Annotated in this window: 109 protein-coding genes and 3 tRNA genes (2 of these 112 cut by a window edge); 49 read left to right on the forward strand and 63 right to left on the reverse strand. The window is 56.4% G+C overall.

The genetic code is table 11. The features are described from left to right. The 4 genes in view from SJY13_RS10050 to SJY13_RS10065 are tightly spaced (each overlapping or abutting the next) and all read left to right on the forward strand, a layout consistent with a single transcriptional unit that may run on beyond the window. Positions 1-293, forward strand: partial view of a hydantoinase/oxoprolinase family protein gene (locus tag SJY13_RS10050; RefSeq protein ID WP_377190585.1) — the 3' portion only. It extends 1,807 nt beyond the left edge of the window; 293 of the gene's 2,100 nt are visible here — the last part of the coding sequence; the start codon falls outside the window, past its left edge; it ends in the stop codon at positions 291-293. Next, the gene (locus tag SJY13_RS10055; protein ID WP_377190588.1) at positions 290-1,939 is read left to right on the forward strand and encodes a hydantoinase B/oxoprolinase family protein; all 1,650 of its coding nucleotides are present in this window, start codon (positions 290-292) and stop codon (positions 1,937-1,939) included. Before SJY13_RS10050 ends, SJY13_RS10055 begins: the two co-directional genes overlap by 4 nt. Further along, positions 1,936-3,018: a pyridoxal phosphate-dependent aminotransferase gene (locus SJY13_RS10060; protein WP_377190590.1), complete on the forward strand. Its 1,083-nt coding sequence runs from the start codon at positions 1,936-1,938 to the stop codon at positions 3,016-3,018. Before SJY13_RS10055 ends, SJY13_RS10060 begins: the two co-directional genes overlap by 4 nt. Further along, entirely contained in the window at positions 3,015-3,755 is a 741-nt protein-coding gene (locus SJY13_RS10065) for a maleate cis-trans isomerase family protein (RefSeq protein WP_377190592.1), read from the forward strand. The genes SJY13_RS10060 and SJY13_RS10065 overlap by 4 nt, the downstream gene beginning before the upstream one ends. 15 nt (positions 3,756-3,770) lie before the next feature. Here SJY13_RS10065 and SJY13_RS10070 read toward each other — a convergent pair whose 3' ends face one another. The 11 genes from SJY13_RS10070 to SJY13_RS10120 all read right to left on the reverse strand — a co-directional run bounded on the left by SJY13_RS10070 (position 3,771) and on the right by SJY13_RS10120 (position 12,781). Beyond that, positions 3,771-4,871, reverse strand: coding sequence for an alpha-hydroxy acid oxidase (locus SJY13_RS10070; RefSeq protein ID WP_377190594.1), 1,101 nt, complete (start codon positions 4,869-4,871; stop codon positions 3,771-3,773). Next, complete coding sequence (comE, locus tag SJY13_RS10075; RefSeq protein ID WP_377190596.1) at positions 4,871-5,425, reverse strand: sulfopyruvate decarboxylase subunit beta; 555 nt, start codon at positions 5,423-5,425, stop codon at positions 4,871-4,873. Before comE ends, SJY13_RS10070 begins: the two co-directional genes overlap by 1 nt. Continuing rightward, positions 5,422-5,928, reverse strand: a complete 507-nt coding sequence (locus SJY13_RS10080) for a decarboxylase (RefSeq protein ID WP_085821491.1) — start codon at positions 5,926-5,928, stop codon at positions 5,422-5,424. The genes comE and SJY13_RS10080 overlap by 4 nt, the downstream gene beginning before the upstream one ends. Positions 5,929-5,976: 48 nt before the next feature. After that, positions 5,977-6,387 (reverse strand): universal stress protein, encoded by a 411-nt coding sequence (locus SJY13_RS10085; RefSeq protein WP_085821492.1) that lies wholly within the window; start codon positions 6,385-6,387, stop codon positions 5,977-5,979. A 23-nt stretch (positions 6,388-6,410) separates the two neighbouring features. Beyond that, complete coding sequence (locus SJY13_RS10090; protein ID WP_377190598.1) at positions 6,411-7,391, reverse strand: zinc-dependent alcohol dehydrogenase; 981 nt, start codon at positions 7,389-7,391, stop codon at positions 6,411-6,413. Then, positions 7,388-8,149, reverse strand: a complete 762-nt coding sequence (locus tag SJY13_RS10095; protein ID WP_377190600.1) for an SDR family NAD(P)-dependent oxidoreductase — start codon at positions 8,147-8,149, stop codon at positions 7,388-7,390. The genes SJY13_RS10090 and SJY13_RS10095 overlap by 4 nt, the downstream gene beginning before the upstream one ends. Further along, positions 8,142-9,449, reverse strand: a complete 1,308-nt coding sequence (hisD, locus tag SJY13_RS10100; protein ID WP_377190602.1) for a histidinol dehydrogenase — start codon at positions 9,447-9,449, stop codon at positions 8,142-8,144. Before hisD (SJY13_RS10100) ends, SJY13_RS10095 begins: the two co-directional genes overlap by 8 nt. Positions 9,450-9,461: 12 nt before the next feature. Further along, positions 9,462-10,790 (reverse strand): TRAP transporter large permease, encoded by a 1,329-nt coding sequence (locus SJY13_RS10105; protein WP_085821496.1) that lies wholly within the window; start codon positions 10,788-10,790, stop codon positions 9,462-9,464. Positions 10,791-10,801: 11 nt separating this feature from the next. Further along, positions 10,802-11,314 carry a TRAP transporter small permease gene (locus tag SJY13_RS10110; RefSeq protein WP_377190604.1) on the reverse strand — a complete coding sequence of 171 codons (513 nt, stop codon included), beginning with the start codon at positions 11,312-11,314 and terminating at the stop codon, positions 10,802-10,804. Between the two features lie 111 nt (positions 11,315-11,425). Beyond that, the gene (locus SJY13_RS10115) at positions 11,426-12,571 is read right to left on the reverse strand and encodes a TRAP transporter substrate-binding protein (RefSeq protein ID WP_377190606.1); all 1,146 of its coding nucleotides are present in this window, start codon (positions 12,569-12,571) and stop codon (positions 11,426-11,428) included. 24 nt (positions 12,572-12,595) lie between these two features. Next, positions 12,596-12,781 carry a hypothetical protein gene (locus SJY13_RS10120; RefSeq protein WP_085821499.1) on the reverse strand — a complete coding sequence of 62 codons (186 nt, stop codon included), beginning with the start codon at positions 12,779-12,781 and terminating at the stop codon, positions 12,596-12,598. Between the two features lie 138 nt (positions 12,782-12,919). Here SJY13_RS10120 and SJY13_RS10125 point away from each other — a divergent pair, with 138 nt between their 5' ends. Next, on the forward strand, positions 12,920-13,945 hold the full coding sequence (locus tag SJY13_RS10125; protein ID WP_085821500.1) for a LacI family DNA-binding transcriptional regulator: 1,026 nt from the start codon (positions 12,920-12,922) through the stop codon (positions 13,943-13,945). Here the strand turns inward: SJY13_RS10125 and SJY13_RS10130 are convergent. Beyond that, complete coding sequence (locus tag SJY13_RS10130; protein ID WP_085821501.1) at positions 13,942-14,913, reverse strand: LysR family transcriptional regulator; 972 nt, start codon at positions 14,911-14,913, stop codon at positions 13,942-13,944. The two genes, SJY13_RS10125 and SJY13_RS10130, sit on opposite strands and share 4 nt — an antisense overlap. A 90-nt stretch (positions 14,914-15,003) precedes the next feature. Beyond that, positions 15,004-17,439, reverse strand: coding sequence for a GcvT family protein (locus tag SJY13_RS10135; RefSeq protein WP_377190609.1), 2,436 nt, complete (start codon positions 17,437-17,439; stop codon positions 15,004-15,006). A 185-nt stretch (positions 17,440-17,624) separates the two neighbouring features. Between SJY13_RS10135 and SJY13_RS10140 the strand changes: the two genes are divergently transcribed. Continuing rightward, positions 17,625-19,145: a trimethylamine methyltransferase family protein gene (locus tag SJY13_RS10140; RefSeq protein WP_377190611.1), complete on the forward strand. Its 1,521-nt coding sequence runs from the start codon at positions 17,625-17,627 to the stop codon at positions 19,143-19,145. Positions 19,146-19,218: 73 nt separating this feature from the next. Continuing rightward, positions 19,219-20,187, forward strand: a complete 969-nt coding sequence (locus SJY13_RS10145) for an agmatinase (protein ID WP_377190613.1) — start codon at positions 19,219-19,221, stop codon at positions 20,185-20,187. Here SJY13_RS10145 and SJY13_RS10150 read toward each other — a convergent pair. The 5 genes from SJY13_RS10150 to SJY13_RS10170 all read right to left on the reverse strand — a co-directional run bounded on the left by SJY13_RS10150 (position 20,184) and on the right by SJY13_RS10170 (position 25,471). After that, the gene (locus tag SJY13_RS10150) at positions 20,184-21,158 is read right to left on the reverse strand and encodes an arginase family protein (protein ID WP_377190615.1); all 975 of its coding nucleotides are present in this window, start codon (positions 21,156-21,158) and stop codon (positions 20,184-20,186) included. The genes SJY13_RS10145 and SJY13_RS10150 overlap by 4 nt on opposite strands. 54 nt (positions 21,159-21,212) lie before the next feature. Further along, on the reverse strand, positions 21,213-22,802 hold the full coding sequence (locus SJY13_RS10155) for an ABC transporter permease (RefSeq protein ID WP_377190617.1): 1,590 nt from the start codon (positions 22,800-22,802) through the stop codon (positions 21,213-21,215). Then, positions 22,795-23,832, reverse strand: coding sequence for a quaternary amine ABC transporter ATP-binding protein (locus SJY13_RS10160; RefSeq protein WP_085821507.1), 1,038 nt, complete (start codon positions 23,830-23,832; stop codon positions 22,795-22,797). Before SJY13_RS10160 ends, SJY13_RS10155 begins: the two co-directional genes overlap by 8 nt. Before the next feature lie 77 nt (positions 23,833-23,909). After that, entirely contained in the window at positions 23,910-24,860 is a 951-nt protein-coding gene (locus SJY13_RS10165) for an ABC transporter substrate-binding protein (protein WP_085821508.1), read from the reverse strand. A gap of 236 nt (positions 24,861-25,096) precedes the next feature. Then, positions 25,097-25,471, reverse strand: a complete 375-nt coding sequence (locus tag SJY13_RS10170; RefSeq protein WP_377190619.1) for a winged helix-turn-helix transcriptional regulator — start codon at positions 25,469-25,471, stop codon at positions 25,097-25,099. Between the two features lie 125 nt (positions 25,472-25,596). Between SJY13_RS10170 and SJY13_RS10175 the strand changes: the two genes are divergently transcribed. Beyond that, positions 25,597-26,205, forward strand: a complete 609-nt coding sequence (locus tag SJY13_RS10175; protein WP_377190621.1) for an NAD(P)H-dependent oxidoreductase — start codon at positions 25,597-25,599, stop codon at positions 26,203-26,205. Between the two features lie 128 nt (positions 26,206-26,333). Here the strand turns inward: SJY13_RS10175 and SJY13_RS10180 are convergent, their stop codons facing one another. Then, positions 26,334-27,206 carry a LysR family transcriptional regulator gene (locus SJY13_RS10180; RefSeq protein WP_377190623.1) on the reverse strand — a complete coding sequence of 291 codons (873 nt, stop codon included), beginning with the start codon at positions 27,204-27,206 and terminating at the stop codon, positions 26,334-26,336. A gap of 103 nt (positions 27,207-27,309) precedes the next feature. Between SJY13_RS10180 and SJY13_RS10185 the strand changes: the two genes are divergently transcribed. From SJY13_RS10185 to SJY13_RS10220, 8 genes are all read left to right on the forward strand, one after another. Next, on the forward strand, positions 27,310-28,755 hold the full coding sequence (locus SJY13_RS10185; protein ID WP_377190625.1) for an aldehyde dehydrogenase family protein: 1,446 nt from the start codon (positions 27,310-27,312) through the stop codon (positions 28,753-28,755). Beyond that, positions 28,755-29,732, forward strand: a complete 978-nt coding sequence (locus SJY13_RS10190) for a membrane dipeptidase (RefSeq protein ID WP_085821512.1) — start codon at positions 28,755-28,757, stop codon at positions 29,730-29,732. The genes SJY13_RS10185 and SJY13_RS10190 overlap by 1 nt, the downstream gene beginning before the upstream one ends. Then, the gene (locus tag SJY13_RS10195; RefSeq protein ID WP_377190627.1) at positions 29,729-31,414 is read left to right on the forward strand and encodes a hypothetical protein; all 1,686 of its coding nucleotides are present in this window, start codon (positions 29,729-29,731) and stop codon (positions 31,412-31,414) included. Before SJY13_RS10190 ends, SJY13_RS10195 begins: the two co-directional genes overlap by 4 nt. Beyond that, positions 31,411-32,040, forward strand: coding sequence for a DUF3726 domain-containing protein (locus SJY13_RS10200; protein ID WP_377190629.1), 630 nt, complete (start codon positions 31,411-31,413; stop codon positions 32,038-32,040). The genes SJY13_RS10195 and SJY13_RS10200 overlap by 4 nt, the downstream gene beginning before the upstream one ends. A 10-nt stretch (positions 32,041-32,050) precedes the next feature. Beyond that, the gene (locus SJY13_RS10205; protein WP_085821515.1) at positions 32,051-33,061 is read left to right on the forward strand and encodes an Ldh family oxidoreductase; all 1,011 of its coding nucleotides are present in this window, start codon (positions 32,051-32,053) and stop codon (positions 33,059-33,061) included. 234 nt (positions 33,062-33,295) lie between these two features. Continuing rightward, on the forward strand, positions 33,296-35,218 hold the full coding sequence (locus SJY13_RS10210) for a DUF3604 domain-containing protein (RefSeq protein WP_377190631.1): 1,923 nt from the start codon (positions 33,296-33,298) through the stop codon (positions 35,216-35,218). A gap of 164 nt (positions 35,219-35,382) precedes the next feature. Then, positions 35,383-36,213, forward strand: a complete 831-nt coding sequence (locus tag SJY13_RS10215; protein WP_377190633.1) for a peptidylprolyl isomerase — start codon at positions 35,383-35,385, stop codon at positions 36,211-36,213. Beyond that, the gene (locus tag SJY13_RS10220) at positions 36,210-37,211 is read left to right on the forward strand and encodes a HupE/UreJ family protein (protein ID WP_377190635.1); all 1,002 of its coding nucleotides are present in this window, start codon (positions 36,210-36,212) and stop codon (positions 37,209-37,211) included. The genes SJY13_RS10215 and SJY13_RS10220 overlap by 4 nt, the downstream gene beginning before the upstream one ends. Before the next feature lie 577 nt (positions 37,212-37,788). On the opposite strand, the gene SJY13_RS10225 is transcribed toward SJY13_RS10220, so the two are convergent. Together SJY13_RS10225 and SJY13_RS10230 are read right to left on the reverse strand one after the other, a co-directional pair. Next, on the reverse strand, positions 37,789-39,624 hold the full coding sequence (locus tag SJY13_RS10225) for a type II toxin-antitoxin system HipA family toxin (protein WP_377190637.1): 1,836 nt from the start codon (positions 39,622-39,624) through the stop codon (positions 37,789-37,791). A 429-nt stretch (positions 39,625-40,053) separates the two neighbouring features. Continuing rightward, on the reverse strand, positions 40,054-40,308 hold the full coding sequence (locus SJY13_RS10230; RefSeq protein WP_377190639.1) for a DUF6538 domain-containing protein: 255 nt from the start codon (positions 40,306-40,308) through the stop codon (positions 40,054-40,056). A 261-nt stretch (positions 40,309-40,569) separates the two neighbouring features. Between SJY13_RS10230 and SJY13_RS10235 the strand changes: the two genes are divergently transcribed. The 7 genes from SJY13_RS10235 (at position 40,570) to SJY13_RS10265 (ending at position 45,516) form a co-directional block, all read left to right on the forward strand. Further along, a complete protein-coding gene (locus tag SJY13_RS10235; protein WP_377193603.1) occupies positions 40,570-41,718 on the forward strand; it encodes a tyrosine-type recombinase/integrase in 1,149 nt (382 codons plus the stop codon). Next, on the forward strand, positions 41,715-42,449 hold the full coding sequence (locus SJY13_RS10240; protein WP_377190641.1) for a hypothetical protein: 735 nt from the start codon (positions 41,715-41,717) through the stop codon (positions 42,447-42,449). The genes SJY13_RS10235 and SJY13_RS10240 overlap by 4 nt, the downstream gene beginning before the upstream one ends. Positions 42,450-42,528: 79 nt before the next feature. Beyond that, entirely contained in the window at positions 42,529-42,714 is a 186-nt protein-coding gene (locus SJY13_RS10245; RefSeq protein ID WP_377190643.1) for a helix-turn-helix transcriptional regulator, read from the forward strand. A gap of 94 nt (positions 42,715-42,808) precedes the next feature. Then, complete coding sequence (locus tag SJY13_RS10250) at positions 42,809-43,183, forward strand: hypothetical protein (protein ID WP_377190645.1); 375 nt, start codon at positions 42,809-42,811, stop codon at positions 43,181-43,183. Between the two features lie 125 nt (positions 43,184-43,308). Continuing rightward, positions 43,309-44,676 carry a hypothetical protein gene (locus tag SJY13_RS10255; protein WP_377190647.1) on the forward strand — a complete coding sequence of 456 codons (1,368 nt, stop codon included), beginning with the start codon at positions 43,309-43,311 and terminating at the stop codon, positions 44,674-44,676. 67 nt (positions 44,677-44,743) lie between these two features. Beyond that, the gene (locus tag SJY13_RS10260) at positions 44,744-44,956 is read left to right on the forward strand and encodes a hypothetical protein (RefSeq protein WP_377190649.1); all 213 of its coding nucleotides are present in this window, start codon (positions 44,744-44,746) and stop codon (positions 44,954-44,956) included. 287 nt (positions 44,957-45,243) lie between these two features. Next, positions 45,244-45,516, forward strand: coding sequence for a hypothetical protein (locus tag SJY13_RS10265; RefSeq protein ID WP_377190651.1), 273 nt, complete (start codon positions 45,244-45,246; stop codon positions 45,514-45,516). A 603-nt stretch (positions 45,517-46,119) separates the two neighbouring features. On the opposite strand, the gene SJY13_RS10270 is transcribed toward SJY13_RS10265, so the two are convergent. The 5 genes from SJY13_RS10270 to SJY13_RS10290 all read right to left on the reverse strand — a co-directional run bounded on the left by SJY13_RS10270 (position 46,120) and on the right by SJY13_RS10290 (position 52,401). Continuing rightward, positions 46,120-46,974 (reverse strand): class I SAM-dependent methyltransferase, encoded by an 855-nt coding sequence (locus SJY13_RS10270; protein WP_377190653.1) that lies wholly within the window; start codon positions 46,972-46,974, stop codon positions 46,120-46,122. Between the two features lie 12 nt (positions 46,975-46,986). Next, the gene (locus SJY13_RS10275; protein WP_377190655.1) at positions 46,987-49,086 is read right to left on the reverse strand and encodes an alpha/beta fold hydrolase; all 2,100 of its coding nucleotides are present in this window, start codon (positions 49,084-49,086) and stop codon (positions 46,987-46,989) included. After that, a complete protein-coding gene (locus SJY13_RS10280) occupies positions 49,076-49,708 on the reverse strand; it encodes a TetR/AcrR family transcriptional regulator (RefSeq protein WP_085806443.1) in 633 nt (210 codons plus the stop codon). The genes SJY13_RS10275 and SJY13_RS10280 overlap by 11 nt, the downstream gene beginning before the upstream one ends. Positions 49,709-50,030: 322 nt before the next feature. Further along, entirely contained in the window at positions 50,031-50,975 is a 945-nt protein-coding gene (locus tag SJY13_RS10285; protein WP_377190657.1) for a homocysteine S-methyltransferase family protein, read from the reverse strand. Between the two features lie 31 nt (positions 50,976-51,006). Then, complete coding sequence (locus tag SJY13_RS10290; RefSeq protein ID WP_377190659.1) at positions 51,007-52,401, reverse strand: FAD-binding oxidoreductase; 1,395 nt, start codon at positions 52,399-52,401, stop codon at positions 51,007-51,009. 144 nt (positions 52,402-52,545) lie between these two features. Here SJY13_RS10290 and SJY13_RS10295 point away from each other — a divergent pair, with 144 nt between their 5' ends. Together SJY13_RS10295 and SJY13_RS10300 are read left to right on the forward strand one after the other, a co-directional pair. Further along, positions 52,546-53,586 carry a GlxA family transcriptional regulator gene (locus SJY13_RS10295; RefSeq protein ID WP_377190661.1) on the forward strand — a complete coding sequence of 347 codons (1,041 nt, stop codon included), beginning with the start codon at positions 52,546-52,548 and terminating at the stop codon, positions 53,584-53,586. A 148-nt stretch (positions 53,587-53,734) separates the two neighbouring features. Then, complete coding sequence (locus SJY13_RS10300; RefSeq protein WP_377190663.1) at positions 53,735-55,279, forward strand: hypothetical protein; 1,545 nt, start codon at positions 53,735-53,737, stop codon at positions 55,277-55,279. Positions 55,280-55,686: 407 nt separating this feature from the next. Here the strand turns inward: SJY13_RS10300 and SJY13_RS10305 are convergent, their stop codons facing one another. Continuing rightward, positions 55,687-56,718 carry a LacI family DNA-binding transcriptional regulator gene (locus tag SJY13_RS10305; RefSeq protein WP_377190665.1) on the reverse strand — a complete coding sequence of 344 codons (1,032 nt, stop codon included), beginning with the start codon at positions 56,716-56,718 and terminating at the stop codon, positions 55,687-55,689. 113 nt (positions 56,719-56,831) lie between these two features. Here SJY13_RS10305 and SJY13_RS10310 point away from each other — a divergent pair, with 113 nt between their 5' ends. From SJY13_RS10310 to SJY13_RS10330, 5 genes are read left to right on the forward strand one after another with little or no spacing between them, the layout of a single operon-like run. Beyond that, positions 56,832-58,343: a tripartite tricarboxylate transporter permease gene (locus SJY13_RS10310; RefSeq protein ID WP_377190667.1), complete on the forward strand. Its 1,512-nt coding sequence runs from the start codon at positions 56,832-56,834 to the stop codon at positions 58,341-58,343. Next, a complete protein-coding gene (locus tag SJY13_RS10315; protein ID WP_377190669.1) occupies positions 58,340-58,795 on the forward strand; it encodes a tripartite tricarboxylate transporter TctB family protein in 456 nt (151 codons plus the stop codon). Before SJY13_RS10310 ends, SJY13_RS10315 begins: the two co-directional genes overlap by 4 nt. Positions 58,796-58,839: 44 nt before the next feature. Beyond that, positions 58,840-59,799: a Bug family tripartite tricarboxylate transporter substrate binding protein gene (locus SJY13_RS10320; protein WP_377190671.1), complete on the forward strand. Its 960-nt coding sequence runs from the start codon at positions 58,840-58,842 to the stop codon at positions 59,797-59,799. Positions 59,800-59,858: 59 nt separating this feature from the next. Then, positions 59,859-61,280, forward strand: coding sequence for an acylating sulfoacetaldehyde dehydrogenase (gene sauS, locus SJY13_RS10325; protein WP_377190673.1), 1,422 nt, complete (start codon positions 59,859-59,861; stop codon positions 61,278-61,280). Then, positions 61,277-62,788, forward strand: a complete 1,512-nt coding sequence (locus SJY13_RS10330) for an AMP-binding protein (protein WP_377190675.1) — start codon at positions 61,277-61,279, stop codon at positions 62,786-62,788. Before sauS ends, SJY13_RS10330 begins: the two co-directional genes overlap by 4 nt. A 40-nt stretch (positions 62,789-62,828) precedes the next feature. On the opposite strand, the gene SJY13_RS10335 is transcribed toward SJY13_RS10330, so the two are convergent. Both SJY13_RS10335 and SJY13_RS10340 read right to left on the reverse strand, forming a co-directional pair. Then, positions 62,829-62,987 (reverse strand): hypothetical protein, encoded by a 159-nt coding sequence (locus SJY13_RS10335; RefSeq protein ID WP_377190677.1) that lies wholly within the window; start codon positions 62,985-62,987, stop codon positions 62,829-62,831. Between the two features lie 212 nt (positions 62,988-63,199). Next, positions 63,200-64,132, reverse strand: a complete 933-nt coding sequence (locus SJY13_RS10340; RefSeq protein ID WP_377190679.1) for a LysR family transcriptional regulator — start codon at positions 64,130-64,132, stop codon at positions 63,200-63,202. A 342-nt stretch (positions 64,133-64,474) separates the two neighbouring features. Between SJY13_RS10340 and SJY13_RS10345 the strand changes: the two genes are divergently transcribed. After that, positions 64,475-66,154 carry a BCCT family transporter gene (locus tag SJY13_RS10345; protein ID WP_377190681.1) on the forward strand — a complete coding sequence of 560 codons (1,680 nt, stop codon included), beginning with the start codon at positions 64,475-64,477 and terminating at the stop codon, positions 66,152-66,154. Positions 66,155-66,214: 60 nt separating this feature from the next. Here SJY13_RS10345 and SJY13_RS10350 read toward each other — a convergent pair whose 3' ends face one another. The 17 genes from SJY13_RS10350 to SJY13_RS10430 all read right to left on the reverse strand — a co-directional run bounded on the left by SJY13_RS10350 (position 66,215) and on the right by SJY13_RS10430 (position 76,175). Further along, positions 66,215-66,454: a hypothetical protein gene (locus tag SJY13_RS10350; protein WP_377190683.1), complete on the reverse strand. Its 240-nt coding sequence runs from the start codon at positions 66,452-66,454 to the stop codon at positions 66,215-66,217. A gap of 272 nt (positions 66,455-66,726) precedes the next feature. After that, positions 66,727-66,801 (reverse strand) — tRNA-Phe (locus SJY13_RS10355). A 79-nt stretch (positions 66,802-66,880) separates the two neighbouring features. After that, positions 66,881-67,063 carry a DNA gyrase inhibitor YacG gene (locus tag SJY13_RS10360; RefSeq protein WP_085821531.1) on the reverse strand — a complete coding sequence of 61 codons (183 nt, stop codon included), beginning with the start codon at positions 67,061-67,063 and terminating at the stop codon, positions 66,881-66,883. After that, positions 67,060-68,082, reverse strand: a complete 1,023-nt coding sequence (locus SJY13_RS10365; protein WP_377190685.1) for a ribonuclease E/G — start codon at positions 68,080-68,082, stop codon at positions 67,060-67,062. The genes SJY13_RS10360 and SJY13_RS10365 overlap by 4 nt, the downstream gene beginning before the upstream one ends. Further along, positions 68,079-68,657, reverse strand: a complete 579-nt coding sequence (locus SJY13_RS10370) for a Maf family protein (RefSeq protein WP_377190687.1) — start codon at positions 68,655-68,657, stop codon at positions 68,079-68,081. The genes SJY13_RS10365 and SJY13_RS10370 overlap by 4 nt, the downstream gene beginning before the upstream one ends. An 11-nt stretch (positions 68,658-68,668) precedes the next feature. Continuing rightward, the gene (infA, locus tag SJY13_RS10375; protein WP_005978431.1) at positions 68,669-68,887 is read right to left on the reverse strand and encodes a translation initiation factor IF-1; all 219 of its coding nucleotides are present in this window, start codon (positions 68,885-68,887) and stop codon (positions 68,669-68,671) included. Between the two features lie 87 nt (positions 68,888-68,974). Continuing rightward, the gene (locus SJY13_RS10380; RefSeq protein ID WP_377190689.1) at positions 68,975-69,853 is read right to left on the reverse strand and encodes a carbon-nitrogen hydrolase family protein; all 879 of its coding nucleotides are present in this window, start codon (positions 69,851-69,853) and stop codon (positions 68,975-68,977) included. Between the two features lie 104 nt (positions 69,854-69,957). Then, entirely contained in the window at positions 69,958-70,221 is a 264-nt protein-coding gene (locus SJY13_RS10385) for a hypothetical protein (protein ID WP_085821535.1), read from the reverse strand. Between the two features lie 169 nt (positions 70,222-70,390). Beyond that, a complete protein-coding gene (locus SJY13_RS10390; RefSeq protein ID WP_377190691.1) occupies positions 70,391-70,984 on the reverse strand; it encodes a GNAT family N-acetyltransferase in 594 nt (197 codons plus the stop codon). Continuing rightward, positions 70,977-71,375 carry a ketosteroid isomerase-related protein gene (locus tag SJY13_RS10395; protein ID WP_377190693.1) on the reverse strand — a complete coding sequence of 133 codons (399 nt, stop codon included), beginning with the start codon at positions 71,373-71,375 and terminating at the stop codon, positions 70,977-70,979. Before SJY13_RS10395 ends, SJY13_RS10390 begins: the two co-directional genes overlap by 8 nt. Positions 71,376-71,377: 2 nt before the next feature. Continuing rightward, entirely contained in the window at positions 71,378-71,830 is a 453-nt protein-coding gene (locus SJY13_RS10400) for an arsenate-mycothiol transferase ArsC (protein ID WP_085821538.1), read from the reverse strand. Positions 71,831-71,833: 3 nt separating this feature from the next. Continuing rightward, positions 71,834-72,313: a UPF0262 family protein gene (locus SJY13_RS10405; RefSeq protein WP_085821539.1), complete on the reverse strand. Its 480-nt coding sequence runs from the start codon at positions 72,311-72,313 to the stop codon at positions 71,834-71,836. A gap of 85 nt (positions 72,314-72,398) precedes the next feature. Next, entirely contained in the window at positions 72,399-73,700 is a 1,302-nt protein-coding gene (hisD, locus tag SJY13_RS10410) for a histidinol dehydrogenase (protein ID WP_377193605.1), read from the reverse strand. 60 nt (positions 73,701-73,760) lie between these two features. Beyond that, positions 73,761-74,210, reverse strand: a complete 450-nt coding sequence (locus tag SJY13_RS10415; RefSeq protein WP_377190695.1) for a GNAT family N-acetyltransferase — start codon at positions 74,208-74,210, stop codon at positions 73,761-73,763. Between the two features lie 61 nt (positions 74,211-74,271). Continuing rightward, positions 74,272-74,748, reverse strand: a complete 477-nt coding sequence (locus SJY13_RS10420) for a DUF2948 family protein (protein ID WP_377190697.1) — start codon at positions 74,746-74,748, stop codon at positions 74,272-74,274. Next, positions 74,745-76,013 carry a UDP-N-acetylglucosamine 1-carboxyvinyltransferase gene (gene murA / locus SJY13_RS10425; RefSeq protein ID WP_377190699.1) on the reverse strand — a complete coding sequence of 423 codons (1,269 nt, stop codon included), beginning with the start codon at positions 76,011-76,013 and terminating at the stop codon, positions 74,745-74,747. The genes SJY13_RS10420 and murA overlap by 4 nt, the downstream gene beginning before the upstream one ends. A gap of 6 nt (positions 76,014-76,019) precedes the next feature. After that, positions 76,020-76,175, reverse strand: coding sequence for a hypothetical protein (locus tag SJY13_RS10430; RefSeq protein WP_377190701.1), 156 nt, complete (start codon positions 76,173-76,175; stop codon positions 76,020-76,022). A gap of 83 nt (positions 76,176-76,258) precedes the next feature. On the opposite strand from SJY13_RS10430, the gene SJY13_RS10435 reads away from it, so the two are divergent. Both SJY13_RS10435 and aspT read left to right on the forward strand, forming a co-directional pair. Beyond that, positions 76,259-76,333, forward strand: a tRNA-Thr gene (locus SJY13_RS10435). A gap of 216 nt (positions 76,334-76,549) precedes the next feature. Next, positions 76,550-78,253 (forward strand): aspartate-alanine antiporter, encoded by a 1,704-nt coding sequence (gene aspT, locus SJY13_RS10440; protein ID WP_377190703.1) that lies wholly within the window; start codon positions 76,550-76,552, stop codon positions 78,251-78,253. A 1-nt stretch (position 78,254) separates the two neighbouring features. Here aspT and SJY13_RS10445 read toward each other — a convergent pair whose 3' ends face one another. The 4 genes from SJY13_RS10445 to SJY13_RS10460 all read right to left on the reverse strand — a co-directional run bounded on the left by SJY13_RS10445 (position 78,255) and on the right by SJY13_RS10460 (position 83,568). After that, positions 78,255-79,928 (reverse strand): aspartate:alanine exchanger family transporter, encoded by a 1,674-nt coding sequence (locus SJY13_RS10445; RefSeq protein ID WP_377190705.1) that lies wholly within the window; start codon positions 79,926-79,928, stop codon positions 78,255-78,257. A gap of 33 nt (positions 79,929-79,961) precedes the next feature. Further along, positions 79,962-81,593 carry a bifunctional aspartate transaminase/aspartate 4-decarboxylase gene (locus SJY13_RS10450; RefSeq protein WP_377190707.1) on the reverse strand — a complete coding sequence of 544 codons (1,632 nt, stop codon included), beginning with the start codon at positions 81,591-81,593 and terminating at the stop codon, positions 79,962-79,964. 107 nt (positions 81,594-81,700) lie between these two features. Further along, complete coding sequence (locus tag SJY13_RS10455; protein WP_085821546.1) at positions 81,701-82,207, reverse strand: hypothetical protein; 507 nt, start codon at positions 82,205-82,207, stop codon at positions 81,701-81,703. 410 nt (positions 82,208-82,617) lie between these two features. Further along, on the reverse strand, positions 82,618-83,568 hold the full coding sequence (locus tag SJY13_RS10460; protein WP_085821547.1) for a GlxA family transcriptional regulator: 951 nt from the start codon (positions 83,566-83,568) through the stop codon (positions 82,618-82,620). A 154-nt stretch (positions 83,569-83,722) separates the two neighbouring features. Here SJY13_RS10460 and SJY13_RS10465 point away from each other — a divergent pair, with 154 nt between their 5' ends. The 4 genes from SJY13_RS10465 to SJY13_RS10480 are packed head-to-tail and all read left to right on the forward strand — an operon-like array spanning position 83,723 to position 88,209. Next, entirely contained in the window at positions 83,723-84,433 is a 711-nt protein-coding gene (locus SJY13_RS10465; RefSeq protein ID WP_377190710.1) for a GntR family transcriptional regulator, read from the forward strand. Between the two features lie 7 nt (positions 84,434-84,440). Then, positions 84,441-85,358, forward strand: coding sequence for a dihydrodipicolinate synthase family protein (locus SJY13_RS10470; protein ID WP_377190712.1), 918 nt, complete (start codon positions 84,441-84,443; stop codon positions 85,356-85,358). 17 nt (positions 85,359-85,375) lie between these two features. After that, the gene (locus SJY13_RS10475) at positions 85,376-86,872 is read left to right on the forward strand and encodes an aldehyde dehydrogenase (RefSeq protein WP_377190714.1); all 1,497 of its coding nucleotides are present in this window, start codon (positions 85,376-85,378) and stop codon (positions 86,870-86,872) included. Then, positions 86,869-88,209 (forward strand): NAD(P)/FAD-dependent oxidoreductase, encoded by a 1,341-nt coding sequence (locus tag SJY13_RS10480; RefSeq protein ID WP_377190716.1) that lies wholly within the window; start codon positions 86,869-86,871, stop codon positions 88,207-88,209. The genes SJY13_RS10475 and SJY13_RS10480 overlap by 4 nt, the downstream gene beginning before the upstream one ends. Here SJY13_RS10480 and SJY13_RS10485 read toward each other — a convergent pair whose 3' ends face one another. The 4 genes from SJY13_RS10485 to SJY13_RS10500 form a co-directional block, all read right to left on the reverse strand. Further along, entirely contained in the window at positions 88,210-88,944 is a 735-nt protein-coding gene (locus SJY13_RS10485) for an SDR family NAD(P)-dependent oxidoreductase (RefSeq protein WP_377190718.1), read from the reverse strand. It lies immediately after the preceding gene. Continuing rightward, complete coding sequence (locus tag SJY13_RS10490; protein ID WP_377190720.1) at positions 88,941-89,672, reverse strand: SDR family NAD(P)-dependent oxidoreductase; 732 nt, start codon at positions 89,670-89,672, stop codon at positions 88,941-88,943. Before SJY13_RS10490 ends, SJY13_RS10485 begins: the two co-directional genes overlap by 4 nt. A gap of 70 nt (positions 89,673-89,742) precedes the next feature. Further along, entirely contained in the window at positions 89,743-91,290 is a 1,548-nt protein-coding gene (locus SJY13_RS10495; protein ID WP_377190722.1) for a trimethylamine methyltransferase family protein, read from the reverse strand. Positions 91,291-91,447: 157 nt separating this feature from the next. Then, a complete protein-coding gene (locus tag SJY13_RS10500; protein ID WP_085821556.1) occupies positions 91,448-93,271 on the reverse strand; it encodes a BCCT family transporter in 1,824 nt (607 codons plus the stop codon). 716 nt (positions 93,272-93,987) lie between these two features. Here SJY13_RS10500 and SJY13_RS10505 point away from each other — a divergent pair. The 7 genes from SJY13_RS10505 to SJY13_RS10535 all read left to right on the forward strand — a co-directional run bounded on the left by SJY13_RS10505 (position 93,988) and on the right by SJY13_RS10535 (position 101,677). After that, on the forward strand, positions 93,988-94,893 hold the full coding sequence (locus SJY13_RS10505) for a LysR substrate-binding domain-containing protein (RefSeq protein WP_377190724.1): 906 nt from the start codon (positions 93,988-93,990) through the stop codon (positions 94,891-94,893). Positions 94,894-94,992: 99 nt separating this feature from the next. Continuing rightward, entirely contained in the window at positions 94,993-96,147 is a 1,155-nt protein-coding gene (locus SJY13_RS10510) for an aromatic ring-hydroxylating oxygenase subunit alpha (protein WP_377190726.1), read from the forward strand. A 46-nt stretch (positions 96,148-96,193) separates the two neighbouring features. Then, positions 96,194-96,439: a hypothetical protein gene (locus SJY13_RS10515; RefSeq protein WP_085821561.1), complete on the forward strand. Its 246-nt coding sequence runs from the start codon at positions 96,194-96,196 to the stop codon at positions 96,437-96,439. Between the two features lie 104 nt (positions 96,440-96,543). After that, the gene (locus SJY13_RS10520; RefSeq protein WP_377190728.1) at positions 96,544-98,964 is read left to right on the forward strand and encodes a GcvT family protein; all 2,421 of its coding nucleotides are present in this window, start codon (positions 96,544-96,546) and stop codon (positions 98,962-98,964) included. A 103-nt stretch (positions 98,965-99,067) separates the two neighbouring features. Then, a complete protein-coding gene (locus tag SJY13_RS10525) occupies positions 99,068-100,540 on the forward strand; it encodes a flavin-containing monooxygenase (RefSeq protein WP_377190730.1) in 1,473 nt (490 codons plus the stop codon). A gap of 1 nt (position 100,541) precedes the next feature. After that, a complete protein-coding gene (locus SJY13_RS10530; RefSeq protein WP_377190732.1) occupies positions 100,542-101,495 on the forward strand; it encodes an alpha/beta fold hydrolase in 954 nt (317 codons plus the stop codon). A 105-nt stretch (positions 101,496-101,600) separates the two neighbouring features. Next, positions 101,601-101,677, forward strand: a tRNA-Met gene (locus tag SJY13_RS10535). Positions 101,678-102,193: 516 nt separating this feature from the next. Here SJY13_RS10535 and SJY13_RS10540 read toward each other — a convergent pair. The 4 genes from SJY13_RS10540 to SJY13_RS10555 all read right to left on the reverse strand — a co-directional run bounded on the left by SJY13_RS10540 (position 102,194) and on the right by SJY13_RS10555 (position 104,582). Next, complete coding sequence (locus tag SJY13_RS10540; protein ID WP_377190734.1) at positions 102,194-102,427, reverse strand: hypothetical protein; 234 nt, start codon at positions 102,425-102,427, stop codon at positions 102,194-102,196. 378 nt (positions 102,428-102,805) lie between these two features. Beyond that, positions 102,806-103,423, reverse strand: coding sequence for a hypothetical protein (locus tag SJY13_RS10545; RefSeq protein ID WP_377190736.1), 618 nt, complete (start codon positions 103,421-103,423; stop codon positions 102,806-102,808). Positions 103,424-103,472: 49 nt separating this feature from the next. Further along, on the reverse strand, positions 103,473-103,823 hold the full coding sequence (locus SJY13_RS10550; RefSeq protein WP_377190738.1) for a hypothetical protein: 351 nt from the start codon (positions 103,821-103,823) through the stop codon (positions 103,473-103,475). 12 nt (positions 103,824-103,835) lie between these two features. After that, positions 103,836-104,582: a hypothetical protein gene (locus SJY13_RS10555; RefSeq protein ID WP_377190740.1), complete on the reverse strand. Its 747-nt coding sequence runs from the start codon at positions 104,580-104,582 to the stop codon at positions 103,836-103,838. Between the two features lie 735 nt (positions 104,583-105,317). Here SJY13_RS10555 and SJY13_RS10560 point away from each other — a divergent pair. Further along, on the forward strand, positions 105,318-106,514 hold the full coding sequence (locus SJY13_RS10560; RefSeq protein WP_377190742.1) for a patatin-like phospholipase family protein: 1,197 nt from the start codon (positions 105,318-105,320) through the stop codon (positions 106,512-106,514). Here the strand turns inward: SJY13_RS10560 and SJY13_RS10565 are convergent, their stop codons facing one another. From SJY13_RS10565 to SJY13_RS10585, 5 genes are all read right to left on the reverse strand, one after another. Beyond that, on the reverse strand, positions 106,515-107,348 hold the full coding sequence (locus SJY13_RS10565) for a ComEC/Rec2 family competence protein (RefSeq protein WP_377190744.1): 834 nt from the start codon (positions 107,346-107,348) through the stop codon (positions 106,515-106,517). A 287-nt stretch (positions 107,349-107,635) separates the two neighbouring features. After that, a complete protein-coding gene (locus SJY13_RS10570) occupies positions 107,636-108,604 on the reverse strand; it encodes a pPIWI-associating nuclease domain-containing protein (RefSeq protein WP_377190746.1) in 969 nt (322 codons plus the stop codon). 676 nt (positions 108,605-109,280) lie between these two features. Further along, positions 109,281-109,961: a recombinase family protein gene (locus SJY13_RS10575; RefSeq protein WP_377190748.1), complete on the reverse strand. Its 681-nt coding sequence runs from the start codon at positions 109,959-109,961 to the stop codon at positions 109,281-109,283. A 1,242-nt stretch (positions 109,962-111,203) separates the two neighbouring features. Next, positions 111,204-111,545, reverse strand: coding sequence for a hypothetical protein (locus SJY13_RS10580; RefSeq protein WP_377190750.1), 342 nt, complete (start codon positions 111,543-111,545; stop codon positions 111,204-111,206). Between the two features lies 1 nt (position 111,546). Then, positions 111,547-111,864: a hypothetical protein gene (locus tag SJY13_RS10585; protein WP_377190752.1), complete on the reverse strand. Its 318-nt coding sequence runs from the start codon at positions 111,862-111,864 to the stop codon at positions 111,547-111,549. A 510-nt stretch (positions 111,865-112,374) separates the two neighbouring features. On the opposite strand from SJY13_RS10585, the gene pobA reads away from it, so the two are divergent. The 4 genes in view from pobA to pcaG are tightly spaced (at most 23 nt apart) and all read left to right on the forward strand, a layout consistent with a single transcriptional unit that may run on beyond the window. Further along, a complete protein-coding gene (gene pobA, locus SJY13_RS10590; protein ID WP_377193607.1) occupies positions 112,375-113,544 on the forward strand; it encodes a 4-hydroxybenzoate 3-monooxygenase in 1,170 nt (389 codons plus the stop codon). Positions 113,545-113,567: 23 nt separating this feature from the next. Then, complete coding sequence (gene pcaC / locus SJY13_RS10595) at positions 113,568-113,951, forward strand: 4-carboxymuconolactone decarboxylase (protein ID WP_377190754.1); 384 nt, start codon at positions 113,568-113,570, stop codon at positions 113,949-113,951. Continuing rightward, positions 113,948-114,673: a protocatechuate 3,4-dioxygenase subunit beta gene (gene pcaH / locus SJY13_RS10600; RefSeq protein WP_377190756.1), complete on the forward strand. Its 726-nt coding sequence runs from the start codon at positions 113,948-113,950 to the stop codon at positions 114,671-114,673. The genes pcaC and pcaH overlap by 4 nt, the downstream gene beginning before the upstream one ends. 2 nt (positions 114,674-114,675) lie before the next feature. Further along, positions 114,676-114,692, forward strand: the 5' portion of a protein-coding gene (gene pcaG / locus SJY13_RS10605; protein ID WP_377190758.1) for a protocatechuate 3,4-dioxygenase subunit alpha. The gene runs 583 nt beyond the window's last position; the window shows 17 of its 600 coding nt (coding positions 1-17); the start codon lies at positions 114,676-114,678; its stop codon lies beyond the right edge, outside the window.

Raw genomic sequence — 114,692 nt, forward strand, 5'->3', positions numbered from 1 at the left:
ACTGGGGCCTGTCGGTCTCATCGCCTGCGCCAGCGCAAGGCGCGTTTTCGGAAACGCCGCCCCGGCACGCCGTGATGTCCGACGAAACCCGGCAAGTCCTGTGTGATGTCAGCGGGGAATGGCGGCCAGCGCAGGTGTTTGACCGGGCGGACCTGACGGCAGGAGCAACACTCACCGGCCCGGCCCTGATCGTTGAGGCGCAGACAACCACATTCGTCAGCGCAGATTTCAGCGCTGACGTGGACGGCCAGGGCAACATCTGGCTGACACGGCACAAGGAGGCATCGCGATGATCCAACCAGACACACGCCTGCAAGTGATGTGGAACCGCCTTCTGGCCGTGGTCGAGGAACAAGGGCAGGCGCTTATTCGTGCCGCCTTCAGCCCGATCGTGCGGGAATGCGGTGATATCTCGGCCGGTATATTCGATGCACAAGGGCGGATGCTGGCGCAAGCGGTCACCGGCACCCCCGGTCACATCAACACAATGGCCGAAGCCGTCAAAACCCTGCGGTCGCGCTTTGCCCAAAGCGACATGAAGCCTGGCGATATTTACTTGACGAATGACCCGTGGATCGCCTCGGGTCATCTAAACGACTTTCTGCTAATGATGCCGGTTTTCTATCGTGGCACTGTCATCGGATATACGGCCTGTACCTCGCATCTGGTTGATCTGGGTGGGCTTGGCATGGGGCCTGAAGGCTCGGACATCTATGACGAAGGTCTGCTGATCCCGCCCTGCAAACTGGTCAGCGCGGGCACTGTTAACGCGCTGTTGCTGGAGATCGTCAAAGCCAATTCGCGCGAGCCGATCGCCAATGAGGGCGACATCTACGCTCTGGTTGCCTGTTGTGAGGCGGGGTCCAGCAGGCTGATCCAAATGATGCAGGAATTTGGCCTCGCCGACCTGAACGCCCTTTCCGATTACATCATCGAGACGTCGCGGCGCGGTACGCTTGACGCCATCGCTGCTCTGCCCAAGGGCACATGGCGGCATGTGCTGACTGTAGATGGCTATGATCAGGACATCGGCTTGCACGCCGCCCTGACCATAGCCGAGGATCACCTGCTGCTGGATTTCGATGGTACCGCAGCCTGCGTCGGCAAGGGAATCAACGTGCCGTTGAATTATGCTACGGCCTATTCGGTCTTTGCCCTGCGCTGCATCATCGGGGCGGATATCCCCAACAATGCGGGATCGCTTGATCCGTTTCGGGTCACGGGCCCTAAAGGCTGCATCCTTAACGCACAGCCCCCCGCGCCCGTCGCAATGCGGCATACACTGGGACAGATGACGCCCGATCTGGTTTATGGCTGCCTGTCGCAGGCACTGCCTGACAAGGTCCCGGCCGAGGGTGCGTCCTGTATGTACGACCTGCCCCTTCGCCACGCCCCCGAGGCCATGGACCGGGGCGATGACCTTTTCGCGCTGGAACTTGTGTTCAACGGTGGAACGGGCGCGCGGCCGCGGTTGGACGGCCTATCCGCCACCGCCTTTCCAAGCGGGGTCTGGGGCAGTCAGGTTGAGACGACCGAGGCCGTCGCACCGATCCTGTTTCACCGACGCGAATTACGCACCGATTCTGGCGGCGCGGGGCGGTTTCGGGGCGGCCTCGGTCAACACATCGAAGTCAGCGCGTCACAGGATCAGGATCTGATGCTGTTCCTGTCAGTTGAACGCATCCGCAACCCCGCCAGTGGCCGCAACGGCGGACAGGATGGCGCGCCCGGCTGTATCACGGTTGAGCCCGGCAACCGCACTCTGCCGGGCAAAGGCGAGGTTCGGATAAAGGCAGGTGAGAGGTTGATCTTTGAAACTCCTGGTGGCGGCGGGTATGGCCCCCCCTCTGACCGCGCCGATGATGAAGTGGACACCGACATTCGGTCCGGTCTCATTACTCGCAACGCGGCAGAGACCCAGTATGTGAGGAAGACATGACCCTACCTCGGACCCATATCGCCCAAATGTCCCCCTATGCGCTGGCTGACCTGAGCGCACCAAGGGGGAAACCTCTGATCTCATTGTCCCAAAACGAAAGCCTGCGTCCACCCAGCCCCATAGCGATCGAGGCCGCGGCAAGGGCGATGAGCACATCGATGCTCTACCCTGATCCGGACTGGACTGGGCTGCGCAATGCCCTGGCAGACCGGCACGATATCGACCCCGAAGGCATCTTGTGCGGCAGCGGGTCGCTCGACCTGATCGGCTGTCTGGCCCGCGTGTTTGCAGGGCCGGAGCGGGCTGTATTGGCGCCCGCTCATGCATACCCTTTCTTTCGAACTGCGGCACAGGTCGCAAACGCACGGTTCGACACCGCCCGAGAAGAGGATACTGTCGTCAGCGTTGACGCCCTGCTGGGTGCGGTTCGACCAGACACGGGGCTGGTCTTTGTCGCCAATCCCGGCAACCCAACCGGAACGCGCATCCCGAAATCCGAGCTTTCCCGCCTGCGAAAGGGCCTGCGACCGGACATTCTGCTGGTAATTGACGAGGCCTATGGAGAGTTCGCGGATCATCTGGGGGAGCGGTGCTTTGATCTGGTTCAACGTGGTAACACGGTTGTGTCGCGCACGTTTTCAAAAGCCTACGGAATGGCCGGTTTCCGCGTTGGCTGGGGCCTGTTCCCGCCTGCAATTGCCACCGAGATGCGCAAGGTCATGAACCCAAACAACATCCCGGCGGTAGCCCAAGTGGTGGCCACCGCAGCTGTGCAGGACGCAGCCTATATGCGCGACACCTGTGAGATGACGGCCAGTTTGCGGGACAAATCCGCAGCCGAGTTGCGGAAAGCTGGATTTGACCTCTCACCCAGCTTCACCAATTTTCTGCTGCTGAACCTGGGCAGCGCTGACAAGGCGCGGCAAGTCGACGAGGCGCTGCGGGCCGAAGGCGTGTTCCTGCGCCCGCAAAGCGGCGCAGGCTTGCCCAACGCTCTGCGCATGACCATAGGTTCGTCAGAGACGACGGACTCAGCCCTTACCATCCTGAAGCAGTGGAAACAGGAGGAACAGACATGACCCCTTCCAGAGGCCGCGCCCGGTTCGGCGTTTTGGTTCCGTTCACCAACACCAATCTGGAACCCGATCTGGCGCTTATGAGCCCGGCCGGCATTTCCCTGCATGTGGCGCGGATGGGTGGATATGACGAGGATGAAGTTCCCGACGAAGCCCAGATGCATGGTCTGGGGGCCGCCGATCTTGATGGGCCCCTGCACCTGTTGATGGGGGCAAAGCCGGATGTCGTCATTTACGGCTGCACCTCGGCCACACTGACACATGGCCCCGCATTTGACCGCGACCTGGCCGCGCGGATCAGTGCAGGAAGCGGGGCGCACACGGTCACAGCCGCCGGAGCGCTGGTACATGCGCTGACAGCGCTCGACGCCAAGCGCATCGGATTTGCTTCGCCCTATGTGCCGGCCATCAACGACATGGCGATTGAGTTTTTGGCCGAGCTGGGCGTCGAAACGATCCAACGGTCCGAAGTGTCGCAACGATTGGGCAACGTAGGACAAGGGGCACTGGACCCTGATGCGGTGTACCAAATGGGTATTGCTGCGGACCACCCCAAGGCCGATGCACTAGTCCTGTCGTGCACCGACATGCGCAGCGTCGAAGCTCTGGCCCGGATCGAGGACACAGTTGAAAAGCCGGTGATCAGCTCAAATCAGGCGATGCTGTTTCTAGCGCTGCAGGTGTTGAAAATACCCGATCCGATTCCCGGGTTTGGTCGACTTCTGGAACAGTCGCGGTGAATGTCCCGGACGGTTTTAGGCCTTCAACTCGCTGATCGTGGTCACCCCGATCTGAGCCATCGCAATACTGAACTCATCACCCAGTACCTCCCACAGCTGCTGCAGCCCGACCTCTCCTGCTGCGGCCATGGCAAACTGCATGACCCGACCGAAGAACACGAAATCCGCGCCTTGTTTCAGCGCTTTGGCGACATCCTCACCCGATCGCAGCCCACTGTCATAGAAAACCGGATATTCGGGCCCAACAGCGGCCCGGATCGCCGACAGCGCCTCAAACGCAGACGGGGCACTGTCCAGCTGTCGCGCGCCGTGGCTTGAAACCTGCACCGCGTCGACGCCCGCCGCCTTGACGGCCCGCGCGTCTTCGGGGTCCAGCACGCCTTTGACAACAAGTTTTCCGCCCCATGTATCGCGCAGACGGGACAGCGTATCCCATGTCGCCCGCGCCCGGCTTTCGGTGCGGTCAAAGTCATACCCATCCATTTGAAAGTTGGCCATTTGTGGCTTTCCGCGAAACAACGTCGCCAATGACCAGCGGGGATGCAGGGCGAAATCCACAAACTGGCGCGGACCAATCCGGAAGGGCATCTTGAAGCCATGGCGCAGCTCTCTGGGGCGTCGCCCGACCTCAGGAACGTCTACGGTCAGCACCAGCGTTTCATACCCTGCAGCCTGCGCGCGTTCGACCAGTTTGAAGGTTCCTGCCCCGTCTCCGCTGAAATACAGTTGAAACCAGGCGTTGCCCTCGGCAGCTTCGATCAACTGTTCCATCGGCGTCGACGCCACGGTCGACACGCCCAGCGGCACCAAATTGCGTGCGGCCAGCCTAGCCAGCATCAGATCCGCCCCGGGGGTGGACAGGTTGCACATGCCCATAGGTGCAATGCCAAAAGGCCGTCGTGCCTGTTTGCCAAAGAGATCCGTGGACAAAGACCGCTCGCTTACATCCCGCAGCACCCGCGGGCGCAACGTCATTGCGTCCAGCGCGGCGCGGTTGCGGGCGGCACCAACCTCTGCCCCCGCCGCCCCGTCAATGTAATCAAACACCATCCAGGGCAAACGACGCCGCGCCAATCGGCGGGCGTCTTCTGCGCTGTGAATGGCGGGTGGCCCCATCAGGCCTGAACGGCCTTCATAAAGCGGTCGCGGATCACCACCGGATCCATCGTGATCGGGGGCATTTTGGCATTGCCACTTTCACACTTGCTGACGATGATCGTCATCTGTTTGGCGTCCAGCGCCTCCTGCAGAACGCGCCCGGTGTCTTCGGCCTGACATTCGATCACGCGCTCACATCCTGCGGCCTGCGCCATTTTCGTCAGCGAGGTTTTCTGCCCCGCATAGGTTGGTTGATCCCCGGTGGACCCGTAAGAGCCGTTGTCGACGATCAGTAGGATGTAATTGTCAGCCACGTTATTGGCGATGGTTGGCAACGTACCCAGATTGGTCAGAACTGACCCATCCCCATCAATCGCGATCACCGGTTTCGGCTGCGACAGCGCCAGCCCAAGACCGATGGACGAGGCCAGACCCATCGTCCCCAGCATGTAGAAATTGGACGACTGGTCGTCGATAGCGTGCAACTCCTGGCTGGGGATGCCGATGTTGCAGACGACAAGTTGATCACGCAGGATCGGGGCGATTTCCTTCAGGATTTCAGAACGGATCATTGGTCGCCGTAGCCTCCCCAGAAATTGGCGTCGGTCAGGATGGCGACCGGTTTGTTGCACATGAACGTATATTTCAGGATCGCGTCGAACTCTTCGACATCGGCCTGATGATGAAAATGGTAGGTCGGGATGTTCAGCTGCGCCAACAGGGCCTTGGTATGCACTGCCATTTCCACCTGACAGGCAATCGGCTCGCGCAGCTCACCCCGGTACGAGATCAGCATAGGCAGCGGCATCCGGTAATACTGGATCAGCGTCGCCAGCGTATTAATAGTCACACCGATGGCCGTGTTCTGCATGATAATGGCCGGGCGTTTGCCGCCCATCCAGGCACCGGCACACAGGCCCATGCCTTCGTCTTCCTTGTTCGAGGGGATGTGAAAGATGCCGTCGCGCTGGTCGATTTCCTCTATCACTCCTGCCAATTGCTTACACGGCACGGTGGTCACAAACGAGACATCGTTTGCGGCCAGATCGTCAGTGATCTTCTTGTCGATATTCATATCTGGTCTGTCTGTCCTGTTTGGGGCGCCCGCGGCGCGATTAATTGATTAAACCCTGCGATGCACATGCACGGCACAGCCGGCATGGCGCACAACCCGTGACGCAGTTGATCCCAGGAAGTAATCGCTGAGGCCCGGCTTGTGCGAGCCGATAACGATGCAATCCACATCGTTGTCGTTGGCGTAGTCGATAATGGTCCGCGCGGTGTGCCCACGAGTAATTTCAGGCTTGATTCCATCCAGCCCCGAGACCTTTTCCCGCAGCAGGTTGCCCGCCGCGCGAAAGCCTTCGGCCACCGTGTCCTTGTCAAGATACGCACTGACCGAGCCCTGCGGCATCTCATAGACGTGCAGTGCAACGATCTCGGCACCATCCGCTGACAAAGCCCGGGCCACTTGCAACGTGTGCTGCGAAATGCCGTGATCCAATGCCATGGGAACCAGAATTTTCTTATACATGAATACCTCCGTTATTGCCGGGCCTAGACCCATGGTGCGAGGATGATTTTCGGGGCCGCGACAGCCCCCTTGCGCAAGTCCCGGAACGCCTCAGCCCCATCGGACAACGCCCGTTCTTCGATCCAGTCCAGACGGCCCAGGCGACCATCGAATATGGCCCGTGCTGTCTGGCGGAAATCCTCGGCCGTGTAAGTATAGGTGCCGATAAATGTGATTTCTTGCAAGGTCATACGGCGGATATCCAACCCTCTGGTGTCCTCGCCCAGCCCAACATGTGCGATCACGCCGCCCGGTTGAACCCGTGCAGAGGCCAATGCCCGGGTTGCCGCAAATCCAACTGCGTCGACCACCAGGGGAAACGTATCCTCTGTTTCTGCGGCCACATTGAAACCGCCAACGCCCTGTAGGTAGTTGCGCCGCAATTCGCTGGGTTCAACGATCACAACATCGCCCGACCCCATGGCCATCAATGCCAAGGCAGCAGCCACTCCGATGGCGCCGCCGCCAATCACCAAAGCCGTTTTGTCCATTCCCGGATGCAGCGCCTCAAGGCCCAGACGCGCCGCGTGCCAGCTGACAGCCAAGGGCTCGGCCAACGCAGCCCGGGCAAAGCTCACATGATCCGGCACCGTAACCAGATTGGTCTCAGGCATGGCAACGTATTGGGCAAAGGCCCCTTCGCGCGGCGGCATCGAGATGATCTGGCGGTCAGGGCAAAGGTTCTCGCGCCCCTCGGAACAGGCCGTACAGGCGCCGCAACTGACCAAAGGGTTGATCGTCACCCGGGCCCCATCCCGCGAACCACCTGTTATCACACCTGCAGCCTCGTGCCCCAGGATCAAGGGCGCGGGACGGCGCGCATCATGACCCAGATACGCGTGCATGTCCGATCCGCAGATACCAACGGCCTCAATGCGGATCAGATGCTCACCCTCGCGCGGGGATGCGTCCGGAACGTCCCGAAATGCCACCTGTTCAACACCCTCATAGACCAGCGCTTTCATTTTGCGGTGAACCCCCCGTCGACCATCAGGACCTGACCCGTTACGTAATCCGACGCCTTGGAGCACAGAAACAGGATCGGCCCGTCGATATCCTCCATCCGGCCATTGCGCCGGATACAGGTCTGGTCGGCGTTGCGTGCGGCACGCTCGGGGTCATCAAAAACAGCCTGTGTCAGTTCCGTGGGGAAAAACCCTGGCCCGATGGCGTTGGCGGTAATGCCATGCGGCGACCACGCTTCGGCCATTGCGCGGGTCAATTGCCCGATCCCGGCTTTGGTGGCGCCATAGGCAATCCCCCCGGGAAACGCCCGGATCGTCTGCAGTGAGGCAAAGTTAACGATCCTCCCCCATCCGCGCTTTTTCATTGCAGGCACCATGGCCTGACTTAGAAAAAACGGCGCGCTGAGGTTCAGAGACAGGGTCGTGTCCCACCCTTGTGGTGTCACATCGTCCGCCGCTTCGCGTGTGTTGACCCCGGCCGCATGGATCACGATGTCAGGCGCGCCAAATTTAGCGCTGATCTGTTCTACCAGAGCACCGATCTGCCCGCGTTCGGCGATGTCGGCCACGACGGTATCGGCTTTGTCACCGATTTCAGCCTTCAGATCATCCAACGCCTCGGCCCTGCGGGCGACGCCGACCACCTGCGCACCAGCGGCAGCCAGCGCTTTGGCAACCCTGCGACCAAGGCCAGAGCTTGCCCCGGTTATACAAGCCACCCGCCCAGTCAGGTCAAATAGCGTACGGGGGTCATCCATCTGCAGTCAGGTCGAACTGTTCATCCGGGAAGTACTTGGCCAGACGCACATCTGCCGCGCGGGCGTGACCTTCCATCCCTTCCAGGCGCGATATGCGGGCAGTGGCCACAGCAATAGACTTGGACCCTTCCCGCGTAGCCCGCTGCCATGTCACGATCTTCATATACTTGTGGACACTCAACCCACCTGTGTAACTGGCCGCACCTGAGGTCGGCAGCACGTGGTTGGTACCCGTCGCTTTGTCGCCGTAGGATACCGTCGTTTCTTCTCCAAGAAACAATGAGCCGTAGCAGGTTAGCCGGTTCAACCACCAATCCAGTTCCTCGGCCTGAACGGTCAGATGTTCGGGGGCGTATTCGTCCGAACAGGCCGCCATCTCTTCGCGGTCCGAACAGACGATCACCTCGGCATAGTCGCGCCACGCGGCCGAGGCGTTTTCGCGATTCAGCTCGGGCAGATCCTCGATCAGTGTTGGCACCAAATCCATCACCTTTTGCGCCAGCGCGCGATCATCCGTGATCAGCCAAACGGGCGAGTTATAGCCATGCTCGGCCTGGCTGACCAAATCGGTCGCCACCACAAGCGCGTCCGAAGTGGCATCGGCAAGCACCAGGCTATCCGTCGGGCCCGCGATCATATCGATGCCAACTGTGCCGTAAAGAATACGTTTTGCTTCGGCCACAAACTGGTTGCCCGGGCCCACCAGGATATTGGCACTCGGCAGGCCGAACAGGCCGTAGGTCATCGCGGCAACACCCTGCACGCCGCCCATAGCCAAAATGCTGTCAGCGCCACAGATATGCGCAGCATAGACAATCGCAGGTGCAACCCCTTCTCCCGGGCGCGGCGGAGAACAGGCGGTGATGTGGCGGCACCCGGCAACCTTGGCCGTTGTCACTGTCATGATCGCGCTGGCGATATGGCTATACCGCCCGCCAGGAACGTAGCAGCCCGCCGCGTCGACCGGGATCGCTTTTTGACCAGCGACAAAGCCGGGCACGATCTCCATCTCGACATCCGACACCGTTGCTTTTTGGGTTTCCGCAAAGCGGCGCACATTATCATGAGCAAACCGAATATCAGCCTTCAGCTTTTCTGGAACCAGAGCAATTGCGGCGTCTATTTCGGCCTGTGTCATCAAGACGTTGCCTTCGAACTTGTCGAACTTGACCGCGTATTCCAGCGCCTTGGCGTCACCGCCTACTTCGATATCAGCAAGGATGGTTTTGACCGTATCATGCACCTCGGTGGCATGGGATTGAGCGGTCAGGGTCGCCTTTTTCAAATAGTCACGAGGCATAGTCAGCAAGTCCTATTGGTAAATTGCAGGAAGTAGGGTTGTTGAAACCGCTGGAACATAAGCGATCAGAAGAACGACGATCAGCATCGTCAATACAAAGGGCACCGCACGAGCCGCAATCTTCAGAATGGACTCACCGGTAATGCCAGATACGACAAACAGGTTCAGCCCCAGCGGCGGCGTGATGAACCCTACACCCAGCGCGGTGATCATCATGATGCAGAACTGGATTTCGTTCATGCCGATATTATCCGCGAGCGGTTTGAGGATTGGTGCAAGGATCACGATGTTGGGCGTAGTTTCCATCACACAGCCAGCCGCAATCAGAATGCCGATCATCAACAGGATCAAAACGTAAGGATCGTCCGTCAGCGCCGTGATCGATGCTACAAATCCCTGTGGTACGCCCATGATCGCCAGCGCCTCGGCCAGCGGCGCCGAGAAGGCGATGATCGGCAGGATCACACCGTTCACTTTGGCCGAGCTGACCAGCATCGACGGGAAATCCGCCAGCGTCAGAGTGCGCATGATAAAGCCCATGACGATGGTGACGACAACGGCGGTCGCACCGGCCTCGGTCGGTGTCAGACGACCCGAGAAGATACCGTAGAAGATGATCCCGGGAACGATAAACGCGTACCATCCGGACTTCAGCGCTTTGCCCAGATTGGCCAGCCATTCACCAAACGTCATCACCCCGCCGCCCTCGTACAGATAAATGCGGTTCACGATAAGGTTGGTGATCAGGATCGACAGCAAAATGGCCAGGCCGGGAATAAGAGCTGCCAGAAACAAGGTCGAGGCGGAAATCCCCAGAACAAGGCCGATGATAATATAGGCAATAGAGGGCGGGATCAGAATGCCGGTACAGGCACCTGCAGCCACCAACGCGCATGCATAGGGGCGTGGATAGCCGCTTTCGACCAGCCGGTTGATGGTCATACGCCCCACAGCGGCAGCCCCCGCAGCGTCTGAGCCCGAGATCGCGGCAAACATACCACAAACAAGAACGGTCGCCGACCCAAAGCCGCCTTTGGTGAAACAGGTCAATGCCTCGGCCACGTCCAGGAATTTTCGGGACAGCCCCGTTCGGACCAGAACGTCTCCGGTCAGGATAAACAGCGGGACAGCGGTTAAGGCAAAGGCGTCGATGCCGGTAAACAGGCTTTCTCCGACAAGGCTAAGCGGCAGGTCGCCGGACATGACCAGCATGACGATCGCAGCCGTTCCAATCGCGGCCCAAACAGGAACCGCCATCGCAATCAGGGCAACGAACAGGATGACAGGCAGGTAAAAATCCCAGCCCAGTTCAACGGATTGATTGAGGGTACCCCAGAGCATTCTGTTTCTCCTCAGTCAAACAGCTTGTCACCTTCGAAGACGGGAGTGCCGTCACGAAGGGATTTCAAATCACGCATGAAGGACTGGATTAAACGCCAGATCATCAGGGCAAATCCGGTGGGAACGGCCATCAGGAACCAGACTTTGGAGATCCGCAAACCATCCGTTACAGACCCAAACTTGGCCGAGACATGCACCGCCTCATACGACCAGTAGAGCGCAATGACTGCCACGCCAAACATCACTAGATCACCGAAGATATACAGCAACGCCTTGGGGCGCGGCCCAAGGTAATGCATGATCACGTCGATGCGAATATGTGCCCGTTCCTTGACCGCCGCAGCGGCCCCGATCCAGGCCAGGTAGATGAAAGAATAGCGGACGATTTCTTCGCCCCATATTGAGGAAAAGGCAAAGATTTCCCGCCTCAGAACCTCAATAGCCATGGTGATGACCAGCATCGTGTAGAACACCAGCAGCAACCAACGCTCTGCGTTTCGGTCTATTTTCTGAAAAATGGTCATCACGTCCCTCGACGATAGAACAGCCAGGCCAAAGCCTTCTGGTTCGGGCCCTTTCAGGCCTGGCTGTGAGTGGTAAAACCGGGCGCCCGATCAGCGCCCGTCACGGCAGCTTTAGGCGTCGTGGACGTAGTATTTGCCCTGCGTTCCGGCCGCTTCGACCAGTTTGTCGAACTTATCCATCGATCCGGCCAGTTCAGTCTTGAACGGATCCCATTCAGACCGCTGATAGCCACCAACATCTTGCCATTCCGCCAGTTGATCATCTGTCAGCGACTGGAATTGCACACCGGCCTTGTTCAGCTCGGCCATGGCATAGGCCCGGGCTGATGGCACTTTGGACAGGTTCTGGTGGCTGGTCATTTCCGCGCCCCACATGATGCCTTCCTGCACATCGGCAGGCATCGAATTGAACCATTCAAGGTTGCAGGAATAAACCTGACTGTCCGGCACCGCCTGCGTGAAGGTGACATTGCTGAGGATGTCCTTGAAGCCAAAGACATAAAGCGCACCTACTGAGGGATCCAGCGCATCTGCGACACCCTGTTTGATTGCCGAAGGTGTCTCGCCCCAGGCCACAGGTGTCGGATTCGCGCCGACCATGCGGTAATACTGTTGCAGCATTTTTGATCCCGGCACGCGGAATTTCACACCGCTCATGTCGCCCGGCGTGACAATTGGGTTACCCCCCTGACGCACGGCCACAACACGCGGGTCGATCACCACGTAAAACAGTGCTTTGAACCCTGCGGCCTCGACCTTGGGGTGTACTTCGCTTTTCCATGTGTCGGAATGGACAAGGTTTGTGAACCGCTGGTTCGAACCACACAGATAGGGCATGTTGATCAGATCAACGGTCGACGCAAACGGCGCGAAATTCGACAGCGAGTGCTGTGCGGCCTGAATGGTGCCACCCTGAACCTTCTGCACCAACGCGCCACCCGCGCCCAGCTGCCCGCCCGGGGCCAGCTTGACATAGACCTTGCCGTTGGTGGCGTTCTGGATGTTTTCCTTCAGATCCAGCTGCATGATCGGATAGCTGCGCGACGCCCCCAGAACATAAGCGGTCGCAATCGTCATGACGTGATCGGCGGCCTTCTCACGCTCGCTTTCTTCCTTGGCTGTCTGCGCCGCGGCCTCGGATGACCACAACACGCCGCCAGCCCCGGCAACCAGTGCAGCAGTGAACGCACCCCCGGCGCTCAGCTTCAGGAAGTTGCGGCGTTCTTCCGACGCAAGCTTGTTTCTGTCGTTGTTCATTTAGTGCCCTCCCAAGCAGAAAAGTCAGCCGTCGCTTTCTGCGTCGCGGTCAGCTTCTTTTTTCAAAATTGCGACAACGAACAGGATCGAGGCCGCGAACAGAACCAACATCTCTCCTACGTCCCCAAGGAATGCACTGGCTGCAAAAGCGCCCAAAGCCACGTTCGCAAAGTAGATGGCAAACACGATGGCGGATGCAGTCAAAAACATTTCAGGGATTCCCTTTGGATTCGGCTCAATCCTATTTGTAAGCGCTTACATAAAAAATGCAAGCGCTTACATGAACCACTTCCATTGGCGCTTGGTAAAGTCTAAACTTATAGGCAAAAGCGAATTGCGAGTTTGAAAATGTCGAAACTTCGGTCCGCGCCGACGCTGGAGGATGTGGCCAGGATGGCTGGGGTTTCGACAGCAACTGTGTCGCGCTGCCTCAACAGTCCTGACAGAGTGGTCAAAGCGACGCGCCAACGGGTTTTGTCTGCGGTTGACACGCTGGGCTATACTCCGAACTTTGCTGCGCAAGTGATGGCGGCGAAACGCACTTTCACCATAGGCGCGATCATCCCCACAATGGAGAACGCGATTTTCGCCCGCGGGCTACAGGCGTTTCAGGAAGAGTTGCACCAGCGCGGCTATACGCTGCTGGTCTCAAGTTCTGCCTACAAGCCCGACCTAGAAGAAGAACAGATTCGCACCCTGGTCGCACGCGGCGCGGACGGGCTGTTGCTGATCGGGCATGATCGCGATCCAAAAATCTATGAATATCTGGATCGGCGGAAAATCCCGGTGCTTGTGGCCTGGTCATACTTGCCTGACGCTCAGGTTCCGTCGATCGGCTTTGACAACCGCGCAGCTATGTTCGAGCTGACAAACCGCGTGATCGGGTTGGGTCACAAACGGATCGGTATGATTTCCGGCATCAGTGCGGGCAATGATCGTGCCCGCCTGAGGGTCGAAGGTGTGCGTGATGCGGTGGCGCAGAACGAACTGGCCGTATCGGACCTGCGGATCATCGAAACCCCTTATGAGATCGAAAACGGAGCAGCGGCGTTTTCCAACCTTATGTCCAAGGGCACCCGACCGACAGCCGTTTTGTGCGGGAACGATGTACTGGCGGTAGGTGCAATTCGCCGAGCGCAAGAGATGGGCCTCAGGGTGCCCCAGGATGTCTCGATCACCGGGTTTGATGATATCGAATTGGCCCGGATCGCCACCCCCGCCCTGACGACCGTGCATGTGCCGCATCGGGACATGGGCCGGAAGGCCGCGTTGGAGCTGGTTGGGATGGTGGAAAAAACGGCGGACGGCACGGCGCTGCGGCTGCCGACAACAATTGTTGAACGTCAATCCCTTGGACGCCCCGCCAAACCTTAGGCCGCATCCGTGTCCATCGTTCGAAAATCGTTCCTCAACCAGGCATGGGTTGCGCACATCGGGTCGGTAAAATGCTGCCGGATCAGCTTTGTCATAACCTTCTGGATCAGGGCCGAGGTCGTCTCTGGGTATACTTCCGTTGTAAAAAGCGAGACGGTCCGCACAAAGTTTCTGCCCGGGAACGGAATGGCCTGAACGCTGTCATGGAATTTTTGGGCGCGGTGAAAACAAGCGGCTGTTGTAATCGCCCAACCACTGCCTTCGGCAACCAGACCCATTATGGATTGGTTGCATTCCAGCTCGAACCGATTGGGTAGGTTGTGTTTGCTGCGGGCCAGCTGAATTTCGATTTGCTTCCCGATCATATAGTCCCGCGAATACCGCAGCAGTGGCAGGCTGGCATCGGGGGTAAACAAGTCTTCGGGTGCATCTTCGTAGGATTTTGGCAAAATCACGATGAACGGGTCGCGCATCAGCGGGTATTCGATCAGCCCTACGGTCCGCTCGGACGGGCGTGTGGCGACCCCGGCATCCAGTTTGTGTTCCTGCAGCTTGGCAATGATCTCGTGGCTGGGCCGCGTGAAGTGGCGAAAGTTGCAACGCGGCAGAGCCTGCGCCAGAAAGCGGAACAGATCAGGAGCAATCTGGTTGTCGAAATCGTCGATCAGAGCCAGACGTAAATCCGTTGCGTGCCGCCAGTTCCCGGACCGAATCTCAGCCTCACCACGTTTGAGTACTGTCAGCCCGTCGCGCACATAGCGCGCAAAGACTTCACCGGCAGGGGTAAGGCCCATTGGGCGGCGCCCATGGTCAACAAGATCAAGACCCAGGGCACCCTCGAGGCTGCGCAGGTGGTTCGACACGGTGCTGATCGACAGCCCGGTTTCAGACGCGACCTGTTGGATCGAGCCTGACTTGGCAACCAGCTGAAAGACTTCCAGCCAACGAAGGCTCAGAGATTTCGACACCGTACACAACCGCTGTTTCGATTACTTCGAAACTACCGAAGCAAAGATTTGCCCGTGCGGCAATGAAGAAATGTAGAAGCCGCGCCGAGTTTACCCCCTCATCCGCCTGAATTCCGGGTCATAGGGCGAGGGTGCGATGACCGTCGCAGGCACAGTCTGCCCGCAGGAGTCCAACTTCATCCCCGTCCCGATCTCTGCCAATTCAGGGTCGACAAACGCATACGCCAGGTTCATTCCGGTGCGGTGTCCCCAGTCGCCTGACGTGATCGTACCGACGACATGTTCACCGTGTATCAAAGAAGCGCCCGGATGTGCGGGTCTGGTGGCTGAATCGATTTGCAACGCGACCAGTTTCTTATGTGGCCTGCCTGCCTGTCGTTTCTGCAGGGCCTCACGCCCGATGAATGCGCCTTTGTTCAGTTTCACAAACCGGTCCAACCCGGTCTCGAAAGGATCAAACTCGGTTATCAGATCAGCTTTCCAGTGCAAAAAGCTCTTCTCCATTCGCATCGAATCCACCGCGCGTGCGCCGAACAGCTTTAGCCCATGGGTGTCACCAGCCTGCCGCAGCACCAGATATGCCGCATAAAGCGAGGCGTTCGGTATATGGATTTCATAGGCCAGCTCACCTGAGAAACTCACACCCATTACCGTGGCCGGGGCAATCCCGATGAAACATTCGCGCACGCTGAGCCAGGGGAATGCCGCCGCTGACCAGTCGCCCCGCGCACAGGCAGACAGAACGTCCCGTGCCTTAGGCCCTGCAAGAACCAGAATGGTCTGATCGTTGGTCAGGCTGCGCAGATGGACATCCTCGCCCGGCCGCACATGCTGGCTCAACCAGTCCATGTCATGAAGCTCACTCGCCGCGGCAGAGCCGTACCATACTCGGGAAGGTCCTCGGTCGCTGGCCGCCAGATTGGCGACAGTTGCCTCTCCTTTGACCATCCCGTGATGGTTCAGAAGGTAGCCCAGCCCGACCCGTCCATCCCGCCGCGTGACAGTGCCACAGAACATCTGGTCCAAAAAGCTGTGGCGGTCGGCACCCGTGATCTCAATCCGGTTGAACCCGTTGACCTCGGCCAGCCCGACGCCGGTTTGCACGTTGGCCACTTCGGCTGCGATAATATCGAAGGTTTCGTCAAAATCGAAACTGAGCGTGGGGGAGAAATCGGGCGAGGGCTTGATGTAGTTCACACGCTCCCACCCGTTGACCACGGTAAACTCGGCCCCCTCTGCCGCAAGCACCGGTGTCAGAGGTGTCGTTTTTGCCGGGCGCCCGGCCGGGCGGTGTTCGTGCGGAAAGTGGAACCGGAATTCATTTTGATAGTCCTCAATCGCCTTCAGCGCTGTCAGCTCTACATTGGCGTGGCCCGCGAACCGCCGCGGGTCGATGCACCAAGTGTCATAGCAGGCCTCACCATGCACGATCTGTTGGGCCAGCAACCACCCGTGACCACCGCCTTCGCCCAGGCCTGCGCGCAGGCCTATAATGCAAAACGCGTTGCGCTTACCCGGGATCGGCCCCACCAACGGTGCACCGTCGATCGTATAGGTGATCGGGCCGTTGACGATGGTATGAACCCCAACCTCCATCAATGCGGGCATGCGGGCAAAGGCCCCCTCAAGCACATCCGTCACCCGGTCCAGATCGTCGGGGCACAGCGCATTGACAAAATTCGGGTCGATCCCGTCCATGCCCCAGGTTTTGCAATCCTGTTCATAGAATCCCAGCAACAGCCCGTTCTTTTCCTGACGGCAGTAATAGTCGCTGATCGGACAGCGCAGCAGCGGCATTCTTTGACCCGCATCCCGAATGGCCGGGATCTCTTCGGTCAGGAAATACTGATGCTCCATCGACGCGACCGGGTGATGCACGCCCATCATCGCGCTGACCTCGTTTACCCTGTAACCGCAGGCATTCACGACGATGTCACAGTCGATATCACCGTGTTCAGTATGCACGGTCCAGGTGTCATCGCTGTGTTGGGTCAGGGCGGTCACCGGCGTGTTGCGATAGACCTCGGCCCCTGCTTTTCTTGCCCGACGCGCCAATGCCTGGCACAGCTGCGCCGGATCGATATCCCCATCCATCGGGTCCCACAGCCCGCCGATCAGGTTCTCGGTCGAGATCAGCGGATGGCGGCGGGCGCATTCTGCGGCATCAATTACCTCAAACTGTACATCCATTCCCCGGGCAATCGAGGCGAAGTGGCGATAGCCCTGCATCTGCGCCTCGGTATTGGCCAGTCGGATACCACCATCCCCGTGGTGGTAATTGATCGGATAGTCCGGATCCTCGGCCAGTTCCCTGTACAATTGGATCGAGTGGGTCTTCAGGCCCACCATCGTCTGGTTCATCCCGAAATTGGTCACCTGCGCTGCCGAGTGCCAGGTGGTGCCCGAGGTCAGCTCGTTCCGTTCGACCAAAACCACATCGGTCCACCCTTCCTGCGTCAGGTGGTACAGTGTCGAACATCCGGCGATCCCGCCACCGATCACAACAACTTGGGTGCGCGACTTCATTGACCCTGCTCCTTTTGGTTCGGCACAAGTCTTGCGGAAAAATGGGACAGGCGGACAAGAAAGCTGTGGCCTGTGTTAGAAAAACGAAACTGCGATTGAGGATTCTGATATTCAAACTTCGCCTTTGCGATAGGTGCGAATTGCATCTTACGGTGCAACACACGAAACCATGGGAAAGAGACTGGATGCCATCTGAGGGTGTAAGACGCAGCGGCCGCCAGGCCCGTCACGCGCAACGTGCGGCCAAGCCTGTGGTGGACCCTTGCCCACCGGGCCAGAGCGGTGGTGCGTTCAAGCCCTTGACCCCGTCCGAGATCGATCAGATTTATGACACCGCCCTACGCCTGTTGGAAACCCTCGGTATGGGCAATGTCCCTGATCGGCTTGCCGCGGACCTGCGGGCGGCAGGCGCGTTACCGGGCACACAAGATCGGCTGCTTTTCCCGCGTGCTATGGTCGAACGCGCTATTGCGACCGCTGCCAAGACCTTTACCTTTCACGGGCGGGATGCGGGTCGGTCTATCGATGTGGGCGGCGACCGCGTGTATTTTGGCACCGGCGGGGCAGCCGTTCAGACGTTGGATATCGACAGCGGGCTCTATCGCCCGTCTACCTTGACCGATTTGCATGACTTCACCCGGTTGCAGGATACACTGGCAAATGTCAGCTGGTTCACACGCTGTTGCGTGGCAACCGACGTGCCGGATGTGAGCGACCTGGATATCAACACGGTCTACGCACTGGTGCGCAACACAACCAAGCCGGTTGCGACCTCGTTCACGTTGGCCGAACATGTCGCGCCCATTGTAGAGATGCTGGATATCGTGGCCGGAGGTCCGGGTGAGTTTGCCAAACGACCCTTTCTGAAAGCACATATCAGCCCGGTGATTTCCCCGCTGCGCTATGGTGAGGATGCGGTGGACGTGGTTTACGAATGCGTTGCCCACAACATCCCTATGTCCTGCATCACCGCCGCGCAGGCAGGCGCGACAGCACCAGCGACGATGGCCGGATTTCTGGCTCAGTCCCTAGCCGAGACACTGGCCAGCCTGGTTATGGTCAACACGATCAAGCCGGGCTTTCCGATGGTGTTTTCAAACTGGCCCTTCATCGTGGACTTGCGCACCGGGTCCTTTGCCGGAGGTAGTGGGGAAACCGCCATCCTGAACGCGGCTTCTGCTCTGATCACCAACTGGTTGGGCCTGCCTTCGGGCGTGGCGGCGTCGATGACCGACGCCAAGGCGATCGACGCACAATATGGGGCCGAAAAAGGCATCACCTCACTGGCTGCTGCACTGGCCGGCGCGAACCTGATCTATGAAAGTTCGGGCATGACGGCCTCGCTGTTGGGGGCAAGTTTCGAGGCCTTTGTTCTGGACAACGAAATGCACTCTCACACCTATCGCGCCCTGCGCGGGATTGAAGTCAGCGAAGAGAACCTTGGCTTTGACGCGATCTGCCAGTCGGTTCTGGGTGACGGGCATTTTCTAGGCAGCGCCCATACTTATGCGGCGATGGAGCGTGACTATTTCTACCCCGAACTCGCCGACCGGCAGGAACCCAGAACGTGGCAGATAGAGGGTGCAAAAGATGCCTGGTCCTCGGCCCGTCAGGCCGCGAAAGAAGTTCTGGAGGCCCATCACCCCCAGTACCTGACCGCAGAACAGGACGCGGAAATCCGCAAACGGTTCCGCATCCTAAGCTGAATGCATCAGGCATTCCCTCGCCGTGGATCAGCCGCTAGGGTCCTCTGAGAAACCTGAAAATGATGGGGCACTTATGACCAATTCGTTTTTTCAGCCGGTATCAGCGATGGAGCTTGCCCGGTTTGCCGGTGTCCCGACATTTATGCGCTTGCCAAACATGCCGTTGGATCATGACCGCATTAGCGAGGTTGAGCTGGGTCTGATCGGCATTCCATGGGACGGCGGCACGACCAATCGCCCCGGTGCACGGCATGGTCCGCGCCAGTTGCGCGACTTTTCCACCATGATCCGGGCGATGAACCCAGTCACCGGTGTTGCGCCCTTCTCGCTGGTCAATTGCGCGGATCTTGGGGATGTCGCGCCGAACCCGGTGGATATCCACGATACGCTTGACCGGGTCACAACGTTCTACTCGGACTTACTGGCCCGAAACATCACACCGCTGACGGCCGGGGGTGATCACCTGACGACCCTGCCCGTTCTGCGGGCGCTGGCCACATCGGGGCCATTGGGGCTGATCCAGTTTGACAGCCATACTGATCTGTTCGACGATTACTTTGGCGGCCACAAATTCACCCATGGCACCCCCTTCCGCCGCGCAGTCGAAGAAGGTCTGATCGACCCCAAACGCTTTGTTCAGGTCGGCATCCGTGGCACCGCGTACAACACCGAGGATATCGAGTGGGGTGAGGCCCAAGGCATTCGCATCATCCGCATTGAAGAGCTGTTTGACCGTGGCATCGATGATGTCATGGCCGAGGTCCGGCAGATTGTCGGCACAGCTCCGACCTATTGCACCTATGACATCGACTTTGTCGATCCGACCTATGCCCCAGGCACCGGAACGCCAGAGATTGGCGGCCCCAACAGTTTCCAGGCCCAGCAGGTCATTCGCAAGATGGGCGGCCTGAACCTTGTCGGGGCCGATCTGGTCGAGGTCTCGCCGCCCTTTGACGTCAGTGGTGGCACCGCCTGGCTGGGCATCTCGCTGATGTTCGAACTACTTTGTGTTCTGGCACAGGCGGTGGAGGCGCGGCGCTAGCGAACGTTTTCAGCAATCATTGAGATCATCTCGAACATCACCGCAGCCGCTGTCAGGGCGGTGATGTTGTTGGGGCTGTCCTTGGTGGGCATCATGCAGACGACGTCTCCACCCACGATGTTCAGCCCGCGCGCGGCGCGCAGGATGCCCACGGCCTCATCAATGTCGAACCCCTTTTCGCCGGGTTCCAGATTTGAAACCGCAGGTGCGATGCTCGGATCGAGGCAATCCAGATCAAACGTGATATAGACCGGGCGATCGCCCAGAACCTCTTTGGTCTGCGCCACCACATCCGCAAGCCCGCGCTGACGGAACTCACGCATGGTGACGATGTTGTAACCATAATCATAAGAGGGTTGCAGCCAGTCCAGACTGCGCGGATGCCCCCGCAGCCCGATCTGCATTGACCGGGTCGGATCGACCTGTCCCTGATCCGCCAGATAGGCCCCCCAATGGGCCGCTGATTTCTTCGCACCCAGAAAGTGGTCAACCTTGGTGAACACATCCGTGTGCGCGTCGAGATGCAGAAAGCTGATCGGCTCACCGCCGGCCAATTTTCCACCGCCCAGCGCCTGTACAATCCCTCCGGTGATGGAGTGATCCCCGCCAACCGAGACGGGGCGTGCGCCTGCTGCGTCGATGTCTTTGAAAAAGGTGGTGATGCGTTCGATGCAGTCTTCGTTATCATTGGCCTTGGGGAACGGCACATCGCCCACATCGGCAATCTTTGCGCTATTCCAAGGGTCGATTTCGAACAGCGAATGCACCCGGCGCTGTACGGCCGAGACATGGCGCAGGGCGCGCGGACCCAGATGCTGATCCCGTTCAGTAGTACCATTGCCGGTTGAATGTGGCACCCCGACCAGCGCGATATCCTGATCCTGCGGCCCGACATTGGGACAGCGAAACAAGGTGGGCACGCCCCACCAGTATAGGTTTTCCATCATGGACTGTTCGTAGCGGTCGGTCATTTCTTGCCCCGTTCAAAGAAAAACGCCCCCGATCAGAACCGGGGGCGTCGGATTTTAGAGTTTCTCGTCTTCTCGACGGAAGGCGCCCTGAACAATCCGGTCCATGACCATAGCCAGGAACAGGATCGCAAAGCCGCCTAGCAGGCCGGGGCCCTTGGCCGCGTATTGCAGCGCTTCAAGGATTTCCTTGCCCAGACCACCGCCGCCAATCAGCGAGATGATCACAACCATCGACAGGCACATCAGGATGGTCTGGTTCACCCCGGTCATGATCGACGGCAAGGCCAGAGGTATTTCCACGTCCTTCAGCAACTGCCATTTCGAAGCTCCAAAGGCCACAGCAGCCTCTTTGATACTGTCGGGCACCCCGCGCATCCCAAGCGCCGTCAGTCGGATGACCGGCGGCATGCCAAAGATGATCGTGGCCAGAATGCCCGGCGGGTTACCGGTGCCAAAAAAGGCGATGATCGGGATCAGGTACACGAAGGCCGGAAGCGTCTGCATCAGATCCAGTACCGGTTCCGCCCCGCGATAGGCGCGCGCGGATTTCCCAAACCAGATGCCCAGCGGGATACCGAATACAACGCAAAGCAACACCGCGGCACCCACAAGCGCCACGGTCTCCATTGCGACATCCCAGTATCCCAGCAGTGCGATATAGGCCAAGGAAGACGCGGTGAAAATCGCGACACGCGGCCCCGCCGCACGCCACGCGGTAACACAGATCACCAGCATGACAACCGGCCAGGGCGATCCGATCAGCGCAATGGTCAGCCCGTCCAGAACCGTCCGGACCCCACCGACAATGCCGTCAAAGACATCACCACCGGCTGCGGCTGCGGCGTCAATCTGCGCCTCCATCCAGCTTGCAAGAGCGGAGAACAGCGTGCCGCCATCCTCACCCAGAAACAGCGCCGACACTTCCTTTTCAGGGAAGGCGTCCAGCATGGCCAAAGAGGCGTTGACCGTGAACTTGTAGACAATCAAAGGCCCAATCGCAGCGATCAAAACGGCGCCCAGCACGGTGTTGCGCGTGGATCGTCCGCTTTCGGTAGTGGTCGGATCCGTTCGCCAGTTCGAGTACTGCTTTTCATAGACCCGGTCCGCATAAAACCCCTGCACCAGTTTGAACACCAGCAGCATCAGCAAGCCGGTGATCATGATGCCCACAGCCTCGGACTGCGCCGCGGCCGCTTTTTCGAAACTGGAATCTGCCGCCTTTTGGATGTTCTCAGCCAGTTTGGTGAACCGGTCGACATCCGCCTTTTCGGTGGCATCAGCTGCCCGACCCAGCAATTCGTTTGCGCGGTCCTGCTGACGGGTGGCGCGTTCCGCCAGATCGGCGCCGGGGTTGCCCCACGCGCCGCGGCCGATCTGCACCCAGGCAATGATTTCGAGGATCAGGAAGGCCCAGAACATCCCCCAGATTGCGCGGGAAGCGGACCAGAACGGGCCCAGAATTGCCGCCCAGTGGTTGAATGTGTTGGGCAAGCCGCTGGTGGCATCGTGGATTTTGTGAAACGATTTGACATAGTACTCGCCGTTTGGACCTGCAAACTCGTGGATCGAACGGTCCAGCGCCTCGTGGTCAACTTCGATATCCGAGGCGGCGGTTACTTTCACTTCTGTGGTTGCATCAGTCATTTTTGCCCCCCTGAATACCACGCAGCAGGCGCGGCTTTGTGACGACGCCAATGTCGTTACCTGAATCGGTGATAATGACCGGCAAATCCGTATTGACGGCAAGGTCAATCAACTGGTCCAGATCAGCGCCCTCATCTGCGCGCAGTGCGCCCTCGGTTGGGCCGGAATAGCTTTCCAGAGGCTCCATGATCGAATGCGCCTTGACCAGCTTCAGCTTGGAAATCCCCTGCACAAATTCGCGCACATAGTCGTCGGCGGGGTTCATGACGATGTCTTCCGGGGTTCCGATCTGCACGATCACACCGTCTTTCATGATCGCAATCCGGTGACCGATGCGAATGGCTTCGTCCAGGTCATGGGTAATGAACAGTGTTGTTTTCTGCAACTGGGCCACCAGTGCCTTGAACTGATCCTGCAATTGCAGCCGGATCAAAGGATCAAGGGCCGAGAACGGTTCGTCCATCAATAGGATTTCCGGATCAGAGGCCAGCGCACGGGCGATCCCCACCCGCTGTTGCATCCCGCCTGACAGTTCCTTGGGCAAGCGATCCTCATACCCGGTCAGGTCTACCAAACCCAGCGCGTGGTCGGACACCGCCCAACGTTTGGATTTCGAGACTTTGCGAATCTCCAGCGGATAAGCCACGTTATCGCGGACCGAGCGGTGCGGCATCAGCGCCATGTGCTGAAACACCATCCCGATCTGTTGCGCCCGAATGCGCCGCAGTTCAGCCTCGGATATCTTGGACACGTCATGGCCCAGGATCTCGATCTTTCCGGCGGTGGGTTCGATCAGGCGATTCACATGGCGCACCAGCGTCGACTTGCCGGATCCCGACAGGCCCATGATGCAGAAAATCTCGCCCCGAGGCACGTCGAAGGTCGCGCCCTGCACGCCGACTACGCAACCAAATCTCTCAAGGACTTCGGGTTTTCCTATCCCCTCGTCCCGTACTGCGGTCATGGCTTCTTCGGCACGTGCGCCAAAGATCTTCCAGACATCCGTCAGTTTAACGACTGTTTCGGTCATACTTGTCCCTTTGATGCAAAACAGGCCGCCGGGTGATCCCGACGGCCTGCCCGAGTTTCAGTTCCAGTCGATGTCAATCACTCGGACATCCAGCCCAGAACGGCATCTTCGTTCGCACCAACCCATTCTTGCGCATAGGCCTCTGGTTCTTTGCCTTCGATCACCAGCGCATAGGTCATGGCCGACACTGTATCAGTGTCCAGTTTCATGTTGGACAACAGGGTGGCCACTTCGGGATGCTCGTCTTCCAACGACTTGGCGAAATGCAGGTGAAGGTAGGCAAGATCCCATGCAACCCCAGCATCGGATTTCTCGAGCCAGTCCGGATCGTCCGTGGGCTGAAGAACATTCCATTTGGCCGCGTCATAAGCCGGTTCTTCCAGGATCTGCATATCATGCAAGGCAAACACGTAATGCGGCGTATAGCAGAACCCGACCCATGGCTCACCGGCCTTGATCGCATTGTCGAGATTTGCGTAGGCAACAGTCTCGTCAATCTCGGTCAGCTCAAAAACCTGATCATAGCCATAGGATTTCGCGCGGATTTTCTCGACATTGGTCGAGGCCCAACCCGGCGCACCAATCCACAGCTCACCCTGTCCGTCGCCATTGCTGTCAAACAGCGCGGCGTTGTCGGGGTTGGTCAAATCTTCGATCGACTTGATGTCATTGGCCTCTGCCGTCGCCTTGTCGACGCACATACCCTGAAACGCTTCGACGCCATTGGCGTTAAACGTCACAGTGCCTTTGTCAGTGACATAAGTGTCATGCAGATTCTGCTGGTTCGGCATCCAAACCTCGGGGTGGACGTGCATGGCACCAGAATCCATGGCCTCGAACACGATCGGGTTGGTCCCGTTTTGCAGTTCGACCTCAAGCCCAAGGTTCTGTTCAATTGCTACTTTGAGAATATGCGCCGTCGCATTGACCGACGGCCAATTCGGCACACCAATCACGATGTCCGCAGCCATTGCCGGCCCGGCGATCACCATTGACGCGCCTCCCAGTAATGTAGCTAGTTTTTTCATTTTGTATCTCCATGTTGGGCATTTGTGGCGCATGTTTTTCTTACCCCTGGGGCAGTGTGCACCTTACAAATAGTGTCGGGAAGACGATGCTTCCCAAGCTTTCGGCCAGCGGCCCGTTGCGCTGGTTTGGCCAGAAAATTGAAGCATGTGATCATATCGGCCATCAAGGCTTACCTTAGACAAAACCAAGTATGCGATATCATCATAGTTTAGTTTCGGTTTTTTGCAAAACACCGTCAGTCGACGACTGAAAACCGGTCAGGCAGAGTTTCGCTCCATTGACGCAGTTTCTCAAGAAAGCCCAGCGCAGTGCATCCAAAGTCGGTTAGGGAGTACTCCACGGACACTGGTGAGGTTTGCATGACTTTTCGATCCACCAGGCCCTGAGCCTCGAGCTGGCGAAGCCGTTCAGTGATCATCTTCTTACTGGCCCCGCCAATCATTCGTGACAGGTCATTGAACCGGACCGGCCCGTCTTTCAGGTGCCACAGAATGGATCCGGTCCATTTGCCGCCCAGAATGCGCATTCCAATTTCAATTGAGCATGGCTGGAAACACCCGCGGTCAGCCTGTTTTTTCTGTGCTTCATCCGACTTGAGCCTTGCAGACATCACATAGCCCTCATGAGTTTGAAGGTTACCAAAAGTATACTGGTTGATTTTCGAAACCTAAGTACACAATTTCACCTCGAACCCGCGACACGTCAAGGGATTCACGCAACATATAAGACACGGACATGAGCAACATCCTGATTTTGAACGGCACGCAACCCTATGAAGGTGCTCCCGGAAAACTGAATGCCAGCCTAACCGAACAGGCACGCAGCATCTTGACTGACCTGGGTCACGAGGTCCGCATCACCACCGTAGCCGACGGGTATGACCCAAAGACTGAGGTCGACGCGCATTTGTGGGCAGACACAATTCTGATGCAGTTCCCTGTGAATTGGATGGGCGTGCCGTGGCCTTTCAAAAAGTACATGGACGAGGTCTATACCTCGGCAATGGACGGACGGTTTGCCGACGGGGACGGCCGGACATCTGATGCCCCCAAGCAGAATTACGGCATGGGCGGCAAGCTGAACACCAAGAAGTACATGCTATCGGTCACATTCAACGCGCCAAAAGAGGCGTTTGACAACAAGGCCGAGCCGTTCTTTGCAGGCAGCAGCGTAGATGACCTGATGGGCCCGCTGCACCTGACGGCCAAGTTCATTGGCCTGCAGCCCCTGCCCACCTTCACAGTATTTGACGTTATGAAAAACCCAACCATCGAGGCCGATTTCAACCGGTTTGGAGCCCATCTGAAAAACGCGTTTACAGAAGTGGAAACCGTCGCTGCCTGAAGTTCATGCCTTTGACCGCGAGGGCAGCGAAAGAGCGGACCGAGTTTTCTTTCCGCAGATCGCTGCCCCAGTGGCCATGAGGTATAGGATGACGTGAAAAAGGGCTGACGGGTATTCACCCCACAAGGTTAGCCCAGGCTTTGCGACAGAATGAACTCTGCGGCTTCGTCAGCGAGGGACTGGAACCGGGTTCTCTCGCTGACATACAGGTAGACCTGTCGCTGATGGCTCAGATCAGAAATCGGGCGAAAGGCGGTGGCTTCAGGGATAAACTCGGCCACCGTTTGCGGCAAAACGGTCACCCAGTCCCCCGTGCGTACCATCGTGATCAGCGAATGCGTGTTGTGTACCGTGACATCAGCCCGGGCGATGGCATCCAGAAATCGCTGTGACTGAATAAGATCGCACAGCGCGTTCCGGATGAACGGTACCGATGTCACATCCGCCAAGCTCGGCGGATCAGGTCGCGCGATCAAGGGGTGGTCCGCGGCGCAGACAAGGCCGAACCGGTCCTGCAACAGCGGCACCGCCCGCACATTGTTCAGGGCTTGGTGCCCTGATGCGATCCCGATATCCGCCTTGCCTTCGACCAGCGCATCCAGCACCTGCTGGGTATCGGTATCGCGCAGTTCGATCTTCAACCCGGGATGGGACCGAGTCATATGAGCGAGCACGCTAGGAAACACCAGCGCCGCGACCGAGGGGACGGACACGATACGCAACAACCCCTGCTCGGCACTGGCCGCTGCTTCGATATCCAGAACAGATTGATCAAACTGGCGCACTTGCTTCAGGGCCGTTTCAAAAACCTGCTGACCCAAAGCCGAAAGGCGGTTTTTACGCTCTCCCTCGAACAGCTTTTTACCCAGATGATCCTCTAACTGCTTGAGAGTCATGGACACGGCGGACTGCGTGCGCCCCAGCCGGTCTGCCGCTTCGACCAGATTGCCGGTTTGTGCGACCACACAAAAGCAGCGCAGGGTTTCGATCTTCAAGGCCATACTTCAATCCTTTTGAAGTCAAATCAATTTAATTGAGTTTGACTGATATTGCCCAAAAAGGCCATCCTGTGCCAAATCCTTTTGTGAACCTTTGGGGGGCACCGTGACCAAACTGAACCTGATCGCTGGCGAATGGCTGGCAGGCGAAGCCGAGATTGAAAACCGCAACCCATCGGACCTGAGCGACTTGGTTGGCATGTTTGCGCAGGCCGGCGCTGATCAGCTGGACGCGACACTGGATCAGGCGCAAGTGGCTCAGGCGGAATGGGCCGCCTACGGGATGGAGCGCAAACAAGCCGTTCTGATGAATATCGGCAACGAGTTGATGTCCCGCGCCGAAGAGCTGGGCACTCTGCTGTCCCGCGAGGAAGGCAAACCGTTGGCCGAAGGCAAGGGCGAGGTGTATCGCGCCGGTCAGTTCTTTACTTATTACGCCGCTGAATGCCTGCGCCAACTGGGTGAGAATGCCGACAGCGTCCGCCCCGGCGTTGAGGTCGACGTTCGGCGCGAGGCTGTGGGCGTAGTGGCCATCATCAGCCCGTGGAACTTCCCCACAGCCACCGCATCCTGGAAAATCGCGCCAGCGCTGTGTTACGGCAACGCGGTGGTCTGGAAACCGGCAAACATCACCCCTGCATCCGCCGTGGCGCTGGCCGAGATCATTGAACGTCAGGACATCCCCAAAGGCCTGTTCAGCCTGGTGATGGGCTCGGGCCGGTCAATTGGTCAGCGTTTGGTTGAAAGCCCCAAGGTCAACGCAATTTCTTTTACCGGCTCGGTTCCTGTGGGCAAAGGCATCGCCGCAGCCGCGATCCAGAACCTGACCAAGGTTCAGATGGAGATGGGCTCGAAAAACGCGCTGGCTGTGATGGACGACGCCGATCTGGACTTGGCCGTGACACTGGCGCTTGGCGGTGCCTTTGGCGGCTCGGGTCAGAAATGTACTGCGTCGTCGCGGCTTGTGGTCCACGCAGGCGTACATGATGCCTTTGTCGAGAAACTCGTCGCGGGCGCACAGGCCATGAAAGTGGGCCACGCACTGGAAGAAGGCGTTCAGTTGGGCCCGATCGTCAGCCAACAGCAGCTGAGCGAAAATCTCGCCTACGTTGATCTGGGCAAATCCGAAGGGGCAGAACTGGCCTGTGGCGGGCTGCGTCTGGATATGCCGCATGACGGCTATTACATGTCGCCCGGTGTGTTCCTGAACTCTACCAACGATATGCGCATCAACCGCGAAGAGATGTTTGCGCCGCTCACTTCGGTCATCAAGGTGGACAGCTATGAACAGGCGCTGAGTGTCGTCAATGACACCAACTTTGGCCTGACTTCGGGTATCGTTACACAAAGCCTCGCCCGGGCCACGCATTTCCGGCGCAACGCCCGCACCGGTGTTGTCACCGTCAACCTGCCCACCGCGGGCACCGACTATCACGTGCCCTTTGGTGGACGTGGCGACAGCTCGTACGGTCCGCGCGAACAGGGTAAAGCGGCGGCTGAATTCTACACCACCGTCAAAACCGCATATATCAGCGCGGGGAACCCGGTCTGATGCGCATCGACGGGCTGCAATATGCCAACTGGTCGGAAAAGATTTTCCGGCAACTGCGCGAAGGCGGCGTGGACGCGATCCACGTCACCATCGCCTATCACGAGAACTTTCGGGAAACGGTTCTGAACTTTGAGAAATGGAACCGCTGGTTTGAACAATATCCCGACCTGATCATGAAAGGCCGCTGGGCCAGCGATATTGACATCGCACGTGAAACGGGCCGGACAGCAGTGTTTTTTGGCTTTCAAAACCCCTCGCCCATCGAAGACGATATCGGTCTGGTCGAGATCCTGCACGATCTGGGCGCACGGTTCATGCAGCTGACCTATAACAACCAATCACTGCTGGCGACCGGGTGTTACGAAGCCGAAGACACCGGCATCACCCGCATGGGCAAACAGGTCATCAGGGAAATGAACCGTGTGGGCCTTGTGGTCGACATGAGCCATTCGGCTGACCGGTCGACCATCGAAGCCGCCGATCTGTCCGAGCGTCCGATAGCCATCACGCACGCCAACCCGCACGAATGGTCGCCCGCACTGCGCAACAAAAAGGAAGAGGTGATCCGGGCAGTGACGGAAAAGGGTGGGATGCTGGGCTTTTCGGTCTATCCTCATCACCTCAAGGACAAATCCGACTGCACTGTTGAAAGCTTCTGCGAAATGATCGCGCGCACTGCGGACAAATATGGCGCCCAGCACCTGGGGATCGGCACAGACCTGTGCCAGGATCAACCCGACAGCATCGTCGAATGGATGCGTGTTGGGCGCTGGACAAAAGAGATCGACTATGGCGAAGGCTCAGCCTCGGCCCCTGGTTTCCCGCCAATGCCCGGCTGGTTCCAGGACAACCGTGACTTTGGCAATATCGAAACAGGGCTGCGCGCCGCGGGCATGAACCAGGACGAGGTTTCAGGTATCATGGGCGGAAACTGGTATCGTTTCTTTGCTGAAAACTTCGGGCCACAAACCGCATGAACTCAGCTGGCGCTCATATCCCGCGTCGCGACCCCGCGCAGGTTATGCGCCTGTCACGGTTGGGGTCGTTGCACCAGTGTCGGCTCAGCTTCATGCGCCAACTGACCCGCCGCATGGCGCAGGAAAACTGGACCTTCAGCCGCCCTGTCTTTGACATCGACGCCAACGGCGTGGGCCATGCGGTATACACCGCGCAAGGCCTCACACATGCGTATTCCCTTGTTGCCTTTGCCCATGACCTGCCGCCCGAGCAACGCTCGGACCGGGTCATTGCCGAGGCCTGGGACGCCACCTTTACCCTGTTCGACGGCATCCCGACGGCCGACGATATCGACCGCCTGTCCAAAAACGTCCCTCTGCAAGAGGCCGGGCGCGTCAGTGAAAATGAGTTGTCGTTGTCGCGTGCAAACCGCTCAGTCCGGCTTTGGGCACATGTGGTCGACCAGCTCGCCGCCGGACAGCAACCGGACGTTCAGCAGATCTATCAGGTCGGCTATCTGATGCGTACCACCGCCGTTTACGGGTCGGGTAAATTCGGAGCCGCCGACCGTGAGAAAACCGCAGCGCGGCCCGAGCTGAATGCCCCTTTCCAAACCGAGATGTTGTCGGTCTATCTGACCCGCACTTTTGTCCGAGATCTGGTGCAGCACATGGCGCGAGCCAAGGGCGGGGACCAAACTGCGCAGCTGGATCCCGCAATCGCCCGCTGGCTGGGGATCGGCAACTCGACCGGGCTGGGGATGGCCCCGTTCATCGTCAACCATCCGGTGCTGTTCAACAACTGGATCATGGTCCGCGAAGAAGCCATTGCGCGCGTGCGGTCCTTGCCGACCGCGTCCGAAGCGGAAGAAAAGCAATTTCGCGACACCTTTGCGCGCTCTAGGTTGTCAATGTCCTGGTGGCAGTCCGAGCATCCGATCCAAATCGAGAAACTGGCCGATCTGACCAGTGATCTTCTGGCCATCACCGAATATCTGGACCAGAACAACCTGACACAGGATCACCCCTGGGACAGGTTGATCCGCTGGTCCGAGACCGCGCTGAGCGAAGAGGGTCAAGAGCTGCTCGCCTCTCTGATCCTTGAGCCCTACGGCGATTTGGTGGACGGGTTGACCAGCTGTATGGCCGACAGCAACACGCAGGCGCAGGTCATCGACGGTGCCATGTCAGTGGCCGAGGTTCGCGCTCTGATCCAGGCCAGCTTTGGCTGGGCACTTGATCTGGACTGGGCTGCCGAGGCCAACCGCGCCCGCGCTTGGTACGTATCCGAGGAAAAGCTGGAACCCCGGCTGGGAGAACGGTTCGAAGAACCAATTGCCGACTATGAGCAACCTCTGGCTCCGGCCCGGGATGCAGCCAGCGCCTTTGCTGCATTGAGCGACTGGCACGACGACGTGCCAATTGCAGAGTTCCTGACGCGTCATCCCGAACATCGCCACACGATCCGACGGGCGCAGATCGGGCGCGTCGCCCCATACGGTGAAATCCGTGACAATACGATCAGCGCCAGTGTCATGCCCATCGACATGCTGCGCGCCAAGCTTTCCTTTTTTGGAGCCACACATTTCGACCCGCGCTCGGACCGCTGGGTGCGTATCTGCATGTATGCCGGTGCCCCCTACCCCGAAGACCTGACATCAGAGACGGCGGATTTGTGGGTCTATCCGGAGCCCGCGGCATGAGCTTTTCCCTTAACGAAGTCGAATCCACGTCAAAGCGGGCTGCCCGGGGCGCTGGTTATAGCTGGGGTCATGCGGAAGAAGCCGCAAAAGCCACCCGCTGGCTGTGCGCGCAGGGTTTAGACGGTGTTGGCGCTTTGGCACGGTTGCTACAGCTTGATCTGGTGAAACCACCAGGAGCCCCTGCGCCTGATATGAACGAAGACGACCGGATCAGTCAAAGCATGCTCTGCCCGTTGACAGCGGGCCCAGCGGTGTCCGATCGCGCACAACAAATCACCGGCTCTGCTGTTTCACTGAGCAACCTTGCAATGCCCATCTTGTTGCTACCCTTTGCGGCAAACGCAGCGCGATTGCTGAAATCCTGCATTACCGTCACCTTTGATGGGGCAGACATCGTGACCGATGGCTTTGCCATATCCAATCCGAGCACTACGCCAGATCACGCGAAAACCGTTTCCGTCAGAGTTGGCGGGACCCTGACCGGCACCGTCCAACAGCAGGCGCGGGCAACGCCCGATCCCACCGACTGGACCACGTTGAACCGTTTTGCCCACCGAACCTATGCCCCCGCAACCGAGGAATCCCGCCTGCGCGGGGCCGGTGCGGGCCTGTCTGACAATGACTGAGAGATTGAACATGGTTGAAACCCGGACCCTGACCCTTGCTGAAATCGAAGATCTGGCCTTCCGCGCGCTGGTCGCTGCTGGCACAACCGAGGCAAATGCCCGCCCGCTGGCCGTTGCCACAGCAGCCACCGAGGCGGATGGTGTTGCCAGCCACGGTCTGGCTTACATCCCGATCTATTGCGAACATGTTCAGTGCGGCAAGGTCGACGGCTCTGCTCAACCGGTTCTGTCTCAGCCCCGTCCGGGCGTAGTGAATGTGGACGCTGCAACCGGGTTCGCACATACCGCGATTGACATGGGGTTCGAGGCCCTGATGCCAGCAGCACGTGAACAGGGCATTGCCGCATTGGCAGTGCGCAACAGCTATAACTGCGGCGTTCTGGGATATCACACCTTCCGGCTGGCACAGGCCGGGCTGGTTGGCTTGGGCTTTACCAACGCGCCCGCATCTATTGCACCGTCTGGTGGCGCAAAACCGGTTGTCGGCACCAATCCTTTCTCGGTCGCGGCCCCGGGAACAGATGGCCAGCCCGCCCTGCTGATCGACCAAAGCGCCAGCACTATTGCCAAAAGCGAGGTCATGAAACACGCCCGCGAAGGCAAACCGATCCCCGTTGGTTGGGCACTGGATTCAGATGGCAATCCAACCACCGATCCCAATGTCGGGCTCAAGGGCTCAATGGCGCCGTCTGGCGGATACAAAGGCGTCGGCGTTGCCTTGCTGACCGAGGTGATGGCCGCTGCGCTGACTGGCGCGACCCTGGGTCTGAACGCCTCGCCGTTCTCCGGCACCGCCGGTGGGCCGCCGCGTACAGGTCAGTTCTTTATCGCCATTGACCCAACCGCAACAGCTGGCGACGCTTTTGTGTCTGGCCTGGAAGAGCTGGTCGGCGCGATCCACTCACAAAACGGCGCGCACTTGCCAGGGGACGGGCGACGCACCAAACGAATTCTGGCAGAAACAGACGGTGTCGCAGTGAATTCGGCTGTTCTGGACAAAATTCAGGCCATCTTGAGTTAACGAAACACCGCAATGTTGTCCCAACAACAGCGCCCCGTCAGGCGTAAATTTGACAAACCCCAGACGCCCGGCTTCTCACTCAAAAGAGAAGTCGGGCATTTTTTCTGACTGTTTCAAAACACGAATAAGAAAAAATCTACCGCGGTTTCCCAACCCCATGATATCATCAAATCAGAATATAACACTACAAAGCCGTTCAGCGGATTCGTGATGCCATGGAATTGGGAGGTTCTTATGCTTCGATTTTACGCCTGTTTGTTGGTTCTGATCTATAACCCAGCAAGTGTTCTGGCAGACGCCGTACCAAGCAAAGAAGCTGTGCAAGGCACCTTTGCCGAGCGACCCTTCTCACCCTATGCCAACCGCTCGTTCCCGGAACGTCCGTTTTGGGGGGACACACATCTGCATACTGGGCTTTCATTGGATGCCGGAGCCTTTGGCAACACTTTGTTGCCCGATGAGGCATGGCGATTTGCTAAGGGTGAACAAGTCATTTCGTCGACTGGCCAACCGGTCAGGTTGGCGCGACCCCTGGATTGGATGGTGCTTACCGATCACACGGATCTGATGGGATTTGCTCCGGATTTGCAGGCGGGAAAACCCGGGGTTCTTGCCGATCCGAAGGGTTTGCAATGGTATGCGGGCTATATGGCCGGCGGTGAAGACGCAGCCAAGGCAGCCTTTGATATCATCACCAACTTCTCTCAAATGACATTGCCCGAGGTATTGCTGGAATCCTACAGCCCCGGTGCTGACGCCTTTGCGTTTACCTGGGAACAGATCGTGCTGGCCGCAGAACGCCACAACGACCCCGGAACCTTTACCGCGTTTATTGGCTTTGAGTGGACCTCGGTCCCCAAAGGGTTCAACCTGCATCGGAACGTTATGTTGCGCGATGGCCCGATCCGGGCGTTGCAGATGGTGCCGCCGGTCACGCAGCCGCCCTATGGCGACACAGACCCAAAAGCGCTGTACGCATGGCTAGAGGAATACCAGGCCAACACGGGCGGTCGGGCCGTTGCCTTCGCCCATAACGGAAACCTGTCCAATGGGTGGATGTTCCCGACAGAAGACACCTATCACGGCGGCAAGGTGGACGAAGAATACGTACAAAACCGCGCCAAGTGGGAGCCCCATTACGAGGTCACACAGATCAAGGGGGATGGCGAAGCTCATCCTTACCTAAGCCCGGATGATCCGTTTGCCGACTATGAGAACTGGGATGTCGGCAACCTCGATATCACCGAACTGAAAACCGAAGACATGCTGGCCGGGGAATACGCCCGAGAAGCTCTCAAGCGCGGTCTGGCGCTGGAAGAGAAATTTGGTGTGAACCCCTATAAGTTCGGTATGGGTGGTGCAACAGACAGCCATACGTCGCTGGCAACCGCCGAAGAGGAAAACTATTTCGGCAAATCCGTCAGTGCTGAACCGTCCGCCACGAGAGTCCTGCATCCGTTCGTTGAAAGCGAGCTGGGGGCGTTTGAGGGCCATACACTCGTCGCGTCGGGATACACCGCCGTTTGGGCGTCCGAAAACACCCGCACTGCCATTTTCGACGCGTTCAAACGCCGGGAAACCTACGCCACGACCGGCCCTAGAATCGGTTTGCGGTTCTTCGGGGGATGGGACTTTGCCGACGAAGACCTGCTGACCCGGCTGGTGGCCGATGTCGGCTATACCAAAGGCGTGCCAATGGGCAGCGACCTGCGCCCGCGTGAAGGAGATGGCGCGCCCAAGTTTCTGATCGGTGCCCTGCGCGACCCGATCGGAGCAAACCTGGATCGGGTTCAGGTCGTCAAAGGCTGGCTGGATGCCAACGGAGAATTACAGGAGCAAGTCTATAACGTCGCCTGGTCGGATAATCGCGCGCTGGACGCTGATGGAAATCTGCCCGATGTAGGCAATACTGTTGATCTTGAGGCCGCAAGCTGGAGCAACACAATCGGCGCCTCAGAGCTGCTGACGATCTGGACAGACCCTGATTTCGATCCGGATGCGCGGGCCTTCTATTACGTGCGGGTTCTTGAAATTCCGACACCGCGTTGGGTGCTGTATGATAAACTTCGGTTCGGAATTGACCTGCCGGAAGAGGCACAGCTGACCCATCAGGAAAGGGCTTACTCGTCCCCAATCTGGTACACACCGGGCGCGTGATTGATCCAGCGGGGAAAACCGCTATTCCGGCGGCGAAAGCCTTCCTTCTGGGAAGGTCTTCTGCCCCTTGATAGTTCCAATAAATACACGGGGTTTCCGCATGGCAGATCCAACGGATCAAGCCAACGATTTGATGTCTAACACTTCCTGAGCCAGGGTTGCCTATGCGCATTCTCAAAGAACCACTTTTTCATTTCATTCTGATCGGATTCGCCATCTTTGGCTGGTTCCATCTGGTTTCTTCCGAAAACGATGTGCCTGCAGACATCCAAAAGATCACCATTGACGCAGATGACATCGCCCTGCTGACCAGCCGGTTCGAAACAAGCTGGAAGCGCACGCCTAACGAAGCAGAGTTTCAGGCGTTGATAGATGCTTTGATCCGCGAAGAGGTCCTTGTTCGCGAGGCCCGAAACCTCGGCCTGGATCGCGGCGATCAGGTTGTCCGCGCACGACTGGCCCAAAAGATGGACTTCCTGACCAGCGCCATCGCCTCGTCCGTGACCCCGGAAGATGCTGATTTGCAAACGTTCCTCGACGAGAACGCGGCGCGGTTTACAACCCCCTCTCTGATTGCCTTTGATCAAGTTTATCTGGGCGACGCGCCCGAGCCGGACGACATCTCACAAGCGCTATTGGCACTGGAAGCCGGGGAAGACTGGTCCAACCTAGGAGTGCCGTCTCTTTTGCTGCGGTCCATGCCCTTGTCGGTGACAAGTGTTGTGGATTCGACCTTTGGCCGCGGGTTTTCAGCCAACCTTGAAAACCTGGAGCCCTCACTCTGGTCCGGCCCGGTCCAATCCGGGTACGGGCAGCACCTTGTCCGGGTCACGCAGATGCAACCCGGGCAGTTGCCTCCGCTTGACGACATCCGCGATGCGGTTGTGTCAGAGTGGCGTCGTGAGGCCGGTGACGATCTGGCACAGGCCCAATACGAAAGTTTTGCCGCCCGTTACAAAATCGAGACGCCGACGCCTCAAGAGGACGAACAGTGAGAGCCGCGGTCTTTGTATTTCTGGCACTCAGTCTGATCTGTGCGCCAAAGGCCGGAAAGGCCCACGCGCTGGACCCGGGGTACCTGGATCTGCGCCAGTTGGCACACGGCACCTGGCAAGTTCTGTGGCGTGTTCCTGATGTAAAAGGCCAGCCCATGAATATTGGGGCGGTACTGCCCGAGCATTGCAAGCCCGGCCGCAGCCCGGAACCAATCTCAGAAGGTGCGGCCTGGGTGTCCACTTGGGTCGCCGAATGCGACGCAGAGATTGCGGGCCAAACAGTGACCATCGATGGCCTGGGAAGACAGAAAAACGAAGTTCTGCTGCGCCTGCAGCCCCTGAATTCTGAAACAGTAACCCTGCGGTTCACCCCCAAATCACCGGCTCTGACAATCCCCGTCAATCCGTCAACCTGGACCGTGTTTGTCAGCTATTTCCAATTGGGCTTCGAACATATTCTGGCCGGGTGGGATCACCTATTGTTTGTCGTCGCTCTGTTTGTCCTGGTGCGTGACCCTTGGCGCCTTGTTGGGGCAGTTACGGCCTTCACAGTTGCACACTCGATTACTTTGGCCATGGCCACATTGGGGATTCTGAAAGTTCCAGCCGCACCGGTCGAGGCCATAATCGCACTGTCGATCGTGTTTCTGGCGCTGGAAATACTCAAACACAAAAAGGGAAAGCTCAGGTTATCAGAGCAATACCCCTGGATCGTTTGCTTTTGCTTCGGCCTGCTGCACGGGCTTGGTTTTGCGGGTGCCTTGTCTGAAATCGGGTTGCCGCCGCAAGATATCCCCGCGGCGCTTCTTGCCTTCAACGTTGGTGTCGAGGGTGGCCAGCTTGCATTTATCGGAACCTTGTCCCTGCTAATCCTTACGTGGCGCACCGTAGCGCCGCCTATCGCTGCACAGTTTCACTCAATCGCCGCACCCGTTGCTGGTTACGCCATTGGCTGTGTGTCTGTTTACTGGCTTGTTGAGCGTATCAGCGGCTTTTGACGTTCCCGGCGAGGGTCGCCTGTTTCTGACCAGCCTAATACGATGTCTAAATGGTGTCGGGGGCGGCATCACACTGAACAGATAAATCAATAATTTAGCCATCGGTGGGACACTCAAGATGTTCCGTAGGTTCTTAGGAAATTCCGGCTGACTGTCCCACTAGTGCAAGGCGCTCAATTGCGCTTCGCCGGAGCCATCATCGCCCTCACCCATGGCGGCGTTTGAGTTCATCACTTTCTTTGCGGTACCGCACGGCAGGATCGAGATGGGTGAGCTTCTGGATTGGCCCGAGCACAGAGCGCAGGCCCGGCATCTTGCCGATCAGATCAGTAATACGCCACGATACTGCAGGTCATAGCAACGAGACTCCCGCCGCTCCTACCGGCTCTGGTTTAAAGGGAATGAACAAATGACCGACGAGGAAAGCACGAGGGATCGACGCCGGATGGCCAAGACCGCACCAAATGACGGGCTTGGTTTATGAGAGCCCGGTCCGGTCAAACCGGACGCGCTCAAACTGTTTTGCCCGATGCCAAACGCGCAACGCAATCTCCGTTGGCCAAAATTTGAACCAGTCCTAGTGCCAAGCCTCAAGACGCTCGCGGCATAGTTCCAGCATCTGCTCGGCTTTGGCAGTCAGTTCAGCATCGAGATTGGGGACTTCCGGCATAACAATTTGATCCAAGCCGGTCGCAAGAGCTGCCACCAGATCATCCATAGCGGCATCAGCCGCATTTGCGGGAATTCCGGCAGTCGCTGCCATGCGTAGAAAGTCAGCGCGGCGCAGCCGATCATCTTTGCCATCGAGCTTTAGGGCCATGCGATCATGTTCCAGTCCTGGAAAGACGCGCGTGGTGACCGCATCATAGAGCGGTGCCATACGCACGCTCTTAAAACCATCAGCGCCCGGCTCTGCGATCTTGAGCAAAGCAAGGTTCTTAAGATGCATGTCTCCGTCGGCAATGAGCCAGGCAAACAGCGCGCGCTTCAGTAGCACCAATAAATCTTCCTGGGGCGCGGTGGAAAGCGGGCGCACAGCGCGCGCAATCCTTTCGATTGTGCTGTCATATTTGGCTTCAGGGGGCAGATCGAGAACAGAGCAGATATCTTCGAGCGCAATTTGGCGCTCATCACTATCGCCGCTACGGATATCAAAACGCTCCACAATGAGAGCTGGCGGCATACTATCCGGCATGCCGGTCAATGCGATGGCTGGTACGTCAAGCCCGGCGGCCTGCCCCAAACTCATTGATAAGAATTCTATGATCGGTAACGCCTGAAACCCGCTAGTGCCAGCAGGCTTTAGAATGTGCGTAAAGGGCTCGCTTGTACTGGGAATGAGACGCCCCTGCGGATCAAGAAACATCGGCGCTTTAATCTGAACGCCAGACAGGCGCGGCGTTTGGGCACTTGCAAACAGGCGCGCCAGATTATCTTCGAAGCTCTGCTCGATATCACCGCGCGCCGGTCCTTCATAGAGACCAGTGAACACACCTTCGCTGCAAAATTTATTTAGGCGGGTGGAAAGCCGGTCTGCCGGTAACGCTGCGATCTCACCGGGATCAGAGCTGATCGTGATATTCGACATGTAACGCTTGCCTGACCGTAACAGCGCGCGCTCATCACTTACCTTCAGAACGCGCTTTAACCAGCCTTCGGGCAATAGCGAGAGAATGAACGGCGGCAACTTCCCCGGCGTGCGCTGCTGTACCAAGGGTAGATCAAGTCCCTTTTCAGGCTGCCAGCGCCACTCAAATCCATCATGACGAAGCGCGCCGATGGACTGCCCATGCCAGGCCACGACAAAACTAAGGGCCGCTTCATTGCGCACTTCAATCAGTGACGGAGATTTTGAGAGGTAGCGCTCGGCTTGCTCGCCCTCGCGATACCATTCATTTTCACGCGCAAGCGCCCAGAGCGCATCAGCGGCTCCCTTGGTGTCGCCATATTCTTCGATCAAACGACCCGCCAGCGAGGCGCGCATATCTTCATCGATAGAGGCAGCGTGCTCGCTGCGCAGACGAAATGCTTCGAGGAAACGGTGCCGGAGCGAAGACACATCGATCCGGAATTCCCCGAGCCCATCCGCGATCAGAGCCTGCGCGGTTGAAGGATGGGCTGGCGCGGCATTCTGAATGATCTCCAGCGTTCTAATCCGGGTGCGCTGTGAGCGCGGACCACTAATAAACAAGCGTCCATCGCGGGTGGGTGCCAGCAGGACAGCGCTAGCGGCAGACAAATAGGCGCGCGGATAGAGATAGTTAGCGATACGCACAGCGTGACGCAGCACGGTGCCATCGACATCCTCTTCGGCATCGGCATAGATACCACGCATAAGCTGCACGATCCGGCCTGTTTCGGCCTGATAATGGGCGCGCGCCTTGTCCAAGTTTTCACCAACGAGATAGAGCATTTTCTAACTTCCACGTACTTCACCTACGCAAAAGTTAAACTACTTCACCCAAAATGTCAAATTATTCTAACTTTCCCGTATTTCAATTACGCGTAAGTTGGAATCCATCATCCAGAACAAATATCACCCAGAGCAAGAAAAACACGCACATGACCACCATGGTGTTCATCATCATGGTGGTCAAAAAAAGGGCTGCCTAAGCGGCAGCCCGATCATGATCCTGAAGACCATGAAGATAATCATTAGCGCGCTTAAGCCCTTTAAATGTGGCCATACCCGCAGGATATGAACCGACTTTAACCGAGCCGTTTATGGAATGGATCGAAGAAAACGAGGCGGACATGGACTGGCTGTTTACAGGAAGCCCAAGCGGCATGCTTCGCGAATGTTGGAAGAGACGCATCAACGAGCGTGATATGATCGATACCACTAGCAAATTAGAGCCGGAGATACAGGCCGGGTTTCTGGCTTTGCTGACGGCAGTCGTGGTGCACAAGCTGCCTCTCGAAGAGCCTGAGCAGCTCTTTGCGCTCGGGACTTTGCGACCGCCGCTGATCTTGTCCGTAGCGAGAACGATATTTTTCCGGTGGTATAGTGGTGATCGAGGTCTTTCGGGACCCGTCGTGTGAAGTAGAAGACCCCTGCTTTTACAAATGAGAAGGGAACGGTTTTGTTCTCCAGCATGTACTACGCCCTTGGTCAGCTCCAGTTAAAGCTGAAGAGAAACAGTAGCTTACCTGTTGGGAATGGTGCCCGGGGGCGGCCTATAACCGGGTATCCATGAATTATCGTGCACATCTAAGAAACAGAAAGCTAACGAAAAAATGCCGCCTTCATGGTGTCACCTTTGCCCACCGTGTGCCATGTTATGTCATGTAATATGGTGGATAGAATGGTGGATTGATGGGAGCGATAAATCGACTAACAGCAGCCCAACTTTAAGGGCTGCCGCCCGGCAAGCACTGTGATGGTGGCGGCCTGTATTTTATCCAACGCAAAGACGGTGGTGCACAGTGGGTGTACCGCTATTCAATTTATCAACGCAGGAAAGAAATGGGCCTCGGCTCACTGCAAGATGTAAGCCTAAAACAGGCAAGAGAAGCTGCCCAGCGCTGGCGCTCCGTTAAAACCAGCGGCAAAGACCCCATCAAAGAGCGTGAACGCGAGAAGCGCATGGCTTCAAAAGCAGATCATTCTTTGGAGACAATTGCGCTCGCAGCATTTGAAGCGAAAAAGGCGGAACTCAAGGGCGACGGTGAAGCCGGACGGTGGTTCTCACCACTCCGACTGCACATTCTGCCTAAGCTTGGGAAAACGCCCGTTGAGGAGATCGACCAACAAGACGTGAAGAACGTCCTGTCCAAAATCTGGCACAAGAAAGCACCAACTGCGACGAAAGCAATCAACCGTCTCGGAATTGTTATGAAGCACGCCTTGGCGATGGGTTTGGATGTGGACCCGGCGGTGACGGACAAAGCAAAAATCCTACTTGGTAAACAGAGGCACACAGAGCAACATATCAAGTCGGTTGCTTGGCAGGATGTGCCGGACTTCTATCGCAGCTTGGATGATGGGTCAGTGACTCACCTAGCCCTTCGGTTTTTGATTTTAACCGCAGTGCGTTCCGGGCCGATCAGAATTGCCCGCTGGGAACAAATTTCGAATGCTACTTGGACTATTCCGGCGGATGTTATGAAAGGTCGGCTGGGGCAAACCGAAGAACTAAATGTGCCCTTATCCTCGGAAGCTCAGGCTATTCTTGAGCAGGTTCGCCCATTTGAACGCGAAGGATGTGTTTTCCCGGGCGAGCGCAAGGGCACCATCTCTGACGGAACCATGTCAAAGCTAATGAGAACCAGAGGCATGTCTGAGCGCCCTCACGGATTCCGGTCAAGTTTCGACACATGGTGCGCGGAAACTCAAGACATTTCGTTTGAGGTGACGAAGGCTGCCCTTGGTCATAAGTTCGATGGTAAAGTAGGTCGCGCATATCGCCGAACGGATTTCTTGGAAAAGCGGCGAGTTCTCATGGAAACATGGGCTGATCATGTGACTGGAGGGCGTGGAAGCATTTTACGCTTAGCGAACAAATGAACGACAGCGAAGAGCTTCATGCCGCAATAGTTAGTGTTATCGAACGTCACTGCGAGAGTCTTCCTAAGGGGGCAAGTGGGCCAATCGACAGTTTTGCCTCTCACGTGGCTCTCGCCCATCGACATAGACACCAGTTGGTCAATAAAAGCGATGATGTTGAGAACCTGCGAGAACTAGAGCGGGCGCTGAAGAAGACTGCTGCAATAATGGAGCAGCTAAACGATGACACGCTTTTCGATTTGAAAAATGCAGCGCCTGAACTTGATGCTCCAAGGGCGCATGTTGAGACGCCCGCTAGACCGGGGCTTGATGTAGAGCGGCGCTGGCTAAAACTGCTGAGTAAATCTGGTGCGACCGCTAACAATGACATCATTAGGCAGCACAAAGCGTCTTTACACTCCCTACTAAAAGGCGTGAAGACCTTGAGAAGGCGTCCGCACTACAAAGCGACGACTTCAGTAAAGCAAGACTATGAGGCGTTAGCAGTCGCTTGGGCATGTTCCAAAATATGGCGAGAACACTTAAACCCGGGTACGGTAAGACGCTGGGATGAAGTCCGGAAACAGGTACCCAAGACCTTGCAGCGAAACCGAGTAAATCAACCAATATTTCGGTTCATCCAAGAAATGTTTGAAGTGTTTTCTATTGAGACACTCCCTAGTTCTGCCCTTGCCGCGCTTGAGAGAGCCGGAGGAGAGGAAAAACTGAACTTGTCACTAGAAGTTCGCTAATTTCCCGCTTTGCTAGTGACAACAGCATCGCGCAGATGTGCTCAATTGGCTCCACAACAAATCAACTGGAGTCATCCTAATGCACGATAAATATTATACATATCAGGAAGTTATGGATATCCTGCGAGCTTCCCGCAGTACGATTAAACGTCGTGTTGCCGATGGCACGCTGCCCGCCCCTATTCTCTTCGGAAAAACTCCTCGCTTCAAGGAAAGCGAAGTGACCGAGGCGTTGGCCCGTCTTGATGAAGTCCGTGCCGAGTAAATGCCCGTCCCAGCGAACCGGGAACGGGCTGTCTCAATCTAACCAGTTGAACAATAGCACTTTCCGGCTCTTGTGGCAAACCGAGAGACCCGAAATGTCCAGCAAAAATATCCAGAAATCCAACCTTGCCCAGCTTCACACTGCCCAGTGCAACCAGTTGCACGAAAAAAAGAAATTCAGCGAAAAGCCTTTGCGCAAGCCACGCCGCGAAACACAAGATAACTATGCTCACGAAATCGCCCGTGTAGACCGTTTCCGCGTCATCAGTTGCAAAGATAATATCCAGTGGATCATCCAGAAGCAGAACTCTGGGGCGCGATCTAAAACCCGTGTCATGTGGAAAGCCATCAGCTACCACCGGAACCGGAATTCTCTGATCAGCGTTTGGCGAAAGAAAACCAAACTGGATGCATCGAGTGAAGTCTTGGCACTGCCGGAACATTATTCCCTGTTTAATCAGGCTTATTGAGGTGAACTGGGGCAATGCCCCGGTTCCTGCAACCAGTTGCAATTTTTTTGACCTGAACTCCTGCGAACACCTCACGATGAGTTTCGCCACCTTTAATCTCCATCAAGCCGACTGAAGAACGCGGAATGAGCCACAACTACATCCATAACTCCTACACCTCCAGCAACTCACCGTGGCGTGTAGAGAAGCAAGCGTTGCACCGGGTATTTTCCCAACAGCTCCGCAAGCTGGTCGTCGGGCGGGCTGAGGGAAAGCGCCGCCACATACTTCAGCGCGATTTCTTCCGCCATCCAGGCGTCCGACAGGCAGCCATTCTCAAAGCAACCAAGGGGAAGATCGGTCGAGAACAAGCCTATTCTCTGGCCCGGCAGGTTAACCCATACGCCGAGCAAAAACATGCGGTGACAACATACCCGATAACAAAAACCAGCGGTGGCAAACGAAACATTTGCATCATGCCACCGGTGCTGTCCGCAATGCACAAGATCATCAAATGCGCACTGGACGCTGAGTTTGTTCGGCACCCGTTACTGTTTGGCGTCAAGCATTATGGCCGAGACCAAGCAGCAGTTCAAATCCAACAACTGCAACGCGAAGGATACGGCAATCTTTGGCAAACCGACATTGAAGACTGCTTAGACAGCTTCAACTTGGACGCGCTGTACGAATTGCCACTCCCCAATCAGATAATCGCCAATGCTCTAGATACACGAAACCACAACTTTTCGTTCCAAGCACACATCTCGAAACAGGAAGCCAAGAAAGGGGCTTCGCCGGAAACGCCAGATTGGGCATCACCGGAGAACTACATGGTACGGGATCACTCTCCTATTGGTTCCCTTACCGATGATATTGTTTGCAACACCAGAGGGCCTGCGGGACTTATGCAAGGCTCTCCGGCTTCCAGCGCCATTTTGGCGTGGCACCTTAACGCCGTTCTCAATGACTTACCTTGTATTGACGACGTTCGGGTGATCGTGTGCTTTGACAACCTTCTGGTTGCCAGCCGCTCCGAGGAAGGCAGCCGGACGATTAGGGATACCTTGGCCGACAGCTTGGGTCGGTGCCCTTTCGGTCCTCTGACGTTGCACCCCCCTACTTCGGCTGACCCGGATCACGGGATAGAGTTTCTTGGCTATAATCACCCTTCGGACGGCTCGACCATCGGCGTTGGCCAAAAGGCCCGAGAGCGACTGATGCGACATCTCAATACCCTCGAACAAAAGTTTGATAGCGGCAAGTTTTCCGACCCTGAGCTAGAGACTTTCGCGATGTGGTGCACGCTCCTCGACTTTGCGTCCGGTTATTCCAGCACGACTGACATAGTGGCGGAAATGGCCGATTTCGTTACCACATCGTCGTGGATACCTGCGACGTCAAACAACCCCGTGTTGATGCACATGCACTGTCGTCTGTTTAGCCAGTGGAACCCATTCGAAGAAACCTTCTTCAAGACGGTAAGAAATATGAGAAGGCGGCATAAAAGGGATTGATAACAGTCAGTTATTGTTTACCGGACCGACTACGTTGGTATGGTTCCTTATGAAGAGAGATGACCTTTTGAAGACGATTGAAACTCTTGCCGAAGATCAACCCATGACCACTATGCTGGAGCATTCCCTCCAAATCGGCGTCGGCTTCGGTAATGCTTGGTTTAGCAGTCAAAAAGAGCATTGGCTGTGCTGGCTGAAGGAATACGGCACTCCCGGTGTTTATGGCCGCAAGCCAAACTCTGGCCGGTCCTGCCAGTTCATCTACAACCAGCTTCAGTGACCTCCAATGTTGTTTTGGTTGGGTGAGGCCCTTGAAGTGTCCAATGCCGCCCTCAAGGCAGCCTACGTTGCTGCTACGGGAGCCCAGCCACACCATGCTCGGCAGACAGCCGCCATCCGCCGCGAAATCCCATGGCGGATGATTGAGACCCGAATTCATCAGGTGTCAGAGGGAGGTGCAACCCGTTGCAACGGTCATGCCGAAGTGACCGCGCCCATCGCGTAGACTGCAACGGGTTGCAGCCACCAGTGCGCCTAGCTGCCCAAGAAATTTGGAAGGAACAGGAAATGACACATTGGACTTTTGTTGCTGCCGTTTGGTACCTGATTGCGGGCGCGTTCCTTTGGAAGTTGATCTTTCACAGAGACGTTTCCACGCTCGAAAAAACGAATTGCCAGACGCACGAAGAGTTTCAGATGTTGGCTGAGGATCAGCAATTTCTGCAATCTGGTGATCAATCTGGCAACCCTGCAATCCTCGTCTGCAAAGCAGTTTTTGTGGCAGCTTGGCTGACCTTTCTGCTGTTCGGCTTCATTAATGCACGGGTTTTTGGCAACTAAGATAGGTGAAGGTGTCACTATCTGTCATGCGTTTGCGCTCGCCTTTAGATTGAAGCGCCTCTTGAACAAGTTTTGGCTGCAGTTAAAAGAACTTGAGCAAAGTAGTTTCCAAGCGCAGCACTGAGGCAAATTATGGCACTACATCTCAAAGCGTTAAGCTTGCAATATTATCGCGGCATCGGCTTTGAGAAGCAGTACATCGGCCCTTTTTCGAGTATCAACCTATTTATCGGCGCAAACAACTCGGGCAAATCTACGGTACTTACCAGACCTTGATCACATCTCGGTCTTTCGCTCATGCAGCAGGACGCGAACCATGCAAACCGGACATTCTCTGAGTGGCACGCAGATGGCTGTGACACGGACTTTTCCGCCGTTGCCACTCTGGGTGTTCGCTGACGCAGCATCCACTCGCAGTTGCGACACACTCATTGCTGCGCTGCAGCCGATGCCGCCAGACCGGGCATTAAATGCCAGCCTGAGGGACGAAATTCAAACTCTCTTTTCACCGCAACCGAGACCGGCAAACGAGGAACGGTCAAATCCACCATTCACTTGCAAAATGCAAATGTCCGGTTTCTAACGGTTCCAACATTTTTCAGATTATGTATTGACCCCCGAAGCCGCAATCATAGTACACGGGCCAATGAAACCGGTGTCGGTTTCAAAGGCTTCCAGCGCGGTCTCTACTTCCTCCCAAGCAGCCTGTTTGGCCTCATCGTCCAGCCCTCCAAGCATTTGGTGTAGGGCCCCAAAGCTTTCCTGTTCAAAGCGCAGGCATTCCTGCGCCGTTTCAAGGACAACGGGCGCTTCGATTTTTTGCGTTTGAATATCACCGAGTCCGGCCGCTTCAAAAAGGTCTTCGATTACACCAGGTGCACCGAGGCTGAACGGGCCGGGCAATCCCGGAGCCGGTGCGGGAAGATTAGCGTGTTTGCGAATGATACCGACTGGGTCGGAAAAGAAACGGCATTCCTGCGGCGTCGCATAAACCAGGGCGCCTACCGATCCACCTTTGTGCAAGGCGGAGATCTGACTTTTCATCGAGCGTTTCTGATCCGGGAAGAAAATGAGGCCGACCCGTGAAATCACGGCATCAAACCGCTGATCCCCGGTCTTAAGGTTTTCGCCGTCCATAACTGTGGCACGCGCCTGTGTCAGTCCGGCCCGTTCGAACTGATCATTGGCAAGTCGGGTAAGGTTCTCAGAAAAATCGGTGGACAAGACAAAGCCGTCTGATTCGACGCGCCTCGCGCTCTGCAGCGCATCCTGACCAGAGCCACCAGCGATATGCAACACTGTGGACCCTGACTGGACACCGCACATGTCCAGGAGCGTTTCGGTCGCTGGTCCGAGCCATCGATCCAGCAACGACCCCCAGGCATTCCAGTGTTCAGCGACATTATCCCACTGATTTCGAGTGGAGTTCTTAAAGGCAACGGGATCAAAATTTGTCATATATCAATATCCTTATAGCAATTCGTGAAGCATGGCCGCAGCGCGCGATGCCCCGTCGGCGGCGACGGTGTTCGGGATGCGTGGAGCGCCCAATTCCTCGAGCATGGCCGTCGCAATCCTTTCGGGATCGCTTTCGGCAAAAATCATCTTGCGTCCGGCGTTGTAGCGTTCCAGACGGCTGGCCACGTGGAAGTTTTGTTCGAAATGGTTGCGCAACGGAAAGTAGAGAAAGGGAGTGCCTGCTGCCGCAAGTTCCATGCAAGTGGTCAATCCGCCTTGCACCAAAGCCAGATCACAAGCCGCTAAGTGCCGGTCAAGATCTGGCACGAATGCACGCATCTCAACTCCATCAGGCAGATCAAACATGGCCGGATCAAGCCGCGGACCAGCAACCACAATGATCCGCAACTCCGGAATACGGGTGCGCGCCAATGGTACCGCCTTGAGAATTCGTTGGATCAGCGCCGCGCCGACACCGGACCCGCCGACAGCCACGATGCAGGTCGTGCGCCCGTCATCATAGCCGAATTCAACGCGTAGGTCGTCTCGGCTGCCAAATTCTGACGGATGCTGCCCGATGATGTAGTCGGAAAACTCGAAATGTTTCGGTATCCAGTCGCGCATTTGCGGTAACCCGTCACCGAAGTCCCGATTAACGATGTCGTCGCTCGTGCCCACGAAAATTGAGCGATCCCGGACATCTGGATGTCCTTCTACATGTTTGATCATCTCAGCATTGTAATCGGTAGTCAGGAACGCCTCACGCGGGCCGTTTTCCGCAAATGGCAGCCAACCTACGAAATCTGTAAACCACGCCATCGGCGCTTTTTTCAGGTCTGGGTGTTCGTGCCAGTAGTGGTCCACATCCCAAGCTTCGTCAGCGATCACCAGATCATAGGATTCTTCTTCCAGCACCTCTTGGAACACCATGAAATTCTTGATCAGGATCTCGTCCATGTTGCGGATCGCCTGAAAGGCGTGGAGATCATGTTCTCCACATTCGGCCTCAATATGCGCGCTTTCGTTGGCCAGCAATTTGCTGGCCGGATGGACGCGTTCGGTGTTGGCATCCAGAAACCGGATTACCGGGTCCTGCGCCAGCCAATCCACTTGCAGATCAGGGTGCAGCTTGCGTAGCTCACGTGTTACCGCCAGATCTCGACGTGCGTGGCCCAAGCCAATAGGAGAGGACAGATACAGCACCCGTTTCGGTGCACTCGTCACCTTGCGACTTTCGGGCTTCCACGTCCCCAGATGACGTGCGAGAAAATCGCGCATCAAGGTGTTGAACCGGGCGGGGAAACGCGCGTGGATTGCATGCCCGCCGCCCTCAAAGACCTGCAATTCACCACCCGTCAGCTCCGCGATGGCAAAAGATGTTTCCGGGGGAGTGACGTCGTCATTGTCGCCGACACAAATCAGGCTTGGGCATTGCACTTTGCGATACATGTCCTCGTCAATTGCGATCTCCGGTGTGTCTCGGGCCTCTTGCGTCATGATCAGCATTTCAGCATCACCTTCCAACGCCCAGGCGACGGCATCTTCGTGCTGTTTGGTGGAATGTGGTTCGTTATGAACCCGATCCAGAAAGAAGCGCACAAAATCTGGGTAATCCTTGCGCCAGTAGTCGGGATTGTATTTCTGCCAGAGCTGCGGATGGTCGACCAGATCGTTGGCATAGGCATCTGCCCGTTCTTTTTTGGGGGGAACAATCGGGCTCCACGCGCCGGTTGAGATGACAGCGCTGACGCGATCAGGGTGATAGGCCGCCACGGCAAAGGCGATGGCACTGCTGAAAGAAAGCCCGACAAGCGCAGCCTTTTCAACGCCGATTTCATCCATGACCGCAATCACATCGGCGACAATCTTGTCGATTGTGTAAGCGTCTGGATTATCGGGACGGTCTGATTTCCCATTGCCGCGTGGATCAAACGTAATGACCCGAAACCGCTCACTCAGATATGGCACTTGCGCTTTCCAGACGCGGGAATGGATAAGCGCCCAGGTCGGCACGAACAGGATCGTCTCGGCCCCATCTCCGTAGACTTCATAGTGCAGGTTTACACCGTCACGATCGGTCGTACCTTCAGTATGGGGAAGTTTAGCGCGCATGATTGGGTTCCTCCTTTTGAAGATTCTCCAAATTCGCGATAACCTCGCCAACCTGGCGCAATGTTTTTCGGACGGGGTGAATCTGTTCCTCGTAGCCAAGCAGGATAAGCGCTTCGGCACCAATAAAGGCGCAGGCGATCAAGGACGCCATCGCCTCTACCGAGAGCGGACCAATATCTCCGTGTTCCTCAGTGGCCTCCTGCGCCAATGCAATCAGCAGTTCGTTCCATTGAGTAAGAGCTGCACGAACCGCGTCCCCGATTTTTGGGTTTGACCAGCCTGCGGCGATAAGTTCCTGCAAAACCCGAACATAACCAGACTGAATATCTTCATCGAGGAAGTCGCAGGCCAGAAACCACTTTTCGGAAATCCGAAGCGACGGGTTTGTGAACGTTTGTTTTTGCCGCTCTATCAATCCCGCGTTCATATATTCAAACAACGCAAGGATCATTCCTTCCTTCGACCCAAAATGGTACCGAATTTGGCTCATCTGCGTATTTGCAATCTCTGATACCCTACGCGTCGAAAGCCCTGCAAACCCTTCTTCGGTAAGTACCTGGCGGGCTGCCTCCAGTAGCTCTAGTTTGGTCTGTTCGACGCGTTCTGCTGTCACTCGGGCCATAGCGAATCCTTTCAAATTACTATTAATTCATTCGAACGAATTAATCAATATTGAGAAGTTTTCGCTATCTGCATGAGGCAAGAGACTCTTTACAGGTTCAACGTATTTGGCTGCTTTGGCCAGGATTTCAGCCGTTGAAGTGGGCTCATTAATTAGAGCTTCCAGAGATTAAGTCGCGCTATAGCAGAACAATTCCTGCCTCAGCGCAACACTCGCGTCGTGCGCCATTTCATGAAGCGAATTAGTGTTTGAATCCACTTTGTCGAACGCTGCGCATTCAACGAAGGACACCTAAAATCGCAAGTTCGTTAACGCAGATCACTTACGCCGCAGCCAACAAGGCTCTCCCGATTTTCTCGACATGGATATAATCGGTGCCGCAACACCCGCCAAAAACATTCATCGTTGGATGAGCGGCCCTGATATCAACGTATTGATTTGCCAATTCATCTGGGTTTCCTTCTTCAAGATGCCCCAACTGGCACAACGTGCCGTGATCCAAAGAGGATGCGTTGGCCCGCAGTCCACGGATGCGGTTCGCCCAGGGCTCATTGCCCAGTGCAGGGCCAAAATCGACCGGATGCGAGCAGTTGATCATATAATATGCCGGACCGTTTGACGTTGCAGCATCGACCATTTCAATTGCTTGTTTCAGCGTTTCACCGCTGCGAAGTCTGCAGTCTTTCTCAATCGTAAAGGAAATCACCGACGGGATGCCTGCCTGGGCTGACGCCTTTGCGATACCAATCGCCTCGTCTGTTGTGTTCAGGGTCAGTGCTGTGACGATATCGGCCCCGGCGGCTTTGAACGTCTCAATCTGTTCACTATGGTAGGCTTCGGCACTTTCTGGAGTGAGGTTTTGGTTTGTTCGATAGGCATCACCCTTCGGCCCGATGCAGCCACTGATAACGGTGTTTTCCGCTGTCAAACCAGCCTCAGCGGCGCACTCACGGTAAAGCTCGAAGCACTTGTGGTTCATCTCAGCCAGGGCATTAGCAGAGTATCCAAGCAACGCACCCCAATCGCGACTTGCGCGATAAGTCAGGCTGTCGAAGATGAAGGGCGTTCCAAGTTTCACGGCGATACTGGCGAAGGCTAGGTAGTATTCCCGCAACGCTACGGCTGATCGTTGGTCGTTCAGCAGATGAAATGCGCTAAATTCAGGTATCTCAAAGCCACGTTTATACATAAGCCATGTCTCGGTTCCGCCATCGGTTAAGAAAATGTCGTCCGTCTGATGTGGCAATCGGGGTGTAGGTTTGGTCATATCGTGCTCCTATCAATATGCTGCGCTGGTCTTATGCCTCAGGTGCGATGTTTTGATTGAAGCGGAACCGGTTTTGCGGGTCGAATTTGGTTTTTATCTCGACAAGCCGCTTATAGTTCGGGCCGAAACTTGTCTGCGTCAGCTCCGCGTTGTCCTCGCCATGGCCCGCAAAGTTCAGGTAGGCACGCCCATGATGGCCAAAACGTTCGGAATTTGACCAGCCGTCCCGTGACCAGGCAATATTAGCGGCATCGTCTGCCGGGTCTGACCAAATTCCATCAAGCGAATACATCCAGCCAAAAGAACGATCGCCAAATGCGGTGGCGTCGGCGGCGACCTTTGCTGTTGCGCCGCCAAAATTCCAAAGCGATGAAATCGAATTGTCTGAGGGGGCCGCCAATGCATTAGAAATCGCCAGGTCGATCATTTCATCTGACAAGTCGCTGAGATAACGCGCCTTCCAATAACACCGGAAATCTCCGGCGGGGACCAGAGTATCAAACAACTGCTGCACATCGCAGTAGTTCATCCGCCCGGAAAAATCCGTCGACAGTTCGCCAAGTTCAAGAAGGGGCTGTGTCAGCACTTCGCCCTCGGCGGCGTCTCCGTTGTAAATGCATGCAAGGGTGAAGACCCGTTTGCCCCAGTGTTCTTCAGGAAAATCTTCGCCGCCTGCAGTTGAAAATTCGCACAGGGAACCAACCTTGTCCCCGTGTTTTGTCAAAAAATCTCGCCAGGCCCGGATTGGTTCTGGACCGTTTTCCACCAGGTATATTGGCGCGGTAAACATGACTTCCGGGCCCAAAGGGTGTAGGGAAAATTCAAAATTAACAACGACGCCAAAATTGCCACCACCACCTTGGAGCGCCCACAATAGATCTGGGTTTTCGTCAGTACTGGCGCGCACCAATGACCCGTCAGCCGTCACCACATCAGCCGCGACCAGGTTATCGATGGAAAGCCCGTGTTTGGCACGCAGCCAGCCAATGCCGCCCGACAGCGTGAGCCCAGCGACACCGGTGTCAGAAATCAAACCACCCGGCGTAGCGAGCCCATGTTTTTGTGTCGCCGTATCTACATCACGCCACAATGCGCCGCCCTGAACTTTGGCCAAACGAGCGGTTGGATCGACTTCAACACCGCGCATCCCAGAGAGATCGATCATCACGCCGCCGTCACACACCGCGTGCCCAGCAACATTGTGACCGCCGCCCTTAATCGAAATCGGCAAGTCCTGGGCAACGGCGAGCTTCACAGCCGCTTGGACCTCCGATGCAGATTTGCACTGGGCAATGACGGCAGGGCGGCGATCTATCATCGCATTCCAGACCGCACGTGCGCCATTAAACCGGTAATCATCCGGGTCAATCAGATTACCACTAAACTCAAGTGAGAGCGTCTCTAACATGTTGGATAAGTCGTTCATCGTAGTTACCCCTTTTGATTTCTTTTCAGGCTAACCCAACTCCTCATATCGCAAGAAGTGGCAATATGGACGCCGCCAAGGCATACTGGACAAATGACCACGGCAAACGTGTCAAAACCGTGCTGAAATAGACAGGAGACCCTGATGAGCCACGGAAAGAACCCCCTGATTGTGTTGCTGGCAGCACCAGAAACCTCGGCCTCAGTATTATACGGGTTGTACGATGTGCTGGCCTCGGTTGGGGCTGTCTATTCAGACATGTTGGCCGGAACGCCGGGAAATGAAGTTTTGGATATCAAGATTGCCTCTGCGGACGGGAAACCATTTCACTGTCTGGGCAATATTCCAGTTGAGCCGCATATTGCGACCGACGAGGAGGCCTCTCCTGACGCTGTCGTGGTTTGCGATATGTATACCTCGATTTATGACGTCCCAAAGGGGCGCTATCCGCGCGAAATTGCGTGGCTGCGGAAAGTTCATGACAAGGGAGCGCTTGTAACTTCTGTTTGTTCAGGTTCGCTTTTGCTTGCCGAAGGCGGGATGTTAGATGGCAGAGAGGCAACCGCCCATTGGGCATATCGTGACATGTTTCAGCGCCACTATCCCCAAGTTTCCTTTCGCAACGAAAGCATCTTGTGCTTAACGGAAGAGGCTGACGGGATTGTGACAGCAGGCGGCGTAAGCGCGTGGCATGATCTTACCGTTTATCTGATTGCCAAGCTTTGCGGATACCAGCATGCGATTGAAACCGCGAAAGTGTTCTTGATCAGCGGGCATTCTGAAGGACAATCTCCCTATGCTGTGATGACCCGGCCGATGGAGACATCCGATGCGCAAACATCCGACTGCCAGACATGGATTGCCGAAAACTACGAGGTTGCCAAGCCGGTTGAACAAATGGTCGCGCGTTCTGGCCTGAATGCCCGAACATTTTCCCGCCGGTTCAAGGCGGCCACAGGATTTGCGCCGATAGACTATGTGCAGGCCCTTCGGATTGAAGAGGCCAAACAGATGCTGGAGACCGACGAACAGCTTGTCGATGAAGTTGGCGTATTGGTTGGCTATGAAGATCCAGCATCGTTCAGACGGGTGTTCAAACGCGGCGTTGGCCTGTCTCCCGCCGCCTATAGGAAAAAGTTCCAACGTATCTCACAAATCGCAAAACCTATGGCTGCGAAAGCTTAGACAAATTCTGGGGCAATCTTAAAGCATCTTGAAACCAGCACATGAAAAGCTCGTTCACTGGAGCGGACATTCACGTAACTGCAGCGAAAGCTCAATTTGTCCCGCGATCTGTGAATTTGCCGTTTCAAAATTTCTGTACAATCGACGAATGGCCGAATTCGCCGCCGCACTGCATCACGGATTTTTACGCCTGTGCAGAAAATTCGGTGCTGCGAGCGCACGCAGCGTAAAATCGAGAGTTCCGGTTATCATGAACAATTTAGAACTACTTGCCTCGTTTCAGGCAGAAGAACATGCCCTCAGTCAGGCTTTCTCAAATCATGACTTGAACAGAGAAAGCTCTTTTCAAGGGCTCTCGGCAGAATTTTCGGACCTTTTTCGCGATGTTCTCAAGTTTCCTGACAGCGAACTTTGCGAGAAACTTCGAGAGCACATAGCCTCGGGTGCAGACGTTGATGCAACTCCGCGCGGCTATGGCGTTTCACCAATTGGCCGGTGCTTCAGAGAAGGCAAGATGGCATCAATGCGTTTGCTGATACGTGCGGGCGCAAAAACAGAATGGACATCCGATCAGGTTTCTCTCGCTCTCGGCGATGTGCCCGCATCGCCTCAAACGAAAGACCTCGATCCTTTCTGGTTTGCCTGTCGCGTCGGGAACATCGCCGCTGCACGCGAGTATGTTTCTAAGTTCAAGGCCGGTCGCAATAAGGACTCATACGCAGTTATCGCAGCGGTTAAAGCGCGTGCGTCGGATGTCGTGAATTGGCTGATGGATCTAGGCTTTGATCCCAACGCCGTTGATGACATCGAATGGGGTGCACTTGAGCGGGCTGTCGATAATGACGATTTGGCCACAGCCGAAGCATTGCTTGCTGCGGGTGCGGCACCGTTTGGATCACCCGCGAAATCCTATACATCGCCGGTTAGAAACGCGACTTCGGACCCAATGCGCAGGCTATTCGTGGCCTATGGAGTCAATCCAGCCGAATTTGAGTACGGACCTTCGCTCGAAAACCCAGAACTTTCGAGTTTGCCAGAAATAGAACTTACGCAATCGGCATTTGAGGCAAATCGCACACGGCGAGTTGGGCAGTCCAATCCTGAGAGATTATTGCCTGCTTTTTGGAGCGAACAAATGCGCATCGGTGGGTATGGCGCACCCAAATCTCTGATAGGCGCACCAGACCGGAACAATCCTGTTTGGACGTTCTCCCGCTTTGGACGCAGCGCAACCGTGTTGCCGGACGGTCGGCTGGTGTTTGTTGCTGGCGAACATGAAGACCATTACGATGACGATTTTTGCATTTACGCCGATGTTACGGTTTTAAGCACGGACGGTAGTGTTGATCATTTCGTTTACCCAGAAGACGTTTTTCCACCCACAGACTTTCACTCGGCGACTCTGGTCGGGGACCAAATTTGGGTAATTGGTTCGCTCGGATACCCCAAAAACCGCAGGAAAGGACAAACGCAAGTTCTTCGCCTAAACACAATCAATTTTGCAATTACTCCCATGCAGACAAGCGGTTCGGGACCGGGTTGGATACACCGCCACAGGGCCGTTTTGACTGAGGGTGGAATTCTTGTCATTGGGGGCAAAATCGAACCCGGATATGAAGACAATGACTCAACGTTCCTGCTTAATCTAGAAACGCTAACTTGGAGTGAAGCCTCCAATAGCGGCCATTTGTAATCATTGCGGCATCTGTAGGTCTGGGCTCGTCGCGGACATTCTCTGCAGTGGGTTCAGACAGGTGGTTTGAACCCATTGCTGCCGTCGACCGAGCTTCGGACTTTTGCATGTGCGGCACGTAGCGAACCGCAAATTCCGGACGTTCAGACCCGAGCGGCAAATGGTAGGTGAGCGGACAAACCTACCGTTCGGCATCGGCGAGCCAAGGTCTGCTTTGTGCTCTTCGCGACAACAGCGAAAAGCAGCCCTTTGTAGCATGTGCAACACGACTTGGCTTGGTGACAAAACCGGACAGTCAATAAACTTATGGCCCAGTTACTCTAAAACGCCAAAGCAATTAGCCTATACATATAAGCAGACGTCGAAGGTTTTCGTATTGAGCGCTAGAATAGGCATATCTTAGTTGCCTAAGAAATCGATGCCTGGCTTGTTGTTCCTCTCACGATGCACTCCAGCGCACAACAGATTCTGAAAGGTGCTGGTTCGTCTGAAGTAATGTAGTCGGTGAACCTTTCACCCGCTAGTTTCCCAATTGCTTCTGCCGGAATACGAACGGTCGTGAGACCGGGTTCTATGTCTGATGACCCTTTGAAATCTCCGATGCCGATAATCGACAGGTTGGCGGGAATATTCAAACCAAGATTTTGCGCCGCAAACAATGCGCCCTGCGCGATAACGTCATTTCCGCAAAGCAATCCAGTAGGGCGAGATCGTTTCGTCAAAAGAGTTATTGCAGCCTGCTTAGCCTGAGAGACACTGTAGGGCGCTTCCGATTCATGCTCGTCTGGCACGGAAACACCCATTTTTGCTAGCGCTTCGTGTACCGCAGAAAGTCGATGCTGCGCGCGGTCATTACCATCGGTTTTGGGAAAGATTAGCCCAATGTTGCGATGCCCCAAGTTCAGAAGATGCTCTGCCGCAAGGCGCCCAGCCAATCGGTTGTCTGCCCCGACACAAGGAAGGGTGGAATCTTCTGCGTAATTCCAAATCGCAAGTGCCGGTGTTTTTTGCTGTTCGATCAAACGGGCAGTGGCCTCTGAATGTTCCAATCCTACCAACGCCACGCCGTCCACACGATGTTCCAACAGCTTGCGAACCATCGCGTATTCCCTGTCAAGATCATACCCATGCGATGCCAACAACAGGCTGAACCCGTCTTTATCGATCGAATCCGAAAAGGCCTGAATGACTTCGGCGAAAATGGCGTGGTTGATTGTGGGAACCACAAGACCGATTGTTCCCGACCGTTTGCCGTGCATCGTCTGCGCCGCTCGGTTTCGGATATAGCCTAGTCTCTGAATAGCCCTGTTTATTTTTTTCCGAGTCGCAGGGTTCACCAAATCCGGGTGATTGAAGGTGCGCGAAACTGTAGATGGTGAAACTTTTGCGGCCTTTGCAACCGCTACTATATCCACCTTACCCTTTTGAAAATTGGCCATAAAATCCTCCCATTGGGTCGAATTTATGAAAACATTTGCAATACTATTTTCATCGCCTACCCTGATTTGTCAACAAAAGTAAAAGTGTGAGCTGACGGGTTGGGAGGCCCTGAATGGAATTCATTTATTACTTCGGAGATGTGTTCACGCCACTGTCGTTTATGCTGTTGCTTGGTGGCACGATTGGTGGGCTGATCCTGGGTGCGACGCCGGGGCTGTCGCCCACGATGGCTGTTGCGCTTCTCATACCGTTTACATTCCAACTGGAGGCGGCGCAGGGGCTGATCTTGTTGGGCGCTGCCTACACCTCGACCGTGGCGGGCGGTGCGGTTAGCGCCATTTTGCTCAAGATACCTGGCGCGCCAGCGAATATCGCTACGACGTTGGACGGTCACACCATGGCCAAAAAAGGCGAAGGTGCCCGCGCGTTGCAACTGTCGTTTCTGGCCTCGGCGGTCGGGGGCATCTTTGGTGTGCTGCTGCTGATCTTTCTGACCCCAGTTCTGGCACAATGGGCGCTGGCATTTGGCCCCTCGCATTTGTTCTGGCTGGCCATTCTGGGCGTGACGGTGATCGGAACGCTGGATTCCGTTTCGGTCTTCAAGGGACTGCTGTCGGGGTGTATCGGGTTGTGGCTCGCCACCATCGGGTTCGATGACATCATGGGCGCGCAGCGGTTCATTTTTCACCCCGCATTGGGCGGCGGCATCAACATTATTGCTGCGCTGATCGGTCTGTTCGCGATCCCGCAAGTGCTGACAATGTTTGCCAAGGGCCGCCAAACGGACGGTGCTGAGGTGATCGAAGTTCAACACCATTCTATCCTTGCCGCCTTTCGGGAACTTTTCAGCCGAACACGGGCATTGAGCATTGGAACGTTGACCGGTTCGGTCATTGGCCTGATCCCGGGTGTGGGCGGACAGATCGCCGGGTTGGTCGCCTATGATCAAACTAAGAAGTTTTCGTCCGAAAAAGAAAAGTTCGGTACGGGCCATTCCGAAGGCGTGATCGCGGCGGAATCCGCCAATAATGCGATGGTCGGCCCATCATTGGTGCCGTTACTGACGCTTTCGATCCCTGGCAGCCCGACAGCCGCCGTCCTATTGGGCGGTTTGCTGATCCATGGGATTTTCCCGGGCTCGGACCTGTTCGACAATCACCCCGATGTCGCCTGGACTTTCATCAACTCCATGCTGATCGGCCAGGTCTTGATGTGCATCTTTGGTCTTTATGTCGCTGGCCTTGCTGCGCGCGTCGCGCAGGTGCCGCAATCGGTTATGGCCGCCATTGTTTTGGCCTTGTCAGTCTTTGGTGCCTATTCGGTGCAGGGTTCGATGGGTGACGTCTATGTCATGGCGTGTCTCGGCATTGGCATGTTCTTTCTGGAACGTTTCGGCTTTTCCGCTGCGCCGCTGGTTCTGGGCCTGATCCTTGGACCGATTGCCGAAGCGAACTTTATCCAAGGTGGAATGATCGCTGACGCCACCGTCGGCAAGGCGTCGTATTTCCTGACCGGTGGATTAAACCTGCTGCTGATCGCTGTGGTACTGGCCTCAATCGCCTACTCGGTCTGGATGGAATTGCGCCACCGTCGCTACACCACCAAAGAGGAGGCACAGGCATGAACCGCTCGCAGCACATATTTGGGTCGGGTCTGGTTTTTGCAGTTGGTCTCTGGGTGACGTGGGTCAGCTATACCCAGCAACCGGCCGAGGCGTTCCTGTTCCCGCGTCTCATCGCAACCGTTTTTGTGGTTCTGGCCGGCTGGACATTTGGCAAAGCAGTGATGGGATTGTCCAAGGTCGGAAACGGCGTGACACGCACGATGTTCCTGAACATGCTGCCCGGTCTGATCATCACTTTGATCTACGTTTTTTGGGCGTCCAAGTCTCTGGGTTTCTACACGGCAACAAGTATCGCCTTTTTCATTCTGCTGTCGATCTACGATCCCGCCCCGCACAGCGAAGTCAAAAGCTGGATCAAGCGCGGGATCATCACGGCGGTTTTTGTGGCGGTGATGTACGGGCTCTTTGCCGTGCTGCTGAACGTCTACACACCAAAGGAAATTCTGTTCTGACCACGCGAACGACGTGGCTGAACCTAATCTGGGAGGAAACGCAAATGAAACGAATGATTGCCGGGGCAGCATTAGCCCTCATGAGCCTGACGGGCGCCACAGTAGCGGAGGAATATCCAGAACGGCCGCTTATGATGATGGTCAGCTACGGCGCGGGTGGCGCGACCGACTTTCAGGCGCGGATCGTCACCATGACCGCCGGAAACGAGGATGCGTTGGGGATGCCCATCGCCATCATCAACAAGCCCGGCGCCGGTGGTCGCGTTGGCTGGAACTGGTTCGCCACACAGGCTGATCCGGATGGATACACGCTGGCGGCCTATAACGTCCCGCATTTCATCGCCCAATCGATCAAGGGTGGTGTGGAATACTCAACCGACAGCTTTGAGCCCATTGCAAACTGGGGCGCAGATCCGGCTGTGTTTGTGGTTGGTGCCGACAGTGAATTTAACTCGATGGAGGACGTCGTCGCCTATGCCAAGAAAAACCCCGGCAAGCTGACCGTATCCGGTGCAGGTCTTTTTGTTGGTCACCACATTGCTGCCCTGCAGATCGACAAGGCCGCGGGAACCAAGATGGCCTATATCCCGACCAAAGGCGGCGGAGCGGCCGCCATGAAAGCGGTGATCGCCGGTGAAGTCCTGGGCGGTATCAACAATCTGTCCGATGCGTTCCGCGCACAAGAGGCGGGCAACGTTAAAATCCTTGGCGTTGCAGACCTAGAGCGCAGCACATTCCTGCCGGACGTGCCGACGATGAAGGAACAGGGGCTGGACGTGGACAATTCCTCGGTCAATTTCCGGGGCGTGATGGTGCCCAAAGGCACACCGCCTGAGGTGATCGAGAAACTGGCCGCCACCGTGCCCGAAATGTTCGCCAATTCGCGTGTTTCCAAGAAGATGGAAGCAGGTGGATCGCCCATGCACATCATGACACGCGACGAAGTGATCGAGATGTGGACGCAGCGCCAGCAGACGCTGAACGAATTGCTTGCCGGTCTCTGATCCGATCACTCCTTACGGGGCGGAGTTGATCCGCCCCGAACAACCAATCGAGGACCAAGATGAACGCTCAGGATGGGGTTTCCCCAGAAATCGCTGAATTAGATCGTATCGTAGCGCGTGCGCGTAAAGCTCAGGTGGCATTCGAAGCTGGTGGCAGTCAGGCGCTTTATGACAAAGCGGCACTTGCAGCGGGATGGGCCATCATGGAACCGGCACGCAATCGGGTACTGGCAGAGACGGCCGTCGAGACCACCGGTCTGGGCAATGTGCCGGACAAGATCACCAAGAACCACCGCAAAACCCTTGGCCTGTTGCGCGATATCGCCGATGCCAAGACCCACGGCGTCATCAGCGATGACCCATCAACCGGCATTTCGGAAATCGCGCGTCCCATCGGCGTGATCGGCGCGGTTGTGCCTTCGACCAACCCGGCTGCAACTCCCGCGAACAACATCATCAATGCGCTAAAGGGAGGCAACGCCATCGTGGTGGCGCCTTCCCCCAAGGGCGTGGCATCCTGCGAGATGCTGATTGGGTTCATTCACACAGAATTCGACAAGCTGGGATTGGATCACGATCTGGTTCAGATGATCACGGCCCCCGGATCAAAGGCCAAGACACAACGGTTGATGGAAACTGTTGATCGGGTGATCTGCACCGGCAGTCAAAACAATGTCCACCGTGCGCAATCCTGTGGCACCCCTGTGGTCGCCGTAGGTGCCGGCAACGTCACGGTAATTGTGGATGAGACTGCCGATCTGCAAGCCGCCGCCGCCAAGATCGCGGCCTCGAAATGCTATGACAACGCAACTTCGTGCTCCTCTGAAAATTCGGTGGTTGTGGTGGACGCAGTCTATGACGCCTTTGTCGCGGCGATGGCTGCCGAGGGCGGTGCTTTGGTGCCGTCTTCCGGTGCAAGTGACATCATCGCGCGGCTCTGGCTTGACGGTTGTCTCAACCGTTCGGTCATTGCGCAGGATGCCGACAAAATGCTCGAAGCTTTGGGGATGGCGGGTAAAATACCCGACGGAACTAAGTTTCTGGCCGTGGAATCGGACGGAATAGGGCCGGACCATCCTTTGTCCGGGGAAAAACTCAGCCGGGTTCTAGCACTCTATCGCGCTGCAGATTTCGACGACGCCAAGGCCACCGCCACCCGTATTCTGGCGCATCAGGGGGCGGGGCATTCGGTTGGCATACATACCGCCGAAGACTCGCGTGCGGTTGGGTTGGGTCGTGACCTGCCTACCTGCCGAGTCATAGTAAATCAGGCGCATACTTTTGCCACTGGCGGCAGCTTTGCCAACGGATTGCCCTTCTCCCTCTCAATGGGCTGCGGCAGCTGGGGGGGGAATTCCATCGACACCAATCTGCATTGGCGGCATTTCGTCCAAACCACCAAAATTGTGCGTGAAACATCGCCGCGCGAACCTGGGCTGGACGAGATATTCGGCAGCTACTGGTCGGAGGCTGGACAATGATGGAACCGCCCAAAGGAACGGTCCGCGACTGGTTGAACCAACGCGCAAGTCAGGGAGGAACCGGTTTCGTTTTCCCAGATGGGGCACCGGACCTGCGCTGGGGTGACTTGCGCGAAACAGCCCGCCGCATCGCTGTCATGCTAACGGATATGGGTGTGGCAAAAGGCGAAAGTGTCGCCATCCTCTACCCCAATTGCCGCGAAGCGCTTGAGGTCCTTTTCGGCGTTCTCTACGGAGGATTTCGGGCAACAATGATTAACCTTGTTGCTGGTGACAAAGCCGTAGCCTATGCGCTGGAACACAGTGGTGCGCACTATAGCTTTGTACATCCCGGACAAACGGAATTATTCGAGCGTACAGCCGATCCTGCCAGGATAACACCGCTGCAGACGGCAGACGCCATCAATACCGACGGCAATTTGCATACCATCTCTTCCGAAAGTCATGCGCTGTTGATGTATACTTCCGGCACGACCGGACGCCCCAAGGGCGTGGTCCACACGCATTCCAGCCTGTTGGCAGGGGGCTGGACAACTACAATTGCGCACGAGCTGTCCGAGGTTGACCGCGGGTTTTGCGTTTTGCCGATCTACCATATCAACGGGCTGTGCGTGACAGTCATGGGAACACTTGTGTCAGGCGGATCTTTGGCCATGTGCGAAAGATTTTCGGCCAGCCGGTTCTGGGGAAATCTGAGCAAGGTAGAGGCGACCTGGTTTTCGGTCGTGCCCACCATAATTTCCCACCTGCTGCACTCTGATACCAAACCGGAAGCCCAAACTCGCCAGCGTGTGCGTTTCGGGCGTTCGGCATCTTCTGCGCTGGCACCAGACGTGCAGCGCGCGTTTGAAGACCGGTTCCAAATCCCGATCGTTGAGACCATGGGGCTTACGGAATCCGCCGCGCAGATATTGTCCAACCCATTGCCACCAGGCATCCGCAAAATTGGGTCTCCAGGTATTGCTTTCGGCAATGAGGTGGCAATCATCGACACTCATTGCCAGTCTGTATCACGCGAAACGGAAGGCGAGTTGGTAATTCGCGGACCGAACGTAATGTTGGAATACCTCAAGAACCCCGAAGCGACGGCTGATGCATTTACCGCTGAAGGCTGGTTGCGCACCGGAGATCTCGCCCGCATGGATGAGGACGGTTATGTATACGTCACCGGTCGGCTGAAAGAATTGATCATCAAAGGCGGCGAAAACATCGCCCCGCGAGAGATCGACGAGGCGCTTTACTCTCACCCCGACGTTGTGGAAGCAGCGGCATTTGCCCGCCCCTGTCACAGCTACGGCGAAACCGTCGAGGCGGCAGTTAAAATTCGCGAAGGGTCGAAATTGACGCCCATGGATCTGTCCAAGATTTGCGAAGCCCAATTAGGTCGTTTCAAATCGCCCGATGAAGTTCATATCTTGCTTGATCTTCCTAAGGGGCCGTCAGGGAAAATCCAAAGAAACAGGATACTCGAGATCGTTAACGAGAAGGCTGGTAACTCAACTATCTGAACATCCACGACACTGTTTGCCAGAAAGTCCGATGTCCGCGTTAGCGAAGCTGCACTGCAGCACCGACGATGTGGTCAAATGGCAGCTTGGGGCTGTCCTGACCAACGCCAATGTCAGCAATCAACGCTTCGCAGCTACTGGTGCAAGGTGCAGCATTCGGAACTATGGGCTCACTGCCGCCATTCTCTGCGGTGGTCATCGATTGGTGGTAAGAGCGCTTACCTGCCGTCGCGGTTTGGCTTCGATGCTGCGGGTGCGGTCGACAGGTTCTAGTCCAGAGCGGACCTCCAACTAGCAATTAATTTCTCAGGTTGGTTCCTACCGGTCGGGTTCGAAGCAGTCATTCACTGGCGGGTACGGGCGCAGTTTCATTGGCATGGCTAGACGCGGCTTCATCACTGATGCTGAGCACTAGTACGAATGAGGCGAAAGAACCTGTTCCGCGATCCAGTCGAATACCATTCGAGGGCCGCGTCCCAAATTGGTCTGGTCCCGCGACATGACGTAGCCTGCGTCGCTTATGACTACATCATCTGTCACTTGCACCAGCGAACCTTTGTTGAGCAAGCCATCTATTAGACCGATCCAACCCAATGCGACCCCATCCCCTGCTAACGCAGCCTGAGTGACCATGTCGTAGTTGTTAAAGCTGATGTAATTTTTCTTTCTTTCGCCTGCAATGCCCAGACTATCAAACCAACCCTGCCAAGTTTGCCACTCGGCAGTGGCGGGTTTTGATAAACTTAGCAGTTGCACATCCAATAAGTCTGCAGAAGAGCGAATTGGTGTTATCTTTTCTAATAGCTGAGGACTGCAAACTGCTGCGACAGTCTCTTCCAGCAGTAGAATTTCACCAGGCTTAATCTCACTTCTGGGCGCTACATGGACTTGTATGTCGCAATCCGTGTCGTCCAAGCCTGGAGGCACAGTAGATGCCAGAATTTGAATCTCAATCTCGTCCCCAAGCTCTTCGCGCAAGTAAGCCAGACGCGGTAGCAGCCAGAACGTAGAGAAAGCGAAGTCGGCAGAAATCCGAACCCTTGGTTTGGATTTACGATCCAGTAAGGATCCAACCGCATAGCCCATTTGTGTCATTGCAGGTTTGACCACGTTGAGAAGCCTGAGCCCTTCATATGTTAGTGAAACGCCACGGTGTTCTCGCTTGAAAAGCACTACGCCCAAATCGATCTCCAAACCCTTAATCCGTTGAGAGATCGAAGATTGCGTCAAGCCAAGTGCTTCGCCAGCGCTTGTGAAGTTTCCATGTTTCGCGACCATTTCAAAAGCATAGAGTGCGACAAGGTTGCGGCTGAGATTGGTATTAATCTTGTTAATGTCATTCATAATTACTGAACTACTGCAAAACTACTCGAATATGTATCAAAAACTCTGTCAAAGGGTGTCTATTGCCGCCCGGACAAAAAAGAGACGGGATCGAGTCATGACCGGGTGGTGGCGCAATCAGACAACCCAGACTGCAAGAGCAATGCAGATGGGCATGGTGACTTCCCCAAAAACGTGGGTCAATTCCCATTCAACAGGTCGTGCAGGAACAGTTCAGCCTGTCGCTTCTTATTGCCTGGGTTAGGCAACACAATTTGCGGCTAGTCCAAACACGGCTTGGTGCTGAATTCGCAACGATTTGATCTTGCAACCCGCTAGATCAGCTACAGGGAGATGAAGAATATGGCAGTTAAGCCTCCACTATCGGAACTTCCGATAAAAACCGCTGAAAACGGTTTTTATCGGGGGTTCAGCGTCAACGTGACGGTAATCAGTAAGATCATTATCAGTTTACTGGTGGTCTGGTGTATTGTGTGGCCCACTCAAGCTGGCAGAATCTTAGGTGATTGGAACGCGGCTATTCTGGCTCAGTTTGCCGCTTGGTATATCTGGGTCGTAACCGCGTTTGTTATCGTTTGTATCGGGCTGGCAATCTGGCCGACCGGAGGGCGTCTTAAGCTTGGTGTCGAGGGGGAAAAACCCGAGTTCTCCAACTTCTCCTGGTTTTCGATGATGTTTGGCGCCGGGATCGGTGTCGGGATGCTGACCTGGGCCGTTGCGGAACCAGTCGCGCATTTCAAGAACAACCCATCAGTGATTCAAGGTATCACAACGGCGCTCGATGCGGACAACGTTAGAACTGCCTATGTGTGGTCCTATCTGCATTGGGGTCTTGGCGCATGGGCGTGTTACGCAATTGCTGGTCTGTCGCTGGCGTTCTTCAGCTATCGCCGCGGGCTGCCATTAACGATCCGGTCGTCGCTGACGCCGCTGTTTGGCAAGGCGCTGTCCGGTAACCTTGGTCACGTGATCGATATTGTGGCCGTTGTTGCCACCATCCTTGGCGTTGCTCAAACGTTGGGATTCGGGGTCGAGCAGTTCGTTGCGGGTCTAACGCGGATCGGTATCGGCGGGCTCGCGCATACGGATGGTTCGGCAACGACGCTTGGGATCATCGTTGCCTTAGTGGTCATCATGGGGGCCTCGACATTGTCGGCGTTGTCCGGAGTTGGCAAAGGCATCAAATGGCTGTCGAACATCAATATGGTGTTGTCGATCTTCTTGCTGGGCTTCTTTATCATCTTTGGTGCGACGTTCTTTGGTGCAAGTGCCTTCTTCGTTGGGATCTGGGACTATCTGGTAGCGCTGCCGTGGCTGAGCTTTAATGTTTATGCATCTGATGGTGTCGAAGGATCAGAATCCTTCCTGCTTGCCCAATGGCAGGGCTGGTGGCCGGTATTCTATTGGGCTTGGTGGATTGCCTTCGCACCCTTTGTCGGCTTGTTCCTTGCGCGTATCTCACGCGGTCGTACGATCCGAGAGTTTGTACTCGGCGCGATGATTGTTCCCTCGCTGATGTGCTTCGTCTGGTTCGCATGGGCCGGTGGCACAGCAATCGATCTGGAACTGAACGGCAATGCAAATGGTGTGATCCTGGATGCGGCGAATGGCGACAAGATTTTTGCCATGACCGAATTCATGCTAGCCCCAATTGCACAGGCTTTGGCCTGGGGTATGGCGGTAGTCATCGTTGTTTTGCTGATGACTTTCCTGGTGACGTCAGCTGACTCTGCGGTATTGATCGTCAACACGATCAACGCTGCAGGTGATGAAGGCCCCAAGGCACGCCCTCACATCGTGTTCTGGGGCGCTGCGCTGGCGTTGGTCGTCGGTGGATTGCTGATTTCTGGCGGCACCGGCGCAATTCAGACCGCAATGGTGATTGGGGCGTTGCCGTTCTCGATTGTGATGGCTCTTATGTGCATCGCTTTGATCAAGGCCATCTGGAATGATGGTCGGCGCGAGGCCGCAGGCGTTGCTTCAACAATTGATCCGGAAACCTCGACGATGCCAGCGGAATAGGTATCGCTAAAACTACTGAGGCCCTGGTTAACATCTGGGGCCTCATTGTCCACGACACCCTTATCCATTAAAAATTGCTAAGCGATGCATAAACGGCAGGAATGGGGTATCTGAACTTTGAGGTGTACCGAGTTGATGGTTGTCGGCTTTGGGCTGCCTGACTGGGCAGGCGGCACTGTGACTCGCGACTTTGCAATGTCCAATATACTGCGCATTGTTGCCGTTCGAAGCGACATGTGCTGCAACCGCCGTGAACGGCAGCTCTGTGGCCACCTGCTCAATGCCCGCTTCGGTTTGCATGAAGATCGCGGCTGGGAATATTTCTACAAATAGCCGCGTCGCGCCATGCTGTGAGCTCAGAAGTCACTCTGATTTTTTTCCGGGAAATCGTGCCAAATTGTCCGAAAGCCGCCGCGCCGCAAAATCAGTTCTTTGTATTCGTACTTTTCACCAAGCGGTTGTCTCGGCGCACAGCTTCGGGCAATGCAAAACACACTGGTGGATGCAATGGTGGATACACAAAGGAAGTATCAGATCAAAGCCTTGATATTAAAGAGTTTATCTTAGCTAATTGGTGCCCGGGGGCGGAATCGAACCACCGACACGAGGATTTTCAATCCACTGCTCTACCCCTGAGCTACCCGGGCACGGGAACGATATCTATCGTTGGGTGGAGGCCTTCTATGACTTGCTACAGGCGGTGTCCAGAGGCTTTTTGACATTTTTTCAATGCGGGCGCAGTTGGTCTATTTCGCTGTCGGGCACTTCCGTTTCCATATCCTCTTCCCGCTGCGACGGGACCGCGTAGGACCCGTTCAGCCATTTGGCCAGATCAACGTCGGCGCAGCGTTTAGAGCAGAAAGGGCGAAACCTGGCGACCGTGTCCTCGGCGCAGATGGGGCAGCTCATTTCAGCACCTCCGACAGCGGAATGCGACCGCGTTTGCGCTGCAATTCGTAGTGACCCAATGGAGTCCAGCCAGCCAGAGTCGTCTCTATTCCATCAGCCTTGAGCGCCGCGCGCAGGGCTGATTCAAAGCCTCTGCGATCCTTTTTAGGCATGGGAGCCAGATCTAGGGTGATCTGCCCGCCCAAACCCCTGACACGCAGCGCGCGCGGCAAGGCCTTGGCGCAGGCGAAGTTGGCCTTGGTACCGGCCGCCAGCGAGGTATCAGCACCAGTATTGACGTCCACGGCCACCAGCGCTCGGGTCGGTTGGATAAACAAATGGCCACCTCCGGACAGCGGCTCAGATATTCCGCGGGCGGTATCCAGCGCGTCGAGGACGCCGTGCGTTTCAAACCCTCCGGCTTGGGTGACGACTTCGGCCGGATCGGCCCAGTCACGCCAGGCAAGAACGTGAGGTCCGTCGCCACCCAGCAACAATTCGGGTTCGGTTCCCGGGTCGTTCAGAACCTGCTCGGCATGGGCTAGCATCGCGCCGATGTCTTCGGCGATCTCAGAAACGTCTTCGCCCTGACAGCACGACCGCAGGATAAGGCCGTAGTCGCTGCCATCCATACTGTCATGCGCAATTTCAAGAAGGCGGTCGCGTTCATCCTCGTCCCGGATACTGCGCGAGATATTCAGACCGGGCGCATCGGGTGTTACAATCGCAAACCGGCTTTTGAACAGGACACGATCGGTCACCGGCAGAGCCTTGCCCGGTTCCGCATACCCTGTCACCTGAACTAGCATCAGGGTTCCGGGGGCCAGACCTTTGGCCTGCCGCAGGAACGCCGGACCATCGGGAGTTGTCAGGAACATGCCCCCTTGCCCTTTGACGGGGCGGTCAGTGCGGGCGCGATAGATCGTGCCGGGCGCAGGCGCGTCTGCGGCAATCAGAAAATCCTCAAGCTTGCCGTCCACCATCAAAGCTGCGGCTTCACGGTTTTCGATATGATCCAGAACGATTGTACGACCCTTCATGGGACCTCACGATACAAAGGATAGCCGATGCCCTGCAAAAGGGCGGCAGTTTCGGATAGTGGCAAGCCGACAATGCCGGTGAAAGAGCCGGAAATCCAGGGAATGAAGGCCCCAGCGGGGCCCTGAATGGCGTAGGCACCCGCTTTGCCATGCCAATCCCCCGTCGCCAGATATGCGTTGATTTCCACATCCGACAGGCGCTTGACCTTAACTTGGGATACGACGTCGCGTTGTAGCACCCGATCCCCCCGCCGCACCGCGACCGAGGTGATCACACGGTGGCGTCGACCGGACAGAGCGTGCAGAAACTCTGCCGCCTGTCCGGCATCATCTGGTTTGCCAAGAATTCGACGGCCCAACGCAACAGTGGTGTCCGCGCATAGGGTGAAATCGCCGCTATCCGCCTGAACCGCCTGCACTTTTGCGCGCGTGATACGGTTGCAATATGGCGCCGGCAGCTCGCCCCTGAGCGGCGTTTCGTCAATGTCAGGGGCACGGATGGCATCAGGCTGCACGCCAAGCTGGGCCAACAGGTCCAGCCGCCTTGGGCTGCCCGATCCTAAGATAAACGCCATTGCGGCAGGCGTTACTTGAAGCGGTAGTTGATCCGACCCTTGGTCAGATCATAGGGGGTCATTTCGACCTGTACTTTGTCGCCGGCCAGAACACGGATGCGGTTCTTGCGCATCTTGCCTGCCGTATGTGCGATGATCTCATGGCCGTTTTCCAGCTCGACCCGAAACGTCGCATTAGGCAGGAGTTCCTTCACGACACCGGGAAATTCGAGCGTATCTTCCTTGGCCATGTTGTCTCCATCATTACGTTGCACCCGCAGAATCTGCGGGGATGTGCGCCTAAATGAGCCTATTTCGGGCTTATTTCAAGGCCTCAATCACGAAAGCGGGGATATTATGACTGTTTCGGCCCGGGGAAGTTGCTCGTGCCAATGGGTCCGGTTCAGCACATGACCGTCAGCGCGGACATTGGCGATCGCCGAAAGGTCGACATCGGCGAAAACCCATCCGGGTTGGTTCAAGGTCCCTTCGGCCAATACGCCGGTTTGAGGAAACCCTTTGTCAGGCGGGCCAAACACGCCGCCCGTGCCAGTGTTCTTGTCCACGGCCTCGGACCAGTCATTGTTGCCAACCAGCGAGGCCATGACCGTAACGCATTGATTTTCCAACGCGCGTGACATCGCCCCGATGCGGACCCGCCAATACCCCGACAGCGCCTCGGTGCAGGAAGGCACCAGGATCAGGTCGGCCTCCTGCAGGGCACGGCCCAATAAGGGAAATTCGCCGTCATAACAGATCAGCACCCCAATCTTGCCCAGCTCGGTGTCGAACAGCTTGATCGGGCCGCCCGGCGCGATGTCCCACTCCTCGCGCTCGAACCGGGTCATGATCTGTTTGTCCTGATGGTCGCAGCCACCGCCCGGCGCATAAAACGCCGCGCGATTCACAGGACGCCTGAAGCCATCATTTACCGGGGCTGAGGCACCCAGAATATAGATCTTGTGCGCTTGGGCCAGACGCGTGTGCAGGTTATGCACATCCTCCATCCGGTCCGAGACCGCCCGGATCGACCGCTCCAGATCGCCAGCGACATCTGCCCCGTCCAGCGTCGACAGCTCCATCGCGCCGTATTCCGGAAAGACCAGCAACTCAGCCCCCTGCCCCGCGGCCTCCGAAACCCAGCGGTCCAGCTTGTCCTCGTACTGTGCCCAACTGTCGAGCCAATCAAGGTTGTATGCAGCGGTGGCGACTTTCATATCGGTTACCCTTGGGTCCATTTTCGCGCGAGATTAGAAGCAGACATAACAGGCTGTATAGTCAAATCTGTTCGTTTGTTCGAAGGACCAACGCAACAGCGTCTCTAAGGGTCATCCGGTTTGGACGGGCGCGGGTCCCAGCCATCTTCGTACTCGCCCAATACTCTGGACAGATGCAGCAAAGACGCAAACAGCCGCGCGTAAACATCCCGCGACAACATCGGCTTGTTATCGTCCAGCAACTGCAAAAGATCGACCACGCCCGAAGAAAACGCATCGTAGATTTGCTTGTCCACCGCGGTGGGATCTAGGGTCCAATAGTTGTGTTCGTCATAGTAACTGGCTGAGTGGGGTTCATCATCAATCATCAGGCGACCTCATTTATTTGAGGCACAGGTGGGACCGGAATCCACATGGACAAGATCACTGGCAGGAAGTCACAAGAACTTGGCAGGTCGGGAAATAAGTTATCGCGGATGGGGCTTTAGTCAGAACCTTCCGTTGCTGTCGTGTTTTGGCCAAGCCGCTGGTTCCCGTTTACAGATCCCTGATCCAGAACTGCAACGGCTTTGGTGTCTCATCGACCTCCCCGATATCTTTCCACGAGAATTGCGCGACAACTCCGGGCAGCGGCACGTAACCCCGCGCGCGCCAGAACGTATCCAGTGGGCGATATCCTTCGGGGCGTCGCGGGTGATCCGCCGCGCGCTGGACGCTGCAAAATGCACATTTGGAGAAGCCAAGCCTACGGGCATGTGCCTCGCGCAGGTCAAAGAACCTGTGCCCGATCCCCTGCCCGCGATATTCGGGCAACAAAACGGATTCGGCGCAGTAGAAGATGCCGTCCAGATTCAGACCAATGCCTTCAAATGCGGCGGCGAAATCCTCGGCGTGGTCAGTCAACGGCGCGCCTGTGGATGCGCCGATCAGACGGTCCTTGTCGAAGGCGCCAACCACGATGGCCCTGTCGCTGTCACGATAGGATTGCAGGTACTCACGCTCGTACTCCAGATCACCATCATAGAGATAGGGCCAGGCGTGAAACACTTCGATCCGCAGGCGGGCAACGTGATCCAGAGCGTCAGCCAGTGCCACCCCGGTCAGGGGGCGGACGTCGGTGACCTTAGCCATTAGATACCTGTTTGGTCCAGTCGGCGAGGTTGTAGAACGTGGTCACGCGGGTGATCTTGCCATCGTGCAAGTCAAAGAATGAGCCAGCGGGCAGGCGATAGGTCTGACCGTGCGCCTCGGGCAGACCCTCATCGGTTTCAAGATAAGTGCCGTTGACGATGAATTCGGCAGCCGCGCGGGTGCCGCCTTCGGCGTCGAACACCACAATATCGGTCAGGTTTTCGCGGTAACTACGGTTCATATGGGCGCAGAAAGCCGCGAATTTCTCTTTACCGACACGGATCTGGCCTTCGTTCACGTGATGGGCCACGTCGTCGGACAGGCAGTCCAACATGCCGTCCACATCCCCGGCATTGAAGGCTTCGAAATAGGTTTTGACGGTCTGGTTCATGATCACTCCGTAGGTTCGCCCCAGCGGTCTTTCAGATGCTGGATGATCTGATCTCGGGTCTGTCGGTAGTGATGTAACTTCTGTTCGCGGGTTTCGCCCATCCCGGTAGGGTCCATTATTGGCCAATAATCGACATCCAGATGAAATATCCGGGTCAGTTCCAGCGCCCTGCGCTGGCTTGCGGGTGACAGCGCCACGATCAGGTCGAATGAGCTGAGATCGTCGCCCCATTCCTGCATCTCGTCAAACGAGCGCGAGCGGTGGCGGGACAGTTCGACCCCGATCTCGTGACAGGCCGCAATGCAAAAGCCATCGATCTCAAGGTCGTTATGGACACCAGCGGATTGCACATAAGTGCCGGTGCCATAAAATTTCTTCATGATGCCTTCGGCCATCGGTGACCGAACCGAATTATGGTCGCAACAGAACAGAATGGACTGCGGCAGAGACGTCACCCGTCACCCCCCAAAATGCAGCACGCAGATCAGCGTGAACAGGCGGCGGGCGGTGTCAGTGTCGATATCCGCTTTTCCCTCCAGCCGTTCCTGCAACACGCGGCTGCCTTCGTTGTGGATTCCGCGCCGCGCCATGTCGATGGTTTCGATCTGGCTGGGCGGCAGGGATTTTACCGCGTCGAAATAGCTTTCGCAGATCTGAAAATAATCTTTGACCACCTGCTTGAATGGTCCCAGCGACAGGTGAAACTCGGCGGCTTTTTCCTCGGCCTCGGTGGCGATATCAAAGACCAGCCGCTTATCCCGGATCGACAGCTGCACATGATAGGGACCATCGGGCACTACACGGTCATCGCGCCGAGGCAACGCAAAGCTGTTTTCCTCGAGCAGATCAAAGATCGCAACCTTGCGCTCCTGCTCGATCTCGGGGGTCGGCGGGGGCAGGTTTCGGTCGTCCAGTTGGATATGCGAAATACGTGTCATGTGTGTCTGGTCCATTCAGATCAGCACAGACCTATAACAAGCGAATTGGATCGGCAACGCCCGCGCGGGCAGACATTGCGGGAATTCATCCGTTGAGGCGTTTCAGACGCGCGGTCACCGACAACCCATGCGCCTCCAGGCTTTCGGACCGGGCCAGTTGTTCCGCCGCAGGTCCAATTGCGCGCAACGCCTCGGGCGTCATCTGGCTGAGCGTTGTGCGTTTGAGAAAATCCATCACGCTGAGGCCAGACGAAAACCGGGCCGACCGCGCTGTGGGCAGAACATGGTTCGGGCCGCCAACGTAATCGCCGATCGCTTCGGGCGTGTACTGGCCCAGAAAAATGGCCCCAGCATGAATGGTTTTCGCGCTAAGCGCCACGGGGTCCGCCACGCAAAGCTCTAGGTGTTCCGGGGCGATGCGGTTTGACAGGGTGGTCGCTTCGTCCAGATCGCGGACAGTGATGATCGCTCCGAAATCGCGCCAACTGGCCCCTGCAATCGCACGCCGCTGCAGGGTTTCAAGGCGTTTTTCAACCGCCTGAGCCACAGCCTGCCCAAAACCCGCGTCATCGGTGATCAGGATCGATTGCGCACTTTCGTCATGTTCGGCCTGGCTGAGCAGGTCCAGTGCGATCCAGTCAGGGTCGTTGTCGCTGTCGGCAATCACCAAAATTTCCGAGGGGCCTGCGATCATGTCGATCCCGACCTTGCCAAAAACCCGGCGTTTCGCAGCTGCCACAAAGGCATTACCGGGGCCGGTAATCTTGTCGACGGGCGTGATGCTTTCGGTGCCATAGGCCAAAGCTGCAATCGCCTGCGCGCCACCGATGCGATAGATCGTGTCCACGCCCGACAATTGCGCCGCCAACAGGACCACCGGGTTTACCACCCCGTCCGGCGTTGGCACGGCAATGGCCAGCCGTTCAACCCCTGCCACCTTTGCCGGGATCGCGTTCATCAGCACCGAAGATGGATAGGATGCCAGACCACCGGGCACGTACAGACCCGCCGCCGACACCGCCGACCAACGCCAACCAAGGGTTGCCCCAGCCTCATCCGTCCATTGGAGATCATCAGGCATCTGCTTTTCGTGATAAGACCGGATACGATCTGCCGCCAGCTCCAGTGCGTGGCGGTCTTCATCAGAAACTTTCGCGACGGCCTCGGCAATCTCGGCAGCCGAGAAGGCCAGCGTATCGGATGTAAGCTCAAGCCGGTCGAACTTGGCGGTCAGTTCGATCACCGCCGCGTCGCCCCGGGCCCGCACATCGGCAATGATCTGGGCCACAACCGCATCCACATCCGGGCTGTCTTCGCGCTTGGCGGACAGCAGGGTCTGAAAGGCGGTTTCAAACTCGGGCGATGTGGCGTTCAGGAAAACGGGCATGGTCTTGCACTCCGGCGCGGTTGATCGGGACATATCGTCGGGATGGGCGGGCCTCAACCCTCAGTGCGCGGGGTGCAGCGATTTGCGCATCTCGCGGCAGGGCAAATCCTGGCGGTCACAACGCTGACCGGTGGCCTGCCAACCCTGCCGCAGGTAAAACGCCTGCGCGGTCGCCGTCGCCTCAAGCCGGGCCTCGGTGCATCCGGCGGCAATGAGTTCCCGTTCAAGACGGTCCAACAGGGCCGCCCCGATACCGCAGCCGATATGGTCGGGGTCGATGTACAGCAGCGTGATTTCACCGGTTTCGATCAGGCCACCCACGGCAGTAACCTGCCCGGCCTGTTCGGTCAGCCAGATCTGCGATCCGTCCCTGATCCATCCACGGATGGTTTCGGGATCCTTGTTCGCCGTCCATTGCGCAATGACCTGCGGGTCGTCCTGGTGATCTGCCCGGCACAGTTCAGTGATCGACCGGATCAGAACCCGACTGAGGTCAAAGACGTCAAACACAGTGGCACGACGATGTACCAGACCTGCCGGGGGTCCGGAGAACGCCTGTGATATGCCGCGCTTATTCCGGATGGTGCGGGGCCTGACCCGACGGTGCCTGATATGGGCGAGTTACGTCCTTGAGCGTGGCGTCCAGCGCCTCGACCGACAGGCGGATCGCGCCATCACCCGCCAAGGTCAGCAAGATCTGTCCGGCCCCGTCTTCTGCCGCTTCGAAATCGACGGACAGCAGCGACATAACCATATCCTTGTCGCTGCGATCAACGCCCTGGCTTGAGACAGACAGAACCGAATCAAACACCAAAACCGACTGTACGCGTTCAAACGGACGGTTGCGGCTGGTGGCAGCGTCTTTGTCTTCCCATCGAAAACGGTTCAGCAACAGGCCGAAACGACGCTCGGACGGGCGCCATGTCATCTCGGTGATCGGAAACACCGCGTCCTGCGTCAGGGTTGAGATCACCTGAAGGTCCTCATCATCCTGCGCACCCAGATTCAGCGGGGCCTCGCGCCCGTCATGGAAACTTGCGTCTGTCATTGGCCTTTTATCCGTTCAATTTTTGCGCCTACGCCTTCCAGCTTGCGCACCACATGCTCATATCCACGGTCCAGATGATAGACCCGACTGACCACTGTTTCCCCTTCGGCTGCCAGACCGGCAAGGATCAGTGACACCGAGGCCCGCAAATCCGTCGCCATCACCGGGGCCCCCTTCAGGCGCTCAACACCTGTTACCGTGGCAGTCCCGCCATGTACCTCTATATCCGCGCCCATCCGCACCAGCTCTGGCGCGTGCATGAACCGGTTCTCAAAAATCCGCTCTTCCAGCACCGAGGTGCCCTCGGCGGTGCACATCAGCGCCATCATCTGGGCCTGCAAATCGGTTGGGAATCCCGGGAACGGTTCGGTGACCACATCCACTGCTCGGACGCGGCCGTTTTTGCGGGCCACTTTCAGACCCTTGTCCGTTTCTTCAACGCTGACCCCTGCCGCATCCAGTTTGGCCGCGAAGGATTCAACAAGACGCATGCGTCCGCCCAGCAGTTCGACCTCGCCGCCACAAATGGCGGGTGCCAGCATATAGGTGCCCAGCTCGATCCGGTCGATTACAACCTGATGGGTGGCACCGTGCAGGCGATCGACGCCCTGTATTTCGATGGTCGAAGTCCCCTCGCCCGCGATCTGGGCGCCCATCTTGCGCAGACATTCAACCAGATCGACAATCTCGGGCTCTCGCGCGGCGTTCTTCAAGACAGTGGTGCCTTTGGCCAGCGTGGCCGCCATGACGATGTTTTCCGTCGCCCCAACCGAGGCAAAACGCATTTCATGTACCCCGCCTTTCAGCCCGCCCGGAGCCTTGGCGTGGAGATACCCGTCTTTGAGTTCGATCTCAGCCCCCAAAGCCTCAAGCCCTTCGACGTGCAGGTCCATCGGCCGCGCGCCGATCGCACATCCCCCCGGCAGCGACACAACCGCATGCCCAAAACGCGCCAGCAACGGACCCAGCACCAGATTTGAGGCCCGCATCTTGCGCACGATCTCATAGTCCGCTGTCTGGCTGGTCAGATCGTGGCTGGACATCGCCTGCACTTGGCCATCCTGCAGCGACGACACCTCGGCGCCCAACGATTGCAGCAGAGCCGTCATGGTCTTGATGTCGCTGAGACGTGGCGCGTTTGTCAGCGTCAGCGGTTCTTCGCTGAGAAGCGTTGCGGGCATCAGCGTCAGGCACGCATTTTTAGCCCCCGCAATTGGTATCTGACCGTTAAGCGGCCCGTTGCCTGTTACCAGAATCGAATCCATTTGCTCTTATCCCTCGTCCTTGCCGGCTTTGCCGTTCGGGGTCGCACGCGCCTTGGCCTGCGCCTTACGCCGCGCCATATTCGCTTTCAGCGCCGCTTTCAGCCGCTCTTCGCGCGCATCCCCGGATTTGCCAGGCTTTTTTGGTGCATTTTTGTCTGCCATGGTCTTTCTCTACAGGAGGGGAAAAAAACCGTCCAGACACCCTTGCGCCGCGTTTCGTTTGAGTCTAATCACCCGCCCACAGCGCTGCTGTAGCTCAGAGGTAGAGCACTCCCTTGGTAAGGGAGAGGTCGAGAGTTCAATTCTCTCCAGCAGCACCATCTTTCCAGACAACCGCATATTCCACCAGGCAGGTCGCGGACAAGTGTATTGTGAGCGCGCATTGCTTTCTCGTACGCCTATGCCTCTAGATTTGACAGAATCCTTAGTCGGTGCTTACTTAAAACGCAGGATAATTGCCTGAATTTTCGATTGTTATCAGCACACTGAGGTGCCGTGACCGGCATCCCCCACCAGAATGCAAGTCTGGAGATTTGATGATGGAACTAATCGCTGAACAGCTGCGCGCCTTTCCGATCATGGCGCTTTTTCTATGCCTAGGCCTGGGGTACGGCGTCGGAAAATTCAGGGTCGGAAAATTCGAACTGGGCGGTATTGCCGGAACCTTGCTGGTGGCAGTTTTTGTAGGTCAGATTGGCGGGATCACCTTAAGCACGGATGTTCAGAACGTCTTTTTCTCATTGTTTATTTTCATGGTCGGCTACAATGGTGGACCCCAGTTCTTTGCGGCTCTGAACCGAACCGCACTTACAAAACTGTTAGCAGCCTTCATGATGACCCTCTGGGGACTGTTTTTCGTGATCGTTGTGGCGCGACTGGCCGGGCTCGACAAAGGGCTGGCAGCAGGTCTTGCGGCCGGAGGATTGACGCAATCGGCCATCATCGGCACCGCAGGCAACGCCATCGACTTGCTTGGTCTTGCAGCGGATGAAGCTGAAAAGCTGAAAACCAACATCGCGGTTGGTTACTCTGTCACCTACATCTTTGGATCGATCGGTCCCATTCTGGCGGTGAGCATCATTCCAATCATCATGCGCTGCGATCTACGGCAAGAAGCGATCAAGCTGGCCCAAAAGCTCAGCGGTGGCGGCCGTAAACTGGCAGATGGTGAGTTCCTGCCAATGAACCGCTTTGAGGCTCGCGCCTATCAGGTCAATGATGACGCCGCCATTGCCGGCCAATCCGTCAAATCCATCGAGGCGGAGTATGACGGTGACCTTTTGGTCGAACGGCTGCTGCGGAATGGCGTGCCGGTGGACCCAGCACCGGATACCGTGGTCGGCGTGGACGACGTAATCGTGGTTTCGGGCCTTGTTGCAACGTTGGTTCAATTCGAAGGAACGGCCAGCGGTGAAATCGGAGAATACCCGCCGGAACTGACCGTCGTCGAGGAAAGGCGCAATGTCGTGGTCACCAATCGTAAACTGGCTGGTAAAACCCTTGAACAGCTGAACAAAGCGTTGACACCGGATCAGCGGCGCGGTGTCCATATCTCAAAGATCACACGGATGGGGCATGACGTCCCTGTTCTGCTCAATACCGAGATCCACGCAGGCGATGAGATCAGCATTGTTGGCCACAAGAACGACCTGAATCGCGTGGCCAAACAGGCGGGGTATGTTCCGCCTGCGGCCTCGGTTACGAATTTCATCGCATTGGGGATCGGTGTGGCCGTCGGCTATCTGATTGGCGAGATCAGCTTTGTCATTGCCGGAACCAAGGTTGCATTGGGGTCGGGTCTTGGATGTCTCATAACAGGGCTGATCATCGGATACCTGCGTATCCGTCGACCCAAGATTGGCGGGATCAATCGGGGGGCTGCCAACTTTTTGCAAAGCTTCGGGCTGGCGGTATTTGTCGGTGTCGTTGGACTGAACGCGGGCAAACCTGCGCTGGAGGCAATTCAGCAATACGGAATTACCCTGCTGCTGCTGGGCATCGTGGTCACAATGATGCCGATGATCGTGCAGTTCCCGATCAACTATTTCGCGCTGCGCATTCGCAACCCGGTCGAGGCTTGCGCGGTGGTGACCGGATCACGCTCGGGCAACCCCGGATTTGCGACCTTGTTGGAAAAGGCAGGCAACTCAACGCCGACACCGGCCTTTACCATGACCTACGCGGTGGCGAATATCTTCCTGACGCTTTGGGGGCCGCTGGTCGTGGCTTTTGTGCCCTAGGCTACATCAGCAGGATCACGATGACCGAGCCCCAAAGCGCCAGCAACACGTTGCCGACCGCATATCCCAGACCATAGCCCAGCGTGGGCACCTGGCTCTGAGCGGCTTCCTGCACGGCAGCAAGACCTGGGGCCGAGGTTCCGGCCCCACAACAGGTCCCGGCCAGAACGCCCTCATTGATGCCAAAGACCTTGCGGCCTACAAACACGGCTGATCCATGCGCCAGCAACACGATGGCCACCGACCCCAGGATCAGGGACGGCCCGCTTTCGACAACTCCGGTTACAAAGCTGGGTCCCGAGGTGATGCCGACACAGGCCACAAAGACACACAGACCCAGGGAATCGAAAATCCACAGGGTCGCCTCGGGGACAAACCCAAAAGTCCTGTGGACCGAGCGCAGCCATCCTGCCACCAACCCGCCCAGCAGCACCCCAACCGATGTGCCAAGCCCCAGTTCAATCGCACCGTATTTCAGCGCAGGAATACCGATGAGCCCGCCTAGCAGAATAAAGAACGCCACAAAGACCATATCGGTCTTGTTTGTTTCGCGATCCAGGTAGCCCAGTTTGGCAGCAGCGTCCTCGATATGGCTGCGGGTGCCCGACACTGTCAGAACATCCCCCATATGCAGGGTCACGCGGCGAAAAACCGGCAGCCGCTCGCCACTGCGCATGATGCCCCGCAAGAATATGGTGCGGGCCTCGGGGCGGGCAGACAGCTCGGCCAGTGTCTGGTTCACCACGGCCTTGTTGGTCACGACGATATCGCTTGTTTCTACCGGCAGGTCGAGCAATTCCGGATCTTCGACCTCTTCACCCAGCATACTTGTGTGATCGATCAGATAGGATCGCAGCCCGGCAATAGCCGCGATATCACCCGTTTCCAGAACCATATCGCGGGTCGTGGGCAAGATCTTTTTCCCCCGGCGCACCCGGTCAAAAAAAGCGCGCACATGGGGAGGAACGCAGGCTTCGATCTCGGCAATTGTCCGGCCCGAAAACACGGGGTTGATGCGATAGGCGCGGGCCTCAAAGTCGCGGTGTTCGGACACCATCGGGGCATCATTGTTGTCCAACTCAGCCTCATGCTCTGCGCAGGCCTCTTTCAGGGACCGCCCATAAAAGCGGGGAGCCAGTTGGGTGTGGAAAAAGATAGTGGCGACTACTCCAACAAAGTAAGCCACCGCAAAGCCGGTGGCGATTTCTCCGTCAAATATTTGTTGTGCGGCAGGGTCGGCACCGGCTTTGGCAAATGTGTCAATGGCCACGCCCAGTGTCGCGCTTTCGGTGACGCCACCAGCCAAAAGCCCCGCCGCGATCCCCACCGACAACCCCATCAAAGGTGCCAGTAGCGCAGCAACCACCAAGGCCACGACGCATAACAGTGCAGTGATCGCAATCTGCGGCAACGCCCCAAAGTTCAAGGATCGAAAGAACTGCGGCCCTGTTCGATATCCGATGGAAAACAAAAACAGTAAAAAGAACGCCTGTTTCAGATCGTCCGAGACGACCACCCCGGTCTGACCAACCAGAACGCCGCCCAGCAAACAGCCCGCCACCGACCCGACCGTAAACGAGCCGATGGTGATTTTGCCCAGCGCATAGCCCATGGCGAGACTGCAGAACAAGGCTAGCTCAGGGTGGGTGCCAAAGATCGCGCCGATCAATTCCATCCAGGTCTTCCCCTGTGTCCTTGCACCGTCCCCTTACCCATGCAGCGACAATCCCTTCGAGGCGCGATAGGCCTGCACATACCCAATGGCAACCGCACGCACGGCCCGGCCGATCTGGCGATAGGCGCTATCATCGAGATTGGCAAAAGACACGCGCGCTGACCAATTTGGGGCGTCAAAGCCCGACCCGTTCAACAACACAATCCCATGATCCTGCGCCAGCTTGAAAGAGATATCCAGCGGATGGACATTTTCCTTGATCCAGTCAACCACCTCTTCTCCGACGTATTTCCGCAGCCAAAACTCAAAGTCGAGTATGCCGTAATACCGGTCGTACAATGGGTTTTCTGGCACCTCGATGCCCATGCCTTCGACCAGTTCGGTAAAGCGATGTTCGAGGATTCCCTGACAGAACGCCTGATAACTTTTGTCTTCGTCCATCATCTCGACCAGAGAGAACAGAGTCATCATTACCTGCTGCGGCAATGACAGCCCCGCAGTGTGGTTCAGCGCCACATCGCGGCTGTCGGCAACAATCCGGTCGATGAATTTGAACGAGGATGGATCGGGCGTCAGCGTCGTATACCGCGCCTCGACCTTTGCTTTGACCTCGGCGGGGGCTTCGGCAATCATCTTGTCGAAAATGTTATTCTCGGCGACCAGAATAGTGCCCAAGCGCCAACCTGTGCAGCCAAAATACTTGGAATAGGAATAGACCCCGATTGTATTTTCGGGCAGGTGCCCCATGACTGACTGGAAGTTAGGAACAAAAGTGCCATAAACGTCATCGGTCAGAATGATCAGATCCGGGCGGCGTGTTTTGACAAACTCGACCAGCCGGGCCAAAACCTTGGGGCTCATCGCGACGGCCGAAGGGTTGCCTGGATTGACCAGAAACAGCGCTTTGACCTTTGGATCGGCCAACTGTTCCAAGTCCGCATCAGTCAGCTGGAAATTGTCCTCCTCTTCCGATGACACATCCACCACGTTCAGCGCGTAATCCTCAAGCTCGGGCATTTCCAGATAGGGTGTAAAGATCGGCGTCCCTAGAGCGATAGTGTCGCCTGCATTCAGCAAACGCTGATTTTTCAGCGCCTTGAAAATATAGCACATTGCGGCCGTTCCACCTTCAACCGCGTAGATGTCGAACTTGGTGTCGGGCCGGTGCCCCGCGCACATCGCCCACATCAGGTATTCATGGACGATGATCTCATTATGTTCGAGACACCGATCCGGTATCGGATAATGGTCACCCACAATCCCGTCGGTCAGCTCCAATACAAAGTCGTCCGGAGTAAAACCGAATTTCTGTACCGCAAAATCCACCATAGCCGCCAGCGTATCAGCGCCCGGAGGACCGCTTTGCCCCTGGGACGTCGCGCAATAGGCCTTGAGCCGACCGTAACTGCCCGGCCCTTGCGGTGTACCCGCCAGACCAACCTGTGGTTCATTGCGGTGCCGCTGGGCCTCGGTCATCGCAAACTGACCCAGCAGGAAGAACGCCTCGCGCGCTTTGGTGGCGATCCAGTTGGGATTGCCGCGTCCCGCGTTCAGATAGGGCAAGGTCGACTTGTGCGCCTCTTTCTGGGCCAGCTTGATAAGCTCGTCCTTGATCTGAAACGGGCTCAGGTGTTCGAACTTGTGAAGATTCAGCGTGTCCGGCATGGCAGTAATCCCTTCGTGTAAATCATCGGAAGCAATCAAACCGATGGTACGAAAGGATTTATGCCTGTGTAAACGGCTTAGTCATGAGTGCCGGCTTCAAGGGGCGATCAGTTCAACCGTCCGGACGCAGCCAACGCGCCAACCAGTGAATTTTCAATCTCACCCGGCAGTTCCCGGCCCTTTTCGTACAGACTTGCAGCAACCCAGCCCACCATATGGCCGCGGGCCCCAAGATCGTTTGCGCGCACCAGGGTCGGCGACGTTCTTTCAATATTGACCAATGCCATTGAGCGTTCGATTTCATTCTCGCTGAGAACCATTTTTACCGCGCTGAAGATGTCCACCGAGACCTGCAGCGTTTGGGTCTCAAGCCGATGCGCAGCATCCGTCAACATTCGGGTGCAAAACGCGGACAAGAAATACCAGCGAAAGATTGAAAAAACGCGGTCCTGCATTTCCCCATGTGGGCTGACATCGACAGAGGCTGTTTCAGCAATACGTTCAAATGCAGCCTCGGCTGCCCGGGACGCCTTGCAAATCTGACTTTCGCGTCTTGCAATCGAGATTACGCGCGGGGCGAATTCCATTGCGACTTCGTGAGTTTCCAAATTCATGGTCGTCCTCCAACGCTAACACTTGTTGAGGACATGGAGACCTTCGTAGAGATTCTGTTGTGATTTGCCGCCATTTTTTGCAGAAACTGCCTGATTGCTGACTGAACAAAAATGCCACAAACGGGCATTTTACGCAAACAAAAGCAGTCACCTCAACGCACTAGACGGAAAAACTGTGGATTCCTGACAGCGCATGAATTGCGGCGGACATCACGATTCCAGTTGCCGCGCACATAGAACTGACACGTTCTGGCAATAGTTATGCCAATTTCTGCATCTATGAATACTCAATCCTGCTGCTCAGTTTACTAGTTTTTCTTTAACGAGGGGGTACGAGCGGGACCAGGGGGTGAGCGCCTGCACTTTCGGGTATGCCAAAAGGCAGAGATGCTCCCCCCGCCCGCAGTCCATCAGTCAATCTTGTTTTTCTGCGCATGCGGCGTGACGCCAAAACTCGACCGAAAAACGCGCGAAAAGTGGCCGGGGTTTTCGAATCCGCAGGCCATGGCGACCTCGGTCACCGACGCTTCGGTTTGCAACAGAAGTTTCTGCGCGCGTTCCAGGCGCAGCTCCATGAAGTATTTCTTGGGTGACGTATTGAGGTATTTACCAAACAACCGCTCAAGCTGCCGGGTCGAGATCCCAAGATCCTCAGCTATCTGCGACGGAGAGACTGGCGCCTCGATACAGTTTTGCATGATCTGGATCGCCCGGGCCAGGTGAGCGTTGCGCATCCCGTTGCGTGATTGCAGCGATACCCGTTGTTTCGCTGTGGCGTTGCGCACCGCGTTATAGACCATCTGGTCGGCGACTGCGATTGCCAGTTCCTTACCATGATCTCGTTCAATCAGGTGCAGCATCAAGTCAGCGGTGGCGGTGCCGCCCGAGGCTGTGATGTGTTTTTCGTCGGCTACAAATACGCTGCGCACAAGGTTCACCTCTGGGAAGGCTTCCATGAAGGCGTCGTGATACTCCCAATGGATCGCCGCCTGCATCCCGTCTAAAAACCCCGCCTCGGCCAAAAGCCAAGCCCCGGAACATAGCGCTCCAATAGGTGTTCCCCGCGCCCGTTCCCGCCGCAAGGTCGCCAGCAGTGGTCGGGTGACATGATTGCGCATGTGGATGCCCGACAGCACAAACAGCTGATCGGTCTTGGGCAGGGTCTCCAATCCCCCGTGTACCAACGTCACCACCTCATTTGAACAGACGGCCCGCGCACCCTCTTCCGATACCAGAGCCCAGTCATATAGCTTTTCCTCGCTGACCAGGTTGGCAATTCGCAACGGTTCGACGGCGCAGGAAAAAGCGAGGTGCGAAAACTCCTCGATCAGAATGAAGGTGATGTGCCGCGTCTGGCGCATATGTGTTCCCATTTTACCTGCGTCTTGGGCCGGTGGCTCAAATGATGGGTCATGCTGCACGATTTTTTAATGTATACAAGTTGTATTTTCTTAGGATACAAGAAAGGCGCGGCCGCACCGACGCGATTCGCGCCGGAAGACGCAGGGGAACTGAATGAAAGACGATGCGAAATCCCGAAAAACAGCGCTGACAGAGCATCTGAAAGCGTCGATTCTGACCCTGCGCCTGCAACCCGGCTCGGATCTGGATGAGGCGCACCTGTCTGATGCCTTCGGCCTGTCACGCACCCCTCTGCGTGAGGTATTCCGCCAACTGGCGGGCGAAGGTTACCTGGACCTGCGGACCAACCGCAGTGCGCGGGTGACCGAAATGTCCTATACTACGCTGCGCGATTTCTTTCTGGCCGCGCCGATGGTCTATGGAGCGATCTTGCAGCTGGCGGCGCAGAATGCCACACGCACGCAGATTGATGAACTGAAGGAAGCCCAGCAAGCCTTCAAGGCTGCGCTTCGGTCTGGTCCGGGCGAGGATCGCGCGCTGGCAAACAACCGCTTTCACGATGTGACCGGAGAGATGTCCGGCAACGTCTATCTGCTGCCTTCATTCAATCGGTTGCTGATTGATCACGCGCGGATCGGGATGACCTTTTACCGCCCGCAAACGACCAGCATATCCGACAACCTGTCCAAGGCCAGCCAACAACATGACGCCATCATCGCCGCCATCGAGGCGGGCGATGAGGCAGCCGCTGCGCAGCTTGCCGAAGACCACTGGAACCTGTCACGCGATCAGATCGAGCTATTTGTGATGCCTGACGCGCTGGACGCCCCAATGGGCATCGCGCCGCTTTCTAAACCTGCATGAGGACGGAATGAACCCAATCTTCAGATTTGAGGGGATCTATACCCCGGTGGTCACGCCCTATCACGACGATGGCCGCGTGAATTGGGACGCCCTGGCGCAGGTGATCGAAAACCTTATAGCGCATGGCGTGCATGGTCTGATCACCGGTGGGTCGACCGGTGAGAATTATGCCCAGACGGTCGACGAGCGGCTAGAACTGGCGCGATTTACGCAAAAACAGGTGCAGGGCCGCCTACCGCTGGTAGTGGGAACTGGTGCGATGCTGACACCGGATTCTCTGGCACTGGCCTCGGGCGCGCGTGAGATCGGAGCGGATGCCATCCTGCTGGCCAGCCCGCCTTATTCCGTACCGACCGATCGGGAAAACGCGCTGAACGCGCTGGCCATCGACAAGGCGGCTGATCTGCCGGTGATGCTGTACAATTATCCGCATCGCACCGGCACCATGATGGGAGAAGAGTTCCTGGACCGCGTCGGCCGCAGCCGGAACTTTTGCGGCATCAAGGAAAGCTCGGGCGATATCAACCGGGTGCACCTGCTGGCGCGGGACTATCCGCATATCCAACTGGGTTGCGGCATGGACGATCAGGCGCTGGAGTTCTTTGCCTGGGGTGCACCGTTCTGGGTTTGTGGAGGATCGAACTTTTTGCCTGCCGAACATGTGGCGCTTTACAACGCCTGTGTGGTCGAGGGCAATTTTTCCAAGGGTCGCCGCATCATGTCGGCGATGATGCCGCTGATGCGCGTACTGGAACAGGGCGGCAAGTTCATCCAGACCATCAAACATGGTGTCACCATGAACGGGATCGAGGCGGGTATGATGCGGCCGCCGCTGAAGGGTCTGAACAAGGATGACAAGCGCGCGTTGGAACAGGTGACGCGCGTGCTGAAACAGACAATCGCTGACATTGTGGCTGAAGAATAGGATTGGGGGTAAGAGATATGGATCTGCTGACACAGGACGAATACAAATCCATCGCCACCGGTCTGGACCTGCCAACCGGAGCCTTCATCGACGGCGCTTATCGCCCGGCGATCTCTGGCCAGACATTTGGCACGGTGAACCCGGCAACCGGTGAGAAACTGGCCGATATTGCCGCCTGCGGCGTGGCGGATGTGGACTTCGCCGTTGAAAAGGCGCGCGAGGCTTTCGACGACGGCCGGTGGTCCAAGCTGCACCCGTCGGATCGCAAGGATGTGCTGATCCGGATGTGCAAACTGATCACGCGTAATGCCCGCGAACTGGCGGTGATGGAAAGCATCGACAGCGGCAAGACCATCTATGACTGCGAAACTGTGGACGTGCCCGAGACGATCCATTGCCTGAAATGGCATGCCGAAGCGATCGACAAGATCTATGATCAGGTGTCCCCTGCCAGCGATGATCACATTGCCATGATTGTGCGCGAACCGATTGGCGTTGTGGGTCTGGTGCTGCCGTGGAACTTCCCCCTGCTGATGCTGGCGTGGAAAATCGGGCCGGCTCTGGCGGCGGGCTGTTCGGTGGTGGTGAAACCAGCGACGGAAACCTCACTGACAGCGCTGCGATTGGCAGAACTGGCGACTGAGGCCGGGGTGCCGCGTGGGGTGCTGAACGTCGTGCCCGGTGGGGGCGCAGAGGTGGGCGAGCCCATCGGGCGGCATATGGATATCGACATGGTGTCCTTCACCGGCTCGACCGTGACCGGAAAACGCTTTCTGACTTATTCGGCGGAAAGCAACGCCAAAGAGGTCGTGCTTGAGATGGGCGGCAAGAACCCGGCCATCGTGTTGGAGGATGCCGAAAACCTCGACCGTGTGGCTGCGCATGTAGTTAATGGCGCGTTCTGGAACATGGGCGAGAACTGCTCGGCCTCTTCCCGTCTAATCGTGCATAAGGCCGTGAAACCCGAGCTGCTGAAGCGCATCGCTCATCACGCCAAACAGTGGAACATCGGCGACCCGCTGGACCCCGAAACCCGCATGGGTGCGCTGGTCAGCGAAGGGCATTACACCAAGGTTTGCGGCTATTTGGGTCAGGCGGAAAACGTCTTGATCGGGGGCAAAGCGGACAAGGGGTTCGTCGAGGCCACGGTGATCGAAGTGCCAGGCAATGATGCCCCGCTGGCGCGCGAAGAGATCTTTGGCCCCGTCCTGTCCGTGATCACCGTGTCGGGCTTTGACGAGGCCATCAAGATCGCCAATGACACGGAATACGGCCTCTGCGCCTCGATCTTCACGGCCAACGCAAAACGGGCCATTCGCGGCGCGCGGATGATCCGGGCGGGCACCGTGACCATCAACAGCTTTGGTGAGGGGGATATCACCACGCCTTTTGGCGGATACAAGCAATCCGGTTTTGGCGGGCGGGACAACTCGGTTCATGCCCATGATCAGTACACCCAGTTGAAAACCATCTGGATCGATCTGGCCGATGACGCAGATGAGGCCGTGGATTGAGCAGCTACACGGCCCGAACCCTGCCGGTTCATCGCGGCCCGGCGGCGTGGAGTATTATTCTGGGCGACCCGCCGCCCCCGCAACAGCTGGACGGTGAACTGACGGCAGATTTCGTGGTGGTTGGTGCCGGTTTCGCCGGGTTGTCTGCGGCGCGGCGTCTGGCGCAATTGCAACCGGGTGCCACGGTGGCCGTGCTTGAAGCCGGACGTGTGGCCGAGGGTGCGGCGGGGCGGAACTCGGGGTTTATGATCGACCTGCCGCATGATCTGTCGTCCTCAGATTATGCCGGTGCAGGGAACGACGCCGCGATGATCGCGCTGAACCGTCAGGCGATTGCCTTTGCCCGATCAGCGGTCGAGCAATACCAGATCGACCCGAATTTCTTTGACCCGGTTGGGAAGGTGAACGGGGCGGCCAGCGCTGCAGGGCACACCCACAACCAAAGCTATGCCAGGCACTTGGCCACCCTGGGCGAGACCAGCGAGATGCTGGACCCACAGCAGATGCACGACCTGACCGGCTCGCGGCATTATCGGTCTGGCTTGTACACATCGGGGACGGTGATGCTGCAACCGGCTGGATATATTCGCGGGCTGGCCAGCGGCTTGGCCAGTTCTGGAGTCCGCATTTTTGAGAACTCCGCCGTGACTACTTTCGAAAAACAAGGCAGCGCGTGGCAGGTCGAAACTGCGCGAGGGCGCGTCAGTACTGGCACAGTTATCCTGACTGTGAACGGGCATCTTGAAAGCTTTGGCATCAAACGGGATCGCCTGATGCAACTGTTTCTGTTCGCAGCCATGACGCCTGAGTTGGACACGGATGCTATGGCCCGGCTGGGCGGGAAGCCTCGCTGGGGAGTAACGCCATCTGACCCGATGGGCACTACCATGCGGCGCATTGATACCGGTCAGGGCGGCAATCGCGTCATCACCCGCACCTGCGCGGCCCTGCGCCCCGGTATGGCAGCAACTCAGCGTGATCTGGCACGTGCCGCTCGGGTCATGCAGCGCAAGTTCGATCAGCGGTTCTCTCAGCTTGCCGGCCTGCAGATGGAGCACCACTGGGCCGGACATCTGTGCCTGAGCCTGAACGGCGTCTCTGTCACGGGTGAAGTTGAACCGGGCGTCTATTCCGGCTGTGTTCAGAACGGGTTGGGCACCGCGCGCGGCACCTTGACGGGTATTGCCGCGGCCGAACGCGCTTGCGGCCACAGCTCTGACATCGCCCGGCATTTCGACGCCGAGGATCAGCCCAAACGCCTGCCGCCACGACCCTTCCGCGAGATCGGAGCAAACGCCGTGCTGCGCTGGAAGGAATGGTGCGCGCGGGATGAATGATCAGGGCAGGCTAAGCTGCGACATGCGGCCGCCATCAATCGTGTAAACTTGACCGGTGATGAAACTGGCCTCGTCCGAGGCGAGGAACGCCACCAGCGCAGCAACCTCTTCGGGCGCGCCAGTGCGGGCAACAGGGTGGATGCGTTTGATCTCTTCGTGAAACGTATCCGGGTCGGGCATCGAGGCTATGAAATCCGCGTTCAGTTCTGTGTCGATCCAGCCCGGGGCAACCGCATTGCACCTGATCCCCTCACCCCCGTGATCCACGGCCACCGCGCGGGTCAACCCGTGCAACCCGGCCTTTGATGCGCCATAGGCGGCGTGACCGGGATTGCTGCCCAGCCCCTCAATCGAACCGACATTGACAATAGCCCCTTGCGCCTGCCGCAGATAGGGTAGCGCGGCTTTGATCATCAGGAATGGTGCGGTCAGGTTGACGGTCAGGGTGCGCTGCCAGTCGCCCAGGCTCATGTCCTCAACCGAGGCTTCCTGCATCATGCCTGCGTTGTTGATCAGGATATCCAGACGCCCAGCCCGTTCAACGACCTGAGACACCACGGATTGCGGACTGTCTGCTGTGCTAAAGTCTGCCTCAACCCCTTCGAAATCAGGATCGGACCCGCGCTGCGCCGTAAACACGCGTGCACCATCTTGTTGCAAGTGCTGCGCGATGGCGCGTCCGATGCCGCTGCGCCCGCCGGTGACAAGGGCGGTTTTGCCTTGGAAACGGGTCATAGGACTGGCTTGCCTCCGTTCACTTCGACCAAGGCTCCGCACATGTATCGCGCGGCGTCCGAGGCTAGAAACATCACCACATCCGCGATATCTTCGGGTTCAGCGACCCGGCCTAGCGGCACGGTCTGGCCCAGTTCGGCCACGGCGCTATCTGCGTTAAACCCTCGTTTTTCAAAGCCCGAACGTAGCATCGGAGTGTTTACCTCATTCGGGCAGACAGCGTTGATACGGATCCCCTGATGGGCATGGTCCAGCCCCATGCACTGGGTCAACGAAGCAATCGCAGCCTTGGTCATGCAATAGACCGCGTGATTGGGTCCGGGCCGCAGCCCCCAGCACGAGGCCGTGTTGACAATCGCACCGCCGCCACGCGCGGCCATGATCGGAATTGCTGCGCGGCAGATGCGGAAAGGAGCCTCGACATTCACGCCCAAAGACAGCGACCAGTCCTGATCCGAGGAGTCGACAACGGACCCGCGTGTGATAACACCAGCGTTGTTGATAACGATATCCAACCCGCCCAGCCGGTCCGCTGCCTGCTGTGGCAAGGTGTTCGCATAGTCGGCGTCCAGCAGATCGCCGGGCAGATGCGCATCGGCTTCGATCCCCGCCACTGAACGATCTGCAACAGCGACGCGTGCGCCTGCCTGACGCAGACACTGCACGATGGCCGCTCCGATCCCGCCTGCAGCGCCTGTGACGAGGGCTGTCTTTCCGTTCATATACATTGCCCCTTGAGTTCTGGGTGGAAAAAGCCCGCCCAATGGTCCGGGCGGGTGAGTTTCAGTGGATGTTCACTTAGTAACTTTGGTTCAGTTCATCCGCAGCTGGGATTTCCCGTTCGCGCCGAGTAATATAGTCCAACAACGCCTCGTTCCTGGCTTCGTCCAACTTGGGTTCCTGGTATTCCGCCAGCAGAGTCCGCGCGCGGTTCAAGGCGCGTTCAGTAATTTCGACACCCCCCTCGGCCTGCCATTGCTCGATCGAGTTGTTGTCGAACATCTCGGGCATAAAGAAAGCCTCTTGAAAGTTGTCCTGCGTATGCGGATGACCCAGATAATGCCCACCGGGGCCAACGTCCCGCACGGCAGCCAGGGCCTGATCAAAGTCGTGCCATTTCGGCCCTTCGGCCATGCGATAGGCCATGGCACATTGTTCGGCATCAACGATGAACTTCGCGGTAGAGCAATGCATCCCAGCCTCATTCCACCCGGCCGAGTGCCAGATGTAATTGGCCCCAGAGTGCATCACCGCCTGCAACGTGGTGGCGGATTCATACCCGGCCTGCGCGTCAAACGTCTTGGACCCGCCCAGCGTGTTCGAGGTGCGCCATGGCACGCCGTAATGCCGCGCCATTTGCCCGATCATAAAGTTCATCAGGCTGATCTCGGGCGTACCCGCCATCGGCGCGCCGGATTTCATCGACACGGTCGACAGATAATGGCCATAGATCGCGGGCGCACCCTTGCGGATCACCTGCGTGTAGGCCAGCGCGCTTAGCGCCTCGGCATTCAGCTGCGCCACGGTGGCGGGAACGGAGGCGGGTGTATTTGCCCCACCCAGCACGAAGGGCGAGCACAGCACCGGCTGATTGCGGCGGCTGAACGCCCGCATGGCACCCAGCATGGTTTCGTCCCAGACCAATGGTGAATTGCCGTTGCAGTTACCTGTGGTGACGGGGTGATCCTCAAGGAAGTCCTCGCCAAACAGGATCGCGCACATGTCCATCACGTCTTCGGCGTTCTTGGGGCTGGTGGTCATGCCCATGAACGTCTTGTCAGAATGTTTCATCGACGAATAGGTTATACGCAGGTGGCGCTGGCTTATCGGGTGGTCATAGGGTTCGACGATGTGATGCGCGCTGGAATGCAGCGCGGGCATCATGTGGCTGAGCTTGTGGAACATCGCCAGATCGTCCAGCGTCGGGTTGCGGCGCACATCGTCCAGATCACGTAAAAAAGGCGCACCGGTCATCGGCACAAAGATCGAATGCCTGCCCCCCAGCCGAACGTTCTTGTTCGGATCACGGGCATGATAGGTGAAATCCGACGGGATCGTGGCGATCAGCTCGCGCACCAGTCCGCGATCCAGATAGACCAGTTCCCCTTCCACTTTGGCGCCCGCTTTCTTCCAGTCTTCCAGCGCAATTGGATCACGGAACTGAACGCCAACGTTCTCCAGAATTTCCATCGAGGCCGCGTCGATGCGTTCGACCTGCGCGCCATCCATCACCTCGCACAAAGGGATGCCACGGGTCAGGCCGGGCAGCATTTTAAAGTTTGGGGCTGAGCGCAGGGCGCGGCGGGCCGAGCGCCCACCCGAGCGGGTTGCAGTACGAATGTTCACAGGGCAATCCTCCAGTCTTACCTGTCAGATTGGGGGATTCGTTGCGCGTTGACCTCACTGATTGCGATATCTGCTTGCAAGAAGCGACACCGGGTCCGGAACGAAAAACGCCGCCCCGGGGATGGGGCGGCGCTGAGTGTGTCAGGCGGGCTTGCGTTTATTCAGCAGCTTGCGCCGAAGCACTGTGCTTGTCCCGCTGGCTGTCACGGAACAATGCCTTTGTCAGAGCGACCATCATCAGGCCCATCACCATGGTGAAGGGTAGCGCGCCGATGATCATTGCGTTGCGCAAGGCATCCATCGGGTTGTTTTCCCCCGCCGCAAGGATCAGCGCACCGATCACCGCCGTCAGGATCACACCCCAGATGATGCGGTGCTTGATGCCTGTCTCTTGGCTGCCGCCGGACATGATGGTGTTCATCACCAGAATGCCCGAGTCAGCGGACGTGACCAGGAAGGTCATGATCAGGATCACGCACATGACGTTCAGCATGGACAACAACCCACCATCGATCATGTAGGACAGCGTCACGAACAGCTTGTTGGTGTTCGATGCGCCAATGATCGCGCCTTCTGCGGCACCGGCCAGTTCCAGATCAATCGCTGTACCACCCAGAACCGTCATCCATGCAAAGCACACAAGCGCCGGTGCGAACACGCAGCCCAGAATGAACTCACGCACCGAACGGCCCTTGGAAATGCGCGCCAGGAACAGGCCCACAAATGGAGAGAACGCGATCCACCAGGCCCAGTAGAACGTGGTCCAACCCGACTGCCAGCCGAACTGACGGCCTTGCTCGCCCGCGGCATAAGCTGCGGCCAGGGTTTCTTCGTCCAACTCAGCGGCTGCGCCTTCCAGACCGCTTTTGAAGCCATCAAAGCTGCCCCAGGCATTTGTTGCGCCACCCATCAGATCATCTGCATGGGCTTGCGCGGCCTCAGGCAAGCCCGCAGCAAAGGCATCTGCAGACATCGGGCCATAAGCACCGAAGCTCATAGAGACAAAGTGGATGATGTAATCGACCATCGCCGAGCCATAGGTGGTCAAGGCAAAGACGAAAGACCCGAAAATGATGAACGTGCCTAGCAGAATGATCGACAGAACCAGGTTCAGGTTCGACAGATACTTAACACCCCGGCCAACACCGGACACGGCCGAGATGATCGACAGTGTCATGATGACAACCAGACCTGCGACCAGGCCAACCTTGCTGGGCGTGGGAACGTCGCCGCCCAGATCCATCACCCATTCCATACCGGTTATCGCGTAAACACCGTCAATGAACTGGCTGACGCCGAAACCGATGGTCACGGATACACCCAGGATCGTTGCCACAACGCCCAGAACGTCAACCACATGGCCAAGGAACCCGTTCATCAGGCGGCCGAACAAGGGTGTCAGCGCCGAACGAATTGTCAGTGGCATATCGCGCGTATAGGCGTAGTAGGCCAGCGACAGGCCGGTCACCACATAAATCGCCCAAGCGTGGAAGCCATAGTGCAGGAACGTATAGCGATAAGCCGACTGGATTGCTTCGGGCTCGTTCGGGGTCACGCTGCCCGACACAGTCACAGGGTTTGATCCCCACAGGCCCAGCGGCTCTGCGGTGGCAAACACCATCAGACCCACGCCCAGACCAGCACCGAACATCATCGAAAACCATGAGAAGTTCGAGAACTCGGGCTTTTCACCCGGAGTACCCATAACGCGCCGCCCGGTGGCAGGGATGATCGCAACAACTGCGAGGAAGAAGAAAAACAGCCCGACTATGACAACGTAAAAGCCGTTGAAGCTTGCCAGAATGTTGCTGTTCCAGCTTCCCAGCGTGCTATTGGCATTGGCCGGGAAGACAAGTGCCCAAAGCACCAGTCCAACCATGATGGCCTTACTGATCAGCGCTATGGGAACGCTGTAATTTTCATAGAAACCGGCATCCGCCGTTTCTATCTCTAGGTCCGTAAATGGCTCAGGTAATGACATAAGGTTCCTCCCGGTTGTCACATTCACTTTTTGGGTCTGCGCCGGTAAGCTGGCATTTGCATGATGCTCCCGGTTTGTTATTGGTTCAGACCGTCGTGCTGATCTTCTCTAGTAGCGTGGCGGTTAGCACTACGGCTGCCCTAGCGGAATTCTGGCGACTCATGCCCAGCGGGCACGCATTGCCCACTAACTGATACGGCGCGATCAGGTTCAGAAGTGGTTACGTCAGGCTCCAAATTCGCCAATTTCGATTTAAGGCAGAATGCAGCTACAGGGCGATATCAGTCAAACTCAATTAACTTTAGTTTGCTTCAGAAAATATGAAGTTGCGAACCAACATGCTGGAATTCAACCGACGCTGGCGTCAGTGCGATGCAAACGAACCAACCTTGTTACTTTCCCGACTGCCCTTTCTCCTTTCCTTTCCGCATATCCGGTCGCGTACCCGTCATTGGCGATCTCCGGCCGAAAACCGACGGATTTACTCGGCGGCAGTAAAATCTTGCGATACCCAACGTTTCTTGATCTAATTGCCTACAGGCTTCACCGCACGTCGATCCAACCAAAACCGACACATTTCCACAAGCCGACGACCCTTACTGGAAACCTGTCATTCAAAATCACCTTTTGAAAAGTTTCCTCTGGTGCACAACACGAAAAAATCTAATACTCAGTTGAAATCAGCTAACCTGTAAGCCAGCAAGACGTTCTAATTCATGTCCCGACGCCATTATAATTTGCCGCCGCTTACCACATTGTCGGCTTTTGAGGCAGCAGCCCGTCACCTAAGCTTCAAAAACGCCGCCGAAGAGTTGTCGGTTACTCCAGGTGCTGTCAGCCACCAGATTAAGGCGCTGGAAGGTGATCTTGATACCGTTTTGTTTCAACGCAAGCATCGCGGTGTTGACCTGACCGAGGATGGCAAAGCGCTGTACGAGGCACTGTCTTCTTCCTTCGGGCGTATCTCAAAAGTGCTAGCCACAATCCGCGACCGCACCTCCGGCGGCAAGGTCACCGTCGGATCAACCACCGCAGTGGCAGCCCTGTGGTTATCCCCGGCGGTGATCCGGTTTTGGCGTGACAGGCCCGAGGTCAACGTGGATCAGCTGTCGCAAGATCGCCCGTTCCGTGATCGACCTGATGTGGATTTCTTTATCCGCTACGGGCAGGACAGCGACCCGAATCTGTCCCACACACCACTGTTTCGAGACCACCTGGTCCCCGTCGCCAGCCCAGAGTTGGCAGAAAGGCTGATTGGGGCAAGTCTGGAGACGTTGGCGGCTGAGCGGCTGATCCATCTGGACTCGGAAGATCGCAGCTGGACCACATGGCCGGAATGGTTCCGGCAATTGGGCTGCAATGACACCATCCCGATCGAATCCCGCGTCAACAGTTACTCTGTCGCCCTGCAACTGGCGCGCAAAGGGGCCGGTCTGGCATTGGGCTGGCAACGCCTTATTCAACCTATGCTGCAATCCGGCAAACTGGTGGCCGTCGGCCCGCACCACCTGACAGCGCCCAAGCAATTCTACCTTGTTGGCCGTCCGGATGAAGAACTCTCGGACAGTGCCCGCGCTTTGAAAACATGGATCCTGCAAGAGGTTGAGAACGTTTCGGTTTAGGTGAAATCACCCACTGATGAGCTTTTCTGATATTGAGAAACAGCCACCCCATCCGTCAATACTGAGGGGAAGCATCTAGCGAAACCTCAGGAGAGCCCGATGAACAAGCATAGCGCGCTGTCTTCCGTTCTGGCCGATGTAACCGTCGCCAACGGTCTGCCGAACGAGCATTATGTCGACCCGGCCATTTTTGCCGAGGAGAAAAGATCTGTGCTTTTTGCCAACTGGTCCGGGATCGGATTTGGCAAGGATGTCCCCGAGGAAGGTGACGCCAAGCCGGTCGATTTTCTAGGCATGCCGCTGCTGATCGTGCGCGACCGGGATGGCGAAGTGGGAGTATTCCAAAACACCTGTCGGCACCGGGGTATGATCCTTGTGGACACGCCGCGAAAAATTGGAGGCGCCATTCGCTGCCCCTATCACAGCTGGTGCTACAGCCTGAAGGGCGAGTTGCGCGCAACCCCCCATGTGGGCGGTCCGGGTCAGAACAAGCACGAAGACGTCCATCGCGATGAACTGGGCCTGATACGGGTACGATCCTTTGTCTGGCGTGACGTGATCTTTGTGAATGTCGACGGCAACGCGCCCGCCTTTGAACAAGTCCACGGTGCGCTGATGGAACGCTGGGGCGATTTTGACAAACCGATCTTTCACGGCGGCGAAACGTCCTCGTTCAAGCTGGAAGTCAAGACCAACTGGAAACTCGCGGTCGAGAACTATTGCGAAAGCTACCACCTGCCGTGGGTCCATCCGGGCCTGAACAGCTATTCCCGGTTGGAAGATCACTACAATATCGAAATGCGTGGTCAGTATTCTGGGCAAGGCACGCTGGTCTACCGGCAACTGACCGATCAAGACGGCGCGACCTTCCCGGATTTCGAAGGGCTCAGCGACAAATGGGATGAGGGCGCGGAATATGTGGCGCTGTATCCAAATGTCCTGTTCGGCGTGCAGCGCGACCATAGCTTTGCCATCGTGCTGGAACCTGTGGATCAAGGAAACACGGTCGAACATATTGAGCTCTACTATGCGAAAAGCATCGAAGACACGCCCGAATATGACGGGCTGCGCGCCTCGAACGCGCAACTGTGGAAGACGGTTTTCGAAGAGGATGTGTTCGTGGTCGAAGGCATGCAAAAGGGGCGCCACGGGATGCTGTTCGATGGTGGACGGTTCTCGCCTGCGATGGACGGGCCGACGCACAATTTCCACCATTGGGTCGCGACACAAATCGAAAACGGCCGCGCCGAGTAAGGCAATGGGCTGGTCGGCTCTTTCGACTGGCTCAGACGGGGACCCGATGGACAAAACCGAACTGGATCGCCTGTTGTTGGACGCGCATGATCGCAATGATCATGCCGCGTTGATCCGCTATTACACTCTGGCCGCCGACACCTGCGAGCAGGCGCAGGACATCGACGCGGCCTGTTTCTACCTGACCCATGCCTTTGTTTTTGCTTTGGAATGTGGCGCGGCAGAGGCGGACGCATTGAACCAAAGGCTTGTTGCCCATGGTCGCGGGCATCGGTTGAATTTCTCGGATTAGTCTTGGGTTAAACTCATTCACCCCAGCATGAAATTTATGCCCATTGCCCGTGCGATTGAGATGGTGACACATGGCAGCGAACCCAACTTTGATATGGCAGGCTCATGAAAACGAAGGCACAGGCGGTGGTGATTGGCGGCGGGGTGATCGGGTGTTCGATCCTCTATCATCTGACCAAACTGGGATGGGCGGATGTTGTTCTGCTGGAACGGGATGAGTTGACTTCCGGGTCGACCTGGCACGCGGCGGCAAACATCCATGGGCTGCATGACAGCACCAACATCAGCCGCATTCAGCATTATACGATGACCCTGTACAAAGAGCTTGAGGCCGAAACCGGCCAGAGCTGCGGCGTGTTTCAACCCGGTTCGCTGTATCTGGCGCAGACCGAAGAACGCGAACATCAACTCAGGCTGCAGGCAGCCAAGGCCAAGCTTTATGGCATGAACTTCTATGAGGTCAGCATCGAAGAGGCCCAGCGCCTGAACCCGCTGGTCAATTATGACGGCATCCGCTGCGTGATGTTTGAGCCTGATGGCGGTAATGTGGACCCCTCGGGCGTGACCAACGCCTATGCGGTCGGTGCACGCCAGCGCGGGGCTGAAATTCATCGCTTTACCCCCGTCACCGCGACAGACCAGCAGGACGACGGTACCTGGATCGTTCGGACACCCAAAGGGGATATCGCAACCCCGTGGGTGATCAACGCTGCCGGCCTGTGGGGTCGCGAGGTGGCGAAAATGGCCGGGATTGAATTGCCTCTGCAACCAACCGAGCATCAGTATTTCGTTACCGAGACCATGACCGATGTGGCCGGGCACGGCACCCGTCTGCCCTCGGTCAGCGACCGGGATGGTGAGTACTACCTGCGACAGGAAGGTCAGGGCCTTCTGGTTGGGGCCTACGAAAAAGACATGAAGTTCTGGGCCGAAGATGGCACGCCGCTGGACTTTGCCCATGATCTGTTCCCTGACGATCTGGAGCGGATCGAAGAGAACATGATGAACGCCATAGAACGCCTGCCCGCCGTGGGCGAGGCCGGGATCAAACGGGTCATCAACGGGCCGATGATCTGGTCACCGGATGCGAACGTGCTGATGGGACCGGCGCCCGAGATGGACGGCTATTTCTGCTGTAACGGCATCATCCCCGGATTTTCGCAATCCGGCGGCATGGGCCTGATGGCCGCGCAATGGATCGTCGAAGGCGAGACTCAGTATGACATGTTCGTCTGGGACATGGCCCGCTTTGACAGCTGGGCCACGAAAGCGTTCACCAAAGCGCGGGTGCAGGATCAATACGCCCACCGCTTTGCCATCCATTTCCCCAACGAAGAACGCAGCGCAGGTCGCCCGGCCCGCACACGGCCCATCTATGACAAACAAGCACATATGGGTGGGGTGTTTGGCCTGAACGCCGGATGGGAGCATCCCCTGTGGTTTGCCGACACGCCCGGTGCCAGTGATACCAACGGCTTTACCCGCCAGAACTGGTGGGGTCCGGTGGGCGAGGAATGCAAGATGCTGCGTGAACGCGCCGGTATCATCGATATTTCGAACTTTGCCAAATATGTCTGCACAGGCCCGGGGGCCGAAGACTGGCTGAACGCGGTCTTTGCCAACCGGATGCCCAAGACGGTTGGGCGGTCCTGCCTGACGCCGTTGATCTCAAAACGTGGCGGGATCGCCGGGGACTTCACCGTGACGCGCTTGGGGGCCGAGGAATTCTGGATTATCGGTTCCGGCATGGCGGAACGCTATCACAAACGGTTCTTCAAACAGGTGCCCCTGCCTGATGGCACCACATTTGAAAGCCGGACAGAGGCAATGTGCGGCTTCAACATCGCCGGTCCGAAATCGCGCGAAATTCTGCGGCGCCTGACCAATGTGTCGCTTGCCACCGAAGACTTTCCCTTCATGCGCTCAGCCAGGATCGAACTGGCAGGGGTCGAGGTTCTGGCCCTGCGCGTGTCCTTCACCGGCGATCTGGGGTGGGAGGTTCACTGTGCCACCAAGGATCAGCCCCGCCTGTATGATGCGCTGATCGAGGCGGGCAAAGCCTTTGGAGCTGGCCCCGTAGGCAGCCGCGCCCTGATGTCCCTGCGGGTTGAGAAAGGCTATGGCTCTTGGAGCCGCGAATACAGCCCCGAATACTGGCCGCATGAGGTGGCGCTGGATCGGTTGTGCAAATTCAACAAGGATTTCCTGAACAAGGACGCCGCGATGGAGGTTTTGAAATCACCGCCGCGTGAAAATCTTGTTCTGTTGCATCTTGATGAGGGCGACGTGACCGCCTCTGACGCTGATGCGACAGGAGGCGAGCCGATCTTCAAGGACGGGATCGGCATCGGCCGCGTGACGTCGGGTGCCTATGGCTATTCGGTCGACATGTCGCTGGCTCTGGGCTTCGTAAAGAACGCTCAGCCTGGTGACGAAGTCGAAGTGATGGTGCTGGGACGACCTCACAAGGCCGTCATTCTGCGGGAACCGCCCTTTGATCCCAAAGGCGAAATCCTGCGCGGCTGATCGAACCGTGATCAGCCCCTGACTCAACGGGAAGCTGTTCACGCGCTCCTCTCGGTTTATAGTCCGAACCGACCATCACGGTCGCTTCGGGAGGGCAGGACGCATGGAACACAGCACGGATATGCTGATCGTCGGCGCCGGATTCACGGGGCTGACCATGGCGATTGAAGCCCGCAAGCGGGGCATCAGCGATATCACCATCCTTGAAAAGGCAGGGGACATCGGTGGCACATGGCGCGAAAACACCTATCCCGGCGTCGCTTGCGATATTCCCTCGCACCTGTACTCGATGGCCTCACACGCAAACCCGGACTGGACCCGCGCCTATGCGGGCGGAGATGAAATTCAGGCCTATCTGCAAAAGATCTGCCGCGAAGAGGGTTTGTATGACCTGTGCCATTTCCACCAACAGCTGAAATCCGCGCGATGGGACGGGGGCCGTTGGCATATTGAAACCGACGGAGGACAGCGTTGGACCGCACGTTTTCTTGTTTCGGCAATCGGCGCTCTGCACTTGCCAAGTATTCCCGACATTCCCGGCGCAAACCGCTTTCCCGGCCCTTGCTTTCATTCAGCGCAATGGGACCATGACGTAGACCTTGCGGGTAAACGCATCGCAGTTGTCGGAACTGGGGCATCTGTCGTCCAGTTTGTCCCTGAGATCGCGAAAACCGCCGCTCAGGTCACGATTTTCCAACGCGCGGCCCCGTATGTTTTACCGCGACCGGACGGTCCCATTGCCCCTTGGCTGCGCAAGCTCTACAGCCGGGTCCCGCCAATAGCTCGGCTACGGCGCAAGCTGATCTACATGTTCTTCGAATACCGCCACCGCGTGTTTCGCGGACAAAAGCGGATGGTAGCATTAGCCATGAAAATGTGGCGCGATGCGCTTGAGAAAGAAATCACCGACCCGCAGGATCGCCAAACCCTGACGCCGTACTACCGGATCGGCTGCAAACGCATCCTAAGCTCGAACGATTGGTGCTCCACGCTGGCACGGGACAATGTGACGGTGGTTCCAAATGGGGTCGCCTCAATTGACGGGGATCAGATTACTGCCAGCGACGGCAGCCAGAGGCAGGTCGATGTTTTGATCTGGGGCACCGGATTTCACGTCACCGACGCAGTTCAGCGGCTGGACATCACCGGGGCCGACGGCCTGGCACTGCGGGATGCCTGGGCCGATGGGATGCAGGCCAATCTGGGTACCGCAATAGCCGGGTTCCCGAACTTCTTCATCCTGTTGGGCCCACATACGGGTCTGGGCCACAACTCGGTCGTTTTGATGATTGAAGCCCAGGTGAGCCATATCGGCCGGGCGCTGGAACAGATGAGCCGTGACAAGCTGCAGGTCATAGCGCCAGACGCGGCGAAGCAGGCCGCTTTTACACAAGAGATGCAGGACCGGCACGTTGACAGCATTTGGCAGACCGGCGGCTGCACGTCCTGGTATCAGGGCGCATATGGCCGAAACACAACGCTTTGGCCGGGCACTGTTGCAGAGTTCGAAAAACGCATGGCCCAATCCGGGCTAGAGCAATACACCCCTGTCACACCCCAAGGCGGAGCCCGCTGAAATGACCACAATCCTAATAATCCTCTTCGTAATCACGGTGTTCCTTGTCAGCATGCATCTGTGGACCCGCAAGTTGACCCGAGAGGGCACAGAGAAGGTTCCGCAACCAGGTGAGGTTGTCTCCGTGCGCGGCGGCAGCATTCACTATGTCGAAAAAGGGGATCCCGCGAACCCGACCCTGATCATGATCCACGGGCTGGCCGGGCAACTGCAGCACTACACTTATGCGTTGATGGACAGGCTGACCGACGATTTCCACGTCATCGCGGTGGATCGGCCCGGAAGCGGATATTCCACACGCGACACAGCCGATCTTGCCCGCTTGCCGGAACAGGCCCGCATGATCATGGAGTTTCTGGACAAGAAAGGCGTTTCTGACCCCGTTTTGGTCGGCCATTCGATGGGGGGCGCGGTGTCTCTGGCCATGGCGCTGGATTATCCTGACAAGGTTGCAGGTCTGGCTCTATTGGCCCCTTTGACGCACGAAATGCCAAGCACTCCGTCGGTATTCAAACCGCTTGAAATCCGGGCCGAGTGGTTGCGGACGGTGATCGGAAATACAGTTGCTGTGCCCGTAGCAACCAAAACAGCACCCAAGACCATTGGGGCTGTGTTTGATCCCGAACCAGCGCCTGCGGATTTCCTTGACCGGGCCGGTGGTGCGCTGGGTCTGCGCCCTTCGGCGTTTATCTCGGCGTCGCAGGATGTAATCGGTGTCGATGCCAGCATAGGGGCGCAATCGCAACGCTATGGCGAGCTGAACCTGCCCGGTGGCGTCTTGTTCGGCGCCGGGGACGTAATCCTGTCGCCTGCCGCACATGGGGCACCAATGATCCAATTCGGGTTCAGCTACGAACAGCTTGAAGGGATGGGTCACATGATCCCGATCACCGCGCCGGACACCTGCGCCGCGTTCATCCGTGGGATCTCTGATCGCGCACGCATCAAGGCCTGAGCGAAGAAGGAAAAGGGTGCATCGACAGTCAAAAAGAATCCCGCTGAGAGCGCCTTTTCCCTCTTGACCCTCACCGGCCCCTCCCTTAAATCGCCTTTCACTCATGGCGGAGTAGCTCAGTTGGTTAGAGCAGCGGAATCATAATCCGCGTGTCGGGGGTTCAAGTCCCTCCTCCGCTACCAAAATCCCACACAGATAAAACACCAATAAATCAAAGGCTTTATGCAACCCGAACCGTCGCTCAATGTAGGTTGGCACGGCGTGTCTAAGCACGTCAAAGTCGTCAAAATTTGGGGTTTTCGCACATGTAGGAGTGGAATAGGAGTGGAAAATTGGACGGCTAAGACGGCTAAATGGTTGCAAAGCGACTCAGTGATTACCCGCGTCAGCGGCATTGGTGGTCATTCACTTCTTGCGGATCTTCACCAGCGGACAGTTTTTTCGGACTTTCCTATCCATCCAGCCCCCGCCGCCTGCGACTTCGTCAATGACGGGTTTTCGTAGCGCTGCAACAGCTTTCGGACAGTTTTGTGTTTTTTCCCGAACAAGATGACGCGATGTTTCGTTGAGTTGGCCACCAAGCAGACCTTCGCTGCAGGCGCACACTCGCCCATTTGAATGCGGACTGGTGATGCTGCCCGGACTACGAGACCTTCTTGGCGGTACGATAGCGGACATTCAACAACGCAAACGGCTCATTATTGCGGATCTACAGTAACTTCCCGAACCTCCCCGTTCGCGAGCTTTAAGCCTGCGACTTCTGAGCTATTGAGAACCCGAAGGAGTGTTACGATTTCATCGGTAAGGACTTTACTGTCACTCAAGCGCTGTCGCGCGACCTCTTCGCTAGAAGCCGCGACATAAAACTGCTCTTTCGAAACTCCACCTCCCGTAAGATCCTTCACCTTTACTTCAAACAAATAACCGTTCATGTGACTCCACTCCTATTTGTTAACCATATGGTCCCAGCGACGCTTCCCATTGCTTCAGGAAGGGGAGGTTAAGTTCGTCTTCGACCACCTCCCGAGAGTCCAAGAGAAATCTTGGTGCATTTGATCTCGCTGATCTTCTTCCAAACATGCCAGTTTTCCGCCGATAGAATTTTTTCAGCTTCTCTGCGGAATAAAGTTTGCAGACTGCCCCATCGAACCTGACAATGGTTTGCCCCATGTTGCTGGCCATCACTCTTCTAATCCGCCGAAGGCGGTAATCTCGCCCATCACGACCAAGCAAAAAAATGGGCTTTCGATATAAATGCCAACGAACTTGAAACCTCATGACGTGCTGCTCCCCATTGTTGAATTTTCAATTTAGTCGAGTTCGCTACGAAGAATTGTTCTATTTAGTTCGATCACATAGATGCTGTTAATTACTACGGCCGCGTTAACGTTGCCTTGAGAAAAGTCTCGAAACAACAGCAGTGCATCACGGATTTGGGCTACACATGGCCACCACCAAAGGGATTGAAAATCAAGAGGTAAGTCACCAGGTACTCGCCATTCCCGCTCGTGAGTCCAGTCAATTGGATTTGGTTGATCTAACGCTGTCGTTATTAACCGGAACCGCTCATTTTGAGGCCACATAGGGTTGAGTGGGTTCTCCGTATAGATCGCCGGACGCCCGCCGCGAGCCCAAAAAGCCGCTTTGCTCACGATTATTCCATACGGTTGCCGACCGCTAGGATTTGTTTGGATCAATTCTGTCCAGTTTTGGGGCGGCACATCGTAAAAACAAGCGGCTCCGCTTGGATGGTACCTTGTGATTGCATCAGCTTTTGAGGCCTGCACCGATCGGCTGTTAATAATGCGCCTTAACACCACATCTGCTGGTTCTAACTGTGATCCGCTCCATCCTTGTTTGGTAAAGTGAACAAGCCACTGCGAGATATCGTCTCGATTTAGGGCTGTTTGGTATCTTTCGCCAACCATATCTAACCATTTGATTTTATTTTTTCCGTGCGATCCGTCACCGCTCCCGTTAGTCGCCTACAGGTACTGAATTTTCGGTGGCCGATTTCAGAGAAGAATTGTCGATTGCCTGCCCTAAAAAGACACCCACAATCACACCCAGAATACCAAGCAACCCAGCCAAAACGGTAGTGCCCAGTGCGAGATACTTCTGCCGCTTGATTGCGCGGCGTTCCAATTCCGCTTTAACTAAGGCGAAAATTCCTTTTGTTTTAGAATTACAAGTACTTAAAATTGAACCCTTCTGCCAAACAAAATATGATAGCTCATCAAGAGAAACTGACCTTAGTCGAACTCTAGCTTGATCGACCAACTCTTTGCTGCCGGGTCCAAAATCGGTGTACACTTTGTCCAGATCCAATTCGCCCTCCTCTTACTGAAGTTTCATCATCTTGTGGCCGAAGCACGAAAGAGCAGGAAGTTGATCCTCTACTTTGGCAATGTCTGCTTCGAGGGTTTCTAATAGCCAAATTGCTATAACGCTCCAGCCAAGTGCCTCTTGCTCACAGTGATCCCAATCATCAGAAAACCTAATTCTTCCCTCTTTACGGCTGGTTTTTCCAAACCAGTTCAGTGTTCCGAAGGCGTTTGGGTGTGCAAAGTCTGACAAAATTTCATACTTTTTGCTAAGACCGGGATGACGTTTCTCGAGCTTCCCGATTTGTGTAAGTATGCTCACAGAGTTGACGTCAACACCGTCGGACGCGACGAAACTCGCTGCGGACTTTTCTCTGGTTGCAAACGATCTCTTAAGAACAAACTCGTCAACCCTCTCTAGATCCGCTGAGGTTTTCAGTGGTTTCAATTTATTGGGCAGTTGGACCGCGAAATGGGAGTACGCAGCAACGGTTTCGACAGCCGATCTAGAGAGGATTATAGCAGATAGACCACTACTATTTTGTCTTAGCATTTCGGCGCCTCCGCATAGCTGAAGGCATCGCCATAGGTTGGCTTGTCCATATGCTCGAATTTTGTCAGATACATTAAAGCCTGTAGGAGGTTCACCGAAACGCATGGTGTGGAGACGCTGGGCAGCCAACCTTTCGAACAACTCCCTCAATTCACTGATAGAGTTTTCACTCAGATATTTTTTCACTATTTCGCGGTCGGCAAGTATCAAACCTTCAACCCTCAATCTGTTTTAGAATCAACGCTGTAGTCTAATCGCTTTGTACCCTCACGCAAACAGCGGCGAGTGCTTTCCGTGTTCTTCACGGGCTTCTCATCAGGATCGACCGCGTTAAGGTCAGCTAATAGCGCACCGGCAGTCATATTCTTGACCATCACACCGCCTTTGGCCCGGCTGACGAGGTGAAACTCGCCCGCGTTACAAAGGCTCTGAATTTACTTCTGGCGGTTGGGATGGCTCAGAAACCAGTGCTTTGCTCTCCACTTCACATCAGGATCCGCAGCATTGCGGGTGGCCATCCCAGTCTTGATCCTCTCAGAAATCATACCGCTCTCCAATACTGCTATGGACGCGATGATGTGAAAAAAGAACTTTTTGGTGTTTGGTACCTCCAGTCAAAATCCTTTGAATGTCTGCTTCACCGAAAAATATGTGGGTAAGTATTCGACACATAATGCACATCGATAAGTAGCCAAATTTTCTAGATTGAGCGATATAGTTAACGGCAGCAAAGGGCTCGCAGCGACGTATCCAAGGCCACGGAGCTGCCGTTCGCTGCATCTGCGAAAATCGTGCTGCACACTCAAAACGATCCTTCGGGAGAGCAGAAGAGGGCATTTGCCACAAAAGAAAACCTATACATTGACTACTTGCGAAGCGGACATTGGTGGCGCTTGGCGATGTGTATTGCGTTAGTTAAGGTTGGTTTGAGGGAGCAAACAACACGTGAAAGAAACTAGGGAAGCTCAAAGTATAGCGATCGCATTGTCAGGCGGCGGGGCGCGGGCAATCGCTTTTCATTTGGGGTGTCTAAAGGCCCTTCATCAAACGGGGATACTTCAAAGAAGCAAGACACTCTCATGTGTTTCGGGGGGAAGCGTTATCGGAGCGATGTACGTCGCGCATGAAGGCTCGTTTGAGAGCTTCGAGGACAAAATATGCTTGCTGCTGGAGCAAGGTCTTGTCTCGAAGTCGATTAAAACCGCATTTACAACCTCTGAAGGTCTTAAAGCAGTCCTTTGTAGCTTAGTTCTTCTGGCGTACAGAATTCTTCAGCTTATCTCATTGCCGTTGTATTGGGTCGCAAACGTTTTCGCGCGCCAACTTAACATTGATCTCACGACCGGAATCGGAACAACTTCGCCTAGAAGATTTGCAAGCCGAACCACAATTCTAGAAAGAACTTTGGACAAGTTCCTCTTTGAAGGCAAAACCCTGAAGGATTTGGAAAATGCCCCTCAGAAATTCGTTTCTGTGGCGGCAGAGCTGAGGACTGGTTCAGCGTTTTACTTCACACCCGGTGAAAGCGGTTGTTGGCGGTTCGGTAAGGTGAATCCGGGTCAGATAAAAATTGCACGCGCTGTAACGGCGTCGGCCGCATATCCCATATTTCTTCCAGCGCTCGATGAAGTTTTTGCGTTCAATCGCCGGGACGGATCGGTTAGATCTGAAAGGGTTACCTTGACGGATGGGGGTGTCTACGACAACCTTGGCCTATCTCCACTTTGGCCTGACCGCGACCCGAAAATAAGTGTCGACATTCCGGTGCCAAATGTCATCATCACTTGTCGTGCGGGCTACGGCTTGAGGTTCGGGAGACCAGCCAATTCAATGGTAACACGCATGACCGCAAGTTTTTATACGATTTTCGACCGATCTCAGAATGCGGCGCTGAAACGGTTATATGATCTTAAGTCCGCAGGGCGCCTCAAAGCAATCGTCTTGCCCTATATTGGTCAGGCAGACGATAGGCTAACGCACGCTCCCGCAAACTTCATAAAACGAGATGAAGTCTCTGGCTACCCGACTAATTTTGGACCAATGAGTAAAGCGTGGATCGATAAGCTTTCGAAGAGGGGTCAGCAAGTAACCCTTGCCGTGCTCCAACAGCACAATCCTGAACTCATCTCAGAAGCGATCTGACTACCCCATTTCATCGATGTAGAGCGCGCCGTTAGCCGCAACTGAAATGCGCTTTCTTCCGTTGGTTTTTGTCGTAAGAAACTTCTTTTCAATGTCATCGATATACAAACCCGAAGCACAGGTACGGAATCTCGGGTCAGTCTCGCCTGCACCATACCCATCACTGATAATTACCAGGTCAGGTTTGAAGTAGTCGATCATGCCGGGCGAATAGCCACTTTTTCGACCATGATGAGGTGCAACTAATATGACAGTGGAGGTGTCAGAAATCAGTTCGCTGAACAGGTTGGGGTTCTTCGCTATAAGCCGTTCCCAGCCAAATTCTTCAATGTCACCGGGAAATATGATGACCGTTTCTTGATATTCATAGGCAACAACGATCGACGAATTGTTGATAGTTTGTGCTTCGGACCAATCAAGAAACGCATACTTAATGCGAACCCCGCCATTGAGATCGGGGTTGCGGGGGCTTTCTTCCCACGTGATTGAAGTGGTGTAAGATTTGTCGAATTGTTTGAGCACCTGTTGATAAATTCGCTGAAGCAGGCCGTATTTCTCTTTGTCGGGCACACTCTTGTTGCGAAGATAAATTTTGGGACTTCCCAAGTAGGCTTTGAGGTTTTCGAGATCACCAACGTGGTCCGCGTCCTGATGGCTTATGATCAGGTAGTTGAGAACATCACCGTCAGACCAATGTCTGTCTCGGATATGTTCTGCAGGGGAGAAATCGTCTGACTTCCCAGCGTCGATGATGTGATTTTGACCGTTCGGTGTGCGAATGTGAATACATAGTCCTGCACCAACTTCCCAGATTCGTATGTCCAACCCAACCAATTAAAACAATCTCCTTCAATAATTCTCTTTCAATAGGCACGACCGTAACATCGTATCTTAGCCGATAACAACTTCATTAGCTGGGCAGTGTTGTGATTTTATTCGGCTATTTATCTCCAAAAATTCTACGATTGCGCGAACGGCCTCTCTATAGAAGCTGCATTACTGAGTGAGAATTCTCAGTCAACGGCAGGTTTTGGCCGCGTGTGATGGAAGCGGAGACAAAAGTGGATTTTAGTAACAGGATTTAGGCCTCTAATTTTCCCTTCTTTCGCTCGTGGCGGAGTCTACGCGGCGATAGTGGCCAAAAACATAATTCCTCCCTCAACCCGTTTTCGTATCGCCAGCAACCTACTAAAGCCGAACTTACCTGCAGGTCCGTGAGTACCCTCATTGAAATCATCAAAGAGCCGGATCACGTTTTCGATATCTGCATCCACGAAACCTATCATCTCGGGAGTGTCCGCGCCTTTCAACCTGAGCAAGTATTGAATCTTCGAACGCCTGGTTGGCTTACTGCCGTTCGGAGTCATCTGGCATTCTGGGTCGGCCTCCTTTACTTCTTTATCACTCGCCCACTTCTCCAGTATGTCGGTGAATATCTCTCTAGCACTAGTACAAAAGTGCCGCCCAGCATCCGGATTGTTAGGGCTTAGCGAGAATATGGCCCCACGCCATCGGTCTAGCAGGTCGTCAGATAGGTCTGACAAATACTCTAGGATGCCTGTTTCCTCCAACACCTCAATGTCGTCTGCTGGCGCGTCAGCCAACAGACTCTCTGCAACGTCTGCACTGTTTGAGCTTTCCACCTCAGCCAAGCGAACCAGAGCCTCGTGCTGTTCAGAACCATAGCTTTCATCCGCTACCCGCTCGAAGCGTTGTAGCAAATCGACGGTGGCACTACGAACTTCTGGGTAACGTGTGGAATTGCTCGATTGAAGCGAAGAAATCTGCTGATTAATTTTGGCCCGATTGGATCGAACTTTGGCGTTGAGGGTGTTTACAGCACGGTTGTACTGACCAACGGCATTTTTGTGAGCCTGTCTTTGCTTTCTCACCTCGCTGTTATGTCGCCGGACGTCAGCATTATATTTATTGACAGCCGCTCTATTTTCTCGATTAGCTTTATTTACGGCCTGCTTAACCTTGGCATTATGCTGTCTCACCAAAGCGTTGTATTGAGATGGAGTCACCCGCCTAGCCATGTCGAGACCTTTGCTATAGATTAATAATAATTTCAGCAGGTTAGCCTGCAAAGGCGGCCAAATCAATGAAAAGATAAGAACCGCCCGAGGGCAGCTTTAGTGTTTTCTATCGGAATGAGACCACGCCCTCAGACGATCTTTCTCTAGATAGAACCTGCCTATTGGTCATCAAGCCTGTCAAGATGCTGCCGGGCGCACGAATGGCCGCTTCAGGAAGCCGCATTACATCGCTGCCACTTGCCTCGGAGGTCCGGTATGGGCCGACCATCATGCCGCGACTGCAAATGCATGAAATCGCAGCAATGGCGGGTGTGGGCTCTTAGCATCAGTCGTAGCTAGCCACTGAAAATGTCTGCAATGAGCCCAAACCTACCGAGATCATGCGCTGTTTCAAAGCCGTCTACTGCAACCTTTTTTGAGGAAAATTCAAAACTTTATGAGGGTCAAATTTCGGGACAAAAAAGAAAAACGGATAGGGGGAAATTGCGATCACGAGCGGTGCGACCCTCGCTGCAACTCGGTGTTGTAAACTTTATTCCGCAAGTTTGCACGGGGTCTTGGGACGGGTACGGGGTTGTTTTTTGAGGTACCTACATACCCCCATCTAGGTACCAATATTATTATTTAAATACAATAGCTTACAAATTACTTAGCGTTGCGTGATCCATGGAGTTTACCTGTGGCCTTTTAAGCCGCCAACGCGGCCCATACCCGCCCAGATACGCTGTTAAGCTACCTGAGCTAGTCTCTTGCGCAGATTGGATACGCTGGACGGATGCCACTGACCCCCACGGGCCGTCTTGATGCCTCGTTTATTTAGCTCATTTGCCTGTTCATTCAGAGTGCGGAACCCATGCGTTTCGAGGTCGTCAATTACTTCTGCTAGGTCGTTCGCGCGCGCGTTGGCACGGTCTTTCATGACCTGCACGGATGCCGAATTGCCCTTGCCTGCGCGGCGTAAGGCTGCTGCGCCGTTGGGATTGCCAAGCTTGGTGCCTTTGGCCTTTGTCGCTGCCAATGCCGCCTTGATACGCGCGCTGATTGCTTCTGCCTCGGTCTGGGCTACCAACGCCAGCACACCAATTGTCAGCAGAGTCGCATGAGGGTTATCACAGCAGACGAAATCAACGCCGGACTCCTGTAAACTTAGGAGAAACGCAGCCGAACGGGACAGACGGTCAAGACGGGCAATCACCAACGTCGCACCAGTCACGCGCGCAAGCTTCATGGCTTTGGCAAGCTCTGGTCGGTCATTTTTGCGGCCTGACTCCACTTCGGTGAATGCGCCTACGATCTGAGCCGCGTTAGCGGCGGCGTATGCTTCGATGGCGGTAGTCTGACCTGCAAGGCCCAGCCCAGACGCCCCCTGCCTTGCAGTCGAAACCCGGATGTAGCTGACAATCTTCACGACAAAGCGCCCCTTTCAAAATGGCCTATCAAACGTTTGGACAACAGGAAACCGTTCAGAAGTTCTTGTACCATCTTGCCGACAATCCAAATCACAGTGAGCTGGCGGAAGCAGCACTGTTGACTTACTGGATGGATTTTCCTCAAGACTGAAGGTGAGGATTTCTGGAGTTCACCTAGCTAGTGCACCGACCTTGTCGTCTAGGCCAAGATTGTGCCAACCAACAATCCAATGACGACCCACGTTGAAACTGCGGAAAGAGACAGCACGTAGTTTGACATCTGAACTTCCAATCTCACTACTTGGGAGGTTGTCGACTTTTCATCGCTAATAACGACTGATGGCCAATATGCAAGAAGGCCAATGAACCCGTCAGAAACGCATTGTTAATGTCTCGTTAACAATCACCTCGCCAACATCCCCAGAAATAGCGAGTAGCCTAAAGAGAAAGGATGCGTCGAACTGAAGATCCTGCCCGAGCCAAAAACCAATACGTGCACCATCAGGAGCAAATAGGTTGAAGGGAGGGTGGTTGAGGGGCTGGACGAGGGGGTAAGCGCCAGCCCCTCACTCAAGGGGGTATACGGAGTGGTAGTCGTTATCCGTTAACCAAAACGTACCTGTAGATTCATCTGACCGATATTGGGGAAACCCCGTAGCCCGCTTTTTTCTGCCTTAAGCTTTTTCTTCCCTCGGACAGGACTGACTGCCGCCCTTGGCATTCCTGGGCATGTGAGAGCAGAGTTCGTCCAGCCAACCGGCATCTGCTGCAACATTGTACGCTGTTTTGTCGCCTCGTGCGAAATCGGACCGAGTATCATAGCCGAGAGCAACTGAATGGCAGCGCTCTTTGTTCCAGTATCCTTTGGACTTTTTTTGTCTGGGCATAGGCAATCCTCCTGCACGACATGTAATGGTGCAGGGTGGCTGCGAATTGTGAATTTTGGCCAAATAGTTTGTTACATTGGACATCAACGTCTGCTTTGCCAAACATCGATGAAATTGCACTGAAAGCCGCTCAATCAATTCGTTCGTTAATCACGCGCTCAAGCTGACGAGCCGCACGTACATGCTCACTAATAGCTTTCCTCAGGAGTTGTGCCTCGCGGCTTCGCATGCCGTGTTTGTAGGCAGGGTTCGCCTTGCCAGGGCCTTGTCCGCCACCCGCCATGCATCCGGCAAACCGACCAACCGCGAACCGCCGGGTTCTTGATGGGCAGGCCGCTGCGTTTTGACGTCGCCTTACACCGAAGGGCCGCGTGTGCGCTTTCCATGGGATTGGAGGCCTGTTTCATTTCTTGCCCCCCCGGTCTCGACATTGCCAACGATGGCCTGCCCGCCGTCTTCAACGTGCTTCTCAGTTGCCGCCATTGCATAAACGCGTCGCGCAAAACTCTGTTCGGTCTCAGCTTCATTCCGCATGATTTTCCCGAACGTAGTCCCAGCAATAACTGCGTGATGAATAACGGCAGGGCCGCACTGCCGCCCATCCTTCGCAGGCACAATGCTCACAAAGAGGGGTTTCGTTTCCACGTCATTGAAATTTGCCAATTCCAACTTGTCCAGTCGACGTTTGATGCTCATATCATCCTTCCTCCGTGAGATTTACATGTTTGCATCCGGCTGCGTCCAAGAAGCATTGGAACAGTTTTGCGCTCGGGGTAGTTTGCTTAGACAGCTCAACACATCTCGGAGCCACTTCGTCATCAACGCGTCCGTCTAAAATTAAAGCGGCGATTGTCACGGGGGACGCGCCCGAGGTCAGGTCACACAGCGGTGTGCCGCGAATTCGCTCCGCCACGGCATGAAGTTGTTTCATTAACTCAGAAGTAGCTCCGCTTTTGGCAACCGACTTGGTTACCTGCTGGCTTTCCAACGCTGCCAATCGATTTCTGATGCTCATTTCTGCACCTCCAATGAGGCAATCCTGCGCTCAAGTTCTGTCGTTTCCAGAACCCGCCGGTACTGCTCCACCAGCCCCATGACGGTTGCGCCTTCCAAAGGGGTTACCTCTCCATCAGAGACAGCCTGTAGAACCGCCTGAGCAGCCTCTGAGGCGTCCTCAGCAGAACCTATAGGGGAAGGTCGAAGTTAACTGGAGCGTCTTTCCTGGTGGGCGCTATACGCTCCAGGCACAGACGCAGACCGCATCAGCCCCTCCAGGACCTGGCGCTTGTGCTTGGACGCGTAGATTTCGCGCGGCTCCTGACCTGGGTCAGTTACCCGGTACAGCGCTGGTGCCGTCAGGTTCGGGAGGTCTGCCCAGTGACGCACTGTTCTTCATAGGCTCAGCTTCAAACCGCGTGATGTCATGCTTTACTTGCCATATCTGGAAACTATTTCGAAAAAATCATCATTTTACATGAAGGATTAACCAATGCGATCATGCCTCCTGTCGGATGGGGAGGATCAGATGCGCACACAGGTCGTAGTGATCGGCGGCGGGCCTTCAGGATTGCTGTTGTCGCAGCTGCTGCATGTCCACGGAATCGACAGCATCGTCCTGGAACGGAAGACCAAAGACTATGTTCTGGGGCGCATTCGTGCAGGTGTTCTGGAACAGGGATTTGTCAACCTGATGGAAAAAGCAGGCGTTGCTGATCGCCTGCACGCCGAAGGGTTTGAACATGACGGGACCCTGATTGCGTTTGACGATGATTGCTTTCGGATCGATTTCAACGCTCAGACTGGCACACCAGTAGTCATTTACGGTCAGACAGAGGTGACCCGCGATCTGTACGAGGCGCGGGAGGCCGCAGGCGGCACGCTGATTTTCAACACCGAAGATGTCACAATTCATGATGCGGATACCGACCACCCCTTTGTCACCTACAGCGTGGACGGGCAGGAACAGCGCATTGATGCTGATTTTGTTGCTGGCTGCGACGGGTTTCACGGGGTCAGTCGACAGGCCATCCCGCTCAGCGTTCGGCGTGAGTACGAGAAAGTGTATCCGTTTGGCTGGCTTGGGATTCTGTCCGAAACCCCGCCGGTGCATGACGAACTGATCTATTCCTCATCCCGTCGCGGCTTTGCCTTGTGTTCCATGCGCAATGAGAACCTCAGCCGCTATTACATTCAGTGTTCCCTGTCGGACAGCCCCGATGACTGGACCGACAGCGCGTTTTGGGCCGAGCTTAAACGCCGCATCCCAAAGACCTTCGCCGACCACCTTGTGACCGGGCCCTCGATCGAAAAATCGATTGCTCCGCTCAGGTCTTTTGTGACCGAGCCGATGCAATGGGGACGGTTGTTTCTATGCGGCGACGCAGCCCATATCGTGCCGCCCACTGGTGCAAAGGGACTGAACACGGCGTCCTCGGATGTGTATTACCTGCACAATGCGCTGCGCGATTACTACGATCACGGATCGCGCGATGGCATTGACGCCTATTCCCAAAACGCGCTGACCCGGATCTGGAAAGCCGAGCGGTTCAGTTGGTGGTTTTCGTCCCTGATGCATCGCTTTCCGGATCAGTCGGAATTTGACCTCAAGATACAGCGCGCAGAGATTGATTTTCTACGCACCAACACGGCCGCGCAAAAGGCGATGGCTGAAAACTATGTCGGATTGCCGTATTGATGGGCGCACAAAAGGAGATTTCGATGATAGATCGTCATGCCACAGGAATGTCTGTTCGGCGCCGGGTTCTGGGGGACGCGTATGTTGATCGCGCCGAAGCTGGGAAATCCGCGTTTGATGCCCCGTTTCAGAACATGATTACAGAAACAGCCTGGGGCACGGTGTGGGCCGACGACACGATCTCGCCCCGTGAAAGGTCCATGATCACTTTGGCCTTGCTGGCGGCTACCCGGAACTTTGACGAGATTCCAATGCATGTCAGGGCTTGCGCCAACACGGGAACATCCCAAGAGGATGTGATGCAAGCGTTCATGCACGCGGCCGTTTATGCGGGTGTGCCCTGCGCGAACCAGGCCGTGAAGCTGGCCAAACAAACATTTTCCGAAATGGAAAGCGAGGCCGAATGACCCAGTTCCCGGATCTGTACCAGAGGGATCGCGAGTGGCATCCGCCTGCCTATGCACAAAACTACAAGACCAGCGTGACCCGTTCCCCGTGTAAAGCACTGCTGTCGCTCGAAACCACCCCAAGCGAGGCGGCAGGACCGACGTTCGGGCATAATGACGTAGATCCATTGGACAAGGATCTGTTGCGGAACTACGCAAAGACCGGTGATCCGATTGGCGAGCGCATAATCCTGCATGGCCAGGTTTTGGATGAAAACGCGCGGCCCGTTCCGAACACTCTGGTGGAAATCTGGCAAGCCAATGCTGGTGGACGTTACCGGCACAAGAAAGACACCTATCTGGCAGCTATCGACCCGAATTTTGGCGGCTGCGGGCGCACGCTTACGGATGAAAACGGCTGTTACTCGTTCAGAACAGTCAAGCCGGGGGCCTATCCTTGGCGCAATTGGGTGAACAGCTGGCGTCCGGCGCATATTCACGTCTCGGTCTTTGGCACCAGCTTTGCGCAAAGGCTGATCACGCAGCTTTATTTCGAAGGCGATCCGTTGATCGCCAAATGCCCCATCGTGAACACCATCCCGGATCAGCGCGCGATCAATCAACTGGTGGCGGCGCTGGATCTGAATGCAACCGTGCCGCTGGACAGTCTGGCGTACAAGTTCGACATTGTGCTGCGCGGGTATCGCTCGACCTACTTCGAAAACCGACCCGAGGGGAACTGATCATGGCTCAGAAGCTCGA

The organism is Ruegeria meonggei (assembly GCF_042768335.1).
In the GTDB taxonomy this organism is placed as follows: domain Bacteria; phylum Pseudomonadota; class Alphaproteobacteria; order Rhodobacterales; family Rhodobacteraceae; genus Ruegeria; species Ruegeria meonggei.

What these genes read in the sequence shown, in the direction of transcription:
- SJY13_RS10120 (WP_085821499.1), bottom strand. Translation starts at nt 12,781, where the DNA reads ATGTTTTTGACTGCATCCGCCATCGTGTTTGCCATCTACTTTGCGAAC.
- SJY13_RS10475 (WP_377190714.1), top strand. Translation starts at nt 85,376, where the DNA reads ATGGATCTGCTGACACAGGACGAATACAAATCCATCGCCACCGGTCTG.
- SJY13_RS10340 (WP_377190679.1), bottom strand. Translation starts at nt 64,132, where the DNA reads ATGAATGACATTAACAAGATTAATACCAATCTCAGCCGCAACCTTGTC.
- SJY13_RS10230 (WP_377190639.1), bottom strand. Translation starts at nt 40,308, where the DNA reads ATGCTGGAGAACAAAACCGTTCCCTTCTCATTTGTAAAAGCAGGGGTC.
- SJY13_RS10310 (WP_377190667.1), top strand. Translation starts at nt 56,832, where the DNA reads ATGGAATTCATTTATTACTTCGGAGATGTGTTCACGCCACTGTCGTTT.
- SJY13_RS10370 (WP_377190687.1), bottom strand. Translation starts at nt 68,657, where the DNA reads ATGGCGTTTATCTTAGGATCGGGCAGCCCAAGGCGGCTGGACCTGTTG.
- SJY13_RS10125 (WP_085821500.1), top strand. Translation starts at nt 12,920, where the DNA reads ATGTCGAAACTTCGGTCCGCGCCGACGCTGGAGGATGTGGCCAGGATG.
- sauS (WP_377190673.1), top strand. Translation starts at nt 59,859, where the DNA reads ATGAACGCTCAGGATGGGGTTTCCCCAGAAATCGCTGAATTAGATCGT.
- SJY13_RS10180 (WP_377190623.1), bottom strand. Translation starts at nt 27,206, where the DNA reads ATGGCCTTGAAGATCGAAACCCTGCGCTGCTTTTGTGTGGTCGCACAA.
- SJY13_RS10135 (WP_377190609.1), bottom strand. Translation starts at nt 17,439, where the DNA reads ATGAAGTCGCGCACCCAAGTTGTTGTGATCGGTGGCGGGATCGCCGGA.
- SJY13_RS10080 (WP_085821491.1), bottom strand. Translation starts at nt 5,928, where the DNA reads ATGAATATCGACAAGAAGATCACTGACGATCTGGCCGCAAACGATGTC.
- SJY13_RS10090 (WP_377190598.1), bottom strand. Translation starts at nt 7,391, where the DNA reads ATGAAAGCGCTGGTCTATGAGGGTGTTGAACAGGTGGCATTTCGGGAC.
- comE (WP_377190596.1), bottom strand. Translation starts at nt 5,425, where the DNA reads ATGATCCGTTCTGAAATCCTGAAGGAAATCGCCCCGATCCTGCGTGAT.
- SJY13_RS10060 (WP_377190590.1), top strand. Translation starts at nt 1,936, where the DNA reads ATGACCCTACCTCGGACCCATATCGCCCAAATGTCCCCCTATGCGCTG.
- SJY13_RS10140 (WP_377190611.1), top strand. Translation starts at nt 17,625, where the DNA reads ATGCCATCTGAGGGTGTAAGACGCAGCGGCCGCCAGGCCCGTCACGCG.
- SJY13_RS10250 (WP_377190645.1), top strand. Translation starts at nt 42,809, where the DNA reads ATGTCCAGCAAAAATATCCAGAAATCCAACCTTGCCCAGCTTCACACT.
- SJY13_RS10450 (WP_377190707.1), bottom strand. Translation starts at nt 81,593, where the DNA reads ATGCCGGACACGCTGAATCTTCACAAGTTCGAACACCTGAGCCCGTTT.
- SJY13_RS10115 (WP_377190606.1), bottom strand. Translation starts at nt 12,571, where the DNA reads ATGAACAACGACAGAAACAAGCTTGCGTCGGAAGAACGCCGCAACTTC.
- SJY13_RS10255 (WP_377190647.1), top strand. Translation starts at nt 43,309, where the DNA reads ATGAGCCACAACTACATCCATAACTCCTACACCTCCAGCAACTCACCG.
- SJY13_RS10295 (WP_377190661.1), top strand. Translation starts at nt 52,546, where the DNA reads ATGAGCCACGGAAAGAACCCCCTGATTGTGTTGCTGGCAGCACCAGAA.
- SJY13_RS10505 (WP_377190724.1), top strand. Translation starts at nt 93,988, where the DNA reads ATGTCCCGACGCCATTATAATTTGCCGCCGCTTACCACATTGTCGGCT.
- SJY13_RS10200 (WP_377190629.1), top strand. Translation starts at nt 31,411, where the DNA reads ATGAGCTTTTCCCTTAACGAAGTCGAATCCACGTCAAAGCGGGCTGCC.
- SJY13_RS10360 (WP_085821531.1), bottom strand. Translation starts at nt 67,063, where the DNA reads ATGAGCTGCCCCATCTGCGCCGAGGACACGGTCGCCAGGTTTCGCCCT.
- SJY13_RS10105 (WP_085821496.1), bottom strand. Translation starts at nt 10,790, where the DNA reads ATGCTCTGGGGTACCCTCAATCAATCCGTTGAACTGGGCTGGGATTTT.
- SJY13_RS10395 (WP_377190693.1), bottom strand. Translation starts at nt 71,375, where the DNA reads ATGAACCAGACCGTCAAAACCTATTTCGAAGCCTTCAATGCCGGGGAT.
- SJY13_RS10210 (WP_377190631.1), top strand. Translation starts at nt 33,296, where the DNA reads ATGCTTCGATTTTACGCCTGTTTGTTGGTTCTGATCTATAACCCAGCA.
- pcaH (WP_377190756.1), top strand. Translation starts at nt 113,948, where the DNA reads ATGACCCAGTTCCCGGATCTGTACCAGAGGGATCGCGAGTGGCATCCG.
- murA (WP_377190699.1), bottom strand. Translation starts at nt 76,013, where the DNA reads ATGGATTCGATTCTGGTAACAGGCAACGGGCCGCTTAACGGTCAGATA.
- SJY13_RS10280 (WP_085806443.1), bottom strand. Translation starts at nt 49,708, where the DNA reads ATGGCCCGAGTGACAGCAGAACGCGTCGAACAGACCAAACTAGAGCTA.
- SJY13_RS10175 (WP_377190621.1), top strand. Translation starts at nt 25,597, where the DNA reads ATGAGCAACATCCTGATTTTGAACGGCACGCAACCCTATGAAGGTGCT.
- SJY13_RS10285 (WP_377190657.1), bottom strand. Translation starts at nt 50,975, where the DNA reads ATGACCAAACCTACACCCCGATTGCCACATCAGACGGACGACATTTTC.
- SJY13_RS10530 (WP_377190732.1), top strand. Translation starts at nt 100,542, where the DNA reads ATGACCACAATCCTAATAATCCTCTTCGTAATCACGGTGTTCCTTGTC.
- SJY13_RS10305 (WP_377190665.1), bottom strand. Translation starts at nt 56,718, where the DNA reads ATGGCCAATTTTCAAAAGGGTAAGGTGGATATAGTAGCGGTTGCAAAG.
- SJY13_RS10445 (WP_377190705.1), bottom strand. Translation starts at nt 79,928, where the DNA reads ATGGAATTGATCGGCGCGATCTTTGGCACCCACCCTGAGCTAGCCTTG.
- SJY13_RS10195 (WP_377190627.1), top strand. Translation starts at nt 29,729, where the DNA reads ATGAACTCAGCTGGCGCTCATATCCCGCGTCGCGACCCCGCGCAGGTT.
- SJY13_RS10155 (WP_377190617.1), bottom strand. Translation starts at nt 22,802, where the DNA reads ATGACTGATGCAACCACAGAAGTGAAAGTAACCGCCGCCTCGGATATC.
- SJY13_RS10270 (WP_377190653.1), bottom strand. Translation starts at nt 46,974, where the DNA reads ATGACAAATTTTGATCCCGTTGCCTTTAAGAACTCCACTCGAAATCAG.
- SJY13_RS10055 (WP_377190588.1), top strand. Translation starts at nt 290, where the DNA reads ATGATCCAACCAGACACACGCCTGCAAGTGATGTGGAACCGCCTTCTG.
- SJY13_RS10320 (WP_377190671.1), top strand. Translation starts at nt 58,840, where the DNA reads ATGAAACGAATGATTGCCGGGGCAGCATTAGCCCTCATGAGCCTGACG.
- SJY13_RS10460 (WP_085821547.1), bottom strand. Translation starts at nt 83,568, where the DNA reads ATGCGCCAGACGCGGCACATCACCTTCATTCTGATCGAGGAGTTTTCG.
- SJY13_RS10240 (WP_377190641.1), top strand. Translation starts at nt 41,715, where the DNA reads ATGAACGACAGCGAAGAGCTTCATGCCGCAATAGTTAGTGTTATCGAA.
- aspT (WP_377190703.1), top strand. Translation starts at nt 76,550, where the DNA reads ATGATGGAACTAATCGCTGAACAGCTGCGCGCCTTTCCGATCATGGCG.
- SJY13_RS10455 (WP_085821546.1), bottom strand. Translation starts at nt 82,207, where the DNA reads ATGAATTTGGAAACTCACGAAGTCGCAATGGAATTCGCCCCGCGCGTA.
- infA (WP_005978431.1), bottom strand. Translation starts at nt 68,887, where the DNA reads ATGGCCAAGGAAGATACGCTCGAATTTCCCGGTGTCGTGAAGGAACTC.
- SJY13_RS10465 (WP_377190710.1), top strand. Translation starts at nt 83,723, where the DNA reads ATGAAAGACGATGCGAAATCCCGAAAAACAGCGCTGACAGAGCATCTG.
- pcaC (WP_377190754.1), top strand. Translation starts at nt 113,568, where the DNA reads ATGATAGATCGTCATGCCACAGGAATGTCTGTTCGGCGCCGGGTTCTG.
- SJY13_RS10515 (WP_085821561.1), top strand. Translation starts at nt 96,194, where the DNA reads ATGGACAAAACCGAACTGGATCGCCTGTTGTTGGACGCGCATGATCGC.
- SJY13_RS10165 (WP_085821508.1), bottom strand. Translation starts at nt 24,860, where the DNA reads ATGAAAAAACTAGCTACATTACTGGGAGGCGCGTCAATGGTGATCGCC.
- hisD (WP_377193605.1), bottom strand. Translation starts at nt 73,700, where the DNA reads ATGCCCGTTTTCCTGAACGCCACATCGCCCGAGTTTGAAACCGCCTTT.
- SJY13_RS10190 (WP_085821512.1), top strand. Translation starts at nt 28,755, where the DNA reads ATGCGCATCGACGGGCTGCAATATGCCAACTGGTCGGAAAAGATTTTC.
- SJY13_RS10485 (WP_377190718.1), bottom strand. Translation starts at nt 88,944, where the DNA reads ATGACCCGTTTCCAAGGCAAAACCGCCCTTGTCACCGGCGGGCGCAGC.
- SJY13_RS10545 (WP_377190736.1), bottom strand. Translation starts at nt 103,423, where the DNA reads ATGGTTGGCGAAAGATACCAAACAGCCCTAAATCGAGACGATATCTCG.
- SJY13_RS10290 (WP_377190659.1), bottom strand. Translation starts at nt 52,401, where the DNA reads ATGAACGACTTATCCAACATGTTAGAGACGCTCTCACTTGAGTTTAGT.
- SJY13_RS10300 (WP_377190663.1), top strand. Translation starts at nt 53,735, where the DNA reads ATGGCCGAATTCGCCGCCGCACTGCATCACGGATTTTTACGCCTGTGC.
- SJY13_RS10335 (WP_377190677.1), bottom strand. Translation starts at nt 62,987, where the DNA reads ATGACCACCGCAGAGAATGGCGGCAGTGAGCCCATAGTTCCGAATGCT.
- SJY13_RS10385 (WP_085821535.1), bottom strand. Translation starts at nt 70,221, where the DNA reads ATGATTGATGATGAACCCCACTCAGCCAGTTACTATGACGAACACAAC.
- SJY13_RS10265 (WP_377190651.1), top strand. Translation starts at nt 45,244, where the DNA reads ATGACACATTGGACTTTTGTTGCTGCCGTTTGGTACCTGATTGCGGGC.
- SJY13_RS10500 (WP_085821556.1), bottom strand. Translation starts at nt 93,271, where the DNA reads ATGTCATTACCTGAGCCATTTACGGACCTAGAGATAGAAACGGCGGAT.
- SJY13_RS10380 (WP_377190689.1), bottom strand. Translation starts at nt 69,853, where the DNA reads ATGAAAGTCGCCACCGCTGCATACAACCTTGATTGGCTCGACAGTTGG.
- SJY13_RS10160 (WP_085821507.1), bottom strand. Translation starts at nt 23,832, where the DNA reads ATGACCGAAACAGTCGTTAAACTGACGGATGTCTGGAAGATCTTTGGC.
- SJY13_RS10350 (WP_377190683.1), bottom strand. Translation starts at nt 66,454, where the DNA reads ATGCAAACCGAAGCGGGCATTGAGCAGGTGGCCACAGAGCTGCCGTTC.
- SJY13_RS10490 (WP_377190720.1), bottom strand. Translation starts at nt 89,672, where the DNA reads ATGTATATGAACGGAAAGACAGCCCTCGTCACAGGCGCTGCAGGCGGG.
- SJY13_RS10110 (WP_377190604.1), bottom strand. Translation starts at nt 11,314, where the DNA reads ATGACCATTTTTCAGAAAATAGACCGAAACGCAGAGCGTTGGTTGCTG.
- SJY13_RS10145 (WP_377190613.1), top strand. Translation starts at nt 19,219, where the DNA reads ATGACCAATTCGTTTTTTCAGCCGGTATCAGCGATGGAGCTTGCCCGG.
- SJY13_RS10330 (WP_377190675.1), top strand. Translation starts at nt 61,277, where the DNA reads ATGATGGAACCGCCCAAAGGAACGGTCCGCGACTGGTTGAACCAACGC.
- SJY13_RS10065 (WP_377190592.1), top strand. Translation starts at nt 3,015, where the DNA reads ATGACCCCTTCCAGAGGCCGCGCCCGGTTCGGCGTTTTGGTTCCGTTC.
- SJY13_RS10420 (WP_377190697.1), bottom strand. Translation starts at nt 74,748, where the DNA reads ATGACAGACGCAAGTTTCCATGACGGGCGCGAGGCCCCGCTGAATCTG.
- SJY13_RS10580 (WP_377190750.1), bottom strand. Translation starts at nt 111,545, where the DNA reads ATGAGCATCAAACGTCGACTGGACAAGTTGGAATTGGCAAATTTCAAT.
- SJY13_RS10365 (WP_377190685.1), bottom strand. Translation starts at nt 68,082, where the DNA reads ATGAAGGGTCGTACAATCGTTCTGGATCATATCGAAAACCGTGAAGCC.
- SJY13_RS10510 (WP_377190726.1), top strand. Translation starts at nt 94,993, where the DNA reads ATGAACAAGCATAGCGCGCTGTCTTCCGTTCTGGCCGATGTAACCGTC.
- SJY13_RS10275 (WP_377190655.1), bottom strand. Translation starts at nt 49,086, where the DNA reads ATGCGCGCTAAACTTCCCCATACTGAAGGTACGACCGATCGTGACGGT.
- SJY13_RS10470 (WP_377190712.1), top strand. Translation starts at nt 84,441, where the DNA reads ATGAACCCAATCTTCAGATTTGAGGGGATCTATACCCCGGTGGTCACG.
- SJY13_RS10225 (WP_377190637.1), bottom strand. Translation starts at nt 39,624, where the DNA reads ATGCTCTATCTCGTTGGTGAAAACTTGGACAAGGCGCGCGCCCATTAT.
- SJY13_RS10520 (WP_377190728.1), top strand. Translation starts at nt 96,544, where the DNA reads ATGAAAACGAAGGCACAGGCGGTGGTGATTGGCGGCGGGGTGATCGGG.
- pobA (WP_377193607.1), top strand. Translation starts at nt 112,375, where the DNA reads ATGCGCACACAGGTCGTAGTGATCGGCGGCGGGCCTTCAGGATTGCTG.
- SJY13_RS10315 (WP_377190669.1), top strand. Translation starts at nt 58,340, where the DNA reads ATGAACCGCTCGCAGCACATATTTGGGTCGGGTCTGGTTTTTGCAGTT.
- SJY13_RS10095 (WP_377190600.1), bottom strand. Translation starts at nt 8,149, where the DNA reads ATGGATGACCCCCGTACGCTATTTGACCTGACTGGGCGGGTGGCTTGT.
- SJY13_RS10215 (WP_377190633.1), top strand. Translation starts at nt 35,383, where the DNA reads ATGCGCATTCTCAAAGAACCACTTTTTCATTTCATTCTGATCGGATTC.
- SJY13_RS10170 (WP_377190619.1), bottom strand. Translation starts at nt 25,471, where the DNA reads ATGTCTGCAAGGCTCAAGTCGGATGAAGCACAGAAAAAACAGGCTGAC.
- SJY13_RS10070 (WP_377190594.1), bottom strand. Translation starts at nt 4,871, where the DNA reads ATGGGGCCACCCGCCATTCACAGCGCAGAAGACGCCCGCCGATTGGCG.
- SJY13_RS10390 (WP_377190691.1), bottom strand. Translation starts at nt 70,984, where the DNA reads ATGGCTAAGGTCACCGACGTCCGCCCCCTGACCGGGGTGGCACTGGCT.
- SJY13_RS10405 (WP_085821539.1), bottom strand. Translation starts at nt 72,313, where the DNA reads ATGACACGTATTTCGCATATCCAACTGGACGACCGAAACCTGCCCCCG.
- SJY13_RS10430 (WP_377190701.1), bottom strand. Translation starts at nt 76,175, where the DNA reads ATGGCAGACAAAAATGCACCAAAAAAGCCTGGCAAATCCGGGGATGCG.
- SJY13_RS10540 (WP_377190734.1), bottom strand. Translation starts at nt 102,427, where the DNA reads ATGAACGGTTATTTGTTTGAAGTAAAGGTGAAGGATCTTACGGGAGGT.
- SJY13_RS10245 (WP_377190643.1), top strand. Translation starts at nt 42,529, where the DNA reads ATGCACGATAAATATTATACATATCAGGAAGTTATGGATATCCTGCGA.
- SJY13_RS10085 (WP_085821492.1), bottom strand. Translation starts at nt 6,387, where the DNA reads ATGTATAAGAAAATTCTGGTTCCCATGGCATTGGATCACGGCATTTCG.
- SJY13_RS10525 (WP_377190730.1), top strand. Translation starts at nt 99,068, where the DNA reads ATGGAACACAGCACGGATATGCTGATCGTCGGCGCCGGATTCACGGGG.
- hisD (WP_377190602.1), bottom strand. Translation starts at nt 9,449, where the DNA reads ATGCCTCGTGACTATTTGAAAAAGGCGACCCTGACCGCTCAATCCCAT.
- SJY13_RS10150 (WP_377190615.1), bottom strand. Translation starts at nt 21,158, where the DNA reads ATGACCGACCGCTACGAACAGTCCATGATGGAAAACCTATACTGGTGG.
- SJY13_RS10585 (WP_377190752.1), bottom strand. Translation starts at nt 111,864, where the DNA reads ATGAGCATCAGAAATCGATTGGCAGCGTTGGAAAGCCAGCAGGTAACC.
- SJY13_RS10345 (WP_377190681.1), top strand. Translation starts at nt 64,475, where the DNA reads ATGGCAGTTAAGCCTCCACTATCGGAACTTCCGATAAAAACCGCTGAA.
- SJY13_RS10205 (WP_085821515.1), top strand. Translation starts at nt 32,051, where the DNA reads ATGGTTGAAACCCGGACCCTGACCCTTGCTGAAATCGAAGATCTGGCC.